The organism is Streptacidiphilus carbonis, assembly GCF_000787775.1.
GTDB lineage: Bacteria > Actinomycetota > Actinomycetes > Streptomycetales > Streptomycetaceae > Streptacidiphilus > Streptacidiphilus carbonis.
The window spans coordinates 1-115343 of record NZ_BBPM01000002.1 but is presented as its reverse complement, the minus strand read 5'-3'; the positions used below and the strand labels follow the sequence as shown (position 1 = coordinate 115343).

At 71.6% G+C, this 115343-nt stretch carries 102 protein-coding genes, 5 tRNA genes and 1 pseudogene (1 of these 108 running past the window's edge); 79 read left to right on the top strand and 29 right to left on the bottom strand.

What is annotated here, in order from left to right; genetic code table 11:
- The 5 genes from TR46_RS01985 to serA all read left to right on the top strand — a co-directional run.
- A protein-coding gene (locus TR46_RS01985) for a putative bifunctional diguanylate cyclase/phosphodiesterase (RefSeq protein WP_052432492.1) crosses the window boundary here: on the top strand, window positions 1-2276 show its 3' portion. Its footprint begins 739 nt before the window's first position; only the last 2276 of its 3015 coding nucleotides appear in the window; the start codon falls outside the window, past its left edge; its stop codon occupies window positions 2274-2276.
- Between the two features lie 220 nt (window positions 2277-2496).
- Complete coding sequence (locus TR46_RS01980; RefSeq protein ID WP_042392436.1) at window positions 2497-4329, top strand: acetolactate synthase large subunit; 1833 nt, start codon at window positions 2497-2499, stop codon at window positions 4327-4329.
- A 40-nt stretch (window positions 4330-4369) separates the two neighbouring features.
- Window positions 4370-4894 carry an acetolactate synthase small subunit gene (gene ilvN, locus TR46_RS01975; RefSeq protein WP_042392434.1) on the top strand — a complete coding sequence of 175 codons (525 nt, stop codon included), beginning with the start codon at window positions 4370-4372 and terminating at the stop codon, window positions 4892-4894.
- 227 nt (window positions 4895-5121) lie between these two features.
- On the top strand, window positions 5122-6120 hold the full coding sequence (ilvC, locus tag TR46_RS01970; protein WP_042392432.1) for a ketol-acid reductoisomerase: 999 nt from the start codon (window positions 5122-5124) through the stop codon (window positions 6118-6120).
- A 261-nt stretch (window positions 6121-6381) separates the two neighbouring features.
- A complete protein-coding gene (gene serA, locus TR46_RS01965) occupies window positions 6382-7989 on the top strand; it encodes a phosphoglycerate dehydrogenase (RefSeq protein WP_042392430.1) in 1608 nt (535 codons plus the stop codon).
- 72 nt (window positions 7990-8061) lie between these two features.
- Here serA and TR46_RS01960 read toward each other — a convergent pair whose 3' ends face one another.
- On the bottom strand, window positions 8062-9492 hold the full coding sequence (locus TR46_RS01960) for an extracellular solute-binding protein (RefSeq protein ID WP_042392422.1): 1431 nt from the start codon (window positions 9490-9492) through the stop codon (window positions 8062-8064).
- A 22-nt stretch (window positions 9493-9514) separates the two neighbouring features.
- Complete coding sequence (locus TR46_RS01955) at window positions 9515-11467, bottom strand: substrate-binding domain-containing protein (protein WP_042392420.1); 1953 nt, start codon at window positions 11465-11467, stop codon at window positions 9515-9517.
- A gap of 268 nt (window positions 11468-11735) precedes the next feature.
- Here TR46_RS01955 and TR46_RS44975 point away from each other — a divergent pair, with 268 nt between their 5' ends.
- The 4 genes from TR46_RS44975 to cimA all read left to right on the top strand — a co-directional run bounded on the left by TR46_RS44975 (window position 11736) and on the right by cimA (window position 16303).
- Window positions 11736-11858, top strand: a complete 123-nt coding sequence (locus TR46_RS44975; RefSeq protein WP_269084237.1) for a hypothetical protein — start codon at window positions 11736-11738, stop codon at window positions 11856-11858.
- An 80-nt stretch (window positions 11859-11938) separates the two neighbouring features.
- Window positions 11939-12982 carry a 3-isopropylmalate dehydrogenase gene (locus TR46_RS01950; protein WP_042392418.1) on the top strand — a complete coding sequence of 348 codons (1044 nt, stop codon included), beginning with the start codon at window positions 11939-11941 and terminating at the stop codon, window positions 12980-12982.
- Window positions 12983-13176: 194 nt separating this feature from the next.
- Window positions 13177-14286, top strand: a complete 1110-nt coding sequence (locus TR46_RS01945; RefSeq protein WP_042392416.1) for a branched-chain amino acid aminotransferase — start codon at window positions 13177-13179, stop codon at window positions 14284-14286.
- A 430-nt stretch (window positions 14287-14716) separates the two neighbouring features.
- Window positions 14717-16303 (top strand): citramalate synthase, encoded by a 1587-nt coding sequence (gene cimA, locus TR46_RS01940; RefSeq protein ID WP_042392414.1) that lies wholly within the window; start codon window positions 14717-14719, stop codon window positions 16301-16303.
- 64 nt (window positions 16304-16367) lie between these two features.
- Here cimA and TR46_RS01935 read toward each other — a convergent pair whose 3' ends face one another.
- From TR46_RS01935 to TR46_RS44970, 8 genes are all read right to left on the bottom strand, one after another.
- The gene (locus TR46_RS01935) at window positions 16368-16988 is read right to left on the bottom strand and encodes a GTP-binding protein (protein ID WP_439654328.1); all 621 of its coding nucleotides are present in this window, start codon (window positions 16986-16988) and stop codon (window positions 16368-16370) included.
- Window positions 16969-17616, bottom strand: coding sequence for a DUF742 domain-containing protein (locus TR46_RS01930; RefSeq protein ID WP_042392411.1), 648 nt, complete (start codon window positions 17614-17616; stop codon window positions 16969-16971). Before TR46_RS01930 ends, TR46_RS01935 begins: the two co-directional genes overlap by 20 nt.
- 80 nt (window positions 17617-17696) lie before the next feature.
- Complete coding sequence (locus tag TR46_RS01925; RefSeq protein WP_042392407.1) at window positions 17697-18119, bottom strand: roadblock/LC7 domain-containing protein; 423 nt, start codon at window positions 18117-18119, stop codon at window positions 17697-17699.
- Complete coding sequence (locus TR46_RS01920; protein WP_042392405.1) at window positions 18120-21365, bottom strand: sensor histidine kinase; 3246 nt, start codon at window positions 21363-21365, stop codon at window positions 18120-18122.
- Between the two features lie 247 nt (window positions 21366-21612).
- Window positions 21613-22221 carry a GTP-binding protein gene (locus TR46_RS01915; RefSeq protein WP_084717749.1) on the bottom strand — a complete coding sequence of 203 codons (609 nt, stop codon included), beginning with the start codon at window positions 22219-22221 and terminating at the stop codon, window positions 21613-21615.
- A complete protein-coding gene (locus TR46_RS01910; protein WP_042392402.1) occupies window positions 22202-22660 on the bottom strand; it encodes a DUF742 domain-containing protein in 459 nt (152 codons plus the stop codon). Before TR46_RS01910 ends, TR46_RS01915 begins: the two co-directional genes overlap by 20 nt.
- Window positions 22661-22751: 91 nt before the next feature.
- On the bottom strand, window positions 22752-23174 hold the full coding sequence (locus tag TR46_RS01905) for a roadblock/LC7 domain-containing protein (protein WP_034090093.1): 423 nt from the start codon (window positions 23172-23174) through the stop codon (window positions 22752-22754).
- 5 nt (window positions 23175-23179) lie between these two features.
- On the bottom strand, window positions 23180-26647 hold the full coding sequence (locus TR46_RS44970) for a sensor histidine kinase (RefSeq protein ID WP_042392398.1): 3468 nt from the start codon (window positions 26645-26647) through the stop codon (window positions 23180-23182).
- A gap of 795 nt (window positions 26648-27442) precedes the next feature.
- On the opposite strand from TR46_RS44970, the gene TR46_RS43005 reads away from it, so the two are divergent.
- From TR46_RS43005 to TR46_RS01845, 11 genes are all read left to right on the top strand, one after another.
- Window positions 27443-27634, top strand: a complete 192-nt coding sequence (locus TR46_RS43005) for a hypothetical protein (protein WP_042392396.1) — start codon at window positions 27443-27445, stop codon at window positions 27632-27634.
- A 130-nt stretch (window positions 27635-27764) separates the two neighbouring features.
- Window positions 27765-28547, top strand: a complete 783-nt coding sequence (locus TR46_RS01890; protein ID WP_042392395.1) for a fumarylacetoacetate hydrolase family protein — start codon at window positions 27765-27767, stop codon at window positions 28545-28547.
- Window positions 28540-30057 (top strand): glutamate--tRNA ligase, encoded by a 1518-nt coding sequence (gltX, locus tag TR46_RS01885; RefSeq protein WP_042392394.1) that lies wholly within the window; start codon window positions 28540-28542, stop codon window positions 30055-30057. The genes TR46_RS01890 and gltX overlap by 8 nt, the downstream gene beginning before the upstream one ends.
- A gap of 154 nt (window positions 30058-30211) precedes the next feature.
- Window positions 30212-30283, top strand: a tRNA-Gln gene (locus tag TR46_RS01880).
- Between the two features lie 31 nt (window positions 30284-30314).
- A tRNA-Glu gene (locus TR46_RS01875) sits at window positions 30315-30387 on the top strand.
- Between the two features lie 36 nt (window positions 30388-30423).
- Window positions 30424-30499, top strand: a tRNA-Glu gene (locus TR46_RS01870).
- Window positions 30500-30579: 80 nt separating this feature from the next.
- Window positions 30580-30652, top strand: a tRNA-Glu gene (locus TR46_RS01865).
- 58 nt (window positions 30653-30710) lie between these two features.
- Window positions 30711-30782, top strand: a tRNA-Gln gene (locus TR46_RS01860).
- A gap of 71 nt (window positions 30783-30853) precedes the next feature.
- Entirely contained in the window at window positions 30854-31597 is a 744-nt protein-coding gene (locus TR46_RS01855) for an ABC transporter ATP-binding protein (protein WP_042392392.1), read from the top strand.
- Window positions 31594-33306 carry a DUF6297 family protein gene (locus tag TR46_RS01850; RefSeq protein ID WP_052432490.1) on the top strand — a complete coding sequence of 571 codons (1713 nt, stop codon included), beginning with the start codon at window positions 31594-31596 and terminating at the stop codon, window positions 33304-33306. The genes TR46_RS01855 and TR46_RS01850 overlap by 4 nt, the downstream gene beginning before the upstream one ends.
- A gap of 93 nt (window positions 33307-33399) precedes the next feature.
- Window positions 33400-34623, top strand: coding sequence for a putative hexosyltransferase (locus TR46_RS01845; RefSeq protein ID WP_042392389.1), 1224 nt, complete (start codon window positions 33400-33402; stop codon window positions 34621-34623).
- 182 nt (window positions 34624-34805) lie between these two features.
- Here TR46_RS01845 and ndgR read toward each other — a convergent pair whose 3' ends face one another.
- Complete coding sequence (gene ndgR, locus TR46_RS01840) at window positions 34806-35519, bottom strand: IclR family transcriptional regulator NdgR (protein ID WP_030263993.1); 714 nt, start codon at window positions 35517-35519, stop codon at window positions 34806-34808.
- A 148-nt stretch (window positions 35520-35667) separates the two neighbouring features.
- Here ndgR and leuC point away from each other — a divergent pair, with 148 nt between their 5' ends.
- From leuC to TR46_RS01820, 4 genes are all read left to right on the top strand, one after another.
- Window positions 35668-37092: a 3-isopropylmalate dehydratase large subunit gene (gene leuC, locus TR46_RS01835; RefSeq protein ID WP_042392386.1), complete on the top strand. Its 1425-nt coding sequence runs from the start codon at window positions 35668-35670 to the stop codon at window positions 37090-37092.
- A 5-nt stretch (window positions 37093-37097) separates the two neighbouring features.
- A complete protein-coding gene (gene leuD / locus TR46_RS01830) occupies window positions 37098-37694 on the top strand; it encodes a 3-isopropylmalate dehydratase small subunit (protein WP_042392385.1) in 597 nt (198 codons plus the stop codon).
- Window positions 37695-37875: 181 nt separating this feature from the next.
- Window positions 37876-38154 carry an SCO5555 family protein gene (locus TR46_RS01825; protein ID WP_042392383.1) on the top strand — a complete coding sequence of 93 codons (279 nt, stop codon included), beginning with the start codon at window positions 37876-37878 and terminating at the stop codon, window positions 38152-38154.
- 131 nt (window positions 38155-38285) lie between these two features.
- Complete coding sequence (locus tag TR46_RS01820; RefSeq protein WP_042392381.1) at window positions 38286-39011, top strand: HU family DNA-binding protein; 726 nt, start codon at window positions 38286-38288, stop codon at window positions 39009-39011.
- 125 nt (window positions 39012-39136) lie between these two features.
- Here TR46_RS01820 and TR46_RS01815 read toward each other — a convergent pair whose 3' ends face one another.
- Together TR46_RS01815 and cofC are read right to left on the bottom strand one after the other, a co-directional pair.
- The gene (locus TR46_RS01815; protein ID WP_042392379.1) at window positions 39137-39340 is read right to left on the bottom strand and encodes a hypothetical protein; all 204 of its coding nucleotides are present in this window, start codon (window positions 39338-39340) and stop codon (window positions 39137-39139) included.
- Window positions 39341-39349: 9 nt separating this feature from the next.
- Window positions 39350-39994, bottom strand: a complete 645-nt coding sequence (gene cofC / locus TR46_RS01810) for a 2-phospho-L-lactate guanylyltransferase (protein ID WP_042392377.1) — start codon at window positions 39992-39994, stop codon at window positions 39350-39352.
- Between the two features lie 108 nt (window positions 39995-40102).
- On the opposite strand from cofC, the gene TR46_RS01805 reads away from it, so the two are divergent.
- The 3 genes from TR46_RS01805 (at window position 40103) to TR46_RS01795 (ending at window position 43152) form a co-directional block, all read left to right on the top strand.
- Window positions 40103-40882: a lysophospholipid acyltransferase family protein gene (locus TR46_RS01805; protein WP_042392375.1), complete on the top strand. Its 780-nt coding sequence runs from the start codon at window positions 40103-40105 to the stop codon at window positions 40880-40882.
- Window positions 40879-41883 carry an NAD(P)H-dependent glycerol-3-phosphate dehydrogenase gene (locus TR46_RS01800; RefSeq protein WP_084717745.1) on the top strand — a complete coding sequence of 335 codons (1005 nt, stop codon included), beginning with the start codon at window positions 40879-40881 and terminating at the stop codon, window positions 41881-41883. Before TR46_RS01805 ends, TR46_RS01800 begins: the two co-directional genes overlap by 4 nt.
- Before the next feature lie 93 nt (window positions 41884-41976).
- Window positions 41977-43152: a D-alanine--D-alanine ligase family protein gene (locus TR46_RS01795; protein ID WP_042392372.1), complete on the top strand. Its 1176-nt coding sequence runs from the start codon at window positions 41977-41979 to the stop codon at window positions 43150-43152.
- A 140-nt stretch (window positions 43153-43292) separates the two neighbouring features.
- Here TR46_RS01795 and TR46_RS01790 read toward each other — a convergent pair whose 3' ends face one another.
- Window positions 43293-43820 carry a DUF3515 domain-containing protein gene (locus TR46_RS01790; RefSeq protein WP_052432488.1) on the bottom strand — a complete coding sequence of 176 codons (528 nt, stop codon included), beginning with the start codon at window positions 43818-43820 and terminating at the stop codon, window positions 43293-43295.
- A gap of 19 nt (window positions 43821-43839) precedes the next feature.
- Window positions 43840-44073: an Lrp/AsnC family transcriptional regulator gene (locus TR46_RS01785; protein ID WP_042392371.1), complete on the bottom strand. Its 234-nt coding sequence runs from the start codon at window positions 44071-44073 to the stop codon at window positions 43840-43842.
- Between the two features lie 237 nt (window positions 44074-44310).
- On the opposite strand from TR46_RS01785, the gene TR46_RS01780 reads away from it, so the two are divergent.
- The 3 genes from TR46_RS01780 to thiD all read left to right on the top strand — a co-directional run bounded on the left by TR46_RS01780 (window position 44311) and on the right by thiD (window position 47232).
- Window positions 44311-45276: a thiamine-phosphate kinase gene (locus TR46_RS01780; protein WP_042392370.1), complete on the top strand. Its 966-nt coding sequence runs from the start codon at window positions 44311-44313 to the stop codon at window positions 45274-45276.
- Window positions 45277-45340: 64 nt separating this feature from the next.
- A complete protein-coding gene (locus TR46_RS01775) occupies window positions 45341-46366 on the top strand; it encodes an ATP-dependent 6-phosphofructokinase (RefSeq protein WP_042392368.1) in 1026 nt (341 codons plus the stop codon).
- 23 nt (window positions 46367-46389) lie between these two features.
- Complete coding sequence (gene thiD / locus TR46_RS01770; protein ID WP_042392366.1) at window positions 46390-47232, top strand: bifunctional hydroxymethylpyrimidine kinase/phosphomethylpyrimidine kinase; 843 nt, start codon at window positions 46390-46392, stop codon at window positions 47230-47232.
- A gap of 76 nt (window positions 47233-47308) precedes the next feature.
- Here thiD and rpmB read toward each other — a convergent pair whose 3' ends face one another.
- Window positions 47309-47494 carry a 50S ribosomal protein L28 gene (gene rpmB / locus TR46_RS39035; RefSeq protein ID WP_084717743.1) on the bottom strand — a complete coding sequence of 62 codons (186 nt, stop codon included), beginning with the start codon at window positions 47492-47494 and terminating at the stop codon, window positions 47309-47311.
- 248 nt (window positions 47495-47742) lie between these two features.
- On the opposite strand from rpmB, the gene TR46_RS01765 reads away from it, so the two are divergent.
- The 9 genes from TR46_RS01765 to mutM all read left to right on the top strand — a co-directional run bounded on the left by TR46_RS01765 (window position 47743) and on the right by mutM (window position 56755).
- Window positions 47743-49386, top strand: coding sequence for a DAK2 domain-containing protein (locus TR46_RS01765; RefSeq protein WP_052432487.1), 1644 nt, complete (start codon window positions 47743-47745; stop codon window positions 49384-49386).
- Between the two features lie 56 nt (window positions 49387-49442).
- On the top strand, window positions 49443-51623 hold the full coding sequence (recG, locus tag TR46_RS01760) for an ATP-dependent DNA helicase RecG (RefSeq protein ID WP_042392361.1): 2181 nt from the start codon (window positions 49443-49445) through the stop codon (window positions 51621-51623).
- Between the two features lie 154 nt (window positions 51624-51777).
- Window positions 51778-52362: a 16S rRNA (guanine(966)-N(2))-methyltransferase RsmD gene (gene rsmD, locus TR46_RS01755; protein ID WP_042392359.1), complete on the top strand. Its 585-nt coding sequence runs from the start codon at window positions 51778-51780 to the stop codon at window positions 52360-52362.
- Window positions 52363-52365: 3 nt separating this feature from the next.
- The gene (gene coaD, locus TR46_RS01750) at window positions 52366-52872 is read left to right on the top strand and encodes a pantetheine-phosphate adenylyltransferase (protein WP_042392356.1); all 507 of its coding nucleotides are present in this window, start codon (window positions 52366-52368) and stop codon (window positions 52870-52872) included.
- A gap of 78 nt (window positions 52873-52950) precedes the next feature.
- Window positions 52951-54072, top strand: coding sequence for a DivIVA domain-containing protein (locus TR46_RS01745; protein WP_042392355.1), 1122 nt, complete (start codon window positions 52951-52953; stop codon window positions 54070-54072).
- A gap of 285 nt (window positions 54073-54357) precedes the next feature.
- Window positions 54358-54918 carry a YceD family protein gene (locus tag TR46_RS01740; protein ID WP_084717741.1) on the top strand — a complete coding sequence of 187 codons (561 nt, stop codon included), beginning with the start codon at window positions 54358-54360 and terminating at the stop codon, window positions 54916-54918.
- Between the two features lie 2 nt (window positions 54919-54920).
- On the top strand, window positions 54921-55094 hold the full coding sequence (rpmF, locus tag TR46_RS01735; protein ID WP_030263933.1) for a 50S ribosomal protein L32: 174 nt from the start codon (window positions 54921-54923) through the stop codon (window positions 55092-55094).
- 19 nt (window positions 55095-55113) lie between these two features.
- Complete coding sequence (rnc, locus tag TR46_RS01730) at window positions 55114-55893, top strand: ribonuclease III (RefSeq protein ID WP_042392353.1); 780 nt, start codon at window positions 55114-55116, stop codon at window positions 55891-55893.
- Entirely contained in the window at window positions 55886-56755 is an 870-nt protein-coding gene (gene mutM, locus TR46_RS01725; protein WP_042392351.1) for a bifunctional DNA-formamidopyrimidine glycosylase/DNA-(apurinic or apyrimidinic site) lyase, read from the top strand. Before rnc ends, mutM begins: the two co-directional genes overlap by 8 nt.
- Before the next feature lie 152 nt (window positions 56756-56907).
- Here the strand turns inward: mutM and TR46_RS01720 are convergent, their stop codons facing one another.
- The 3 genes from TR46_RS01720 to TR46_RS01710 form a co-directional block, all read right to left on the bottom strand.
- On the bottom strand, window positions 56908-58020 hold the full coding sequence (locus tag TR46_RS01720; RefSeq protein WP_236655169.1) for an aldose epimerase family protein: 1113 nt from the start codon (window positions 58018-58020) through the stop codon (window positions 56908-56910).
- 69 nt (window positions 58021-58089) lie between these two features.
- Entirely contained in the window at window positions 58090-58902 is an 813-nt protein-coding gene (locus TR46_RS01715; protein WP_063770505.1) for a protein phosphatase 2C domain-containing protein, read from the bottom strand.
- Between the two features lie 82 nt (window positions 58903-58984).
- Window positions 58985-59770, bottom strand: a complete 786-nt coding sequence (locus tag TR46_RS01710) for a CAP domain-containing protein (protein WP_236655168.1) — start codon at window positions 59768-59770, stop codon at window positions 58985-58987.
- Between the two features lie 294 nt (window positions 59771-60064).
- Between TR46_RS01710 and TR46_RS01705 the strand changes: the two genes are divergently transcribed.
- From TR46_RS01705 to smc, 3 genes are all read left to right on the top strand, one after another.
- On the top strand, window positions 60065-60343 hold the full coding sequence (locus TR46_RS01705) for an acylphosphatase (protein WP_042392347.1): 279 nt from the start codon (window positions 60065-60067) through the stop codon (window positions 60341-60343).
- A 351-nt stretch (window positions 60344-60694) separates the two neighbouring features.
- The gene (locus tag TR46_RS01700; RefSeq protein WP_030263916.1) at window positions 60695-60898 is read left to right on the top strand and encodes a hypothetical protein; all 204 of its coding nucleotides are present in this window, start codon (window positions 60695-60697) and stop codon (window positions 60896-60898) included.
- Window positions 60899-61188: 290 nt separating this feature from the next.
- The gene (gene smc, locus TR46_RS01695; RefSeq protein WP_084717739.1) at window positions 61189-64848 is read left to right on the top strand and encodes a chromosome segregation protein SMC; all 3660 of its coding nucleotides are present in this window, start codon (window positions 61189-61191) and stop codon (window positions 64846-64848) included.
- Between the two features lie 3 nt (window positions 64849-64851).
- On the opposite strand, the gene TR46_RS01690 is transcribed toward smc, so the two are convergent.
- Entirely contained in the window at window positions 64852-65133 is a 282-nt protein-coding gene (locus tag TR46_RS01690) for a hypothetical protein (protein WP_152626259.1), read from the bottom strand.
- A gap of 161 nt (window positions 65134-65294) precedes the next feature.
- On the opposite strand from TR46_RS01690, the gene ftsY reads away from it, so the two are divergent.
- Complete coding sequence (ftsY, locus tag TR46_RS01685) at window positions 65295-66473, top strand: signal recognition particle-docking protein FtsY (RefSeq protein ID WP_042392345.1); 1179 nt, start codon at window positions 65295-65297, stop codon at window positions 66471-66473.
- A gap of 112 nt (window positions 66474-66585) precedes the next feature.
- Here ftsY and TR46_RS01680 read toward each other — a convergent pair whose 3' ends face one another.
- The gene (locus tag TR46_RS01680) at window positions 66586-67245 is read right to left on the bottom strand and encodes a bifunctional DNA primase/polymerase (protein ID WP_236655167.1); all 660 of its coding nucleotides are present in this window, start codon (window positions 67243-67245) and stop codon (window positions 66586-66588) included.
- Window positions 67246-67708: 463 nt separating this feature from the next.
- Here TR46_RS01680 and nsdA point away from each other — a divergent pair, with 463 nt between their 5' ends.
- The 4 genes from nsdA (at window position 67709) to TR46_RS01660 (ending at window position 73830) form a co-directional block, all read left to right on the top strand.
- Entirely contained in the window at window positions 67709-69169 is a 1461-nt protein-coding gene (gene nsdA / locus TR46_RS01675) for a transcriptional repressor NsdA (RefSeq protein WP_042392343.1), read from the top strand.
- Window positions 69170-69527: 358 nt separating this feature from the next.
- A complete protein-coding gene (locus TR46_RS01670; protein WP_042392342.1) occupies window positions 69528-70880 on the top strand; it encodes an ammonium transporter in 1353 nt (450 codons plus the stop codon).
- The gene (locus TR46_RS01665) at window positions 70877-71215 is read left to right on the top strand and encodes a P-II family nitrogen regulator (protein ID WP_042392341.1); all 339 of its coding nucleotides are present in this window, start codon (window positions 70877-70879) and stop codon (window positions 71213-71215) included. Before TR46_RS01670 ends, TR46_RS01665 begins: the two co-directional genes overlap by 4 nt.
- A gap of 227 nt (window positions 71216-71442) precedes the next feature.
- Window positions 71443-73830, top strand: a complete 2388-nt coding sequence (locus TR46_RS01660; protein ID WP_042392726.1) for a [protein-PII] uridylyltransferase — start codon at window positions 71443-71445, stop codon at window positions 73828-73830.
- Here TR46_RS01660 and TR46_RS01655 read toward each other — a convergent pair.
- Window positions 73746-74369, bottom strand: coding sequence for an LbetaH domain-containing protein (locus TR46_RS01655; protein WP_042392340.1), 624 nt, complete (start codon window positions 74367-74369; stop codon window positions 73746-73748). The two genes, TR46_RS01660 and TR46_RS01655, sit on opposite strands and share 85 nt — an antisense overlap.
- Before the next feature lie 161 nt (window positions 74370-74530).
- On the opposite strand from TR46_RS01655, the gene ffh reads away from it, so the two are divergent.
- The 3 genes from ffh to ftsH are packed head-to-tail and all read left to right on the top strand — an operon-like array spanning window position 74531 to window position 78633.
- Window positions 74531-76081: a signal recognition particle protein gene (gene ffh / locus TR46_RS01650; protein WP_042392339.1), complete on the top strand. Its 1551-nt coding sequence runs from the start codon at window positions 74531-74533 to the stop codon at window positions 76079-76081.
- A 59-nt stretch (window positions 76082-76140) separates the two neighbouring features.
- On the top strand, window positions 76141-76659 hold the full coding sequence (locus TR46_RS01645; RefSeq protein WP_236655166.1) for a GNAT family N-acetyltransferase: 519 nt from the start codon (window positions 76141-76143) through the stop codon (window positions 76657-76659).
- A gap of 48 nt (window positions 76660-76707) precedes the next feature.
- The gene (ftsH, locus tag TR46_RS01640) at window positions 76708-78633 is read left to right on the top strand and encodes an ATP-dependent zinc metalloprotease FtsH (protein WP_042392337.1); all 1926 of its coding nucleotides are present in this window, start codon (window positions 76708-76710) and stop codon (window positions 78631-78633) included.
- Between the two features lie 22 nt (window positions 78634-78655).
- Here the strand turns inward: ftsH and TR46_RS01635 are convergent, their stop codons facing one another.
- A complete protein-coding gene (locus TR46_RS01635; RefSeq protein WP_042392336.1) occupies window positions 78656-79381 on the bottom strand; it encodes a class I SAM-dependent methyltransferase in 726 nt (241 codons plus the stop codon).
- A gap of 355 nt (window positions 79382-79736) precedes the next feature.
- On the opposite strand from TR46_RS01635, the gene proS reads away from it, so the two are divergent.
- From proS to TR46_RS01545, 18 genes are all read left to right on the top strand, one after another.
- Window positions 79737-81149, top strand: coding sequence for a proline--tRNA ligase (proS, locus tag TR46_RS01630; RefSeq protein ID WP_042392334.1), 1413 nt, complete (start codon window positions 79737-79739; stop codon window positions 81147-81149).
- Window positions 81150-81435: 286 nt separating this feature from the next.
- Window positions 81436-82044 (top strand): hypothetical protein, encoded by a 609-nt coding sequence (locus tag TR46_RS01625; RefSeq protein WP_042392332.1) that lies wholly within the window; start codon window positions 81436-81438, stop codon window positions 82042-82044.
- Between the two features lie 274 nt (window positions 82045-82318).
- Window positions 82319-82762 (top strand): 30S ribosomal protein S16, encoded by a 444-nt coding sequence (gene rpsP / locus TR46_RS01620; protein ID WP_030263863.1) that lies wholly within the window; start codon window positions 82319-82321, stop codon window positions 82760-82762.
- 2 nt (window positions 82763-82764) lie between these two features.
- On the top strand, window positions 82765-83004 hold the full coding sequence (locus tag TR46_RS01615; RefSeq protein WP_030263860.1) for an RNA-binding protein: 240 nt from the start codon (window positions 82765-82767) through the stop codon (window positions 83002-83004).
- 127 nt (window positions 83005-83131) lie between these two features.
- Complete coding sequence (rimM, locus tag TR46_RS01610) at window positions 83132-83767, top strand: ribosome maturation factor RimM (RefSeq protein ID WP_042392331.1); 636 nt, start codon at window positions 83132-83134, stop codon at window positions 83765-83767.
- 12 nt (window positions 83768-83779) lie between these two features.
- Window positions 83780-84604 (top strand): tRNA (guanosine(37)-N1)-methyltransferase TrmD, encoded by an 825-nt coding sequence (trmD, locus tag TR46_RS01605; protein WP_042392329.1) that lies wholly within the window; start codon window positions 83780-83782, stop codon window positions 84602-84604.
- Between the two features lie 162 nt (window positions 84605-84766).
- Complete coding sequence (gene rplS, locus TR46_RS01600) at window positions 84767-85117, top strand: 50S ribosomal protein L19 (RefSeq protein ID WP_030263853.1); 351 nt, start codon at window positions 84767-84769, stop codon at window positions 85115-85117.
- 38 nt (window positions 85118-85155) lie between these two features.
- The gene (gene lepB, locus TR46_RS01595) at window positions 85156-85917 is read left to right on the top strand and encodes a signal peptidase I (protein WP_042392327.1); all 762 of its coding nucleotides are present in this window, start codon (window positions 85156-85158) and stop codon (window positions 85915-85917) included.
- Window positions 85901-86872: a signal peptidase I gene (gene lepB / locus TR46_RS01590; protein WP_042392325.1), complete on the top strand. Its 972-nt coding sequence runs from the start codon at window positions 85901-85903 to the stop codon at window positions 86870-86872. The genes lepB (TR46_RS01595) and lepB (TR46_RS01590) overlap by 17 nt, the downstream gene beginning before the upstream one ends.
- A gap of 61 nt (window positions 86873-86933) precedes the next feature.
- Entirely contained in the window at window positions 86934-87950 is a 1017-nt protein-coding gene (gene lepB / locus TR46_RS01585; RefSeq protein ID WP_042392323.1) for a signal peptidase I, read from the top strand.
- Between the two features lie 134 nt (window positions 87951-88084).
- Window positions 88085-88804, top strand: coding sequence for a signal peptidase I (gene lepB, locus TR46_RS01580; RefSeq protein WP_042392321.1), 720 nt, complete (start codon window positions 88085-88087; stop codon window positions 88802-88804).
- 17 nt (window positions 88805-88821) lie between these two features.
- The gene (locus TR46_RS01575) at window positions 88822-89340 is read left to right on the top strand and encodes an NUDIX hydrolase (RefSeq protein ID WP_042392318.1); all 519 of its coding nucleotides are present in this window, start codon (window positions 88822-88824) and stop codon (window positions 89338-89340) included.
- Window positions 89341-89353: 13 nt separating this feature from the next.
- Window positions 89354-89680: a DUF2469 domain-containing protein gene (locus TR46_RS01570; RefSeq protein WP_030263837.1), complete on the top strand. Its 327-nt coding sequence runs from the start codon at window positions 89354-89356 to the stop codon at window positions 89678-89680.
- A 167-nt stretch (window positions 89681-89847) separates the two neighbouring features.
- Window positions 89848-90219, top strand: a complete 372-nt coding sequence (locus TR46_RS01565; RefSeq protein WP_042392316.1) for a YraN family protein — start codon at window positions 89848-89850, stop codon at window positions 90217-90219.
- 1 nt (window position 90220) lies between these two features.
- Window positions 90221-91831 (top strand): YifB family Mg chelatase-like AAA ATPase, encoded by a 1611-nt coding sequence (locus tag TR46_RS01560; RefSeq protein ID WP_042392314.1) that lies wholly within the window; start codon window positions 90221-90223, stop codon window positions 91829-91831.
- Window positions 91828-92994, top strand: coding sequence for a DNA-processing protein DprA (gene dprA / locus TR46_RS01555; protein WP_084717733.1), 1167 nt, complete (start codon window positions 91828-91830; stop codon window positions 92992-92994). Before TR46_RS01560 ends, dprA begins: the two co-directional genes overlap by 4 nt.
- Window positions 92995-93136: 142 nt before the next feature.
- Window positions 93137-94096 carry an RNA polymerase sigma factor WhiG gene (whiG, locus tag TR46_RS01550; RefSeq protein WP_439654327.1) on the top strand — a complete coding sequence of 320 codons (960 nt, stop codon included), beginning with the start codon at window positions 93137-93139 and terminating at the stop codon, window positions 94094-94096.
- Window positions 94097-94143: 47 nt separating this feature from the next.
- Window positions 94144-94737, top strand: a complete 594-nt coding sequence (locus tag TR46_RS01545; protein ID WP_042392312.1) for a TetR/AcrR family transcriptional regulator — start codon at window positions 94144-94146, stop codon at window positions 94735-94737.
- A gap of 62 nt (window positions 94738-94799) precedes the next feature.
- Here the strand turns inward: TR46_RS01545 and TR46_RS39030 are convergent.
- Window positions 94800-95228, bottom strand: a pseudogene (locus tag TR46_RS39030) (peptidoglycan DD-metalloendopeptidase family protein); the annotation flags it as partial.
- 465 nt (window positions 95229-95693) lie between these two features.
- On the opposite strand from TR46_RS39030, the gene rpsB reads away from it, so the two are divergent.
- The 6 genes from rpsB (at window position 95694) to rlmN (ending at window position 101846) form a co-directional block, all read left to right on the top strand.
- Complete coding sequence (gene rpsB / locus TR46_RS01535; RefSeq protein WP_042392310.1) at window positions 95694-96662, top strand: 30S ribosomal protein S2; 969 nt, start codon at window positions 95694-95696, stop codon at window positions 96660-96662.
- A gap of 134 nt (window positions 96663-96796) precedes the next feature.
- The gene (gene tsf / locus TR46_RS01530; protein WP_042392307.1) at window positions 96797-97633 is read left to right on the top strand and encodes a translation elongation factor Ts; all 837 of its coding nucleotides are present in this window, start codon (window positions 96797-96799) and stop codon (window positions 97631-97633) included.
- A gap of 167 nt (window positions 97634-97800) precedes the next feature.
- Window positions 97801-98547 (top strand): UMP kinase, encoded by a 747-nt coding sequence (pyrH, locus tag TR46_RS01525; RefSeq protein WP_174505081.1) that lies wholly within the window; start codon window positions 97801-97803, stop codon window positions 98545-98547.
- A gap of 127 nt (window positions 98548-98674) precedes the next feature.
- Entirely contained in the window at window positions 98675-99232 is a 558-nt protein-coding gene (frr, locus tag TR46_RS01520; RefSeq protein WP_030263808.1) for a ribosome recycling factor, read from the top strand.
- Window positions 99233-99384: 152 nt separating this feature from the next.
- Window positions 99385-100584, top strand: a complete 1200-nt coding sequence (locus tag TR46_RS01515; RefSeq protein WP_439654331.1) for a phosphatidate cytidylyltransferase — start codon at window positions 99385-99387, stop codon at window positions 100582-100584.
- A 137-nt stretch (window positions 100585-100721) separates the two neighbouring features.
- Window positions 100722-101846: a dual-specificity RNA methyltransferase RlmN gene (gene rlmN, locus TR46_RS01510; protein ID WP_042392304.1), complete on the top strand. Its 1125-nt coding sequence runs from the start codon at window positions 100722-100724 to the stop codon at window positions 101844-101846.
- A 166-nt stretch (window positions 101847-102012) separates the two neighbouring features.
- Here the strand turns inward: rlmN and TR46_RS01505 are convergent, their stop codons facing one another.
- The 4 genes from TR46_RS01505 to TR46_RS01490 all read right to left on the bottom strand — a co-directional run bounded on the left by TR46_RS01505 (window position 102013) and on the right by TR46_RS01490 (window position 105968).
- Entirely contained in the window at window positions 102013-103137 is a 1125-nt protein-coding gene (locus TR46_RS01505) for a hypothetical protein (protein WP_042392302.1), read from the bottom strand.
- Window positions 103116-103928 carry an ABC transporter ATP-binding protein gene (locus tag TR46_RS01500; RefSeq protein ID WP_042392300.1) on the bottom strand — a complete coding sequence of 271 codons (813 nt, stop codon included), beginning with the start codon at window positions 103926-103928 and terminating at the stop codon, window positions 103116-103118. Before TR46_RS01500 ends, TR46_RS01505 begins: the two co-directional genes overlap by 22 nt.
- A 193-nt stretch (window positions 103929-104121) precedes the next feature.
- On the bottom strand, window positions 104122-105498 hold the full coding sequence (locus TR46_RS01495) for an aspartate aminotransferase family protein (RefSeq protein ID WP_042392297.1): 1377 nt from the start codon (window positions 105496-105498) through the stop codon (window positions 104122-104124).
- Window positions 105495-105968, bottom strand: a complete 474-nt coding sequence (locus tag TR46_RS01490; protein WP_030263784.1) for an Lrp/AsnC family transcriptional regulator — start codon at window positions 105966-105968, stop codon at window positions 105495-105497. Before TR46_RS01490 ends, TR46_RS01495 begins: the two co-directional genes overlap by 4 nt.
- 189 nt (window positions 105969-106157) lie before the next feature.
- Here TR46_RS01490 and TR46_RS01485 point away from each other — a divergent pair, with 189 nt between their 5' ends.
- Window positions 106158-107609 carry a gamma-aminobutyraldehyde dehydrogenase gene (locus tag TR46_RS01485; RefSeq protein ID WP_042392293.1) on the top strand — a complete coding sequence of 484 codons (1452 nt, stop codon included), beginning with the start codon at window positions 106158-106160 and terminating at the stop codon, window positions 107607-107609.
- Between the two features lie 58 nt (window positions 107610-107667).
- On the opposite strand, the gene TR46_RS01480 is transcribed toward TR46_RS01485, so the two are convergent.
- Window positions 107668-109326 (bottom strand): PucR family transcriptional regulator, encoded by a 1659-nt coding sequence (locus tag TR46_RS01480; RefSeq protein WP_042392291.1) that lies wholly within the window; start codon window positions 109324-109326, stop codon window positions 107668-107670.
- A 207-nt stretch (window positions 109327-109533) separates the two neighbouring features.
- Between TR46_RS01480 and TR46_RS01475 the strand changes: the two genes are divergently transcribed.
- From TR46_RS01475 to TR46_RS01460, 4 genes are all read left to right on the top strand, one after another.
- Window positions 109534-111063 (top strand): gamma-aminobutyraldehyde dehydrogenase, encoded by a 1530-nt coding sequence (locus TR46_RS01475; RefSeq protein ID WP_042392289.1) that lies wholly within the window; start codon window positions 109534-109536, stop codon window positions 111061-111063.
- A 271-nt stretch (window positions 111064-111334) separates the two neighbouring features.
- Window positions 111335-112729: an NAD(P)/FAD-dependent oxidoreductase gene (locus TR46_RS01470; RefSeq protein ID WP_042392286.1), complete on the top strand. Its 1395-nt coding sequence runs from the start codon at window positions 111335-111337 to the stop codon at window positions 112727-112729.
- Window positions 112730-113007: 278 nt separating this feature from the next.
- Window positions 113008-113466, top strand: coding sequence for a hypothetical protein (locus TR46_RS01465; RefSeq protein ID WP_063770504.1), 459 nt, complete (start codon window positions 113008-113010; stop codon window positions 113464-113466).
- A 158-nt stretch (window positions 113467-113624) separates the two neighbouring features.
- Window positions 113625-115148 carry a CoA-acylating methylmalonate-semialdehyde dehydrogenase gene (locus TR46_RS01460; RefSeq protein ID WP_042392283.1) on the top strand — a complete coding sequence of 508 codons (1524 nt, stop codon included), beginning with the start codon at window positions 113625-113627 and terminating at the stop codon, window positions 115146-115148.
- Window positions 115149-115343: the final 195 nt, after the last annotated feature.

Below are 115343 nucleotides of genomic sequence, written 5' to 3'. Positions count from 1 at the left end.
TGCGCTTCCGCAGCCGCGACAGCAACCGTGCGGCCGTCCACACCGCGATGGTGGCCCTGGCACTGACCGTACTCTGCGACGCGCTGTTCACCAGTCAGGCGCTCCGGGACGCCTACCACTCCGGCCAACTCCTGGACGCCGGCTGGTTCACCGGCAGCATGCTGCTGGCCTGGGCCCCCTGGGCCAGGCCCAGCGGCGGCGGTGCCGCGGCGGCCGGGGGCCGCCCCAGGGTCGCCTCCACCTTCAGCGCGCTGACGCCCTACGCCGCGGCCGGGGTCTGCACCGTGGGCCTGATCTACAACGCCTTCGCGCAGCGCCAGTTGGACCGCTTCGTGCTCATCGTGGCCTGCACCGTGGTGTTCGCGCTGATCCTGCGTCAGGGCATCATGCTCCTCGACAACCTGTCACTGGCGCAGAAGCTCGCGCACCAGGAGAACCACTTCCGCTCGCTGGTCCAGGGCTCCAGCGACGTCATCATGATCGCCGACCCGGACGGCGTGCTGCGCTATGTCAGCCCCGCCGCGACCGGCGTCTACGGCCGTCCGGCCGAGGAACTGGTCGGCACCCGGCTGCCGGAGATGGTCCACCCGGACGACCTCGGGCATGTGCTGTGGGAGGTGCAGCGCTACCTGGCGCAGAGCCCCGCCCAGGAGCCGACCGCCAGGATCGAGTGCCGGGTGCGCTCCGGCGCGGGGGAGTGGCTGGACGTCGAGTCCACGGTGAACCGGTACCGCGACGGCCTGATCTTCAACTGCCGCGACGTCTCCGAACGGGTGCGGTTGCAAGCGCAGTTGGAGCACAACGCGTTCCACGACGCGCTCACCGACCTGCCCAACCGGGCGCTGTTCCTGAACCGCGGCAGAACCGCACTGGGCCAGCCGCACGCAGACGGCGTCGCGGTGCTCTTCCTGGACCTGGACGGCTTCAAGGCGGTCAACGACACGGCCGGGCACCAGGTCGGCGACGAACTGCTGGTCCAGGCCGCCCGCAGGCTCCAGGACACCGTCCGCACCGGCGACACCGTGGCCCGGCTGGGCGGCGACGAGTTCGCGGTGCTGCTGGCCGGGCTGGACCAGGAGCAGGCGGTGGAGGTCGCCGAGCGGCTGCGCGCCGCGCTGTCCGCGCCGTACTGGATCGGCGGCGAGGAGCTGGCGGTGGCCGCCAGCATCGGCATCGCCTTCGCCGAACCCGCGGGCAGCCCGGGGGCCGTCCCCACGGATGAACGCAGCACCCCGGCCAGACTGCTGCGCAACGCCGACCTGGCGATGTACCAGGCCAAGAAGAACGGCAAGGGCCGGGTCGCCGTCTACGACCCGAAGCTGCGCACCGAGCTGCACCGCCGGACCGAGTTGGAGCAGCGGCTCCGACTGGCGGTCCGCGAGGGCCAGTTCGCGCTGCTGCACCAGCCCGTCGTCGACCTGGAGACCGGTGAGGTGGTGGCGCTGTCCGCGCAGGCCCGCTGGCGTTCGGCGCAGGGCCTGCTGCTCACCCCGGCCGAGTTCCTGCGGGCGGCCGAGGGCGGCGACCGCGCTGCCAGGTTCACCCGCTGGATGGTGGAGCAGGCGCTGCAGCTGTCCGCCGAGCGCCGGGAGCGGCTGGGCGCGACCGTGTCCGAGCTGCCGGTGGCGCTGCGGCTGCCCGCCCGCAGACTGGCCGCGCCGGGGCTGGGCGAGACCATCGAGGCGATACTGCTGCGCAGCGGCCTGCCGGCGGAGTCCTTACTCCTGGAGATCACCGAGGTCGAGGCGGCGGACATCCGCGCCCACCGCCCCGAGGAGCTGGTCCGGAGGCTCACCGCGCTCCGCAGACTCGGCATCGGGCTGTGCCTGGACGGGTTCGGCGGTCCGGGGGCCCCGCTCAGCGGGCTGCGGCGGCTGCCGGTGGACCTGATCAAGGTGGACCGCAGTCTGGTCGACGGCATGGTCGAGTCCGCCTTCCTGCGGACCCTGGCCACCTCGGTGCTCGGACTCGGGCGGGAGCTGGGCCTCACCACGGCCGCCGAGGGCGTGGACCACGCGGACCAGGCGGCGCTGCTGCGCGAGCTGGGCTGCCGCCGCGGCCAGGGCCAGTACTTCTCCGGGCCGCTCCCCGACGAGCAGCTGGACGCCGTGCTCTGCGGCCCCGGCTATGCCGTGCCCCGGACGGGCGAATCCCGCGGTGACCTGCGGATTCATCGGCCCGGCCACCCCCGTACACACTCTGACCAGCAAGGACGTTCCCGTGGCGGTCATCTCGCGCTGGGTCCGCATGATGAGACGTCCATCCCACCGGCTTGACACTCCGGACGCCTCCGGAGGAAGGTCGAGCCATGCGCACCCGAATTCTCGTACTTGGCGGGCGCGTCGGCTGATCCGCGTGGCTTCCGTTTCCACGGTCCCACGGAATCACTCAGGCCGACGCGCCACCCCTCGCATGCCCATGGGCACGAGGGGTTTTTTGTTGCCCAAGCCGCGACATCCACACCCGCCAGGTACTCCTCCGAGAAGGAATCAGCAGATGACTGAGCAGGCAGCCGCCGCCCCGCAGCGAGGCGAGACGTCCCCCGTCGCCGAGCCCATGACCGGGGCCCAGTCGCTCATCCGCTCGCTCGAAGCGGTCGGCGTCGAGACCATGTTCGGACTCCCCGGCGGTGCGATCCTGCCGGCCTACGACCCGCTGATGGACTCGGTCAAGGTCCGTCACATCCTGGTCCGCCACGAGCAGGGCGCCGGCCACGCCGCCACCGGCTACGCCCAGGCCACCGGCAAGGTGGGCGTCTGCATGGCCACCTCGGGTCCGGGTGCCACCAACCTGGTCACCCCGATCGCCGACGCCTACATGGACTCGGTGCCGATCGTCGCCATCACCGGGCAGGTCGCCAGTGCCGCGATCGGCACCGACGCCTTCCAGGAGGCGGACATCTGCGGCATCACCATGCCGATCACCAAGCACAACTTCCTGGTCACCGACCCGGCCGAGATCCCGCGGGTGATCTCGGAGGCGTTCCACATCGCCGCCACCGGCCGCCCGGGCCCGGTGCTCGTGGACATCGCCAAGGACGCGCTGCAGGCCCGGACCGTGTTCCGCTGGCCGCCGGAGCACCAGCTGCCCGGCTACCGTCCGGTGACCAAGCCGCACGCCAAGCAGATCCGGGAGGCCGCCCGGCTGCTGACCTCCGCCAAGCGCCCGGTCCTCTACATCGGCGGCGGCGTCATCAAGTCCGGGGCGACCGCGGAGCTGCGGATCCTGGCCGAGCTGACCGGCGCCCCGGTGGTCACCACGCTGATGGCGCTGGGCGCCTTCCCCGACAGCCACGACCAGCACCTGGGCATGCCCGGGATGCACGGCAGTGTGGCCGCGGTGACCGCGCTGCAGAAGGCGGACCTGCTGTTCGCCGTCGGCACCCGCTTCGACGACCGGGTCACCGGGCGCCTGGACACCTTCGCCCCGCACGCCAGGATCGTCCACGCCGACATCGACCCGGCCGAGATCGGCAAGAACCGCACCGCCGACGTGCCGATCGTCGGCGACGCCCGGGAGATCCTGGCCGACCTGATCCAGGCCGTCCAGGCCGAGTTCGCGAGCGGCACCGCCACCGACTACGCGGAGTGGTGGCAGCAGCTGAACAGCTGGCGCAAGACCTACCCGGTCGGCTACGACGCGGCCCCCGACAACATGCTGAGCCCGCAGCAGGTGATCGAGCGGATCGGCCAGCTGGTCGGCCCGGACGCGATCTACGCGGCCGGCGTCGGGCAGCACCAGATGTGGGCCTCCCAGTTCCTGAGCTTCGAGAAGCCGGCCACCTGGCTGAACTCCGGCGGCGCGGGGACGATGGGCTACGCCGTCCCGGCGGCCATGGGGGCCAAGGCGGGCATGCCGGACACCCCGGTGTGGGCGATCGACGGCGACGGCTGCTTCCAGATGACCAACCAGGAACTGGTCACCTGCGCCCTGAACAACATCCCGATCAAGGTCGCGGTCATCAACAACGGCTCGCTGGGCATGGTCCGCCAGTGGCAGACCCTGTTCTACGAGCAGCGCTACTCCAACACCGTGCTGCACAGCGGCCCCGAGCACGACGGCGTCGCCCAGCCCGCCCAGGGCACCAGGATCCCGGACTTCGTGAAGCTGTCCGAGGCGATGGGCTGCGTCGGTCTGCGCTGCGAGCGCCCGGAGGACCTGGACGCGGTGATCCAGCAGGCGATGGCCATCAACGACGCCCCGGTCGTGATCGACTTCATCGTGCACCAGGACGCCATGGTCTGGCCCATGGTCGCCGCCGGCACCAGCAACGACGAGATCCTGGCGGCGCGCGACGTCCGCCCGGACTTCGGCGACCAGCTCGACTGAGCACCCCGACAGACCGACAGAGACCAAGGGATCAGGAACCATGTCCAAGCACACCCTCTCCGTCCTGGTCGAGAACAAGCCCGGCGTGCTCGCCCGCATCGCCGCCCTGTTCTCCCGCCGGGGGTTCAACATCGACTCGCTCGCGGTCGGACCGACCGAGCACCCCGACATCTCCCGGATGACCATCGTCGTCAACGTGGAGGACCTGCCGCTGGAGCAGGTCACCAAGCAGCTCAACAAGCTGGTCAACGTCATAAAGATCGTCGAGCTGGACCCGGACGCGGCGGTCCGCCGCGAGCTGGTCCTGGTCAAGGTGCGCGCGGACAGCGAGACCCGCTCCCAGATCACCGAGATCGTCCAGCTGTTCCGCGCCAAGACCGTGGACGTCTCCCCCGACGCGGTGACCGTCGAGGCCACCGGCAGTTCGGACAAGCTGGAGGCGATGCTGAAGATGCTGGAACCGTACGGCATCAAGGAACTCGTCCAGTCCGGGATGGTCGCCGTGGGCCGCGGAGCAAGGTCGATCACCGACCGTTCCCTCCGCGCGCTGGACCGCAGCGCCTGACTGATCCTCCGCAGACGGTTCCCGCGCAGTTCCTCGCGCCCCTGGCCGGTTGCAACTGAGCCGGTTGCAGAACGTCAGGGGCGCGGGGAACTGCGCGAACAGCAACCCCGCACGACGCGCGCCAACCCTGAGACGCTGATCTCAACATTCGAGAACAAAACCCACGAGACGCCGAGCGGCGTAACGTGTCCCTAACCCAAGCAACCCCCCGCAAGGAGAAGCCAGCGATGGCCGAGCTGTTCTACGACGACGACGCCGATCTGTCCATCATCCAGGGTCGCAAGGTCGCGATCCTCGGCTACGGCAGCCAGGGCCACGCCCACGCGCTCTCCCTGCGCGACTCCGGCGTCGACGTCCGCGTCGGCCTGCTGCCGGAGTCCAAGTCCCGCGCCAAGGCCGAGGAGCAGGGCCTGCGCGTGGTCACCCCCGCCGAGGCCGCCGCCGAGGCCGACGTCATCATGATCCTGGTCCCGGACCCCATCCAGGGCGACGTCTACAAGGAGGTCGTCGAGCCCAACCTGAAGGCCGGCGACGCCCTGTTCTTCGGCCACGGCCTGAACATCCGCTACGGCTTCATCAAGCCCCCGGCCGATGTCGACGTCTGCATGGTCGCCCCCAAGGGTCCGGGCCACCTGGTCCGCCGCCAGTACGAGGAGGGCCGCGGCGTTCCGTGCATCGTGGCCGTCGAGCAGGACGCCACCGGCAAGGGCCTGGAGCTGGCGCTCTCCTACGCCAAGGGCATCGGCGGCACCCGCGCCGGCGTCATCAAGACCACCTTCACCGAGGAGACCGAGACCGACCTGTTCGGTGAGCAGGCCGTCCTCTGCGGTGGCACCTCGGCGCTGGTCAAGGCGGGCTTCGAGACCCTGGTCGAGGCCGGCTACCAGCCCGAGATCGCCTACTTCGAGTGCCTGCACGAGCTGAAGCTCATCGTCGACCTGATGTACGAGGGCGGCCTGGAGAAGATGCGCTGGTCGGTCTCCGAGACCGCCGAGTGGGGCGACTACGTCACCGGCCCCCGCATCATCACCGCCGACACCAAGGCCGCGATGAAGCAGGTGCTGGCCGAGATCCAGGACGGCACCTTCGCCAACGCCTGGATCGCCGAGTACAAGAACGGCCTGCCCAAGTACAACGAGTACAAGAAGGCCGACAGCGAGCACCTGCTGGAGACCACCGGCAAGAAGCTCCGCAAGCTGATGAGCTGGGTGGACGAGGAGGCGTAGGCTTCCCCCACGTCGGCTGCGGGGGTGCGCCTGCCCGGGCACCCCCGCACCTTTGTACGGTTCGTAAGGTCCCGGGCGGGTGATTCCACCGCAAGGGCGCGTGGTACGGACCGAACCCTCGCTAGACTCCCGATTGCGCGTCAGGCCCACAGCGTCGTGCGTCTCCAACGCGGCATGCCACCGTTCCCACCATGCCGCCCCTACACGGGTGCCACCCACACCCATGCGGCAGGGGAGATCCGGACAGTAAGGACAACTGTCGTGAGCGCTGCACCCACCCAGAAGCCTGTCGTTCTCATCGCGGAAGAGCTCTCCCCCGCGACCGTGGACGCGCTGGGCCCCGACTTCGAGATCCGCCACTGCGACGGCGCCGACCGGGCCCAGCTGCTGCCCGCCATCGCCGACGTGGACGCGATCCTGATCCGCTCCGCCACCAAGGTCGACGCCGAGGCCATCGCGGCCGCCGGGAAGCTCAAGGTCGTCGCCCGCGCCGGCGTCGGCCTCGACAACGTGGACGTACCCTCCGCGACCAAGGCGGGGGTGATGGTGGTCAACGCCCCGACCTCCAACATCGTCACCGCCGCCGAGCTGGCCTGCGGCCTGCTGATCTCCACCGCCCGGCACATCCCGGCCGCCAACACCGCGCTCAAGGCCGGCAAGTGGGCCCGCAGCAAGTACACCGGCGTCGAACTGGCCGAGAAGACCCTCGGTGTGGTGGGCCTCGGCCGGATCGGCGTCCTGGTCGCGCAGCGGATGTCCGGCTTCGGTATGAAGATCGTCGCCTACGACCCCTACATCCAGGCCGCCCGCGCCGCGCAGATGGGCGTCAAGCTCATGTCGCTGGACGAGCTGCTGGAGGTCTCCGACTTCATCACGGTGCACCTGCCGAAGACCCCGGAGACCATCGGTCTGATCGGCGACGAGGCGCTGCACAAGGTCAAGCCGACCGTCCGCATCGTCAACGCCGCCCGCGGCGGGATCGTGGACGAGGAGGCCCTCGCGGCCGCCCTCAAGGAGGGCCGGGTGGCCGGCGCCGGCCTCGACGTCTACTCCAAGGAGCCGTGCACCGACTCCCCGCTGTTCGCCTTCGACAACGTGGTCTGCACCCCGCACCTGGGCGCCTCCACCGACGAGGCGCAGGAGAAGGCCGGGATCTCGGTGGCCAAGTCGGTCCGCCTCGCCCTGGCCGGCGAGCTGGTCCCGGACGCGGTGAACGTCCAGGGCGGCGTCATCGCCGAGGACGTGCGCCCCGGCCTGCCGCTGGCCGAGAAGCTCGGCCGGATCTTCACCGCGCTGGCCGGCGAGGTCGCCGTCCGCCTCGACGTCGAGGTGCGCGGCGAGATCACCCAGCACGACGTCAAGGTGCTGGAGCTGTCCGCCCTCAAGGGCGTTTTCGAGGACGTCGTCGCCGAGACGGTCTCCTACGTCAACGCCCCGCTGTTCGCCCAGGAGCGCGGCCTCGAGGTGCGGCTGACCACCACCAGCGAGAGCCCCGAGTACCGCAACGTGATCACCGTGCGCGGCACCCTGACCGACGGCCGCGAGGTCGCCGTCTCCGGCACGCTCACCGGTCCCAAGCGGGTGCAGAAGATCGTCGGCGTCGACACCTTCGACGTGGACGTGGTGCTCACCGACCACATGGCCTTCTTCCGCTACGACGACCGCCCGGGCGTCGTCGGCGCGCTGGGCCGGATCCTCGGCGAGGCCGGCATCAACATCGCCGGCATGCAGGTGTCCCGTGACGACGAGGCGGGCGACGCCCTGGTGTCGCTGACCGTCGACAGCGAGATCCCGCAGCCGCTGCTGACCGAGATCGCCGCGGAGATCGGCGCCAAGTTCGCCCGCTCGGTGAACCTCAGCGCCTCCTGACCCCGGCACCACCGCACCACCCCGGCGCCCGGCCCGTCCTCCCGACGGTCCGGGCGCCACGGCGTTCCGCGGTCAGGACCCCGTCGGCGGAGCGCCACGCGCCGCCGCGTCCAGGTCGGATCTCAGCCGGGCGGCGTCCTGGGCCGTGTGTCCCGTCGCCCCGGACGACGCCTGCTGCACCACCTGGCCCACGGTGATCTGCAACTCCCGGCTCCACTCGGTGTAGTAGCGGGTGGTCGGCCGGGGCAGCGCCCGGCCGAGGGCCGCCAGCACGATCGGCGCGGGCGCCACATGGGGGCTGGCAGCGCTGCCGCAGCGGCTCTCGGCGGCGGTCGGCAGGGCGCCGGCGTCCAGCGCCGCGGCCCTCGTCGGCGCGAGACCGCCGACCGCGTAGAGGCAGCGCTCGGAGGCGGCGTCGGTCAGCCACTGGATCACCTGGAGCGCGGCCCGGGCGTTGGGGCTGCTGGACGAGACCGCCAGGTCCTGCCCGCCCAGCGTGGTGGGGAAGGGCAGTTGGGCCGCCGCGAAGTGCTGCGCCACCGGCACCGGCGCGGTGCCGCCGGGACCCCTGTCGTCGCTGGTCGGCCGGTAGGAGGCGACCTGGTCGTAGGCGATCGGCCAGCCGCGCATGAACAGCGCCCTGCCGGTCTCGAAGTCCCGCAGGGCCTGGTCCTCCTGGTAGGTGCCCTCGGCGGGCGCGGCGGTGCTGCTGGTGAACAGCGAGGCCAGGTCGTCCAGTCCGCGGCTGAGCGCTGCCTGGCTTCGTACCGTGCCGTCGGTGTTGAAGGCCTCGGGATCCTCCGACCGGATCAGCTCCAGGGCGTTGACGCTGGCACCTTCGTAGGGCGCGAACTGCCCGACGTAGCCGTCGGTCAGGCCGGTCCCCGGATGTGCCTTGACGGTGGCAGCGGCCAGCCGCTCCAGGTCGGCCACCGAGTGCACCGAGGCCACCTGGCCGGCACTGACGAGATCGGTCCGGTAGTAGAGCAGCCCCGCGTCGGTGGTGAACGGGAGTCCGTACAGCCGGCCCTGGTAGCGGGTGGTGGCCAGCGGCAGCGGCAGGTAGCCGGAGGTGTCCCCGGTGTCCGCGCCGATCGGCCGGATGAGTTTCCCGGCGGCGAACTCCGGGATCCACTGGCTGTCCAGGTTGTAGATGTCGTAGCCGCTCGGCCCGCTGCCGCCGCTCTGGGCCGAGGCCAGCATCTCGCTGTGGACCACGTCGGCCCCGCCCGGGATCAGCACCAGTTGCAGATGGATGTGCGGGTGCTTGTCGGGATTCGCCTCCCACCAGGCCACCAGCTGCTGGTAGATGCCGGTCTCGTCGGGGACCGCGGGCGCGTTGCCGGGACCGATGCTGCTGTCGGAGCCGGAGACGATCCGGATCGTCGGGACGACGTCGCGGTCGGCCGGCAGCGCCGGCGTTCCGCCGGTGCACCCGGCCAGCCCGGCTGCGGTCCCGGCCAGCGCCAGTAAGGCGGTCAGGACCCGTCCGACGGCAGGCATGCCGCTCACCCCGGTCACCCCGTCACCCCCCTGACAGTCGGTCGAAGATCTGCGCCAGCAGCTGCCGAGGGTCGCCCTGGTCGGCGGCGTCGCAGGTACCGCCGGAACGGTTCGCGACCAGGGTCAGCGACGGGGTGCACCCACCCGGCCCGTAGGCCAGTACGTACACCGGGACGGCGGGCCGGGCCGACCCGAGCGCCTGCAGCGCCGAAGCGGCCGACCCGCCCCCGGGGTCGCCCTGCGGATAGCCGTCCCCGTTGGTGAGCAGCACCACGGACGGCTGCGGGACGTCGCCGGCCGGGGTCCCGGCCGGCGGCGGCTGCGCCAGCGGCCCCTTCGCCGCGGCGGCCAGCAGGTCGTAGTTGGCCGACGGCTGCTTCGGCGAGGCCAGCGCGGCGATCTCCACGTTGAACGCCTGCCGATGGCCGCTGTCGGCGGCGGCCATCCCGGACAGGGTCCGGTACAGCTGCTCGGGCCCGGGACCGGGGAAGGCCCAGAGGCCGAAGGAGTCACGGCTGGTCAGCGAGGTGCCCGCGGTGCCGAGGGCGGAGCTGAGGGCCGAGCCGATCCCGGGCAGGTAGGGGGCCATCGAGTCGGAGTCGTCCACCCCGACCAGGATCCGGGCCGGCGCCCGCGCGGCGTCGAACACCGAGGTGGTCGAGGCGCTCTGGGCGACGGTGGGCACGGTGGGGGCGGCCGAGGCGCAGGAGGGATCGCTGCCCACCACCCCGTTCACCGCGGAGAACACCCCGCCGCTGCCGTAGGGACCGCAGACGGTCGGGCGGATGCCGTGGTCGAGTAGGACCGAGGCGCCGTCAGGACCCCTCAGCCAGTGCTGGAAGTCGACGGCCCCGGCACGCGCCGGGGTGTCAGGGCCGGGCGCCAGCGCCGACCCGTTCCAGTCCAGCAGCTCGAACGGGAACTCCAGCGCCATGGTGTCCTTGGGGTACAGCGCCAGCAGGTGCAGCCGGCGTGCCGACTGGCATCTGCTGCCTTCCACGTCACCGGTGTTCTCCGCGATCATCGCCGCCTCCGACACCAGGTAGGCGCTCTTTCCGGCCGAACCGGACTGCGCCGCCTGCTGGGCCGAGCACAGCAGGTCCTCGCTGTCGACGGGAAAGACCGGGCGATGGCTGACCGCCCTCCGGTCGGCACTGCCGCTGACGCCCTGGTAGAGCCGGAACAGCTGGAACAGCCCGGTGTCGGAGCGGTCGGGGCTCGGCAGCGACAGGCTCAGGCCGTGTTGCGCCAGGGTCTGGTAGAGCGACTGCCAGGTGAGCCCCTGCTGGTCGGTGCCCGGGATCGCGGAGTCCCGCTCCACCGCCACCACCAGCGGGGAGTAGCCCACCGTCCCCAGCGCCTTGACCAGCGGCGCGGTCCCGGCACCCGCGAGCTGCCGCACATCGGCGGGGGAGTCGGGTATCCACACGTCGGGACGCGGCCCGATCGCGGCCAGCGCGCTGTCGGGCCAGCCGGCCCGCACCGCGGCGACGGCGGCCTGGTCGTCCTTGGCGGCGTAGACGACCAGGTGGGTGCTGAAGCAGCGGCCGGGCTCCTGCTGCTCGAAGGCGTCGACGGCGGCGGTGACGGCGGTGTAGCTCTCCTGCGAGACCAGTACCCGGACCTGGCGGGGCACGGCGCAGGCGGGCCGCTCCTCGATGAAGGCGCGGTACCCGAACGGAACCGCGACGGGCAGCAGCATCAGCACGCAGATCCCGGCCGCGGACCAGGCGTGGCCGCCGACCCATCGGCGCAGACTCCCCAGCCGGAGCAGGACGCCCGCGACCAGCGCGTTGAGCCGGGAGACATCGGTCGGCACCACCGCGATCAGTACCGCCAGGACAAAGCTCCCGCAGCCGAACTCGATCCCGGCCGCCGCCCTGCCGACGCCCACGAGCGCCGCTCCCAGCACACTTCCGATCGTGGAGACGGCGCCGATCAGGGCTATCCGCACTTTGGCCTGCGTACCCGCCATCCCCCACCCCCGCTGCGCAATCCACGGCAGTGAGGAGTATTGCCCGTTCTTCGCTTCGTGCACAGGCGTTTGCAGCCGATGTCCATCGCGAGGGCGTCTCAGATAGTAGGAAATCCAAGTAGTTCTGCAGACAGTCGCGACCGCCTGTCGTACCGTGAGGATGTCGGACGATCCGCCGTATCCTCGGCCGGCTCCGACCGGCCCCTGTCGCGGGTGATCCTCGCGCGGCCCACCATCGCCTGTCTCCGCGCACGATCGGAGTCCTTCCATGGACCAGCCGCGCCCCACCCAGACCCGCAAGTCCCCCGCCGCCGAACGGGCCAAGGCCATGGCCGCCCTGCAGCGGGCCCTCGACCGCCGCGACAACGGCGGCTCCACCGGCCACCAGTAGGCGTACCGGCACACCGGAACGAAGTCCATATTCCGGACGGCAACTGCCCACCTGTTGGGCTCCGGAGTAGGGTCGCAGACATGTCTCGCACACTCCGCCTCGCAGTGATCCCCGGTGACGGCATCGGCCAGGAAGTCGTGGCCGAAGGACTCAAGGTCCTTTCCGCCGCCCTTCCCGCCGACACCAAGGTGGAGAGCACCGAGTACGACCTCGGCGCGCGCCGCTACCACGCCACCGGCGAAACCCTGCCGGACAGCGTGCTGGAGGAGCTCAGGAACAACGACGCCATCCTCCTCGGCGCCATCGGCGACCCCTCCGTGCCCTCCGGGGTGCTGGAGCGCGGGCTGCTGCTGAAGCTGCGCTTCGCCTTCGACCACCACGTCAACCTGCGCCCGGGCAAGCTCTTCCCGGGTGTCGCCTCCCCGCTCGCGGGCGACCCGCAGATCGACTTCGTGGTCGTCCGCGAGGGAACCGAAGGCCCCTACGTCGGCAACGGCGGCACCCTGCGCACCGGTACGCCGCAGGAGATCGCCACCGAGGTCAGCCTGAACACGGCGTTCGGCATCGAGCGGGTGGTCCGTGACGCCTTCGCCCGCGCCCAGGGCCGTCCGCGCAAGAAGCTCACCCTGGTCCACAAGAACAACGTGCTGGTCCACGCCGGCCACCTGTGGACCCGCGTCTTCAACCAGGTGGCGACCGAGTTCCCCGAGGTCAGCACCGACTACCTGCACGTGGACGCGGCGACGATCTTCTTCGTCACCCAGCCCGAGCGCTTCGACGTGATCGTCACCGACAACCTCTTCGGCGACATCATCACCGACCTGGCCGCAGCCGTCACCGGCGGCATCGGCCTCGCCGCCAGCGGCAACATCAACCCCAGCGGTGAGTTCCCGTCCATGTTCGAGCCGGTGCACGGCTCGGCCCCGGACATCGCCGGACAGGGCAAGGCCGACCCGACCGCCACCGTGCTGTCAGTCGCCATGCTGCTCCAGCACCTCGGCCTGACCGACGAGGCCGCGAGGATCGAGACAGCGGTCGCCGCGGATCTCGCCGAGCGCGTCGGCCGGCCGGCCCGTTCCACCAGCGAGGTCGGCGACGCCCTCGCAGCGCGCGTAGCCGGCTGACCGGCCGGCACCGCGCAAGGACCTCCACGAGCGGTCCGGAAGCAGCACTGTCGGTCACGTCCGACAGCACGCGCCTTCCGGGCCGTTTCGTCATATGCCGAGCGGCCTCCGAAGGTGCGACTATCGACCTTGGAAGGGCTCATTGGACAATGGGTCCTGTTCCACCATGACGACCCGGTGAAGGACGTAACGCCATGACCTCCCCGATGGAGCCCATCGAGATCGAGCTGAAGCCCTCGGCTCACCCGCTTTCGGACGCCGAGCGCGCGGCCCGCCTGGCCAACCCCGGCTTCGGCCGTTACTACACCGACAACATGGTGACCATCCGCTGGACCGAGGGCCGCGGCTGGCACGACGCCCAACTCGTCCCCTACGGCCCGATCGAGCTGGACCCGGCCACGGCGATCCTGCACTACGGCCAGTCGATCTTCGAGGGGCTCAAGGCCTACCGGACCGCCGACGGCGGCGTCCAGACCTTCCGGCCCTACGCCAACGCCGCCCGCTTCCAGGCCTCCGCCCGCCGGCTGGCCATGGCAGAGCTGCCGCAGGAGACCTTCGTCGCCGCGGTCGAGGCACTGGTCCAGCAGGACCAGGCGTGGGTCCCGAGCGGCGGCGAGGCCAGCCTCTACCTGCGCCCCTTCATGATCGCGACCGAGGTCGGCCTGGGCGTCCGCCCGGCCAACGAGTACCTCTTCATGCTGATCGCGTCCCCGGCCGGGGCCTACTTCCCGGGCGGCGTCGAGCCGGTCTCGGTCTGGCTCTCCGAGGAGTACGTCCGCGCGGCGCCCGGCGGCACCGGCGCGGCGAAGTGCGGCGGCAACTACGCGGCGTCGCTGGTTGCCCAGGCCCAGGCCGCCGAGCAGGGGTGCGACCAGGTGGTCTGGCTGGACGCGATCGAGCGCCGCTGGATCGAGGAGATGGGCGGGATGAACCTATACTTCGTCTTCGGCGAGGGCGAGGACGCCCGGATCGTCACCCCCGAGCTCTCCGGCTCCCTGCTGCCGGGCATCACCCGGGACTCGCTGCTCACCATCGCGGCGGACCTCGGCTACGCCACGGAGGAGCGGAAGATCTCCACCGACGAGTGGCGCGACGGGAACGCGGACGGCACCCTCACCGAGGTCTTCGCCTGCGGCACCGCCGCGGTCATCACCCCGGTCGGCTCGGTCAAGTCCGCCCGCGGGGACTGGACCGTCGGCGACGGCACCCCGGGCCCGGTCACCCTCAAGCTCCGCGAGACCCTGCTGGCGCTCCAGACCGGGCACCGCGAGGACACCCACGACTGGATGCACCGAATCGCCTAGAGAACCCTGGGGGGCGCGGGGAACTGCGCTGCCGACCGAGCACCTCCGTAGAGGGCTGGTCGCGCAGTTCCCCGCGCCCCTTGTCGTAGATGGTCCCGAATAGTGAGACCTTCCCGCAGCGGAGTCCCCGCTGTGCCAAACTGCAGAGGTGTCCTCGCTCGCGCTCATTATCGGCAGCAGGCGCGCCGGTCCGCAGTGACCGCTCCACCACGCAAGACCCGTGGCAGGAACGGACACCGTGTCACATGACCCGCGCGCAGACCTCTCGCATCCGCGAGGGGTCTTTTTGTTTGCCGACCAGCCCCCACCAGGGGCGGGTCCGACGGACGAACGGCGCCCGCGGCGATTGGTGGACAGTGGAGTCGGCCCCCCGGCAGGCATAAAAGCCTGCCGGGGGCCAACCAAGCCCCCGGACAGGAGACCCCAGGCAATGACCCTCAGCGACGACTTCCACGTCTTCGACACCACCCTGCGCGACGGTGCGCAGCGCGAGGGCATCAACCTCACCGTCGCGGACAAGCTGACCATCGCCCGCCATCTGGACGACTTCGGCGTCGGCTTCATCGAGGGCGGCTGGCCCGGCGCCAACCCCCGCGACACCGAGTTCTTCGCCCGCGCCGCCGACGAGCTGCAGCTCGAGCACGCCCAGCTGGTGGCCTTCGGCGCCACCCGCCGGGCCGGCGGCGACGCGGCCACCGATGCCCAGCTCGCCGCACTGGTCGCCTCCGGCGCGCCCGTGGTGACCCTGGTCGCCAAGTCCCACGACCGCCATGTCGAGCTGGCCCTGCGCACCACTCTGGACGAGAACCTGGAGATGGTCCGGGACAGCGTCGAGTTCCTGCGCGCCCAGGGCCGCCGCGTCTTCATCGACTGCGAGCACTTCTTCGACGGCTACAAGGCCAACCGCGACTACGCCCTCGCCGTGGTCCGCACCGCGCACCGGGCCGGCGCCGACGTCGTGGTCCTCTGCGACACCAACGGCGGCATGCTCCCGGCCGGCGTGAACGCCATCGTCGCCGATGTGATCGAACAGACCGGCGCGCGGATCGGGATCCACGCCCAGGACGACACCGGCTGCGCGGTGGCGAACACCCTGGCCGCCGTCGACGCCGGGGCGACCCATGTGCAGTGCACCGCCAACGGCTACGGCGAGCGGGTCGGCAACGCCAACCTCTTCCCGGTCACCGCCGCGCTGGAACTCAAGCACGACCGCCGGGTGCTGCCCGCGGGCGCTCTGCAGGAGATGACCCGGATCTCGCACGCCATCGCCGAGGTCGTCAACCTCACGCCCTCCACCCACCAGCCCTACGTGGGCATTTCCGCCTTCGCCCACAAGGCGGGGCTGCACGCCTCCGCGATCAAGGTCGACCCGGACCTCTACCAGCACACCGACCCGGCCCTGGTGGGCAACTCCATGCGGATGCTGGTCTCCGACATGGCCGGCCGGGCCTCGGTCGAGCTCAAGGCCAAGGAGCTGGGCTACGACGTCTCCGCCGACCGGGAGACCGTCGGCCGGGTGGTCGAGACCGTCAAGGCCCGGGAGCTCCAGGGCTACACCTACGAGGCCGCCGACGCCTCCTTCGAGCTGCTGCTGCGCGACGAGATCAACGGCAACCAACGGCGGTTCTTCACCCTGGAGTCCTGGCGCGCCATCGTCGAGCAGGCCGCGGACGGCAGCCAGGCCAACGAGGCCACGGTGAAGCTGCAGGCCAAGGGGGAGCGGATCATCGCCACCGGGGAGGGCAACGGCCCGGTGCACGCCCTGGACATGGCCCTGCGGGCGGCGCTGGAGCGCTTCTACCCGCAGCTCGCCGCGCTGGAGCTGGTGGACTACAAGGTCCGGATCCTGGAGGGCGAGCACGGCACCCGCTCGCAGACCCGGGTGCTGGTGACCACCAGCAACGGCCAGGACGAGTGGTCCACGGTAGGGGTGGCCGAGAACGTCATCGGCGCCTCCTGGCAGGCCCTGGACGACGCCTACACCTTCGGCCTGCTCCGCGCGGGTCTGGAGCCCTGAACCGGCACGGGAACAACTGAGGGGCCGTCACGCAGCTGCGTGACGGCCCCTCAGTTCGTCCGGCTCAGCGGAGTCGGGCGAGCAGGGCGTGTTCGACCAGGGTGATCAGTGCCGATTTGGCGCTGTCGCGGCGGCGGGCGTCGGTGGTGATGACCGGGGTGTCGGGGCCCAACTGCAGTGCTTCGCGGACTTCTTCGGGGTTGTGGGTCTGGTTTCCGTCGAAGGCGTTGAGGGCGACGACGAAGGGCAGTCCGCTGTTCTCGAAGTAGTCGATGGCGGGGAAGCAGTCGGCGAGGCGGCGGGTGTCGACCAGGACGACGGCGCCGATGGCGCCGCGGACCAGGTCGTCCCACATGAACCAGAAGCGGTCCTGGCCGGGGGTGCCGAACAGGTAGAGGATCAGGTCCTCGTCCAGGGTGATCCGGCCGAAGTCCATGGCCACGGTCGTCGTGGTCTTGTCGGCCACGTGGCTGAGGTCGTCGATACCGGCCGAGGCGCTGGTCATCACGGCCTCGGTGCGCAGCGGGTTGATCTCGGAGACCGCGCCGACCAGGGTGGTCTTGCCCACCCCGAAGCCGCCCGCCACGACGATCTTCGCTGAGGTGGTCGTGCGGGCTCCGGTGGCGGCCGGTACTCCATTGGCGGGCGCCATAGGCGCGGTGGGCCTAGAGCTTGCGAAGTCCACTGAGCACCCTTTCGAGCAGTGTCACGTCTGGCGTGCCGCCGGATTCGCCTCCGGCAGCGGGTTGGTGGATCGCGACCAGGCCGGATTCTGCCAGGTCGGCGACGAGGATGCGGGCCACGCCCAGGGGCATGGACAGTAGTGCCGAGATCTCGGCGACGGACTTGATCTCCAGGCAGAGGCCGCAGATCCGCTGGTGCTCGGGGAGCAGCGTGCCGATCCGCTCGGGCGCCGCGGTGGTGGAGACCAGTGCCTCGATGGCGAGCTGGTAGCGCGGGCGGGTCCGTCCGCCGGTCATGGCGTAGGGCCGGATCAGCGGCTCCTCGTCCATCTCCGGCTCCTGGACCGGCTGCCGGCTCCAGTCGTCCGCGTACGCGGGGCGGCTGCTGTAGCCGGACCCGGTGCCGCTGTTGGTGGGCGCATTGGGCTCGGGGTTCCCGCGGGGGACCGGTCCTGAACCGTTGGAGTAGGGGTTCTCCTGGTACGGGTTTCCGCCGTAGCCGTTGCGCTGCTCCTGCTCATAGCCGGGGTAGCCCGGGGCGTAGCCGCCGCCGGGACCACCGAACGCATCGTGGCCTGTACCGGGATAACCGGTTCCGTACTGGCCGTTCTGGTCCTCGGGCGGTGTCACGGGTCCTCCTCACAGTTGAGCGACAGGGGCATTGCGCTTGCTGTACCAGTGCGGGCGTCGGGCGGAGGGGCATGTGGGCCTCAGTGGAGCAGGCTGCCCTGCAGCTCGGCGCGGAGTGCGGGGGTGAGTACCGTTCCGGCGCGGTCGACGAGGAGGGCCATTTCGTAGCCGACCAGGCCGATGTCGCTGTCGGGGGAGGCGAGGACGGCGAGGGAGGAGCCGTCGGAGACGGCCATGATGAAGAGGAAGCCGCGTTCCATCTCGACCACGGTCTGGGTGACCCGGCCGCCTTCGAAGATGCGGGAGGCGCCCTGGGTGAGCGAGGTCAGCCCGGAGGCGACCGCGGCGAGCTGATCGGCGCGGTCCCGCGGGAAGCCCTCGGACATCGCGAGCAGGAGGCCGTCGGCGGAGACCACCACCGTGTGCGACACCCCGGGGGTGTTGTCCACGAAGTTGGTGATCAACCAGTTGAGGTTCTGTGCCGCCTGGGACATCTGGCTCATCTAACGCTCCGGGTGGTTCGGGCCGCCGAAGAGTCCGGCTGCCCCGTGCTGGTCGGGGGAAGGGGTGTCGCCCGCGTTGTGTCCCTGCTGGATGCCGCGGCGCAGGTTGGTGAGCCGGCCGCGGACCTCCTCGGGCGAACGGGACAGCTGCGGGGAGGCATCCGGTACTGCGCTGCTGGGTTCCTGGACATTGCCGGGAAGCAGGTTCTGGCGGGGTACGCGACGCGGGAGGCCGGCCGGGGTGGTGCCCCCGGCGACGGGCTCCGCGGGCGGAGCAGGGGGCACCGAGGCGGACGGCATGGCCGGTGCGGCCTGGTCGCCGTCCTCGCGGGCCCCGGTGAACCAGTTGGGATGCTCACCGGCCGCGCGGTCGCCGATCGCCCGGCCGCCGCCGAGGGCCTGGCCGGGACGGCGGGTCGGCAGGCCGCTGGCGGTGCCGGCCGACGGAGCCTGGACGGGGGAGGAGGGTCGCTGGGGCAGGGCCGCCGGGGCGTTGGCCGCTGCCGGGCGGGAGACGGGGGGAAGGGGAGCCACGGGCGCCTCGGGGGCAGGTGCTGGGGCGGATTGCGGGGTCTCCGGGTAGTACGGGTGTCCGTACTGGGGCTCGGAGGGGCTGTCGGGGTACTGCTGATGACCGTACTGGTCCGGGGGGTACGCCGGATACTGCTCGGGGGCGTACTGGTCCTGACCGTACTGGGCGGCGCCGAACTGCGCGGTGTCGTACTGCGCGGTGTCGTACGACCGTTCGGGCTGGTACTGGTCCTGGCCCTGCTGGGGGTACGGCCGGCCGTTCGGGTTCCCGTTCCCGTTCGGGCCGCCGGCGCCGTACGAGTCGAAGTCGGCGGCGGTGTAGCTGCCGGCCTCGTAGCCGGCGTCGGGCGCCGGGTAGGCGGCGGCGGCCGGCCGGGCGTCGAAACCGTCGAACTCGGGGACGTAGGAGTCCGGGTAGGGCTCGTACGCCTGGGCTGCCTGCGGCTGCGGCTGCTGCTGGGCAGGGGCGGGAGGCTGCGGGGCGGCCGGCTGCTGGGGCCCCCGCGCCGCGGGCGCGCCCCCGGCCGGACCCTCCAGCGCCGCCTGCTCACGGCGCTGGCCGAGTCGCATGGTGCGCTGCATCAGGTCGGGGGAGCCGGCGCCCGGGGTGCCCACGGCGGGGCGGTCGTAGCGGCTGTCGTCGAAGCCGAGTTCGCTGGCGGTGCGCTCACCGGGCTCCGGGTACGCGCCCGTTGCCGCGTCGGGCTCGCCGTAGATCCGGGAGACGGTGAACTGCTCCTCGGGCTCGGCGGCCCGGGGCAGCTGGGTGAGGTGGTCCGGGACCATCACCAGCGAGGTGGTGCCGGCCGATTCGCCGGACGGGCGCAACTGGACCCGGATCGCGTGCCGCTCGGCCAGCCGGCCGACCACGAACAGGCCCATCTGGCGGGAGACCGAGGCGTCCACGGTGGGCGGGTCGGCCAGCTTGGCGTTGATCTCGGCGAAGTCGGCGGCGGTGAGGCCGATGCCCTTGTCGTGGATCTCGATCAGCACCCGCTGGTCGGGCAGGCGGGTGGCGGTGACCTTCACCCGGGTCTGCGGGCTGGAGAAGGTGGTGGCGTTCTCCAGCAGCTCGGCGAGCAGGTGCACCAGGTCGGTCACGGCGGGGCCGATGACATCGGTCTCGGGTATGCCGCTGAGCTCGATGCGCTCGTACTGCTCCACCTCGGAGGCGGCCGCGCGGAGCACGTCCACCAGCGGGATCGGGTCGCTCCACTCGCGTCCGGCCGACTCGCCGGCGAGGACCAGCAGGTTCTCGCCGTTGCGGCGCATACGGGTGGCCAGGTGGTCCAGCTTGAACAGGTTCTCCAGCTGGTCCGGGTCCGCCTCGTTGTTCTCCAGGTCGGTGATGAGCGCCAGCTGGCGCTCGATCAGGCTCTGCGAGCGGCGGGACAGGTTGGTGAAGATCGCGTTGACGTTCCCTCGCAGCATGGCCTGCTCGGAGGCCAGCCGGATGGCTTCGCGGTGGACGTCGTCGAATGCCCGGGCGACCTCGCCGATCTCGTCGCGGCCGCTCAGCGGGATCGGCTTCACCGTGGTGTCGACGCGCTCCGGGTCGGTCTTGGAGAGCTTGCGGACCAGGTCCGGCAGCCGCTCGGCGGCGATGTCGGTGGCGCTGTCGCGCAGCGTGCGCATCCCGCGCACCATGGAGCGGCCCATCAGGTAGGCGAGCGCGCCGGCGATCAGCACCAGGGCCAGCGCCTCGGCGGCGATGGTGATGGCCTGCTGGTTGGCGTCCTGCTTGGCCTGGTGCGCGGAGGCCACCACCTGGTTGGTGATGGTCTTCTCGACCGTGCGCTCTTCGCTGATCTTCAGGCTGGCCTGGGTGAACCAGGACGCCGGGGTGATCCCGGACGGCTTGAGCGACTTCGCGCCGGTCATCCCGAGCAGGGTGGTCTCGCCCGCGGTGAGGTCCTGGCTGATCACGGTCTTCTGGTAGAGCGCCAGGTCCTCGGGCACGCCGGAGAGCTTGACCTGCGCCTCGACGGTCTGGGTGACCCGCGCGGCCACCTGGATGGCGACCGAGAGATCGGTCGGCATCTTGTCGTACATCAGCGCGATGGTGACCAGGTTGCGCTCGGTCGCGGTGGATTCCTTGGTCAGGGTCAGCGCGTAGAGCTCGCGGCCGCGGCTGTTGATGTTCTTGTCACCGAAGGCGAGCTCGTTGTCCAGGCCCAGCAGCCCCAGGTAGATGTTGGAGTACGCCACCTCGGTGTCCACCGGGTCGTAGGTGGTGCTGGTGACGTTGTTGCCCTTGGTCCGCAGGTTGTTGAGGTTCTTGCTGACCTGGGTGCGGAAGTCGTTGAGGTCGGTGGTGATCTGCAGGTCCGGCTTGACCTGGGCGGCGTCGGCGTTCAGCACCGCGATGTCCGCGTCGGTCTGCTTGCGTGCCGCCAGCAGCTTGGGGTCGTTCTGGATGCCCTGCATCTGCGGGATGACCGCGAGGTCCCGCTCGGTCTGCATGTCGTCGCCGACCGTGGCGGCGTCGCGGACCAGGATGGCGACCTTCTCGTTCTGCCCGGCGGTGTTGGCGAGGTCCAACTGGTCCTTGACGCGCAGCCCGGCGAAGACCAGCCCGGTGATCACCGGGACCAGCACGATGGCGGTCAGCCGGGTGGGCACGCGCCAGTGGCGGAAGGCCCAGCTGGAGCCACCGCCGTCCACGGGCTGGGACTCGGCCTGCCGCGGTCCTGGGTCTGCCTGCTTCTGCCTCACTCGACAACAACCTCTCGGCCGGGGCGGCCATTTCTGACGTGCTACTGATCTGCGCGGATCGCTGGAATTTCAGCACGTACGCGGGGTACGGGCCAAACACCCCTGGTGGGTCCGCTTGCTGAGGGTAAATGGGACATAAGTATCCCATTGCGGCGAATGCGCACTCCTTGGTAGGCGTTCCGTGTGCATCCGCTCACCTGTGGTGATTCCGGTGGATGAATTGCGTGTCGAACCGTTATGAGGCGGCTCAGCGGAGTCGGGCGAGCAGGGCGTGTTCGACCAGGGTGATCAGTGCCGACTTGGCGCTGTCGCGGCGGCGGGCGTCGGTGGTGATGACCGGGGTGTCGGGGCCCAACTGCAGTGCTTCGCGGACTTCTTCGGGGTTGTGGGTCTGGTTTCCGTCGAAGGCGTTGAGGGCGACGACGAAGGGCAGTCCGCTGTTCTCGAAGTAGTCGATGGCGGGGAAGCAGTCGGCGAGGCGGCGGGTGTCGACCAGGACGACGGCGCCGATGGCGCCGCGGACCAGGTCGTCCCACATGAACCAGAAGCGGTCCTGGCCGGGGGTGCCGAACAGGTAGAGGATCAGGTCCTCGTCCAGGGTGATCCGGCCGAAGTCCATGGCCACCGTGGTGGTGGTCTTTCCGCTGACGTGGGTGAGGTCGTCGATCCCGGCGCTGGCCGAGGTCATCACGGCCTCGGTGCGCAGCGGGTTGATCTCGGAGACCGCGCCGACCAGGGTGGTCTTGCCCACCCCGAAGCCGCCCGCCACGACGATCTTCGCCGAGGTGGTGGCCCGGGTCGGAGCGGGCGGCGCCGGCGCGAAGGGCGCCGCGGGCCTAGAGCTTGCGAAGTCCACTGAGCACCCTTTCGAGCAGTGTGACGTCCGGGGTTCCGCCCGTTTCGGAGGCGGCTGCCGGTTGGTGGATGGCGACCAGGCCGGCTTCGGCCAGGTCGGCGACGAGGATGCGGGCCACGCCCAGCGGCATCGGGACCAGCGCGCTGACCTCGGCGACCGACTTGACCTCGCGGCACAGCTGGACGATCCGGGCGTGCTCGGGGAGCAGCGTGCCGGCCCGGTCCGCCTGGGCCGTGGTGGAGATCAGCGCCTCGATGGCGAGCTGGTAGCGCGGCCTGGTCCGTCCGCCGGTCATGGCGTACGGGCGCACCAGCGGCTGCCGGGCGCCCCCCTGCGGCGGCTGGGAGCCGTGCGACCCGTGGGGGCCCTGCTGGCCGCCGTACGAGCCGCCGCCGTACGCACTGCCGTACGGACCGGTGGAGCCTTGGGGCGGGGTCATCTGTCCTCCTTGAGCTGCAGCGGTCCGTTGTGCCTCTCCGCGGCGGGGTGGTGGTGCGAGGGTGTGCCGTCCCTGCGTCGCATGGACGGCCTCAGTGGAGCAGGCTGCCCTGCAGTTCGGCTCTGAGAGCCGGCGTCAGCACGTCGCCGGCGCGGTCGACGAGGAGGGCCATTTCGTAGCCGACCAGGCCGATGTCGCTGTCGGGGGAGGCGAGGACGGCGAGGGAGGAGCCGTCGGAGACGGCCATGATGAACAGGAAGCCGCGTTCCATCTCGACCACGGTCTGGGTGACCCGGCCGCCTTCGAAGATGCGGGAGGCGCCCTGGGTGAGCGAGGTCAGCCCGGAGGCGACCGCGGCGAGCTGATCGGCGCGGTCCCGCGGGAAGCCCTCGGACATCGCGAGCAGGAGGCCGTCGGCGGAGACCACCACCGTGTGCGACACCCCGGGGGTGTTGTCCACGAAGTTGGTGATCAACCAGTTCAGATTGTGTGCCGCTTGGGACATCTGACTCATCCGAATCAACGCTCCTGGGGGTTGGTGCCGTACGGGCCCGCGTTGCCGCCGGGGTTGGGCTGGTTGGAGCCGCCTGAGCCTGCCTGGCGTCCCTGCTGGATGCCGCGGCGCAGGTTGGTGAGCCGGCCGCGGACCTCCTCGGGCGAACGGGACACCTGCGGCTGGGGGCCTTCCGCCGGGGCGGACTCGGCGGTGCCCGGGACCAGGTTGGCCTTGGGCACCCGGCGGGGGAGGCCGGAGGGGAGCACCCCGCCGGCGCTGGGCTCGCGGACCTGCTCGGCCCGGCGCCACACCTCGTCGTTGGCGGAGGTGCGCCACTGGCCGGTGGCGCTGGCGCCGGAGGGCATGCCCTCGGCGACACCGCGCTGCGGCATCGGCCGCTGCGGCGGGGTGCCGAACGGCGCGTCGGCGCCGGGGGCGGAGGTCCCCGGGCGCTGCCATGCCTCGGACTGCTGGGGCGCCTGCTGCTGGGGCGACGGCACGGAGCCGGGACCCTGCTGGACCGGCGGCTGCGGGGCCGAGGTGCCGGGCCGCTGGAACCGGTTCTGCGAGGGGCGCTGCGGGGCCGATGCCTGCGGGGCCTGCTGCTCGGGCGCCCCGGGCCGGTCCTGCTCCGGGGTCTGGGCCGGCGCGGTCACCGTCACGGCCCGCATCCGGTCGGCGCGACCGCTGCGGAACCAGTTGGACTCCATCGCCTCGAAGATCGGCGAGCTGCCCGCACCGGCCTCGGCCGGCGGCAGTGCCCGGGTCAGCGGGTGGCTCGCCGCGTCGGCGGCGGGGAGCGCCACCGGCTGGGCGGGCGCCTGCTGCTGCGGCGGGACCTGCTGGGGCGGGACCTGCTGGGGCGGAGCCTGCTGCGGCTGCGGCCGCTGGGGCTGCTGCGGTGCGTAGGACTGCGGCTCGAAGGACTGCGGCTCGACCGGCCGCGGCGGCACCGGCTGCGGGGGGACCGGCCGGGCCGGCTCCTCGTCGAAGTGCGGCCGGGCGAACTGCGCGGTGCTGTCCATCTCGCCGGGGCCCGAAGGCTGTCCGGTCGGCGCGGTGGGCCGGCCGGCCTGCGGCTGCGGGCGACCGGACGGGGCCGGCGATCCGTGCTGGGGCTGCTCGGACCACAGGCCCTGCTCGTCCAGCGGCTGCATGCCCTGCGGCACGCCCTGCTGCGGCAGGGGTCCCTGCGGGCCGCGCTGCTGCGTTCCGGGGCCCTGCGGCGCCGGGCCCGACAGGAACGGGTCCTGCTGGGCCTGCGCCGGCTGCGGCTGACCGCCCGGGCGGCCGGGCGCCGGGGCGCCCATCGGCGAGGAACCCTGCGGCAGCCCCGGGGTGTCGCTGCGCCGGGGCAGGCCCGGCTGGGTCGGAGCGGGCTGCGGGGGCAGCGAGGGACGTGCGCCGGGGCCGCCCGAGGGGCCGCCGCCCAGCGGCGCGCGACCGGGAGCCTGGGGCACGCCGCGCTGCTGCATGCCGACCGGACCGCCCGGTGCACCGGGGCCGCCCTGGCCGGGGGCGCCCTGCGGGCGCTGCTGGCCGGGACCGGCCGCACCGCCGCGGCGCTCGGCCGCGTTGGTGACGTCCACCGGCAGCATGACCAGTGCGGTGGTACCGCCGGAGTCGCTGGGGCGCAGCTGGATCCGGATGCCGTGCCGCAGCGAGAGCCGACCGACCACGAAGAGGCCCATGCGGCGGGAGACGGAGACGTCCACCACCGGCGGGTTCGCCAGCCGCTCGTTGATCTCGGCCAGGTCGTCGGGGGAGAGGCCGATGCCGGTGTCGTGGATCTCGACCAGCACCCGGCCGTCCGGCAGGGCGTGGCCGGTGACCCGGACCCGGGTCTGCGGGCTGGAGAACGAGGTCGCGTTCTCCAGCAGCTCGGCGAGCAGGTGGACGAGGTCGTTGACGACCCGTCCGGCGACGTCGGCGGTGGGCACCGAGGCCAGTTCGATCCGCTCGTACTGCTCCACCTCGGAGGCGGCGGCGCGGAGCACGTCGACCAGCGGGACCGGGCGGGTCCACCGGCGGCCGGGGTCCTCACCCGCGAGGACCAGCAGGTTCTCACCGTTCCGGCGCATACGGGTGGCGAGGTGGTCCAGCTTGAAGAGGCTGGCCAGCTGGTCCGGGTCGGCCTCGCGGCTCTCCAGCTCGGAGATCATCGACAGCTGGCGCTGGATCAGGCCCTGGGAGCGGCGCGAGAGGTTGGTGAACATCGCGTTGATGTTGCCTCGCAGCAGAGCCTGCTCGGCGGCGAGGCGGACGGCCTGGGCGTGCACCTGGTCGAAGGCCCGGGCCACGTGGCCGATCTCGTCGGTGGTGTTGATGCCGATCGGCTCGACCGAGGTGTCCACGTCCTGCGGGTCCGACTCGGACAGGGTGCGGACCAGCTCGGGCAGCCGGTTCTCGGCGACGTCCTCGGCCGCGTGCTGCATCCGGCCCAGCGTGCGGACCATGGAGCGGGCCACGATCACGGCGCCGACGATGGCGACGAGCAGGACCAGGCCGATCAGCACCGCGTTGACGATCGCGTCGGTCCGTGCCGAGCTGCTCAGACTTGCGGTCTGCTGGTTCAGGCCGAGGACCAGGACGTTCTCGCCCTGTCCCATCAGCGTGATCTGGCTGCTGGCCTCGGCGTCCCAGTCGGTGTACTGGGGGAGCTTGGGATACGCGGACAGGCCCTCGGGGGTCGCCAGGACGGTCTTGGCGAGCTGCTCCGACTTCTGGACGTTGATGTTGTTGGCCCAGGTCGCGGTGAAGGACTGGGCAGCGGTCTTGCCGCCGAGGTAGAGGCTCGTGAAGGCCTGCTGGGCGCTGGCGGCGTCGGTCCGGGCGCTGGCGGCGTAGGCCTGGTCACCGCTCTGCAGCTTCTGCGGGTTCGAGGCGAGCGCGGCGCTGATCACCGCCCGCTGGATCGACATGTCCTCCTTCCACAGCGAGAACTCCTGCAGGGCACGGGTGCTCTGGATCAGCTGGGCGTTGCTGGAGGCCAGGGCGATGTCCTGGCTGAGCGTCAGCAGCGGCTTGATCAGTCCGTCGTAGGCGTTGACCGACTGCAGGATGTTGGTGCCGCCGAGGGAGAAGGAGACTCCCCGGATGTTCATGAGCTGCTGCAGGTTGGTCTTGATGGTGAGGATGTCGATGGCGTTGCCGGGCAGCGAGGCCGTGTCCAGGCCGTTGGTGAGGGAGTTGAAGTTGATGATCCGGGCGGCGGTGATCTTCTGTGCCGCCTGGATGGCGTCCGCGGTCTGGTCACCGGTGGCGGTGGAGATGCCGGCCGCGGTGTCGCGCTCGTCCTCCAGCGCCGTGGCGAGCAGGGTCGCGCTCTGGGCGACCGTACCGAGCTGGGACGCCTTGGCGAGCTGCTGCTGGGTCTGCAGCGACGACTGGATGCGGAAACCACCCAGCACCATGGCCGCGATCACCGGGAGGATCAGCAGCGCGGTCAGCCTGGTCCGGATACGCCAGTTGCTCAGGGCGTAGCGCTTCATGCCGGTGACCCTGGTCGGAGTGAGCCGGCCTATTCGGGCCTTCGCGGCATCGGCCCGCCCGTCGCCCGCCGCCGTCTTCGTCCGAAGCGCCTCGCGCCCCTGGTTCTGCCGGCTGCCGGCGGACCCGCCCTCTCGGCCACCGTCGGTCGAGTTCGCCGTCGGAGGCGCCGCGGGCGGCGCCTGCTGCTGACGAACGGCTGCTTCGCGGTCCGCCGGGTCGCCCGGGCCGCCGCCACCCCTCTTGATACGTCCCTGCACTAGCGTCGCAACCTCTGGACCAGGCGCCCTGTCCACGCGTACGCGGAAGCAGGACGGTGTCGAGTTTCGGGCGGGCCCGGGTCCTGTTTCAACAGACCCTGTTGTGTGCCCGTGCCGCCGTAGGAGTGGGCCCCGGCGCTGGCAGTAGCGCAGTGGAGGGGCGGCCTCCGGCGGTCCGTGGAATTTCAGCACAGTGCCGCACCTGCAACAAGGGGCGACACAGGGTAGCCATTTCGGTTACTCTCTGCCGCTCTCCCTTGACAGATTGTGCTCCGATCCCCCTGGAATACCGCACGTTTCGGACAGGAGTGGGATGCCGCGTGCCCGAACGGCGTTACGCCCCGTGATGGTTTTGTCCGGTCTGCCACAGGATGTCTGTTTGTCGCAACAGGGCACAATGTCGTAACTGTCGGAACTTCATGAGCCAGAAGTGAGCAAACTCACAGGAGTTGAGGTAGTGCGAAGAGGCTCCGGTGTGGAATGAGATCCTGATGCGCGACCGATCTTCCGCCCTTCTGCCCCTGTGAGGTAGTCCGCGTGTCCACCAAGACGACGATGAGCTTCCGTCCGACCGCCAACCCGCGCCGGACGACTCTCGCCTCCCTGCCCGTCGACGGCGCCCCCGCCCTGCGCAGCTCCGCGACCGAGCAGTCCCAACTGCCTCAGCAGACCGCCAACCCCCGGCGCACCAACCTGATGGTCGCACCGGTACGGGACGAGCAGCAGTAGCCGGCCGGTCGGGAAGAGCCGACCGGGTACCACCGAGGGCCCTGCCGGGGAAACCGGCAGGGCCCTCGGCGTCCCGGCGGATAGGCTGGCGGCACCACCATCCGCGAGCCCGAAGAGGACAGCAGCCACCGTGCGTATCGCCAGGTTTTCCAGTGAGGGGACCGTTTCCTTCGGTGTCGTCGAGGGGGACGCCGCCCGACCGGAGGAGCTGACCCTGCATGTGCTCTCCGGCCACCCCTTCGGCGACCTGCAGCCCACCGGCCAGGTACTGCCGCTCAAGGACGTGCGGCTGCTGCCCCCGATGCTGCCCAACAAGATCGTCGCGGTGGGCCGCAACTACGCCGCGCACGCCGCGGAGCTGGGCAACGAGGTCCCCGAGGTCCCGCTCACCTTCTTCAAGCCCTCCACCGCCGTGGTCGGCCCCACCGAGAACATCGCCTACCCGCCGTTCTCCTCCGACGTCCAGTACGAGGCCGAGCTGGCCGTGGTCATCGGCCGGATGTGCCGCGACGTGCCGCACGAGCGGGTCCCCGAGGTGGTCTTCGGCTACACCTGCGCCAACGATGTGACCGCGCGCGACGTGCAGCAGCGCGAGGGCCAGTGGGCCAGGGCCAAGGGCTTCGACACCTCCTGCCCGCTCGGCCCCTGGATCGAGACCGAGCTCGACCCGGCCGACCTGGCCGTCACCTGCACCGTCAACGGCGAGCTGCGCCAGGCCGGCCGCACCTCGCAGATGGTGCGCTCGGTCGCGGACCTGATCGCGCACATCACCGAGGCGATGACATTGCTCCCCGGCGACGTCATCCTCACCGGCACCCCCGCGGGTGTCGGCCCCCTGAACGTCGGCGACGAGGTCGCCGTCTCCATCGAAGGCATCGGCACTCTCACCAACAAGGTGATCAAGCGTGGCTAACTCCACCCCCGGCGCAGCGGCCGACCCCAGTGTGCGGGTCCGCTTCTGCCCCTCCCCGACCGGCAACCCGCACGTCGGCCTGGTCCGCACCGCCCTGTTCAACTGGGCCTTCGCCCGGCACAACGGCGGCACCCTGGTGTTCCGGATCGAGGACACCGACGCGGCCCGCGACTCCGAGGACTCCTACAACCAGCTGCTGGAGGCCATGCGCTGGCTCGGCTTCGACTGGGACGAGGGACCCGAGGTCGGAGGGCCGCACGCGCCCTACCGGCAGTCGCAGCGGATGGACGTCTACGCGGACGTCGCGGCCAAGCTGCTGGACTCCGGCCGCGCCTACCACTGCTACTGCTCCACCGAGGAGCTGGACGCCCGCCGCGAGGCCGCCCGCGCGGCCGGCCGGCCCTCCGGCTACGACGGCCACTGCCGCGCCCTGAGCGACGAGCAGGTCGCGGCCTACCGGGCCGAGGGGCGCAGCCCGATCGTCCGCTTCCGGATGCCCGACGCGCCGATCACCTTCACCGACCTGGTCCGCGGCGAGCTGACCTTCACCCCGGAGAACGTGCCGGACTACGGCATCGTCCGGGCCAACGGCGCACCCCTCTACACCCTGGTGAACCCGGTGGACGACGCGCTGATGGGGATCACCCATGTGCTGCGCGGCGAGGACCTGCTCTCCTCCACCCCCCGTCAGATCGCGCTCTACGGCGCACTGGCCGAGCTGGGCATCACCACCGGCCCGGCCCCGCAGTTCGGACACCTCCCCTATGTCATGGGCGAGGGCAACAAGAAACTGTCCAAGCGCGACCCGCAGGCCTCGCTCAACCTCTACCGCGAGCGCGGCTTCCTCCCCGAAGGGCTGCTCAACTACCTGGCCCTGCTGGGCTGGTCGCTGGCCGAGGACCGGGACCGGTTCTCGATGGAGGAGATGGTCGCCGCCTTCGACCTCGCCAAGGTCAACGCCAACCCGGCGCGGTTCGACCTCAAGAAGGCGGAGGCGATCAACGCGGAGCACCTGCGCGCCCTCGCGCCCGCCGAGTTCGTCCGCCGGCTGGTCCCCTACCTCACCGCGGCCGGGCTGTTCGCCGCCGAGGGCCCGACCGACGCGCAGCTGGACCTGCTGATCGCGGCCGCCCCGCTGACCCAGGAGCGGATGGTGGTCCTCGGCGAGGTGGTCGGCATGCTCGGCTTCCTCTTCGTCGCCCCCGAGGACTTCGCCCTCGACCCGGCCGACGCCGAGAAGGTGCTCACTCCGGACGCCGCACCGGTGCTGGAGGCCTCCATCGCCGCGCTGGACGGGCTGGAGGGCTTCGACCCGGACGACATCCAGGCCGTCCTGCGCGCCGCCCTGGTCGAGGGCCTGGGCATCAAGCCCAAGTTCGCCTTCACCCCGCTGCGCGTCGCCGTCACCGGCCGCCGGGTCTCGCCGCCGCTCTTCGAGTCGATGGAACTGCTCGGCCGGGAGGAGACCCTGCGCAGGCTGCGGGCCGCGCTGGAGCTGACCCGGGCCTGACCGCCCGGTCCTGCCCGGCGGGCACATGCCCGCCGGGCAGGACTTATCGATTTTGGTGCGGTGCCCCCCATCGGGTAACGTTCTTCTTGTTGCGCCGCCCGGGAGGGACGGGGAGAGGACCAGAAACTCTCACCAAGATCACCTGGACAGCCAATGGGGTATGGTGTAATTGGCAGCACGAGTGATTCTGGTTCATTTAGTCTAGGTTCGAGTCCTGGTACCCCAGCGCAGTTCCCTTACGAGATCCACTCTCGTGAGCCCCCGTTGTGTAGCGGCCTAGCACGCTGCCCTCTCACGGCAGTAGCGCCGGTTCGAATCCGGTCGGGGGTACGCACCACGGCAGTACATCGAGCAGTACCAGATCAAGCCCCCGTTGTGTAGCGGCCTAGCACGCTGCCCTCTCACGGCAGTAGCGCCGGTTCGAATCCGGTCGGGGGTACCAGATCCTCCACCCTCACCATCGGGTCGACGCAGCCGGAAGGCTCCGGTCCCCGAGGCGACGAAGCAGGATCACCAAAGCTTGCCCCCGTTGTGTAGCGGCCTAGCACGCTGCCCTCTCACGGCAGTAGCGCCGGTTCGAATCCGGTCGGGGGTACGTGACGACAGCCCTCCGGCTCCTGCCGGAGGGCTGTTCACAGGGGTTGAAACCCCTTTGGGGTATGGTGTAATTGGCAGCACGAGTGATTCTGGTTCACTTAGTCTAGGTTCGAGTCCTGGTACCCCAGCAACGCAAACCGAAGGCCCGCAAGGGCCTTTTTGTATGTTGCGAGCGCATTTTGAGAGGCCGGCAGCGCGCATGGCTCAGGCGAAGAAGCAGGGCAGCAGAAAAGCAGTACGACCGCCACTGCTGGCGCTGCACCAGGTGAGCCGCCGTTACGGCGGCCGGGTCGCCCTGCAGCCGGTCAACCTCGACCTGGCCGCCGGCGAGTGCGTCGCCCTGGTCGGCCACAACGGATCGGGCAAGTCGACCATGCTGCGGCTGGCCGCCGGACGGGACACCCCCACCAGCGGCACCGTGAGGCTCGACGGCGTCCCGATGGACGAGAACGACCCCCGGGTCCGGGCCAGGCTCGCCGTGGTCGGCGATGTCTCGGCCTGCTACCCGGATCTGACGGTGCGTGAGCACCTGGCGCTGGTGGCCGTGGCGCACGGGGTGGAGGAGCCGCTGCACTGGGTCGACCGCGCCCTCGCCGACCGCGGCCTGGCCGAGCACGCCGAGGCGCTGCCCGGATCGCTCTCCTCCGGCCAGCTCCAGTCGCTGCTGCTGGCCTCCGCCCTGGTCCGCCCGCGCGACCTGCTGATCCTGGACGAGCCCGAGCAGCGGCTCGACCCCGGCGCCCGGCAGCGGCTGGCCGACCTGCTCAAGGCCGAACTCGCAGACGGGGTCGCCGTGCTGCTCGCCACCCACCACCCCGACCTGGCGATGCACGTCGCCGACCGGGTGCTGCTGCTGGAGGACGGCGTGCTGCTGGCCCAGGGCACCCCGGAGGCCGTACTGCCGACGGCATTCCCCGGCACGGCGGCCGGGGGAGCGCGGTGAGCCTCGCCGACGACGGCGCCCCGTCCGGGTCCACCCCGTCGGAGCCCATCCCGTCCGAGTCCACTGCGGCAGAGTCCGTCGCGTCCGAATGGGTGGACTGGACCGACGACACCCTGGACCTGCTGCGCGCCCTGCGCGCGCCGCACCGCCGTTCACGGGCCGGCCAGATCGGCTACACCGTCTACGTCGGCCTGATGATCGTCGTCGCCTGGGGCGGGATGTTCTCGATCGGGGCCTTCGCCAACGCCTCGATGGGCACCGACTACACCGCCCACGGCGCCCAGCTGCTGGCCGCGCTGCCCGCCGCGGTCTGCGCGTTGAGCCTCGGTCTGATACTGGTGGTGGCCAGGGACGCGCTGTGGCGCGGCCCGGTGGTCGCGCCGCGGGCCACCGTCGACTGGCTGCTGGCCCAGCCGCTGCGACCGGGACCGGTGCTGCGGCCGTGGTTCTGGACCTCCTGCGCCGTCGCGCTGGTGCCCGGGCTGCTGGCGGCGGCGGCCTCAGGGGTGGCGCTGGGGCTGATGGACCGCACCGGCTTCCTGCCGGCCTTCGGCTGGGCGCTGTTCGGCGGGCTGTGCGTGCCGCTGCTGGCGACCTGCTGCGCCGTCGCGGTGGAGCGCTACCAGGGGGCGGCCCGCTTCGTCCGCAGGGCGACCCCGGTGGTCGCGGTGCTGGTGCTGCTGCTCGGTGTGCAGAGCGCCATGGCCTGGAACGGGCACGGTTCCACGCTGCTGGAGCGGATCGAGATGTGGTCCGGCCCCTGGGGCTGGCCGGCCCTCGCCGGGCTCACCCCCACCACGGCGGCGGTGCCCGGCGGCTGGGCGGCGCTGGTCCCGCTGGTGCTGCTGACGGCGGTGGCGCTGGTGCTCGCGTACCGGGCGGCCCCGGGGATCCCGTTGAGCAGTCTGCGGCACCGGGCGCGTACGGCGGCCGGGGTCGCCGCGGCGCTGCGGACCGCCGAACTGCGTTCGGCCCGCATGGTGCTGGCCCAGTCCGACCAGCGGGCCCGCCGGGTCCGGCTGCGGATCCCGCCGCCCACCCGGCCCTGGCTGGCCGTCCCCTGGCGCGACCTCACCGCCCTGCTGCGCGCCCCGTCCCGGCTCGGCCGCGCGGTGCTGTTCTCGGCGCCGGCGCTGCTGCTGGCGCCCGCCGCGCTGGCGGCCAGCGGTGTCGACCGGCTGCTGACCATGGCCTGCTCGGTGGCCTTCGGCTACCTGGCGGTGGCCCAACTCGCGGAACCGGCCCGGGTGGAGGCCGACGATCCGCGCCGGGCCGGCTGGTCGCCGTACCCCTACGGCGAGCTGATGCTGCGTCACGCGGTGGTCCCGGCGCTCGCCGGCGTGGGGCTGGCGGCGGTCGGCGCCGTGGTGGCCTCCCTGGCCGGAGCGGGCGACGCGGTGTGGCTGGCCCCGGTCGCCGCCCTGCCGCTGACCGCGGCGGCGATGGTGAACGCCTGCCGCGGCCCGTCCCGGCAGGAGCTGATGTACTCGCCGACCGGGATGGGCAGCATGGGCCCGTTCATCTTCCTGGCCTGGTACGCCGCGGGGCCGGTCACCCTGGTCCCCGCTCTCGCCCTGGCGTTCGGCCTCGGCCACGGGCCCAGCGCCCCGCTGGCCGTCATCTGGTGCCTGGTGTTCGCCGCGGTGCTGCTCTACTGGGCCTACCAGCGGGCACTCACCCTGTCCGGTCGGCACCGCCCCAAGGACTGAGCAGCACGGCTGCGGGTCAAGACGCGGACAAGAATTCGAGCAACATCCCAGGGATCCTCCGGGGTTCGAACAGCGATCGCTTAACGTTCTTGTATGACAGCGACTGCCCCGGTGGCACGCCGACCCCGGATCCCCCGGCAGTCGCCCCTGAAGCGGACCGCGGCCCGGCCGGTCTCCGCGCTCCGCGCCGCCGCACCGGCCCTGCTGGGATACTGCGCGGTCCGCGCACTGGGTGTGCTGATGCTGCTGGCGGTCGGGGCGGACCGGCGGCGGCCGGTGCTGAAGCGCGTCGGCGGCCTGTGGGACGCCGGCTGGTACGTCCGCGTCATCGAGCACGGGTACACCTCGGCGGACGGGCTGGTCGGCCGGCACGGCATCCCCTACAGCCCGCGCGCCTTCTTCCCGCTCTTCCCCTGGCTGGGCGAGGCGGTCAGGACGGTGCTCCCGGTGAGCGCCGGTACCGCGCTGGTGCTGGTCTCCTCGGTGAGCGGCATCGGCGCGGCCTGGGGCGGATACGCCGTCGCCAGGATCTGCCACGGCGAGCGCACGGGTGTGGTCGTCGCGGTGCTCTGGGGCGTGCTGCCGCTGGCAGTCCTGGAGAACACCGCCTACTCGGAGGCACTGTTCAGCTGCATCGCGGTGTGGACCCTGTACGCGGTGCTGACCCGTCGCTGGCTGCTCGCGGGAGTGCTGTGCCTGCTCGCCGGGCTGAGCCGGCCGAGCGCCATGGCGCTGACCGCGGCGGTGTGCGCGGCCGCGGCTGTGGAGCTCTACCGCTGTCTGCGCGGAAGCGGCTCGGCGCACTGGTGGCGGCCGCTGGCGGCGGCGCTGCTGTCGCCGCTCGGCTGGGCCGGCTACATCCTCTACGTGGGCCGGGCGGAGCACTCCTGGGGCGCGTACTTCCGGCTGCAGCAGGCCTGGGGCTCCAGCTTCGACGGCGGTCTGAGCACCCTGAAGTGGTTCGACCAGGTGTTCCTCAGCCACCGGGCGGCCGAGGGCATCCCGCTGGCCTACGCGGTGATGGCGCTCAGTGTCTTCGGCTACCTGCTGCTGTTCGCGATCGCACTGCTGCACCGCCAGCCGCTGGTCCTGCTGGTCTTCAGCGCCGCGCTGCTGGTCATCGACCTGGGCAACGCCTCGCCCTACCCGCCGCTGGCCCGCTTCCTGATGCCGGCGATCCCGCTGCTGTTCCCGCTGGCGGTGTCGGTCTCCCGGCTGCGGTCGCGGGCCACCGTGCTGGTGGTGCTGGGCGCCGCGGCCCTGGTCTCGGGCCTGTACGGGGCGTTCGTGGTGTTCTACGGCGGCGCGCCGTCCTGAACGGGGGTTTCTGTCCGTTTTCAGCTGCGGCGTATGCGTGGCTGGCCGTGCAGTTCCCCGCGCCCTGGCAGGTGCAACCGGGCCGGTTGCAGACCCCCAGGGGCGTGGGGAACTGCGCGACCGACCGAGCACGGACCCGCAGCTGAGGAGGGCCAGAAGGCCGCCGCAGCCCGCAAGCCGCCTCAGGCCCGCCGCAGCGCCTCGGTGAGCCGCCCCGCCGCCTCGATGATGGCCTGCGCGTGCAGCCGCCCCGGGTGCCGTGACAGCCGCTCGATCGGTCCGGACACGGACACCGCCGCGACCACCCGGTTGGAGGGGCCGCGCACCGGCGCGGACACCGAGGCCACCCCGGGCTCGCGCTCGCCGATCGACTGGGCCCAGCCGCGCCGTCGCACCCCGGACAGCGCAGTCGCGGTGAACCGCGCGCCCTGCAGGCCGCGGTGCAGCCGCTCCGGCTCCTCCCAGGCCAGCAGCACCTGGGCGGCGGAACCGGCCTTCATCGGCAGGGTGGAGCCGACCGGCACGGTGTCGCGCAGCCCGGAGAGCCGCTCGGCGGCGGCCACGCAGATGCGCAGATCGCCCTGGCGGCGGTAGAGCTGGGCGCTCTCGCCGGTGACGTCGCGCAGGTGCGTCAGCACCGGCCCGGCCGTCGCCAGCAGGCGGTCCTCGCCGGCCGCCGCCGAGAGTTCTGAGAGTCGGGGGCCGAGAATGAAACGGCCCTGCATGTCACGGGTCACAAGCCGGTGGTGTTCCAACGCGACGGCCAGCCGGTGCGCGGTCGGCCGCGCCAGTCCGGTCGCTGCCACCAGTCCGGCCAGGGTTGCGGGGCCTGACTCCAGCGCGCTCAGCACCAGAGCAGCCTTGTCGAGAACGCCGACGCCACTAGAGTTGTCCATGCGCTGATATTGCAGTCTCAGATCGCGAGACGCAAGTTCAATTCTCTGGGATCTGCGCCACTCTTGGGAACAGCAGCCCCGAGGACCCCGTCAGGGGCACGCAATGACAACACGTAGACCGACGATGCAGCCGGTCGGAGGGACAGTGATGGGACGCACACTCGCGGAGAAGGTCTGGGACGACCATGTCGTCAGGCGCGCCGAGGGCGAGCCCGACCTCCTCTTCATCGACCTGCACCTGCTGCACGAGGTGACCAGCCCGCAGGCGTTCGACGGGCTGCGGCTGGCCGGCCGCAAGGTCCGCAGGACCGACCTCACCATCGCCACCGAGGACCACAACACCCCCACCCTGGACATCGACAAGCCCATCGCCGACCCGGTGTCCCGGGTCCAGCTGGAGACGCTGCGCGCCAACTGCGCGGAGTTCGGCGTCCGGCTGCACTCGCTGGGCGACGTGGAGCAGGGCGTGGTCCATGTGGTGGGGCCGCAGTTGGGCCTGACCCAGCCCGGCACCACGGTGGTCTGCGGCGACTCGCACACCTCCACCCACGGCGCTTTCGGCGCACTGGCGTTCGGTATCGGCACCAGTCAGGTCGAGCACGTGCTGGCCACCCAGACCCTGCCGCTGGCCCCCTTCAAGACCATGGCGATCACGGTCGAGGGCGAGCTGGGCGAGGGCGTGACGGCCAAGGACCTGATCCTGGCGGTGATCGCCAAGATCGGTACCGGCGGCGGCCAGGGCTACGTCCTGGAGTACCGCGGGTCCGCCATCCGCAGCCTCTCCATGGAGGCCCGGATGACCGTCTGCAACATGTCGATCGAGGCCGGCGCCCGGGCCGGCATGATCGCCCCGGACGAGACCACCTACGCCTACCTGGAGGGCCGCGACCACGCCCCCAAGGGCGGGGACTGGGACGACGCGGTGGCCTACTGGAACACGCTGGCGACCGACGAGGACGCGGTGTTCGACGCCGAGGTCTTCATCGACGCCGCCGAGCTCACCCCCTTCGTCACCTGGGGCACCAACCCCGGCCAGGGCGCCCCGCTGGGCGCCAGCGTGCCGGACCCGGCCTCCTTCGAGGACCCGCAGGAGCGGACCGCGGCCGAGAACGCCCTGCGCTACATGGGCCTCACCGCCGGCACCCCGCTGCGCGAGGTCAAGGTCGACGCGGTGTTCGTCGGCTCCTGCACCAACGGCCGGATCGAGGACCTGCGGGCGGCGGCGGCGATCGTCGAGGGCCGCAAGGTCGCCGACGGGGTGCGGATGCTGGTCGTACCCGGCTCGGTCCGGGTCGCCCTGCAGGCCATCGACGAGGGCCTGGACAAGGTGTTCACCGCCGCCGGCGCCGAGTGGCGGCACGCGGGCTGCTCGATGTGCCTGGGCATGAACCCGGACCAGCTGGCCCCGGGCGAGCGCTGCGCCTCCACCTCCAACCGCAACTTCGAGGGACGCCAGGGCAAGGGCGGCCGCACCCACCTGGTCTCCCCGCAGGTGGCCGCCGCCACCGCCGTGCTGGGCCACCTGGCCTCGCCGTCCGACCTGACCGACGCCCAGCAGCTCGTGGAGGCCTGAGCACCATGGAGAAGTTCACCACCCACACCGGCCGGGCCGTCCCGCTGCGCCGCAGCAACGTCGACACCGACCAGATCATCCCGGCGCACTGGCTGAAGAAGGTCACCCGCACCGGTTTTGAGGACGGCCTATTCGAAGCCTGGCGCAAGGACGAGGGCTTCGTCCTCAACCAGCCGCAGTACGCGGGCGCCAGCGTCCTGGTCGCCGGACCCGAGTTCGGCACCGGCTCCTCCCGCGAGCACGCGGTCTGGGCGCTGGAGAACTACGGCTTCCGGGCCGTCATCTCGTCCCGCTTCGCCGACATCTTCCGCGGCAACTCGCTGAAGAACGGTCTGCTGACGGTCATCCTCCCGCAGGAGACGGTCGAACAGATCTGGGCCCTGGTCGAGGCCGACCCGACCGCCGAGATCACGGTGGACCTGGAGGCCCGCGAGGTCCGCGCCGAAGGCGTCAGCGCCTCCTTCGAGTTGGACGAGAACGTCCGCTGGCGGCTGCTCAACGGCCTGGACGACATCAGCATCACGCTCCAGCAGGAGTCCGAGATCGCCGCCTTCGAGTCCGCCCGCCCCGCCTTCAAGCCGCGTACCCAGCCCGTCGGCTGAGGTCCTCGCGGAGGTCCTCGCTGCGGCCGTACGGCTGAAGTTTGAGCGTTCGTCACCACGGCCCCCCGGAACGGTCCAAACGACCGAACCGGGGGGCCGTTGACGTGACGCCGGTGACTCTGTGTAAGGTCGAACTGAGGCTCCGGAAGGTGCAACTCCCCGCAGATGGCACAATCAGCACATGAGTCCGGCCGGCCAACCCCCTCGCGACCCCGACCCGGGAGACGCGGCGGAGGCTGTCCAGGTCGAGCTCTACAGGCTTGTGGCCACGCGGCTGAAGGTGGCACACGCCCAGGTGCGTGCCCTGGACGTGTCGGAGCCCACCCGGGCCGCGCTGACCCGTTCGTTGCTCCTGGTAACCGAGGTGGCGAAGCGCGATCTCCCGGAAGCGGCACGGAGGTTGGCCCGTTTCACGGACGCGCTGGACAGCGGGGAGCTCCCGCTTCCGCCCGGGTCCTGAAAGCCGAATCCATTGCGACACAAGGGTGATTCGCAGGTTTGGTATTTGAATTGCCGCATATACATGCCTAACGTGCGAAAAGCCCGGATCGAAACAGAATCATCCGGGCACTGGTTTCCGAAGGGGAAGACGTGAACAAGGCGCAGCTTGTTGAAGCGGTGGCCGAGCAGCTGGGTGGCCGTCGGGCCGCCGCAGAAGCAGTGGACGCTGTGCTCGACACCATCGTCCGTGCGGTGACCGCGGGAGACCGCGTGTCCGTCACCGGGTTCGGTACTTTCGAGAAGGTCGACCGCTCCGCGCGGTTCGCCCGCAACCCGCAGACCGGCGAGCGGGTCAAGGTCAAGAAGACCGCGGTGCCCCGCTTCCGTCCGGGGCAGGGCTTCAAGGACCTGGTCAGCGGCTCGAAGAAGCTCCCGAAGACCGGTCCGTCGGTCAAGAAGGCCCCCAAGGGCTCGCTGACCCCGGGCAAGAGCGGGATGTCGGCCCCGGCCGGCTCCCCGGCGGCGAAGAAGGCGGCGGCGAAGAAGACCACCGCGAAGAAGGCCACCGCCACGGTGAAGAAGGCAGCCGCGGTCAAGAAGACCACCGCCGCCGCTGCCAAGAAGGCCACGGCCGTGAAGGCGGCCACGCCGGCGAAGAAGACCACCGCCAAGAAGACCGCGGTCAAGAAGACCACGGCGGCGTCCAAGGCCCCGGCCAAGAAGACGGTCACCGCCTCGGCGACCCGTCCGGCCGCCAGGAAGGCGACCACGGCCAAGAAGGCGGTCGCGGCGAAGAAGACGGCGGTCAAGGCCACCACGGCGAAGAAGGCAGTCGCCAAGAAGGCCCCCGCCAAGCGGGCCGTCAAGAAGGCCTGACCGCAGGCCGAGCAGTACCCCGCAGTACCAGCAGTACCTGTAGGCGCTGGCAGACGGGCCGGGCACCGGGACCATCCCCGGGGTCCGGCCCGCCCGTCGTCGGAAGGTCTGCTCAGCAGGTCCGCTCAGAAGGTCTGCAGAGTCAGGAACACCACGCGGCGGGCCTCGCCCTCGCCCTCGGTCTCGATCCTGACCCGCTGTCCGGGCCGGAGCAGCAGCAGCCCGCCCGCGTCGAACGCCGCTGCGTCGAACGCCAGCGGGGTGCCGTCGTCGAGCAGCACCGAACCGCTGCGGGTCTCCGGGGAGTACGTGAACGCCGTTGCCTGCATGGCCTCAGCCTAGAGGCTGACCAGCGCGGCCAGCGCGGTGGTCCGCGGCCCGGTGCCCAGCGCCAGCGCCTCGCGCAGGTCGTCAAGGGTGTCCACGTCCCGGCGCACCGAGGGAACGTCAGGGAGCGTCAGCTCATGGGCGCCGGAACGGGAGTGGCGCAGCCGGGAGCCGCCCTCGAAGCCCGGCGCCAGCGGCACCCCGGCGGCCGCCGCCAGCAGCGTGGTGCCGATGCCCTGGGCGTCGGCCAGAAAGGACCGCCGCTGCCCGGCCGCGGCCCGCAGCACCCGGTCGAGTTCCGCCGGACGCAGCGCCGGCAGGTCGGCCGACAGGGCGGCGACCCGGCCGGCCCCGAACCGTTCCCGCGCCGCCTCCGCGCCGTGGGCCAGAGCGGCGTTGAGCCCGGCGCCGGGCAGGTCCGGCAGCAACTCCGCGCCCAGCACGGCCAGCGCCGCCCCGGCGACGCCGTCGTCGGAGACCACCAGCACCCTTGCCACCGACGGACAGGACAGCGCGGCCGCCACGGTGTCCTGGGCGAAGGCCATGGCGAGCTCGGGACGCAGCGCCCCGGTGGCGTCGGCCAGCCTGCTCTTGGCGCGCGCCAGCGGTTTCAGCGGCAGAACCAGGGTCCAGCGGGGGAGGCTCACGAGCGCCATTGTGCCCGGTCGCGGCGGCCGGCACGGGGGGTGCCTCGACAGTCTGTCCGGCCGCGGGAGACACTTGTGCGGTCAGGATCAGCGGAAACTGTGCAAGGAGGAGTGCGCGTGCCCGGCAGGAGTACGAAGGCGGCCCGTCGCAGATACGGATTCTGGTACCGCCTCGCGGCAGCCATCGGAAAGCCGCCGCTGTTCCTGCTGACCAAGCGTGAGTGGAGCGGGATGGAGAATTTTCCGGAGACCGGGGGATTCCTCACCGTGATCAACCACAACTCCTACCTGGACCCGCTGGTCTACGGCCACTTCCAGTACGACTCCGGGCGCCCGGCGCGCTTCCTGGGCAAGGCCGGGGTGTTCAAGGTGCCGGTGATCGGCCGGATCCTGCACGGCGCGGGGCAGATCCCGGTGTACCGGGGCTCCGCCGATGCCGCGCACGCCTTCCGCGCCGCCGTCGACGCGGTCGACAAGGGCGAGTGCGTCGCGTTCTACCCCGAGGGCACGCTGACCCGCGACCCGGGCCTGTGGCCGATGACGGCCAAGACCGGTGCGGCCAGGGTCGCGCTGATGACCGGTGCTCCGGTCATCCCGGTGGCGCAGTGGGGCGCGCACGAGATCATCCCGCGCTATGCCAAGGGCGGTAAGGGCGACCGCAGGTTCCAGCCGTTCCCGAGGCACACGGTCAAGGTCGCCGCGGGCCCCGCGGTGGACCTGAGCGCCTATCAGGGCAAGCCCATCACCGGTCCGGTGCTCCGCGCGGCCACCGACGCGATCATGGACGCCATCACCGCGCTGCTGGAGGAGTTGCGCGACGAGAAGGCGCCCCCCGTACGCTACGACGTGCAACGCGCCGCGACGGAGCAGCGCAAGGAGAGGGAGGCCGGTCGGTGACGACCCGTTGTGCCGTGTTCGGAGCCGGGTCCTGGGGAACCGCCTTTGCCATGATCCTCGCCGACGCGGGCTGCGAGGTCTCGCTCTGGGGCCGCCGCCCCGAGCTGGTGGACGCCATCAACACCGGCCGCTCCAACCCGGACTACTTCCCCGAGCTGGAACTCCCGCCGGGCGTCAGCGCGACCACCGATCCCGCCGAGGCCGCCGCCGGCGCCGAGTTCGCGGTGCTGACCGTGCCCTCGCAGACGCTGCGCGCCAATCTGCGGGCCTGGCGCGGGGTGATCGAGCCGGAGACGGTGCTGGTCAGCCTGATGAAGGGGGTCGAACTCGGCACCGCCAAGCTGATGAGCGAGGTCATCGCCGAGGTCGCCGAGGCGGGTCCGGAGCGGATCGCCGTGGTGTCGGGCCCCAACCTGGCCGGCGAGATCGTCCGCAGGCAGCCCGCGGCAAGCGTGGTGGCCTGTCAGGACGAGGAGGTCGCCAAGCGGCTCCAGGCGGCCTGCCACACCGGTTACTACCGCCCCTACACCGTCACCGACGTGGTCGGCTGCGAGCTCGGCGGCGCGGTGAAGAACGTGATCGGGCTGGCCGTGGGCATCGCCGACGGCATGGGCCTCGGCGACAACACCAAGGCCTCGCTGATCACCCGCGGCCTGGCCGAGACCACCCGGCTGGGCATCGCGATGGGCGCGGACCCGTACACCTTCGCGGGGTTGGCGGGGATGGGCGACCTGGTCGCCACCTGCTCCTCGCCGCTGTCGCGGAACCACACGTTCGGCACCAACCTCGGTCGGGGGATGACCCTCCAGGAGACCATCGCGGCCACCAAGCAGACCGCCGAGGGCGTCAAGTCCTGCGAGTCCGTGCTGGACCTGGCCCGGCGGCACGGGGTGGACATGCCGATCACCGAGACCGTGGTGGACATCGTGCACGGCGGCAAGCCCCCGCTGGTCGCCGTCAAGGAACTGATGTCCCGTTCGGCCAAGCCGGAACGCCACTAGACCCTGGGAGCGGGCGGCTCCCGGAGCGACTGCGTCCGGTCGGCGGAGGCCGGAGCGCAACCGTAACGACCGAACGGTAGTCTCCATGGGGATATGAGCACTGAGTCCTCCACCCCAGTCCCGGCTGCCGAGCCCGATGCCGCCGCAGCCTCCGCCCGCAAGCCGCGTGTCGCGATCGTCTTCGGTGGTCGCAGCTCCGAGCACGCCGTGTCCACGATCACGGCCGGCAGTGTGCTGCGCGCCATCGACCGCTCGGCGTACGAAGTGCTGCCGATCGGCATCACCAGCGACGGCCGCTGGGCGCTGACCGCCGACGAGCCGGCCAGGATGGCCATCACCGACGGGAACCTCCCCAGCGTCGACCAGGTCGCCGAGTCCGCCGAGGGGCAGGTCACCCTGCCGGTCAACCCGGTGTCCCGGGGCGAGCTGGTCTACACCGAGCCGGGGGCCGTCCCCAAGGCGCTCGGCGAGGTCGACGTGGTCCTGCCGCTGCTGCACGGCCCGTGGGGCGAGGACGGCACCGTCCAGGGCCTGCTGGAGCTCTCCGGGGTGCCCTATGTCGGCTCCGGCGTGCTGGCCAGCGCGGTGGGCATGGACAAGGAGTACACCAAGCGGGTGCTGCAGGCCTTCGGGCTGCCGGTCGGCCCGTACACCGTGGTCCGTCCGCGGGAGTGGGCCGACGAGGCCAACCGGCCCGCGGTCCGGGCCAGGATCGCCGAGTTGGGCTTCCCGGTGTTCGTGAAGCCGGCCCGGGCCGGCTCCAGCATGGGCATCACCAAGGTCTCCGATCCGGCCCAGCTGGACGCCGCGATGGCGGAGGCCCGCCGGCACGACCCCAAGCTCATCGTCGAGGCCGGACTGGTCGGCCGCGAACTCGAGTGCGGCGTGCTGGAGTTCGAGGACGGCCCGCGAGCCAGCCTGCCGGCCGAGGTGATGGTCGGCGAGGGCTACGACTTCTACGACTTCGAGGCCAAGTACATCGACTCCAGCGATGTGCAGATCCCCGCGGCGCTGACCGACGACGAGACCGCGCGGCTGCGCACGCTGGCCGTCGAGGTGTTCGAGGCGCTGTCCTGCGAGGGCCTGGCCCGGGTCGACGTCTTCCTGCTGCCGGACGGCGGTTTCGTGGTCAACGAGATCAACACCATGCCGGGGTTCACCCCGATCTCGGCCTTCCCCCGGATGTGGGAGGCGACCGGGGTCGCCTACCCGGAACTGATCGACCGTCTGATCAAGGCGGCGCTACGCCGCAGCACGGGCCTGCGGTAGCCGCGGCGCCTGCATGCCCTGTCGCGCAGTTCCCCGCGCCCCTGATGGTGCAGCGTGCCCACAGCGGGCCGGTTGCAGCACCGGAGGGGCGCGGGGAACTGCGCGACGAGCCCACTACGGCCCGCAGCCGATCGCCGAGCTCAGATGCAGTTGAACTGCGCCCGCGCCGGATCCGCCGGGTCGGTCCTCAGCACCGCCGACGCGAGTCCCCCCAGCGGCGACTGCTGCCCGGCGTAGGAGCCGGGGACGGTCACCTCGACATAGGTCTGCTGGACGATCGTGGTGAACACGTATCCGCCGCCCTTGGCCGTGCCTGTCAGCCAGCACACCCCGTTGACGTCCTGGGCGTCGTGGTTGTCCAGCTTCGGGTCGTACTCGCTGGAAGCGGGGTCTAGAGCGCCGGGGGCGTTCACCCCGCACCGCAGCGTCACGGCTGGATCCCCCCACGCGGCAGTGCTCCCCGGCGCCGGAGCGACGGACCGTGCGCTCTGCCCCATCAGCGTCTTCGGCAGCGCCGCCACCAGTGCCCCGCACCGTGCCGCCGCGCTGCCGCCGGGAGTGGGCGCGGCCACGTGCACGGCACCGCCGCCGGAGGAGCAGCCCGCCAGCAGCAGGGCCGCCGCCGGCAGCAGCGCCGACAGGGCTCGGCGTACGGGGCGAGAGGTCACACCGTGATGCTAGACGCGGCTACAGATTGACCACCGGGCAGGTCAGGGTTCGGGTGATGCCCTCGACCTGCTGGATCTGGGCGACGACCATGCGGCCCAGGTCGTCCATGGTCCCGGCCTCGGCGCGGACGATGACGTCATAGGGCCCGGTGACGTCCTCGGCCTGCACCACACCAGGGATGTCGGCGATCACTCCGGCTACTGCGGACGCTTTTCCCACTTCGGTCTGCACGAGGATGTAGGCGTGTACCACGGTGGACCTCCCGGCGGCTCGTTGCGTGGATGGTGCGCGTGGGGACCGCGCGCGTGGGGCTGTGCTCGCTGAGGGGCGTGCGAGGGCTGTGGTTCCCCGCGAGCGGCCTGCTGAATCCCCGGCGGGGCGGCATGTTGTCACAGCCGCCACCGCGAGGGGGAGGCGTGCGGCCGTAGTGAAGGGCGTACGCTGCGCGCGGGAGTACTCAGCAACCGGGCCGGAAGGACACACATTCACATGCAGGGCACCGTCGGCGAGCTCGGCGAGTTCGGGCTGATCCGTGAGCTGACCGCGAGGCTGCCCCGGACCAGGGCCGTGGAACTCGGCCCTGGCGACGACGCGGCCGTGGTCTCGACCCCGGACGGACGGGTCGTCGCCACCACCGATGTGCTGATCGAGGGCCGGCACTTCCGCCGCGACTGGTCCACCGCCTACGACGTGGGCCGCAAGTCCGCCGCACAGAACCTCGCCGACGTCGCCGCCATGGGCGCGGCCCCCACCGCGCTGCTGCTGGGACTGGTGGCCCCGGCCGAGCTCCCGGCCACCTGGGCGCTGGAACTGATGGACGGGATCAGGGACGAGTGCCAGGTCGCCGGGGCCGCCGTGGTCGGCGGCGACGTGGTGCGCGGCGACACCATCACGGTGGCCATCACCGCCCTGGGCGACCTCCAGGGCCGCGCCGCGGTGACCCGCGCGGCCGCGCGCCCCGGCGACGTGGTGGCGGTGACCGGCTGGCTCGGCTGGTCCGCGGCCGGCTTCACCGTGCTGTCCCGCGGCTTCCGCTCGCCGCGCGCCTTCGTCGAGGCGCACCGCCGCCCGGAGCCGCCGTACCACGCGGGCCCCGCGGCGGCGCAGCTCGGCGCCACCTCGATGATCGACGTCAGCGACGGCCTGGTGGCCGACCTGGGGCACGTGGCCGAGGCCAGCGGCGTCCACATCGACCTGCGGGCGGCCGCGTTCGACATCCCCGCGCAGATGGCCGACATCGGCCAGGCCGTCGGCGTCGACCCGCTGACCTGGGTGCTCTCCGGCGGCGAGGACCACGCCCTGGTCGCCACCTTCCCGCCGGACACCCACCTGCCCTCGCGCTGGCGCGTCGTCGGCGAGGTCACCAGGCCGGCCGGGCTGTCCAAGACCGGCACCGTCACCGTCGACGGCGCCATCTGGGACCGGGTCGGCGGCTGGGACCACTTCAGCGCCTGACTCCGGCCGTGTCATGAGGTGGACGGAGCGGCGTCGACCAGCTGTTTCTGCATAGGCTTGATCCATGCGAATCGGTGTGCTGACCAGCGGTGGCGACTGTCCGGGCCTCAACGCGGTGATCCGCTCGGTGGTGCACCGCGCCGTCGCCGACCACCAGGACACCGTGGTCGGCATCGAGGACGGCTTCCTGGGGCTGATCGAGGGCCGCGGCCGCCCGCTCGCCCTGGACGACGTGCACGGCATCCTCACCCGGGGCGGTACCGTCCTCGGCTCGGCCCGGGTGGCCAGGGACCGGATGCGGGACGGGGTGGCCCGCGCCGCGGAGCTGGCCGAGACCCTGGGCATCGATGCGCTGATCACCATCGGCGGCGAGGGCACCCTCACCGCCGCCCAGTTGTTCAGCGACGCCGGACTGCCGGTCGTGGCCGTCCCCAAGACCATCGACAACGACATCGACGCCACGGACGTCACCTTCGGCCACGACACCGCCGTCCATGTCGCCACCGAGGCCATCGACCGGCTGAAGACCACCGCCGAGTCACACCAACGGGTGATGGTGGTCGAACTGATGGGCAGGCACACCGGCTGGATCACCCTGCACGCCGGGATGGCCGGCGGCGCCCACGGCATCCTCATCCCGGAGCGGCCCTTCGACGTCGAGGAGGTCTGCCGGATGGTCGAGGAGCGCTTCTCCCGCGGCAAGAAGTTCGCCATCGTCGCCGTCGCCGAGGGCGCCGCCCCGCGGCCGGGCACCATGCGCTTCGAGCACGGCGGGACCGACGCCTACGGCCACCAGACCTTCGGCGGCATCGGCACCCGGCTGGCCGGGGAGATCGCCCAGTGGCTCGGCAAGGAGTCCAAGCCGGTGATCCTGGGCCATGTCCAGCGCGGCGGCACCCCCACCGCCCTGGACCGGGTGCTGGCCACCCGCTTCGGCTGGCACGCCGTGGAGGCCGTCCACAAGGGCGCCTACGGCCATATGACGGCGCTGCGCGGCACCGACATCAGGCTGGTGCCCATCGTGGACGCGGTGACCCGGCTGAAGACCGTCCCCGAGGACCGCTGGTCCGAGGCCGAAGCGGTGCTCTAGAGCGCTGCGGATAGGTTGGTCCCATGTCGAGACCGATCCCTCCCTCCCAGCACAGCGCGTCCCGGGACAGCGCGGGCGCCGCACCGCCGCGGGTGCTCACCGTCGCCGGATCCGACTCCGGCGGCGGCGCCGGCATCCAGGCCGACCTCAAGACCATGCTGGCGCTGGGCGTCCACGGCATGAGCGTCATCGCCGCCGTCACCGCGCAGAACTCGGTCGGGGTGCAGGGCTACTGGGAGCTCCCGGCGGAGGCGGTGCGGGCCCAGTTCCGCAGCGTGGTCGACGACATCGGCGTCCAGGCGGTGAAGACCGGCATGCTGGCCTCGGCCGAACTGGTGCGCACCGTCGCCGAACTGCTCGCGGACGTGGACGCGCCGGTGGTGGTCGACCCGGTCGGCGTCTCCAAGCACGGCGACGCCCTGCTGGCCGACTCGGCGGTCTCGGTGCTGCGGGACCGGCTGCTGCCGGTGGCGACCGTGGCCACGCCCAATCTGCACGAGGTGGCGCAGCTCACAGGCATCGGGGTGACCCGCGAGAGCGAGATGCCGGACGCGGCCAGGGCGCTGCAGGACCTCGGCCCGTCCTGGGCCCTGATCAAGGGCGGGCACCTGGAGGGCGAGGCAGCCGACCTGCTGCGCGGGCCGGACGGCGAGGAGCACTGGTACCGCGCGGCCCGCTACGACAACCGGCACACCCACGGCACCGGCTGCACCCTGGCCAGCGCGATCGCCTCGGAGCTGGCGCTGGGCCTGGACGTGCCCGCCGCCGTCGCCGCCGCCAAGGAGTACGTCACCGGCGCGATCGCGGGCGGCTTCGCCCTGGGCGCGGGCATCGGCCCGGTCGACCACGGCTGGCGCCTGCGCTGACGGCGCCGCGGCATGCAGAAGGCCGGCCCACCGTGAGGTGGACCGGCCTTCCGGAAGCCTGAACTAGGTGGCCGCGTCAGCGCGACACCTTGCCGGCCTTGATGCACGAGGTGCAGACGTTGAGCCGCTTCGGCGTCCGCCCAACCACAGCGCGCACCGTCTGGATGTTGGGGTTCCAACGACGACGGGTACGGCGGTGCGAGTGGGAGATACTGTTGCCGAAGCCCGGCCCCTTGCCGCAGACGTCGCAGTTGGCAGCCACGGGAGTCACTCCAAAGACTTCAGATGCACTTACGTTGACAACCCCGGAGGCGCAGTCTTGACGACTGCGCTGCTCACCCAGGGATGGCCCGGAGGGATCCGGGCAACCGGAGCAGCATACATCGGCTCACTCCGTACAACGAAACTACCACGTGAGCCCGGCAGGCTCCGCATCCGTCATGGAACGTCACGGAACGGGCTGCGACTAACCTGCCTGCATATCCCTCGCGCGACCAAGGAGACACCACGGTGCCGGACACCCTCGACGCCCCCGCCGTGCGCACCTGGTGCCGACTGTCCCTGGCCGCGCTCGGACAGGCCCGCGAGGAGATCGACGCGCTCAATGTGTACCCGGTTCCGGACGGGGACACCGGCACCAACCTCTACCTCACCCTGGAGTGCGCCGCCGAGGAGGTCGACGCACTGTTCGGGGGCGGAGCCGAAGCCCCCTCGCTGCCCCAGGTGTTGAAGGCCATGGCGCACGGAGCGCTGCTGGGCGCCCGGGGCAACTCCGGGGTGATCCTGGCCCAACTGCTGCGCGGCATCGCCTCCGAGGTCGGCGCGGGCCCCGCCGACGGCCCGACGCTGGCCCGGGCGCTGCGCCGCGCCGCCGACGCCGGCTACGAGGCCGTCGCCCAGCCGGTCGAGGGGACGGTGCTCACCGTCGCGGCGGCCGCCGCCGAGGCGGCGGAGGAGGTGGTGGCCGCCGATCCGCGGACAGGTGCCGCCGCCGTGGCCGAGGCCGCCTACGAGGCCGCCCGCGCCGCCCTGGTCCGCACCCCGCTGCTGCTCGACGTGCTGGCCCGGGCCGGGGTGGTGGACGCGGGCGGGCGCGGACTGGTCACCGTGCTCGGCGCGCTGGCCGACGCCGTGACCGGACACACGCCGATGGGCCCGCTCGCGCTGGCCGGGACCAGGGCCGCCGAACCGGCTCCGCACGGCGAGCACCTCGCGGTCGAGGGCGGCCCGGCCTTCGAGGTCGTCTACCTGCTGGACGCCGAGGACGCCGCGCTGCCGCCGCTCAAGCAGGCGCTGGGTGAGCTGGGCGACTCACTTGTGGTGGTCGGCGGCGACGGCCTGTGGAACGTCCATGTGCATGTGGACGACCCCGGCGCCGCCGTCGAGGCCGGCGTCGGCGCCGGGCGGCCGCACCGGATCCGGATCACCCACTTCGCCACCGCCGCCGCGCGGGCCACCGCGGCGTCCCGGCCGGACGCCGACGCCCCGGCCGAGTCGCGGGGCGTGGTCACCGTGGTCCACGGCGAGGGACTGGCCGGGCTCTGCGCCGAATCCGGCGCCACCGTGCTGCACGCCGACCCGGACCGGGCGCCGTCCAGCACCGAACTGGCCGCCGCGGTCCGCCGGGCGCACGCCCGCGAGGTGGTGCTGCTGCTGAACGACACCGAGTTGCGCGCCGCCGCCGGGGCCGCCGCCGAGCAGCTGCGCAAGGAGGGCGTGCGGGTCGCCGTCATCCCCACCCGCTCCGCGGTGCAGGGCCTGGCCGCGCTAGCGGTGCACGAGCCGGCCCGGCGCTTCGACGAGGACGTGGTCGCGATGACCTCCGCCGCCGGGGCCACCCGCTACGCCGAGATCGCGGTCGCCGAGGGCGAGTCCTGGACCATGGCCGGGGTCTGCCAGGCCGGGGACGTGCTCGGCCTGATCGACGGCGACGTCGCGGTGATAGGCGCCGAGACGGGCGGGACCGCGGCCGTGGTGCTGGACCGGATGCTCGCGGCCGGCGGCGAGATGGTCACCCTGATCCTCGGCGAGGGCGCGGACGACGCCGTCGCCGACCACCTGGTGGCGCATGTGCGGCGGGCGCACCCGGTCGTCGACACGGTGGTCTACCGGGGCGGCCAGCCGGCTTCTCCGCTGCTCATCGGCGTCGAATGAGCCGGTCTGTCAGTCCGCTGGTGTAGGTCTTGGTGACGGAAGGGAGGTCGGCGACCGTGTCCACGCTCGACGAACCACTGAAGAAGCTGGTCGGCGGCAACAGCGCCAAGGCGCTCGCCGACAGCCTCGACCTGCACACCACCGGCGACCTGCTGCACCACTACCCGCGCCGCTACGTCGAACGCGGCGAGCTCACCAGCCTGGACGACCTGGAACTCGACGAGCACGTCACGGTGATGGCCAGGATCGAGAAGGCCGAGGTCATCCCGTTCAAGGGCCGCAAGGGCAACCGGCTGCAGGTCGTGGTCACCGACGGCCGGGGCCGGCTCACCCTCGCCTTCTTCAACCAGGCGCACCGGGTGCACGAGCTGCGCCCGGGACGGCAGGGACTGTTCGCCGGCAAGGTCGGCGTCTTCAACCGGGTGCGCCAGCTGATCAACCCCGACTACCAGTTGATGGACGAACAGGACCCCCAACGGGACCCGGAGCAGGCGGCGGCCTTCGCCGGACGGCTGATCCCGGTCTACCCGGCCAGCACCAGACTGCCCTCCTGGAAGGTCTCGCTGGCGGTGGACACCCTCCTCGGCGGCATGGACTGGACCGCCCTGGAGGACCCGCTGCCCGACCCGCTGCGGCTGGAGCGCGGCCTGCTGCCGCTGGCCGACGCGTTGCGGCAGATCCACCGCCCGGCCAACCACGCCGAGCGCGTCGCCGCCCAGTCCAGGCTCAAGTGGGACGAGGCCTTCGTGCTCCAGGTCGCGCTGGCCCGCCGCCGCGCCGCCGACTCCGCCCAGCCGGCCGTCCCCCGACTGCCGGTCAAGGACGGCCTGCTGGACGCCTTCGACGCACGGCTGCCGTTCACTCTGACGGAGGGTCAGCAGTCGGTCTCCGCCGAGATCTTCGCGGAGCTGGCCACCGCCCACCCGATGCACCGGCTGCTCCAGGGCGAGGTCGGCAGCGGAAAGACCCTGGTCGGCCTGCGGGCGATGCTCGCCGTGGTGGACACCGGCGGCCAGGCGGTGATGCTGGCGCCCACCGAGGTGCTGGCGCAGCAGCACCACCGCTCCATCGTGGAGATGATGGGAGACCTGGCCGAGGGAGGGATGCTGGGCGGATCCGAACTGGGCACCAAGGTGGTGCTGCTCACCGGTTCGATGGGCGTACCGGCCCGACGCCGGGCCCTGCTCGACATGGTCACCGGGGACGCCGGGATCGTCATCGGCACCCACGCCCTGATCGAGGACAAGGTGCAGTTCCGCGACCTCGGCCTGGTCGTCGTGGACGAGCAGCACCGCTTCGGGGTGGAGCAGCGCGACGCCCTCCGTGCCAAGGCCGAACGTCCGCCGCACCTGCTGGTGATGACCGCCACCCCGATCCCGCGCACGGTGGCCATGACGGTCTTCGGCGACCTGGAGACCTCGGTCCTGGACCAGCTCCCGGCCGGGCGCTCGCCGATCGCCTCCCATGTGGTCCCGGCCCTGGAGCGGCCCAACTTCCTGACCCGGGCCTGGGAGCGGATCCGCGAGGAGGCCGGCAAGGGCCACCAGGCCTATGTGGTCTGCCCCCGGATCGGCGACGCCGAGGACGAACCGAAGAAGCCCGCCGGCGGCGAGGACGACCGCCGCCCCCCGCTCGCCGTCCTCGACGTCGCCGAGGAACTGTCCGGCGGCCCGCTGTCCGGCCTGCGGGTCGAGGTGCTGCACGGGCGGATGCAGCCGGACGCCAAGGACGACGTGATGCGGCGCTTCACCGATGGCGAGGTGGACGTGCTGGTGGCGACCACGGTGATCGAGGTCGGCGTCAACGTCCCCAACGCCACCGTGATGGTCATCATGGACGCCGACCGCTTCGGCGTCTCCCAACTGCACCAGCTCCGCGGCCGGGTCGGCCGCGGCTCCGCCACCGGCCTCTGCCTGCTGGTCAGCGAGATGCCCGGCGGCAGCCCGGCGCGGCAGCGGCTGGACGCGGTGGCGGGCACCCTGGACGGCTTCGAACTCTCCCGCATCGACCTGGAACAGCGCCGCGAGGGCGACGTCCTGGGCGCCGCCCAGTCCGGCGTGAAGTCCTCGCTCCGCCTCCTCTCGGTCCTGGAGGACGAGGAGGTCATCACCGAGGCCCGCGCGGAGGCAGCCCGCCTGGTCACCGAGGACCCCGACCTGACCGCCCACCCGGCCCTCGCCGCCGCCCTCCGCGCCCTGGTCGACGACGACCGGGCCGAATACCTCGAAAAGGGCTGACGGCGCTCTCGCCCCGAAGGGCGCGGGGCTCTGCTTGATCTACTGCGTGCGCGACAAGCCAGAAGCCGACGTGGAGCCCGACTCGGAGCAGTACGCCCCGCCCCGGGCGGCTAGCGTGGTCAACAACAGACCCGCCGCACCAGAGGGACCCGCAATGACCCGCGTAATCGCCGGCTCCGCCCGAGGCCGACGCCTGGCCGTCCCGCCCGGCGAGGGCACCCGCCCGACCTCCGACCGCGCCCGCGAGGGCCTGTTTTCCACCTGGGAGTCCCTCCGCGGCTCCCTGGCCGGCGCCCGGGTACTGGACCTCTACGCCGGCTCCGGCGCCGTGGGCCTGGAGTCGCTCTCCCGCGGCGCGGCCGCCTCCCTGCTGGTCGAGGGCGACCAGGCCGCGGTGAAGGCCATCCTGGCCAATGTCCGCACCCTCTCCCTCCCCGGCGCCGAGGTCCGCTCGGGACAGGTCGAGAAGGTGATCGCCGCGGGCGCCCCGACGCGCCCGTACGACATGCTCTTCATGGACCCGCCCTACGCCGTGACCGACGGCGAACTCCGCGAGATCCTGATCACACTCCGGGCCGGGGGCTGGCTCGCGGACGGCACCCTCGCCACGGTGGAGCGCGGCACCAGGGGCGGTGGGTTCACGTGGCCGGAGGGCTTCGAACCGCTCAGGGAGCGCCGTTACGGCGAGGCTACTCTCTGGTACGGTCGCGCCGCCGCCAGCGACGTCGGGAGCGAGTGAGGTATGGCCGTGCAAGAGAAGACCACTGTCCGCCGTGCTGTCTGTCCGGGTTCCTTCGACCCGATCACCAACGGGCACCTGGACATCATCGAGCGGGCCTCGCGCCTCTACGACGTGGTCCACATCGCCGTTCTGATCAACAAGTCCAAGCAGGGCCTGTTCACGGTCGAGGAGCGGATCCAGATGATCGAGGAGGTCTCCGCCGAGTACGGCAACGTGGTGGTGGAGTCCCACCACGGCCTGCTGGTGGACTACTGCCGCGACCGCGGCATCCCGGCGATCGTGAAGGGCCTGCGGGCGGTCAGCGACTTCGACTACGAGCTGCAGATGGCCCAGATGAACATCGGCCTGTCCGGGGTGGAGACCCTGTTCGTGCCGACCAGCCCGACCTACAGCTTCCTGTCCTCCTCGCTGGTCAAGGAGGTCGCCGCGTACGGCGGCGATGTCTCGCACCTGGTACCGGCGTTGGTGCACCGCCGGCTGGTCGCCAGGATCGCCGAACGGAAGTGACGGGAGTAACCAACGGGCGGTGGCAGTAGAGTTCCTAGCTCCAGTAGTCCATTGCCTCCCTGGAAGACGTGAGCTCAGGTGGACGTGCAGCAGAAGCTCGACGAGATCACCGCGACGGTCGAGAACTCGCGGTCGATGCCCATGTCGGCGTCGATCGTGGTCAACAAGGCGGAACTGATCGCCATGCTGGCGGAACTGCGGGAGGCGCTGCCGACCGAGCTCGCGCAGGCGCAGCAGACCGTGCAGCAGGGCGACCAGGTGGTCGAGGAGGCCCGCCGCGAGGCGGAGCGGATCGTCCGGGAGGCCCAGGGCGAGCGGGCCAGGCTGGTCTCGGCCACCGAGGTGGCCATGCGGGCCCAGGCGGAGGCGGACCGGTTGCTGGCCGAGGCCAGGTCCGAGTCGGAGGAGGAGCGCCGCGAGGCCGACGACTACGTCGACAGCAAGCTCGCCAACTTCGAGGTGGTGCTGACCAAGACCCTCGGCGCCATCGGCCGCGGCCGCACCAAGTTGCGCACCGGAGGGGCCCCGGTCGAGGGCGAGGACGGCGAGGAGTTCGAGCAGGACCAGTTCCGCTCGCCCAGCCCCGAGGTGGACGAGTACGTCGACGTCAAGCTCGCCGCCCTGGAGACCGCGCTCAGCAAGACCCTGGACGCGGTCGGCCGGGGCCGGGACAAGCTGCTCGGCAAGCGGCCGATCGACGAGCTGGGCGCCTACCTGGCCGCCGCCGACGAGGCCACCGGCGTCAAGCAGGGCGCCGAGCGCCAGGCCGCGGTCGCCGCCGAGCTGGCCCAGGCCGGCCTGCTGCCGCCGGACCAGCACCAGCAGCCGCAGTACGACCAGCAGCACTACGACCCGCAGCACCAGCAGCAGACCGACCCGCAGTACTGGCAGCCGGTCGAGGTGGACGCCAACGGCTACCCCTACGCCCAGCCCGGGGTCTACCAGCAGCAGGAGCAGCAGCAGTACGACCCGTACGGCTACCAGCCGCACGTCCCGCAGCAGCAGTCCCAGGAGTACGACCCGTACACCGGCTACGCCCCGCAGCAGCCGCAGCAGCAGTACGACGCCTACGGGCAGCCGGTGCCGCCGCAGCCGCAGTACGCGCCGCAGCAGGCCGGACTGGACGAGACCAGCTTCTTCGACACCGGCTTCATCGACGTCAGCAAGCTGCGCGAGCTCGGCGGCGGACAGCACCACTGAGGCGGCGGCGACGCGGTGGCGACCCGGTGCCGCGCTGCGGCGGGGCTGCGGCGAGCAGGCGGATTGGGACCTGGGCCCGACCTCCGGTAGTCTGACCTCTCCGGCCTGTTCAGCGCCGGGGAGTGTCGGCTGCCCCGAACGTCCCGTACGTCCGAGCCCGCCGTACCGATCACCGCAGTCGTGGCACACGACGTGCGCCGTAGAGAGCAGGAAACCCTGAACCGCCTCGACCACCGCGACCCGCTTGTGTTTGACACACACGAGCTGGGACGTCGGCCTGGGTCGATGCGCAAGGTTTCCCGTTCCCTCCCGGCGCCGGAGGGCCTCGGCATCGAGGTGATCGGCGTCCCCGTAGGCAGCGCTGTCGAGCTGGACCTCCGACTGGAGTCGGTGGTGGAGGGCGTACTCGTCACGGGTACGGTCGAGGCGGAACTCAAGGGCGAGTGCGTGCGCTGCCTGGAGCCGATCGAGCAGTCGCTCGAAGCGGACTTCCAGGAGCTGTACTACTACCCCGAGTCCGCGGACCGTTTCGGTGGCTCGTCCAAGGCCGCCGAGGACGACGACGAGGACGAAGAAGCTTCCCGACTCGAGGGCGACCTGTTCGACCTCGAGCCGGTGCTGCGTGACGCGGTGGTGCTCGCACTGCCGCTGCAGCCGGTGTGCCAGGAAGACTGCCTGGGCCTGTGCTCCGAATGCGGGGCGCGGCTCACGGACGACCCGGACCACCACCATGAGGCCGTCGACCCCCGGTGGGCGGCTCTGCAGGGACTCTCGGCTCTCGGATCTGAGGCCGGAAGCGAAGACAGCGGTACCCGTGAGGGTGCTGCCGAGAACCAGGAGAAGTAGCCGTGGCTGTTCCGAAGCGGAAGATGTCGCGCAGCAACACGCGCCACCGCCGTTCGCAGTGGAAGGCTGCGGTCCCCGCCCTGGTGGCTTGCGACCGCTGCCACGAGCCCAAGCTGGGCCACATCGCGTGCCCGAGCTGCGGCACGTACAACCGCCGTCAGGTCCTCTCGGTCTGATCGGCTGGTGACACACACGATGTCAGCGTCTGCGCTGCAACACGCCGACACCGGGTATGCCGTCCTGGAGGGGCGGCTCGGGTACGAACTCGAGCCGGCCCTCCTGGTACGTGCTCTCACGCACCGCTCGTACGCGTACGAGAACGGTGGCCTGCCCACCAATGAGCGCCTGGAGTTCCTGGGCGACTCGGTGCTGGGCCTGGTGGTTACGGACACTCTGTACCGGATCCACCCCGACCTCCCGGAGGGGCAGCTCGCGAAGCTGCGCGCCGCGGTGGTCAACTCGCGCGCCCTCGCCGGAGTGGCCCGCGGTCTGGAGCTCGGCTCCTTCATCAGCCTCGGGCGCGGCGAAGAGGGCACCGGGGGACGCGACAAGTCCTCCATCCTCGCCGACACCCTTGAGGCGATCATCGGCGCCGTCTACCTGGACCAGGGCCTGCAAGCTGCCGACGAGCTGGTGCACCGGCTGTTCGACCCGCTGATCGAGGAGTCCTCCAACCTCGGCGCCGGGCTCGACTGGAAGACCAGCCTGCAGGAGCTCACCGCCTCCGTCGGCATCGGCGTCCCCGAGTACGTCGTCTCCGAGTCCGGACCGGACCACGAGAAGACCTTCATCGCCGCGGCCCGGGTGGCCGGCGAGGACTACGGCACCGGCAGCGGCCGCTCCAAGAAGGAAGCGGAGCAGAAGGCCGCGCAGAACGCCTGGCACTCGATCCGCGAGAAGCACGGCCTGGCCGAGCCCGAGGCGGCGCCGGAGCAGACCGCCACCACGCCCGCGGACCCCTCCGCAGGTGCCTGAACTTCCCGAGGTCGAGGTCGTCCGGCGCGGCCTCGACCAGTGGGTCAGTGGACGAACCGTCAGCTCCGTCACGGTTCTCCACCCCCGTGCGGTGCGCCGCCACACCGCGGGCGCCGAGGACTTCGCCGCCCAGCTGGCCGGCCGCACGCTGGGCCCGGCCCAGCGCCGCGGCAAGTACCTCTGGCTGCCCATCCCCGGCACCGGCACCTCGCTGATCGGCCATCTCGGCATGAGCGGTCAGCTGCTGATCCAGCCCGAGGCGGCCCCCGCCGAGACCCATCTCCGGGTCACCCTCCGCTTCGACGACTCCGTCGACACCGAACTGCGCTTCGTCGACCAGCGCACCTTCGGCGGCCTGGCGGTCGAGGACGCCGACCCCAGCGACCCGGAGTCGGCCCCGCTGTCGCTGGCGCACATCGCCCGCGACCCGATGGACCCGCGCTTCGACGACAACGCCTTCCTGGCCGCGCTGCGCCGCCGCGGCTCCGGGGTGAAGCGCGCGCTGCTGGACCAGACCCTGATCAGCGGCGTCGGCAACATCTACGCCGACGAGGCGCTGTGGCGCGCCAGGCTGCACTACGAACGCCCCGCCGACACCCTCTCGCGCGCTCAGGCGGCCCTGCTGCTGGCCTCGGCCCGCGACGTGATGGGCGCGGCGCTGGCCGTGGGCGGCACCAGCTTCGACAGCCTCTACGTCAACGTCAACGGCGAGTCCGGCTACTTCTCCCGCACCCTCGACGCCTACGGCCGCGAGAACGAACCCTGCCACCGGTGCGCGGCGCCGATGCGGCGGGCCGCCTGGATGAACCGCTCCAGCTACTTCTGCCCGCGGTGCCAGCGGCTTCCGCGGGCGCGGGTCTAGGTCGTTCTTCGGCTGCGGACCGTAGCCGGCTGGCCGCGTAGTTCCCCGCGCCCCTGACGGTGCTGCAACTGAACCTCTGTGGGGCAGTGCGCCTACACAGGGGCGCGGGGAACTGCGCGACCAGCCCGGCACATGCCGCAGCCGACAATCCGTCAGTCCCCGGTCCCACCGAAGTCGTACACCGTCGTTGAGCGGTACTCCTCGCCCGGCCGCAGCACCGTTGACGGGTAGTCGGGACGGTTGGGGGAGTCGGGGAAGTGCTGGGTCTCCAGGGCCACGCCCGCGTACGGGCCGTAGGGACGGCCGGAGGGGCCGGTCAGGCCGGGGTCGAGGGCGTTGCCGCTGTAGACCTGGATGCCGGGTTCGGTGCTGGAGAGCGTCAGCACCCGCCCCGAGCCCGGGTGCCGGAGCACGGCGACGACCCGCGGAGCGTCCGTGCGGCCGCCGTCCAGCGCCCAGCAGTGGTCGTAGCCGCCGGCGATGGCGAGCTGCCCGTCCTCGTCGTGGATGCGCTCGCCGAGCGCCCGCGCGGTGACGAAGTCGAACGGCGTCCCGGCGACCGGAGCGGGGCTGCCGGGCAGCGGCCGCAGGTCCCGGTCCACCGGCAGGTAGGCCGCTGCGACCAGGGTGAGCTCGTGGTCGAGCACGGTCCCGGTCCCCTCGCCGGCCAGGTTCAGATAGCTGTGGTTGGTCAGGTTGACCACGGTCGGCGCGTCGGTGGTGGCGCGGTAGTCGATCCGCAGCGCCCCGTCGGCAAGGCTGTAGCGCACGGTGGCCCGCAGCGTCCCGGGGAAGCCCTGGTCGCCGTCGGGACTGACCAGGGTGAGCTCGACGCCGCTGCCGCCGGGTACCTCGACCGGCTCCGCCGACCACAGTCGGGCGTCGAAGCCCTGGTCGCCGCCGTGCAGGGCGTTGGGGCGCGGGACGTCGCTCAGCGGCACCCGGTGGGTGCGGCCGTCCAGGACGAAGCGGCCGTCGGCGATCCGGTTGCCGAAGCGGCCGATGGCCGCGCCGAAGAAGGGCGGCCGCTCCGAGAGGTAGCCGTCGAGGTCGGGGTGGCCGAGCACGACGTTCACCGCTTCCCCCGCGCGCCCGTTCGGATCGGGGAGGTGCAAGGTGTGCAGTACGGCGCCGTACTCCAGGACCGTGGCGGTGGTGCCGCGGCCGTCCGTGAGGATCCACCGGTGCACCGGTGTGCCGTCCGCGAGGGCGCCGAAGCTCTCGCGCACGGGGGCGTGGGAAGGGGACTGGGCTGAGGACAGCAAGGGCAGGACTCCTGATCCGGTCTCGCGGCACCTGCCGTGAGGGGGCCGGGGTGCGCGAGCCCCACATTTTCACGCCGCGAACGGCCGCGTCCACGTCGTCCCAGGTCGCCACCGGACGATCCCCGGCCGCGGCGGCGGTCCGGGGGTTCCGAACGCCGCGGTCGCGTCGTCGTGCCGCTTGCCCCGGAAACTCCCCTCCGGCATGGCCCGCTCGGCCTCCCGCACCGCCCGCACCGCGGCCGCCGGTCCCTGCTTCTCCACCAGGTCCAGCACATCGCGCCAGCCCCAGCCGAACCGCTCCACCAGTCGTGACACCCCGTCGCTGACCAGCAGGAAGCGGCGGATCCCGGCCAGCGGCAGACTCGTCGTCAGGGCCTGGTCCGCGGCGGCGGGCTCGGCGCCGGCCACCCAGAAGCCGCCCTCGACGTTGCGCAGCCGGCTGACCGACTCGCGGTCGTACGCGGGCAGACGGTCCACCCTGTCGTCGGTGAGCACCGTCACCTCGCCGTCGCGGTGCTGCACCACCACCGCCGCGTCCGCCAGCACCAGGCAGTCCAGCCGGCCGTCGCGCTCACGGGCGACGGCGACCGTCGCCGACGGGGCGTTGGGATTGGTCGGGTCGCAGTCCGGGTGCAGCGCACGGGTGTTGACGATGGCGCGGCGCAGCGCGGCACGCAGCTCCAGTTCCGGCTCCGCCACCAGCACGGCGGCCGACTGCGCCCCCAGCCGTCCGGCCAGCCAGGCCACCCCGTGCACGCAGCCGTTGGGCAGCCCGCTGTCGGTGGCGCCGTCCAGCACCACCGCGAACCGCTCCGAGGCGATCACGAAGTCCTCGTTCGCGGCCGTGTCCGGACTCGCCTCGCTGGTGTGACTGATCTGCACCGTGCCTCCGTCAGCTGTCGCCCTGCACACAGCCTGTCATGCGCGGAGGCCGCCGCGGGGGCAGCGAGGGTTCAGCGGGAGCTCAGAAGCCGAAGTCCTGGGTCCACCACGGTCCGCCGCCGGCGGCGTAGTACACCCCGACGCCCAGCGAGTGGTACGAGCAGTCGAGGATGTTGGCGCGGTGTCCGGCGCTGTTCATCCAGGCGGTCATCACGTCCTGAGGGGTCTGCTGACCCATGGCTATGTTCTCGCCGCCGAGGTTGGTGATGTCGAGCTTCTTGGCCCGGTCCCAGGGCGTCTTGCCGTCCGGGTCGGTGTGGTCGAAGAATTTCCGGGTGGCCATGTCGGCGCTGAAGTCCTGCGCCAGCACGGTCAGCGGGCCCGAATAGCTGAGCGCGCCGCAGCCGTTGGCCGCGCGCTGGACATTGACCAGGGCCAGCACCTGGGCCTCGGCCGTCGCCATGGCCGAGGTCGCACCGCCGGTGGCGGCGGCGACCGGGACCGACGCACTGGCACCGGCGGACGCGACGGCGCCGGTACTGGACGACGGCTGCGCCGAGGCGGAGGCGCTCGCGGAGGCCGTGGCCGATGGCGTGGCGCTCGCCGACGGCTTGGCGGAGGCGCTCGCCGACGCGCTGGCCGGACCGGCCGAGAGGGTGGGACGGGCGGTGTCCCTGGCGCTGCCGCCACCCGGTGCCCGGAAGGAGCCGCCGGACGGTTGCGGGGTCCGGCCGGTGCCGGTGGTGGCCAGCGGCTTCGCGCTCGCCGGGTCCCCGGCCACCACCAGGCTCGCCGGCATGCCCGGCGGCAGCGGCAGCACACCGCTGAACACCCCGCCCGCGCCGACCGCCATCGCGGTGGCGGTCACGGCGAGCAGGGTGCGGGGCATCCGGCTGCGTCGCCGCCGGCGCGACGGGCCGGCGGCGCGGCGTCGTGTCTTCGCCGCATGCGCACCCCGGCGGTGCGAAGCCGGTTCGGGGCTGTGCGTCTGAGATCCCTGCGCGTGACGGGGCATGGCAGGTGCCGTCCCTCTTTCTCGGCCCCCCGACCGGATACTGGGCTCGCGGTACTGCTCACCCGAACGGGTGATGATGGGGAGCGTAGAGCATAGGGGTGCGTTGCGTGGGAAGTGCGTGGAGACGGCGATGAGAGAATCACGCATATGAGCGAGGGCGTCCGGATGACCGCATGGGTGCGCGGTGCGGTGCAGCAGGTCGGGTTCCGCTGGTGGACCAGATCGCGGGCGTTGGAGATCGGACTGCTCGGATACGCCTCCAACCTGGGCGACGGCCGGGTCCAGGTGGTGGCCGAAGGCAGCCGGGAGGACTGCGGGCGACTGCTCGAACTGCTCCGGCACGGCGACACGCCCGGCCGGGTCGACGGGGTCACCGAGATATGGGGCAGTCCCGAGGGCGGCTATCCGGGCTTCGCCATCCGCTAGTCCGTCCGCCGCTCGAAAGGCGCACGTGCCGGTGTCATGTGGTTGCGCTTGTGGCCGGTCCGTGGTTGACTCCGCACCGAGCAGTGATCGACCGGCCACCGGGGGTCACTCGACGGCACCACAGCCCGCAGTGTGGCGAAACCACTGCTTCGGCGACGTGGTCGGCGTAGCACGCTGTGATCGTGTTGACCCTTTTCGCGTTTGGTGAGACGCTGGAAACCCGCGCACCCGCACGTACAGCCCAAGGCGTTCGGCCCCGTTCCGCCTTGCTAGGGCTGGCCTCGAGTGCGTGTACACCAACCACGACCCCACCTTCATCGGTCGGTCACTCAGCGTGGAGGACCATCCATCATGGCAAAGGCGCTTCTCGGTTACGTCGGTGGCCCCGACCCCCGCGTGCTCTCCGAGATGCGACGTCTCCAGCAGCGTGTCCAGGACCTGGAATCCGAGCTTGTTCGGATGCAGGCCGAGAACGACGCGCTGTCTGCCGTCGCGGACCACGAGCAGCTGCTCCGCAGCATCGACGCAGCCCAGCCGGTGCCCGCCTACTCCTGATCCACCCCACCGTCCCAGGGTCCGCAACTCCCTGGTCCGGTCCGATCCGGCGGCACCGCTGACAGATAGTGCAAGGGACGCCCCTCGTGGCGTCCCTTCGTCATGTCACCCCGTTGCCCGTTTCCCGGTTCCCGGTTCCCCTGTGATTCTGGGATGCCCCCTGCTTGCGCAGGTGAAACCAGCTGGCGCGTCCCCTGGTCGGGGCACGCGGCCCGGATAGAGTGCCGGACAGGCAGTGCCTGTCCGGCAGGCTCCGGCAAGCATGGTTCTCCCAGCGGAAGGTTCAGGGCGTGCATCTCAAGAGCCTCACGCTGCGCGGGTTCAAGTCCTTCGCCTCGGCGACCACGCTCCGCTTCGAGCCGGGGATCACCTGCGTGGTCGGCCCGAACGGCTCCGGCAAGTCCAATGTCGTCGACGCGCTGTCCTGGGTGATGGGCGAGCAGGGCGCCAAGTCACTGCGCGGCGGCAAGATGGAGGACGTCATCTTCGCCGGCACCAGCGGACGCACCCCGCTGGGCCGCGCCGAGGTCGCGCTCACCATCGACAACGCCGACGGTGCGCTGCCCATCGAGTACAGCGAGGTCACCATCTCGCGCACGCTGTTCCGCAACGGCGGCAGCGAGTACGCCATCAACGGCAGCACCTGCCGGCTGCTGGACATCCAGGAGCTGCTGTCGGACTCCGGCATCGGCCGGGAGATGCACGTCATCGTCGGCCAGGGCCAGCTGGACTCGGTGCTGCACGCCGACCCGATGGGCCGGCGCGCCTTCATCGAGGAGGCCGCCGGGGTCCTCAAGCACCGCAAGCGCAAGGAGAAGGCGCTGCGGAAGCTGGACGCGATGCAGGCCAACCTGACCCGGGTGCAGGACCTGGTCGGCGAGCTGCGGCGGCAGCTGAAGCCGCTCGGCCGGCAGGCCCAGATCGCCCGCAGGGCCGCCACCATCCAGGCCGATCTGCGCGACGCCAGGCTGCGGCTGCTCGCGGACGACCTGGTGACCCTGCGCCGGGCGGTCGAGGAGGAGGTCGCCGACGAGATGGCGCTGCGGCTGCGGCGCTCCGGGGTCGAGCAGGAGCTGACGGCGCTTCAGCAGCGGGAGGCGGTGCTGGAGGCGCGGGTCGCCCAGTTGGGACCGCGGGTCGAGCAGTGCCAGCAGACCTGGTTCGAGCTGTCCGCGTTGGCGGAGCGGGTCCGCGGCACGGTGGGCCTGGCCGAGGCCAGGCTCCGGCACGCCCGCAGCCCGCAGACGGAGGAGCGGCGCGGCCGGGACCCGGAGGAGATGGAACGCGAGGCGGCCAGGATCCGCGAGGAGGAGGCCGAGCTCAAGGAGGCGCTGGAGGAGGCCTCCTACGCGCTGGCCGAGACGGTGGAGCGGCGCGGGGAGCTGGAGCGGGAGCTGGCCGGCGAGGAGCAGCGGCTGCGTGCGGCCGCCCGGGCGCTGGCCGACCGCAGGGAGGGGCTGGCCCGGCTGCAGGGCAAGGTGGCCGCCGCGCGTTCGCGTGCGGTCGGGGCGGGCGAGGAGATCGGCAGGCTGGCCGAGGCGCGGGACGGCGCCCAGGAGCGCGCTGAGGCGGCCGCCGAGGAGTACGAGCTGCTCAAGGCCCAGGTCGACGGCCTGGAGGCGGGCGACGACGAGGCCGAGGCGCAGTTGGTCGAGGTTCGGACGGCGTTGGCCGAGGCGGAGGAGGCGCAGTCGCGGGCCCGCGAGGACCTGTCCGCGGTGGAGCGCGAGCGGGCCGGGCTGACGGCGCGTCGGGAGGCGCTGGCGCTGGGGCTGCGCCGCAAGGACGGCAGCGGGGCGCTGCTCGCGGCGGGGGAGCGGGGCGGCGGCGGTCTGGACGGGGTGCTCGGTTCGGCGGCCGCGCTGCTGGCGGTGCGCCCGGGCGCGGAGGCTGCGGTCGCGGCGGCGCTGGGGCACGCGGCCGACGCGGTCGCGGTGGACGGCGTCGGAACGGCCGTCGAGGCGCTGCGGCTGCTGCGCAAGGAGGACGCGGGCCGGGCCGGACTGCTGATCGCCGGTGGTGCGGCCGACCCCGGGGGACGCGACGGGATCGGCGCGACCGGGGGAACCGGCGGTGGGACCGGCGACGATCTCGCCGGATGCGTCGACGGCCCGGTCGAACTGGTGGGCGTGGTGCGCGCGCTGCTGCGCGGCTATGTGCTGGTCGCCGGCCTGGCGGAGGCCGAGGCCCTGGTCGCGGGCCGCCCCGGGCTGACCGCGGTCACCGCCGAGGGCGATCTGCTCGGCCGCGGTTTCGCCTACGGCGGCTCCGCCGCCGCGCCGAGCCTGCTGGAGACCCGGGCCGCCGTGGACGAGGCAGCCGCCGCACTGGAGGAGCTCTCGGCGCGGCGGGAGGCGCTCGCGGCCGCGCTGGAGCAGGCCACCGCGGGCCGACGGGAGCTGGCGGCCGAGGCCGAGGAGCTGGCCGCCCGCCGCCGGGCCGCCGACAAGGAGAAGTCCGCGGTGGCCCAGCAGTTGGGGCGGCTCGGCGGGCAGGCCCGCGGCGCGGCCGGCGAGGCCGAGCGCCTGAGCGCCGCGGCGGCCAAGGCCGAGGCGGCGCTGGAGCAGGCGGAGGGAGAACTCGCCGAGCTCAGCGAACGGCTGCTGACCGCCGAGGAGGTGCCGGCCGACGAGGAGCCGGACACCGGCGAACGGGACCGTCTCGCCGAGGCCTCGGCGCAGTGCCGGCAGGCCGAGATGGAGGCCCGGCTCTCGGTCCGCACCCATGAGGAGCGGGTGCGCGGCCTCGCCGGACGGGCCGACTCGCTGGACCGCGGTGCCCGCGCCGAACGCGAGGCCCGGGCCCGCGCCGCGCAGCGGCAGCAGCGGCTGCGGGCCGAGGCGCTGGTCGCCACCGCTGTAGGCGACGGCGCCCGGCAGCTGCTCGCCGCGGTCGAGGGGTCGCTGGAGACGGCGGCGAGGGAGAAGGAGCAGGCCGAGCAGGAGCGCTCGGTGCACGACACCGAGCTGGCTCAGCAGCGGGTCCGCAGCCGCGAGCTCAAGGCCGAACTGGACCGGCTCACCGACTCGGTCCACCGCGACGAGGTGCTGCGCGCGGAGAAGCGGTTGCGGATAGAGCAGTTGGAGGTCAAGGCGCTGGAGGAGCACGGCATCGAGGCGGACGGCCTGCTCGCCGAGTACGGTCCCGACCAGCCGGTGCCGGCCGGCGTGGAGCCGGATCCGAGCGGCGGTGCGGGTGCCGCCGAGGCGGCGCGGCCGCGTCCCTACGACAGGGCCGAGCAGGAGAAGCGGCTGCGTGCCGCCGAGAAGGCGTACACCCAGCTCGGGAAGGTCAACCCGTTGGCGCTGGAGGAGTTCGCGGCGCTGGAGGAGCGGCACCAGTTCCTCAGCGAGCAGTTGGAGGACCTCAAGACCACCCGCCGCGACCTGCTCACCGTCGTCAAGGAGGTGGACGAGCGGGTGGAGCAGGTGTTCACCGCCGCCTACCATGACACCGCGGCGCAGTTCGAAGGCGTGTTCTCACGGCTGTTCCCTGGCGGTGAGGGGCGGCTGGTGCTGACCGACCCGGACAACATGCTGACCACCGGCATCGAGGTGGAGGCCAGGCCGCCGGGCAAGAAGGTCAAGCGGCTCTCGCTGCTCTCCGGCGGCGAGCGCTCACTCACCGCGGTGGCCCTGCTGGTCTCCATCTTCAAGGCCAGGCCCAGCCCGTTCTATGTGATGGACGAGGTCGAGGCGGCCCTCGACGAGACCAATCTGCGTAGGCTGATCGGCCTGATGGAGGAGCTGCGGGACAGCTCCCAGCTGATCGTGATCACCCATCAGAAGCTCACCATGGAGTGCGCCGACGCGCTCTACGGGGTCTCCATGCGCGGCGACGGCATCTCCCAGGTGATCAGCCAGCGGCTCCGCGACGAGCCCCGACGCCCCCCGCGTCGGGTACTCCCCGCCCAGCAGGCCGCCGAGACCCTCCACCCGCCAGCGCAGTAGGTACTACTCCAGCGGTGCGGTCGCCGACTGCGCGAGGTAGCCCAGCAGCAGTACCGCGCCGAACAGCGCCAGCGGCAGCAGCGCGGCCCGGAAGACGCCCGCCCCCGACGCCCCGTCAACCCGTCCGACCAGCATCCCCAGCACCACCGCCGTCAGCGCGGGCGCTACGGCGGTCAGCAGCTGGACGGCGGCCAGCGACACCACCACCGGTGTGCCGGCCGCGCGGACGGACCGCAGCAGCAGGAGCCGGTGGTGCAGGGTGCCGCGCGCGGGAGAGGTTGGCATGACGGACATGATGCCCGCCGGATCGATGCCGGTTCCGGCTCCGGGCTGAAGGCCGCCGAAACGCGCACATCATCAGCAGAGTGTCGTTTCAGTGACAAAGGCCCCCGGTTGGGCGCTGTCCCTCCGACTTCGCAGAGCCGTACCCGATACTGGGGGGCGTCATGGAATACGTAATCATCGCTGTAGTCATCGCCGTGGTGCTCATCGGAGCCGCCACCGGTCTCGTCGTCAACGGCAGGCGCCGCAAGGAGCTGCCACCGCCGTCCACCCCGGCCCGGATCGGCGAGCCGCAGGTCGGCGAGGACGCCGCACCGCCGCGGGAGGCGCCGGCCAGGACCGTCGAGGAGGTCCCGCTACCGGAGGCCGCCGCCCCGGAGGCGCCGGCCGTCCGCGAGCTGGACGTGCCGGAGCCGACCGCCGGACGGCTGGTCCGGCTGCGCTCGCGGCTGGCCCGTTCGCAGAACTCGATGGGCAAGGGCCTGCTGGCGCTGCTCTCCCGGGACCACCTCGACGAGGACACCTGGGAGGAGATCGAGGAGGTGCTGCTCACCGCCGACGTGGGCGTGGCCCCCACCCAGGAGCTGGTGGAGCGGCTGCGGGCGCGGGTGAAGGTACTCGGCACCCGCACCCCGGACGAACTGCGCACCCTCCTCCGCGAGGAGCTGACCACCCTGGTCGACCCGAGCCTGGACCGCACCCTGCACACCGCCCGGCACACCGACGGGGACGCTCCGCGCCCCGCCGTGGTGCTGGTCGTGGGGGTCAACGGAGTGGGCAAGACCACCACCAGCGGCAAGCTGGCCCGGGTGCTGGTCGCCGACGGCCGCACCGTGCTGCTCGGTGCGGCGGACACCTTCCGTGCCGCCGCCGCGGACCAGCTGCAGACCTGGGGCGAGCGGGTCGGCGCCCGCACCGTCCGCGGACCCGAGGGCGGCGACCCGGCGTCGGTGGCCTTCGACGCCGTCAAGCAGGGCATCGCCGAGGGCGCCGACATCGTACTGGTGGACACCGCCGGGCGGCTGCACACCAAGACCGGTCTGATGGACGAGCTCGGCAAGGTCAAGCGGGTCGTCGAGAAGCACGGTCCGGTGGACGAGGTGCTGCTGGTGCTCGACGCCACCACCGGCCAGAACGGCCTGGTCCAGGCGAAGGTCTTCGCCGAGGTGGTGGACATCACCGGGATCGTGCTGACCAAGCTGGACGGCACCGCCAAGGGCGGCATCGTGGTCGCGGTCCAGCGTCAGCTGGGGGTCCCGGTGAAGCTGATCGGCCTGGGCGAGGGCGCGGACGACCTGGCGCCGTTCGACCCGGCCGGCTTCGTGGACGCGCTGATCGGCTGAGTCCCGCTTCCGTCGGCACCCGTTCGACCAGCAGTACCCGTTCGACCAGCAGTTCCCGTTCGACCAGCGCTGTGGCCGTCGCCTTCTCCCAGGGCGGCGGCCACAGCCGTGTTCAGTGCCGTCCGACCAGTTCCGCCACGCCCCGGTGGCAGGCGTACGCCAGCGTGCCCAGCAGCAGTCGGGCCTCCGGCGGCCGCGCCGTGGTGTCCAGCGAGGGCCGGCGCAGCCAGCGCGTCATCGGGGTGGGCGGCGCCGGTACCGACGCGCCGGCGCCGTGGCAGACCAGGTCGAGTTCGGCGTCGTCCCAACCGGTGCGGTAGAGCAGGTCGGGCAGCACCTCGGCGGTGTGCGGCGCCACCAGGAACAGGGCGCGGGACCGGGGAGCCAGCAGCACCGGTCCCGGCCTCACCCCCATCCGTTCGAGCCGGACCAGTGCCTGGTAGCCGACCGCCTCGGGGACGTCCAGGGCGTCGAAGCGGAGCCCGGTGCGCAGCCGCAGCTCGGCGCCGGGACGGCGCAGCCAGGCGTCGCGCAGCTCGGTGGGGCCGCTGCCGGGCGGGAGTTCGACCGTCCCGGCGTCGACCGCGGCGCCGATCCCGGCGCCCGCGTCGTCGGCACCGGCACCGGCGTCGGCGCCCGCGTCGGCCAGGGCCACGGTCCAGCCCCAGCGCAGGGTGTACTCGGCCGCGGTCTGGCACCGGGTGGCGCGGGACCTTCCGCGCGGTCCGAGCGACCGTCCGTTGAAGATCGGGTTTCCGAACAGGCTGTCCAAGTCCACTCACCACCAACCAGAATCGAGTCCCGATGGTTACGCCGCGACGTGCGGCAGGGCGTGCAGTTGTGGGTCGTGCGCCCGCTCCTCGGGGTGGGAATCGCTGATCTGATTGCCGGTGTCCCGGGAATGGGGGATGGTCGTATCCGAGAGCGGAAGGCCTCCGAGATCCAGTGAAGCGCCTGGGGCAGAGCCGAAGTTCACCCTTAGGGGTGGCGAAGGGTGGCGTTTCCCGGGGCTTACTCGCCCGGATGGCGGAAAGCGCGCTAGGTTCGCTCCGCAGGCAGTCGGCTTCTCGCCCGAGCGGTTATGCCAATGGCAATGATCGTGCAGGGAAAGGTCTCTGACTGATCATCAAGTCAGAGCGTGCGTCAGTTCGAATGCTTGGCAGGAGCAGGCCTCGGGCGTCCCGGTCGGGTCGCAGGGGCACCACAGCGGGTGAGCCCGGGATGGGGGCGTTCCGGTGGGCGAGAAACAACCCAACGAGCAGTTGACGACATGGTTCGTCCGAAGCGGTTGGTCCAAGGGCGAACTCGCCCGGCAGGTCAACCGGCGCGCCCGGCAGATCGGCGCCAGCCACATCAGCACCGACACCTCCCGGGTGCGGCGCTGGCTGGACGGCGAGAGTCCGCGCGAACCCATCCCGAAGATCCTCTCGGACCTCTTCTCGGAGCGCTTCGGCTCCCTGGTCGCCATCGAGGACCTGGGCCTGAAGGCGATGCCCAACCTCGCCCCCGGCTCCGGGGTGGACCTGCCCTGGAACGGCAGCCAGACGGTCCAGCTGATCTCCGACTACTCCCGCAGCGACCTGATGCTCAACCGCCGGGGCTTCCTCGGCACCTCGCTCGCGCTGACCGCGGGCTCCGCCCTGATCGAACCCATGCAGCGCTGGCTCGCCCCCACCCCCAGCGGCATGCCCACCACCGCCCTCACCGCCGCCCGCGAGGGCCGCGCCCCCACCGGCAGGATCTCCGCCCCCGAGCTCGCCCTGCTGGAGTCCACGGTGCGGATGTTCCGCGAGTGGGACGCCCAGAACGGCGGCGGTCTGCGCCGCAAGGCGGTGGTCGGCCAGCTGCACGAGGTCTGCGACCTGCTCCAGGAGACCTACCCGGCCGACACCACCCGCAGACTGTTCCAGACCACCGCGCAACTGGCGCACCTGGCCGGCTGGATGTCCTACGACATCGGCATGCACCCCAGCGCGCAGAAGTACTACGTGCTGGCACTGCACGCCGCGAAGGAGGCCGGGGACCGGCCCTTCGGGGCGCTGATCCTCTCCGACATGTGCCGGCAGATGATCCACCTCAACCGCAGCAGCGACGCCCTGGAGCTGATCCACCTGGCCCAGTACGGCAGCCGGGAGTCCGCCGGACCCCGGCAGCAGGCGCTGCTGCACGCGATGGAGGCGCGCGCCTACGCCAACCTCGGCGAGGTCAACAAGTGCTACCGCGCGGCCCGGCTGGCCGAGGACTCCTTCGGCGACATCGCCACCACAACGACCGAGGAGCCGGACTGGCTCGCCTTCTTCTCTGAGGCCGAGCTCAACGCCGAGAACGCGCACTCCTACCGCGACCTCAGCTACCACGCGGGCCGCAGCGAGGTGTACGCGCTGCAGGCGCAGCCGGTGATGGAGCGCGCGGTCGAGCTGTTCTCGCAGGACGACAAGCACCAGCGCTCCTACGCGCTCAACCTGATCGGCATGGCCAGCGTCCACCTGCTGCAGAAGGAGCCCGAGGCGGCCGCCTCCTCCGCCCAGCAGGCGGTGGACATCGCGATGCGGATCCGTTCGGAGCGGGTCAACACCCGGCTCCGCAAGACCACCGAGGCCGCGCTCGGAGAGTTCCGTGACGTCGGCGACGTGGTCCGGCTGCGGGACCGCATCGACACCGACCTCCCCGAGTTCACCCGACCCCAGGCCGTCTGACAACTGTCCTCCCCGCGGCCGGCGGTGCCGGTGGACCGACTGTTTTCGGCCACCCGCAGCCCGGCGGCACAGACTCCGACCGCGGAAACCCCCTCGCACTCGGCTCCCCCACGCCAGATCTGCACAGGGTTTTCCGCGGTCGGTGACGTTGTGGGGTGCCTGCGTAGCGTCCGTGTGCGTCCTGGTTCGGTTGTTCACCGCGGTGTAACACGCTCGTGAGGTTCGTCACCGCCGCGAAACATGCTCACGCATCGGCCGAAACCGCCCTCCGTCAATCTCCTCAACAACAGCCGACGCCTCCGGGGGCACGGGACGGATACCCGGGGGACGGAGCGGCTCAACACTCGAGGAGACGCCGATGCCTACCGGCTTCAGCGGCGGAGACACCGCTTTTGTACTCATAAGTTCGGCACTGGTCATGCTGATGACCCCAGGGCTCGCCTTCTTCTACGGCGGCATGGTCCGGGTCAAGAGCACACTGAACATGCTGATCATGAGCTTTATCGCACTGGGGATCGTCACGGTCCTCTGGGTGCTCTACGGCTTCACGCTCAGCTTCGGCACAGACTCGTTCCACGGCCTCATCGGCGACTTCTCGATGCTGGGCATGCGGCACATCGGGATGAACCAACTGAGCGGAACGATCCCGGTCTATGCCCTCGCGGCCTTCCAGCTGATGTTCGCCGTCATCACCCCGGCCCTGATCAGCGGTGCCATCGCGGACCGTGCCAAGTTCTCGGCCTGGGCGCTGTTCCTGGCCCTGTGGGTCAGCGTGGTCTACTTCCCCGTCGCGCACTGGGTGTTCTACTTCAACGGCGGCCAGGGCGGCTGGCTCGGTGACCGGCTGCACGTGCTGGACTTCGCCGGCGGTACCGCGGTCCACCTCAACGCCGGTATGGCCGGTCTGGCCCTGACCTTCGTGCTGGGCAAGCGCATCGGCTTCAAGAAGGACCCGATGCGTCCGCACAGCCTCCCGCTGGTGATGCTCGGCTCCGGTCTGCTGTGGTTCGGCTGGTTCGGCTTCAACGCCGGATCCGCGCTGGCCGCCAACGGCCTGGCCGGCCTCGCCTTCATGAACACCCAGATCGCCACCGGTGCGGCCATGATCGGCTGGCTGGCCTTCGAGAAGATCAAGCACGGCTCCTTCACCACCCTGGGCGCCGCGTCCGGCGCGGTCACCGGCCTGGTCGCGATCACCCCGGCCTGCGCCTACATCAGCCCGCTCGGCTCGATCGCGCTCGGCCTGTTCTGCGGAGCGCTCTGCGCCTGGGCGATCAGCCTCAAGTACCGCTTCGGCTTCGACGACTCGCTGGACGTGGTCGGCGTCCACGCGGTCGGCGGCGCCACCGGCGCCCTGCTGATCGGCCTGCTCGCCACCGGCCACGGCGGCGCCACCTACCAGGGCCTCTTCTACGGCGGCGGCTTCACCCAGCTGGGCCGCCAGGCCCTGGGCGTGGTCGTGGTCGGCGCCTACTCCTTCGTACTGGCGTTCATCATCGGCAAGGCGGTCGACAAGACCATCGGCTTCCGGGTGGCCGAAGAGGTCGAGGTGGCCGGGATCGACCAGGCCGAGCACGCCGAGTCCGCGTACGACTTCAGCGCCGTGGGGGCGGCGCTGTCCAAGGCGCTGGCACCGGCTGTCCCGTCGTCGAACAGTGCGGCCGGCAGCGATGACGAGGCGGCTCCCGCAGGAACGAAGGTCGAGGCATGAAGCTCATCACCGCAGTGATCAAGCCGCACCGACTGGACGACGTCAAGGAGGCCCTGCAGGCCTTCGGGGTCCACGGACTCACCGTCACCGAGGCCAGCGGGTACGGTCGGCAGCGCGGCCACACCGAGGTCTACCGGGGCGCGGAGTACACCGTCGACCTGGTGCCGAAGGTCCGTGTCGAGGTCCTGGTCGAGGACGACGACGCCGAAGGCCTGATAGATGTGCTGGTCAAGGCGGCCCGAACCGGCAAGATCGGGGACGGCAAGGTCTGGAGCGTCCCGGTGGAAACCGCCGTCCGGGTGCGCACCGGAGAACGCGGTCCCGACGCGCTGTAGGGCAAGCTGAGGCGCGAAGGCACCGCACACAAGGCAACGACGACGAGACAACTCGCAAGGGCGGGGGAGTCGGGCTCAGGCCCGGCTTCCCCTTCCGGCGTTCACCTTCGCATCAGGGAGCACCGTTGACGGATCGGCAGCAGGCAACGCCAGGCCAGCAGACCCCCAGCGAACCGTCGTCCCCTCCGTCACCCGCGCCCGAGCCGGCGGGCTACGCCGCCCAGCGGCTGCACCTGCTCCGCGAGGACGGCCGGACCGGCGCGGCCCGCCGGTCCGCCCTGGCCGAGCTCACCGACCGCTGGCTGGCCGGCCTCTTCTCCACCGCCGCGGACGGACTGACCGGTGTGGCGCTGGTCGCTGTCGGCGGCTACGGCCGGGGCGAGCTGTCCCCGCGCAGCGACCTGGACCTGCTGCTGCTGCACGACGGCAGCGCCAAGTCCGGCGTCAACGCCCTCGCCGAGCAGTTGTGGTACCCGGTCTGGGACAACGGCATCGCACTCGACCACTCCGTCCGCGACCTGTCCACCGCCCGCAAGGTGGCCGCCGACGACCTCAAGGTGCAGCTGGGCCTGCTGGACGCGCGCCATGTCGCGGGCGACCCCGGCCTCACCGCCGCCATGCGCTCGGCGATCCTCGCCGACTGGCGTGCCGGCGCCGTCAAACGCCTTCCCGAGCTGCACGTCATGTGCCGCGAACGCGCGGAGCGCCAGGGTGAGTTGGCCTTCCTGCTGGAGCCCGACCTGAAGGAGGCCCGCGGCGGTCTGCGCGATCTGACCGCGCTGGACGCGGTGGCCGCCTCCTGGATCGCCGACGCCCCGCGCACCGGCCTGGCCGAGGCGGGCGCCAGGCTCCGCGACGTCAGGGACACCCTGCACCTGGTCACCGGGCGCGCCACCGACCGGCTCAGCCTGCAGGAGCAGGACGCCGTCGCGCTGGAACTCGGCGTCCTGGACGCCGACATCCTGCTGCGCCAGGTCTACGAGGCGGCCCGTACCGTCGCCTACGCCTCCGACGTCACCTGGCGCGAGGTGGACCGGGTGCTGCGCGCCCGCAGTGGCAGCAGGGTCCGCCGCACCGTCCGCTTCGGCTTCGGCTCGGGTGCCCCGGCCGCGCGCGGCACCGCCGAGCGCAGCCCGCTCGCCGAGGGCGTGGTGGAGCAGGACGGCGAGGCGGTGCTCGCCCACGCGGCCCGGCCGGCGAACGATCCGGTGCTCCCGCTGCGCGCCGCCGCCGCGGCCGCGCAGGCCGACCTGCCGCTGGCGCCGTCCACCGTGCGCCGGCTGGCCGCCGAGACCAGGCCGCTGCCGGTGCCCTGGCCGGACGAGGCCAGGGACCAGCTGGTCACCCTGCTCGGCGCGGGCGAGAGCGCGGTCCCGGTCTGGGAGGCGCTGGAGGCCGAGGGCCTGATCGCCCGGCTGCTGCCGGACTGGGACCGGGTCCGCTGCCGTCCGCAGCGCAACGCCGTGCACCGCTGGACGGTGGACCGGCACCTGGTCGAGACGGCGGTCCGGGCCGCCGCGATGACCCGCCGGGTGGCCCGGCCCGACCTGCTGCTGGTCGCCGCGCTGCTGCACGACATCGGCAAGGGCTGGCCCGGTGACCACTCCGAGGCCGGCGAGGTGATCACCCGTGATGTCGCGGTCCGGCTGGGCTTCCCCAAGGACGACGTGGAGGTGCTGGCGCTGCTGGTGCGGCACCATCTGCTGCTGGTGGAGACGGCGACCCGGCGCGACCTCGACGATCCGGCCACCGTCGCCGCGATCACCTCGGTGGTCGGCAGCACCGGCGTGCTGGAACTGCTGCACGCCCTCACCGAGGCGGACGCGCTGGCGACCGGCCCGGCCGCCTGGAGCAGTTGGCGCGCCACCCTGGTCGCCGACCTGGCCGACCGGGCGGCGGCCGCCCTGGTCGGCGACGGCGGCCAGCCCGAGACGGCGGCGCCCGAGCCCTCGGCCGAGGAGGAGCGGCTGGCGGTCGAGGCGGCCCGGACCAACGGCCCGGTGCTCTCCGTGCACGCGGAGGCGGAGCACCCGACCGACCCCGGCAGCGAGCCCATGGGCGTCACCCTGACCCTGGCCCTGCACGACCGCCCCGGAGTGCTGCCCACGGTGGCGGGGGTGCTGGCGCTGCACCGGCTGACGGTCCGTTCGGCCGCCATCCGCGAGCTCGATCCGATAGGAGCGGGCGCGGTCCTGGCGCTGACCTGGCAGGTGGCAGCGGAGTACGGCGAGGTCCCGGAGGCGGCCAGGCTGCGGGCGGACATCCGCCGCGCCCTGGAGGGCGGCCTGGACGTCACCCGCCGGCTGGCCGAGCGGGACGCGGCAGCCCCCCGCCGTCGCGGCAGCGCCGCGCCGCCGCCCCGGGTGACCGTGGCCCCCGGCGGGTCGGCCAGCAGCGCCACCGTCCTGGAGGTCCGCGCCCATGACGCCCCGGGCCTGCTGCACCGCATCGGCCGCGCCCTGGAGGACATCGGCGTGCGGGTCCGCACGGCCAGGATCTCCACCCTCGGCGCGGACGCCGTCGACGCCTTCTACGTCACCGGCCCCGACGACCTCCCGCTGCCGCCGTCCCGGGCCGTCGAGGTGGCCCGCTCGGTGGAGCGCGCGCTGTCCTGACCGGCGGTCTCCAATGGTTCCGCCGGCGCCGTGACGTCCGTGACGTCCGTGACGTCCGTGGCGTCCGTGGCGTCCGGGACGGGCTCCGCGCCGGGGCCCGGCAACTGCGCCCGGGTGCCGATCCGGCGCGCGGGCGCCCCGGCCCAGATCTCGTAGGGGCCGGTCGAGGTGGTGAGCACCGCGTTGGCGCCCACCACGGTGCCGCGGCCGACCGTGAGCACACCGCGCTTGCACAGCACCTTGGCGCCGGAGCAGAGCACCGCTCCGTCCTCCACCACCACGCGCTCCATCAGGCTCTGCTCCTGCGGCACCCACGGGTCCGCCCGGCCGATGGTGACCCCGTTGTAGAGGGTCACCCCCGCGCCGAGGGTGGTGTAGGGGTGCAGCACCGTGCCGAAGCCGCGGTGGAAGACGACCAGCCCCGGTCCGACCTCGGCGGCGGCGGGAACCTCCACCCCGTAGAGCGCGAGCACTTCCTGGACGGCGCGGCGCAGCAGCGGATGGCGGCGGCGCTGGATCAGCGAGGCGACGAGCGACATGGATCCATGCTGCGCACTCCTGGACCACGGCGGAGGGCGGACGCGCCGCTGTCAGTCCATCGGATGATCCCTGACCGGGGTGGGAACGTACTTCGCGCGTGCGGATACCCTGGGGGGCGACGACTCCATCCGTTCCCGAGCCACGAGGACCCGCGACCGACGTGTTCGATACCCTTTCCGACCGCCTCGCAGCGACGTTCAAGAACCTCCGCGGCAAGGGACGCCTGTCCGAGGCGGACATCGACGCCACCTGCCGTGAGATCCGCATCGCCCTGCTCGAAGCGGACGTCGCGCTGCCGGCCGTCCGCGCCTTCATCAAGCAGGTCAAGGAGCGGGCGCTGGGCGCCGAGGTCTCCGGTGCGCTGAACCCCGCCCAGCAGGTCATCAAGATCGTCAACGACGAGCTGGTCAACATCCTCGGCGGCGAGACCCGCCGGCTGCGCTACGCCAAGACCGGCCCGACCGTGATCATGCTCGCCGGCCTCCAGGGCGCGGGCAAGACCACCCTGGCCGGAAAGCTGGGCCACTGGCTCAAGGAGCAGAAGCACACCCCGCTGCTGGTCGCCTGCGACCTGCAGCGCCCCAACGCGGTGACCCAGCTGGGCGTGGTCGCCGAGCGGGCCGGCGTCGCCATCTACGCACCCGAGCCGGGCAACGGAGTCGGGGACCCGGTCAAGGTCGCCAGGGACTCCATCGAGTTCGCCAAGCAGAAGCAGTACGACGTCGTCATCGTCGACACCGCCGGCCGCCTGGGCATCGACGCCGAGCTGATGCAGCAGGCCGCGGACATCCGCGCCGCGGTCGACCCGGACGAGGTCCTGTTCGTCGTCGACGCCATGATCGGCCAGGACGCGGTCACCACCGCCCAGGCCTTCCTCGAAGGCGTCGACTTCACCGGCGTGGTGCTCTCCAAGCTGGACGGCGACGCCCGGGGCGGCGCGGCCCTGTCAGTGGCGCACCTCACCGGCCGTCAGATCATGTTCGCCTCCAACGGCGAGAAGCTGACCGACTTCGACGCCTTCCACCCGGACCGGATGGCCTCGCGCATCCTCGGCATGGGCGACATCCTCAGCCTGATCGAGCAGGCCGAGAAGACCTTCAGTCAGGACGAGGCCGCCAAGATGGCCTCCAAGCTGGCCAGCAAGGGCGGCAAGGAGTTCGGCCTGGGCGACTTCCTGTCCCAGCTGGAGCAGGTCTCCAAGATGGGCTCGCTGTCCAAGCTGCTCGGGATGATGCCCGGCATGGGGCAGATGCGGGACCAGATCAACAACATCGACGACCGGGACGTCGCCCGGGTCGGCGCGATCATCAAGTCGATGACCCCGTCCGAGCGGGACGACCCCAAGCTGATCAACGGCTCCCGCCGGGCCCGTATCGCCAAGGGCTCCGGGGTCCACGTCTCCGAGGTCAGCAGCCTGGTCGAGCGCTTCTTCGAGGCCCGCAAGATGATGTCGGCGATGGCCGGCGGCAAGGGCATCCCCGGGATGCCAGGCATGCCCGGCATGGGCGGCGGCGGGGCCCGCAAGGCCAAGCAGCAGAAGCAGGCCAAGGGCAAGAAGCAGTCCGGCAACCCGCTGAAGCGCGCGGCCGAGCAGAAGGCGGCGCTGGAGCGCAAGGCCGCGAGTACGCAGGACGGGGCGGCCTTCGGTCCCGGCGCGGCGAAGCTGCCGGAGAACTTCGAACTCCCCAAGGAGTTCAAGGACCTGCTCTAGGACAGGCCCTGCGGCCGGAACGGGCTCGGGCCCCGCCCGGATGCGCGATGATGTCGCGTATGCGAGTGGAGATCCGAGCCCCCCGACTGTCCGACGCCGCTGTCTACGCCGCAGCGGTGCGCCGCTCCGCCGAGTCCATCGGCCGCTGGAACCCGGTCGAGCCGGACGGGCTGGTCGACCTGGTGCGCCGTCAGGGCGAGGGACTGCGCACGTTCCTCTTCTTCGACATCGAGGACGGCGGCCTGGCCGGCAGCTGCAATGTCGCCAACATCGTCAAGGGCCGCTTCTGCAATGCGAGCCTCGGCTACAACGCCTACCTCCCCTACAACGGCAGCGGCCGGACCACCGAGGGGATGCGGCTGGTGGTGGACCGCTGCTTCGCCCCGGAGAGCTCCGGCGGCCTGGGCCTGCACCGGCTGGAGATCAACGTCCAGCCCGAGAACGAGCCCTCGATCCGGATGGCCAAGCGCCTCGGCTTCCGCCACGAGGGCTACACCCCGCGGATGCTCTTCCTCCAGGACGCCTGGCGCGACCACGAGCGCTTCGCGCTGACCGCCGAGGAGTGGGCCGGCATCTGACGGCGCGGCTGGTCCTCACTCGGGGTCTATGTCCGTATTATCCAAAATGTGACGACTCCTGTGCCGCCCCGTCAGAACCCCGACGAGATCTGGCGTTCCGAGGGCGCTCCACCGCCGCCCCCGCCGAGGCGCAAGCGGTCCGGCGGCGGCTGGATCAGCATGGTGCTCACCGCCCTGGTGGTGTTCCTGCTGATGGACACCCTGCTCAGCATCTTCGGCGGCGGTGGCAGCACCAATGTCACGTACACCGAGTTCAGCAGCCAGTTGAACGCCGGCCATGTCTCCGAGATCTACGCCAAGGGCGACAGCATCCAGGGCAAGCTCAAGGAGGCCCAGCCCAAACCGAACGGCGCCAAGGGCAGCTACACCGAATTCAACACCCAGCGGCCGGTCTTCGCCGACGACAGCCTCTGGGCCACGTTGACCGAGCAGGGCGTCACCGTCGACGCCGAGCCGGTGGTCAAGGAGCGCAGCTTCCTCGCCAACCTGCTGATCTCGATGGCCCCGATGCTGCTCCTGGTGGTGCTGTGGATCGTCATCGCCCGCAGAATGGGCGGCGGGGGCATGGGCGCGCTGGCCAGGAAGCCGCCGCCCAGGCCGGTCACCGCGGAGCCCGGCAGCAGACGCACCAGCTTCGACGACGTGGCCGGGATCGACGAGGTCAAGGGCGAGCTCACCGAGGTGGTCGACTTCCTCAAGCGGCCCCAGGAGTACCGCGCGATGGGCGCCAGGATGCCCGGCGGCGTGCTGCTGGCCGGGCCGCCCGGCACCGGCAAGACCCTGCTGGCCCGGGCCGTCGCAGGAGAGGCCGGGGTGCCCTTCTTCTCCGCCTCGGCCTCCGAGTTCATCGAGATGATCGTCGGGGTCGGCGCCTCCCGGGTCCGCGAACTCTTCGCCGAGGCCCGCAAGGTCGCCCCGGCGATCATCTTCATCGACGAGATCGACACCATCGGCCGCGCCCGCGGCGGCGGCCAGGCCATGGGCGGCCACGACGAACGCGAGCAGACGCTCAACCAGATCCTCACCGAGATGGACGGCTTCTCCGGCTCCGAGGGTGTCGTCGTGCTGGCCGCCACCAACCGGGCCGAGGTCCTGGACAAGGCGCTGCTGCGCCCCGGGCGGTTCGACCGGACGGTGGTGGTCAGCCCGCCCGACCGGGAGGGCCGCGAGGCCATCCTGAGGATCCACACCAGGGAGATCCCGTTGGCCGAGGACGTCGACCTGGGGCAGGTCGCCCGGACCACCCCGGGCATGACCGGCGCCGACCTCGCCAACCTGGCCAACGAGGCGGCGCTGCTCGCGGTCAAGCACAAGGCGAAGGACGTCAGCGCCCGGAACTTCTCCGAGGCGCTGGAGAAGGTGCAACTGGGCGCGGTCAGGGCACTGGTGATGCCGGACGAGGAGCGCCGGCGCACGGCCTACCACGAGTCGGGCCACGCGCTGCTCGGCATGCTCCAGCCGGGTGCCGACCCGGTCCGCAAGATCACCATCGTCCCCCGCGGCCGGGCCCTCGGCGTCACCCTGTCCACCCCGGACGCCGACCGCTACGCCTACACCGAGGAGTACCTGCGCGGCCGGATCATCGGCGCGCTCGGCGGGATGGCCGCCGAGCAGGTGGTCTACGGGGTGATCACCACCGGCGCGGAGAGCGACCTGGAGCAGGTCACCGACATCGCCCGCGGCATGGCCGGCCGCTGGGGCATGAGCAGCGTGGTCGGCCGCCTCACCGCGATCCCCGGTGACAGCCAGGGCGCGTACGGCCTCTCCGCGGCCCCGGCCACCCTGGACGCGGTCGACGGCGAGGCCCGCCGCATCGTGGCCGAGTGCTACGAGGAGGCCTGCCACAAGCTCGCCGAGCACCGCCCCAGGCTCGACGCCCTCGCCGACGCCCTGATGGAGCACGAAACCCTCGACGAGGAGGCCGCCTACCGCACGGCGGGCATGCCCCGCTTCTCGAAGCAGAAGCAGACCTGAAGCACCCGCCTACCGCACCCGCCTACCGCACGCGCTCGGCCAGCGTGTACCTGAAGACGTTCAGCATCCGCACCGACCCGTCCCCCCGCCGGTACGGATGCAACGCCTCCACCACTTCCTTCTCCACCTGCCGGGTGCCGGAGTATTCGGCCGCAGCGTCGAACACCCCCATCGACAGCAGCCCCCGCACCGCACTCTCCAGATCCGGATAGGCGAACGGACACAGCACCCGCCCCCCGCCGCCCAGCCGCAACCCGGCCCGGGCGACCATCCGCTCCACCGCCCCCGGCTCGCTCAGCGCGAACGGCGCGTACGGCGCCCGCCGCAGCGGGTCCGCCAGCCGCCGGGCCACCCGCAGCACCCCCGCGCTCTCGCACCGCTCCGGCGGCCCCCAGGTCGCCAGCGCCACATGGCCGCCCGGCAGGGTGAGCCGGGCCGCGTCGCGGACCAGGGACAGCGGATCGGCGATGCAGGAGAGATGCTCGAACGCGGTCACCAGGGAGTGCGCCGGAGGCTGCGCGCCGGCCCCCTCCGGTGCGAGCTCCCGGTAGACATCGCTCATCACCCGGAGCGAGCGGTCCTGCGCCAGCGACCGCAACTCCGCCTCGGGTTCCAGCCCGACCACCTCGGCCCCGCGCCCGGCGGCCAGCAGCAGCGCCAGCCCCGAGCGACAGCCGAGTCCGAGCACGCTGGTCGCGGGCCCCACTTCCAGCCGCTCGTACACCGCCTCGTACAGGGGTACGAGCATGCGTTCCTGGATCTCCGCCCAGTCCCGCGCCCGTCGGCGTGCCTGCGTGCGGTCCGATGCCGAGCCGTTCGCCGTGCCGTTCGCCGTTCCGCTTGCCGCGCCACTCGCCACTGAAACGGAAGCCATCATTCAGGCTCCTTCAATCGGGCCTGCCGCGAGGCGTGAGGGTCGCCCCGCGCTTGGTCTCGCCGGGAGATCGCTCAGAGTCTCCGACTGACTACAGCCAACTCCGCCGACGCCCCGGAGTCCAGAGCGCGCGGGTATTGACTCCAACAATCCGGCGCCTGCCGCGGCGCCCGGCGGCCCCGTGCTTATCGATTACGGGTCACGCCCGTCCTCCCCGTACGATTCGCCCATGGCAAAGGCTCCCGTTCTCACACCCCAGGCGGACGATTTTCCCCGCTGGTACCAGGATCTGATCAACAAGGCCGAACTGGCCGACAACGGTCCGGTGCGCGGCACCATGGTCATCCGACCGTACGGCTACGCGCTGTGGGAGCGGATGCAGCAGGAGATGGACGCGCGCATCAAGAAGGCGGGCGCGCAGAACGCCTACTTCCCGATGTTCATCCCGCAGTCCTACCTCACCCGCGAGGCCGAGCACGTCGAGGGCTTCGCCCCGGAGCTCGCGGTGGTCACCCATGGCGGCGGCAAGGAGCTCGACGAGCCGGTCGTGGTCCGGCCCACCTCCGAGACCATCATCAACGAGTACTTCTCCAAGTGGGTGCAGAGCCACCGCGACCTCCCGCTGCTGATCAACCAGTGGGCCAACGTGGTCCGCTGGGAGCTGCGCCCGCGCGTCTTCCTGCGCACCACCGAGTTCCTCTGGCAGGAGGGCCACACCGCCCATGCCAGCTACGAGGACGCCCGCGCGTACGCCTCGCACATCCACACCGAGGTGTACGGCGACTTCATGACCAATGTGCTCGGCATCGACGTGGTGCTGGGCCGCAAGACCGCCAAGGAGCGCTTCGCCGGCGCGATCAACACGCTCACCCTCGAGTCGATGATGGGCGACGGCAAGGCGCTGCAGATGGGCACCAGCCATGAGCTGGGCCAGAACTTCGCCAAGGCGTTCAACACCCAGTACCTCTCCAACGGCTCCGAGCGCGAGTACGTCTGGCAGACCTCCTGGGGCACCTCGACCCGTATGGTCGGCGGCCTGATCATGTCCCACGGCGACGACAACGGCCTGCGGGTCCCGCCGCGGCTGGCGGCCACCCAGGCCGTGGTGCTGGCGATCAAGGGCGACGACGCCGTGATCGCCAAGGTCCGCGAGATCGGGGCGGCGCTGGAGGCCGCCGGGGTCCGCGTGGTCGTGGACGACCGCACCGACACCCCGTTCGGCCGCCGTGCCGTGGACTGGGAGCTCAAGGGCGTCCCGGTCCGCATCGAGGTCGGCCCGCGCGACCTGGAGAACGGGACGGCCATGCTGGCCCGGCGCATCCCCGGGGGCAAGGAGCCGGTCGCGGTGGACGCCCTGGCGGCGCTGGTCCCGGGCATCCTGGAGGAGGACCAGGCGCTGCTGCTGCGCCAGTCCCGCGAGCGCCGTGAGTCCCGCACCGTCGAGGTGGCGAACCTCGCCGAGGCCGTCGAGGCCGCGGCGACCGGCTGGGGCCGGATCTCCTGGGCCGAGCTCGGCGACGAGGGCGAGCGCAAGCTCGCCGAGCAGGGGGTGTCGGTGCGCTGCATCGTCGCCGAGGACGGTTCGGTGCCGGACGCCGACGACCAGCCCGGCAATGTCGCCATCGTGGCCCGCGCCTACTGAGGCAACGCCTGACGTACTCGGCGGAGGGCATTTCGTCTCGCCTGCTGAGACCGTGGCAAGCCGATTTACGTAGTCCAACCGGTCCGCCGCTTCCCCGGGAAGTGGCGGACCGGTTTTTCACTTCTGTATGTCCTCGCTCAAGTTCCCTCTCTGACCAGCAAGATGACTATCCGTCAGAGGACGGCTGCGGACCGCTCTCGGAGCGCTCCCAAACCCGTGACCTATGCGTCTCCTGGAGAAACCGCGTTTGCCGGAACATCGGGGGCTGCTCCCTCGTTGGCGTTGCGTGAGCACGACACAACAACCACTGGTCCTCGCGGCCGAGCTGGCCCTCGCCTGGGGCGACATCCAGCGCCACCACTCCGACCTGCCCAGTCTCGCGGCCCCGGAATCGCTGATCGGCGAATCCTCTTCGGCCTGCGGCACTGAACTGGGCTTTGAGCGACTGCTCCACGAGGCCGCCCACGGCCTGGCCGCCGCACGCGGCATCCGCGACACCTCGCGGGCAGGGCGCTACCACAACCGCCGATTCCTGGCCCTCGCCGATGAGCTGGGCCTGGACCACACCGCGGACCCCCATCCCAGCAGCGGATTCTCCCTGGTCACCATGCGCCCGGAGACCCGTGAGCTGTACGCCGGCACCATCGAGCGGCTGCAGCTCGCCCTGGGCGCCCACGCCGCCGCGACCAGCGGTCCGGTGCTGGACCGGGCCCGCAACTTCCGCGGCCCCGCCACCAGGCACGGCTCCTCCGGGGGCGGCGTCCGGGTGAAGGCGGTCTGCGACTGCGGGCGCAACGTCCGAGTGGTGCCGTCGGTCCTGGCCCAGGCCGCGATCGTCTGCGGCGCCTGCGGCCAGCCGTTCCGGATCGCCGACGTCACGCCGCCCCGGGGCTGACCGGAGTCCCGGGCGGCGGTCGGACGAAAGTCGGGCGGCGGCCGAGCGGCGGCGCGGTAGGGCGACGTCGTGCGGCGGCCCCGGGCCACAGCTGCGGGCGGCACCGGCGGTAAGCCGGTCCGCCGCGCTATGGCACAATGGACAGCTGAGTACTCGGCAGCCGAGCAGGACCCCTCTCTCCTCCGGCTGACGTGTCCGTCGAGCAGCCAGCAGCCGCAACCCCACGTGGAATGCGCGGCTGCTCACCCACGTCAAATCCAGGAGAACCACTCCCGTGGCAGTCAAGATCAAGCTGAAGCGTCTCGGCAAGATTCGCTCCCCGCACTACCGCATCGTCGTCGCCGACGCCCGCACCAAGCGTGACGGTCGTGCGATCGAGGAGATCGGCATCTACCAGCCGACCTACGACCCCTCGATCATCAAGGTCGACAGCGAGCGCGCGCAGTACTGGCTGGGTGTCGGCGCGCAGCCGACCGAGGCCGTCCTCGCGATCCTCAAGCTGACCGGTGACTGGCAGCAGTTCAAGGGCCTGCCGGCCCCGGCGCCGCTCAAGGTCGCCGAGCCCAAGGTCACCGACTTCTCGCACCTGTTCGCGAAGGCCGTCGCCGGCTTCGAGGACTCCACCACCGGTGTGGCCATCACCCCGAAGGCCAAGAAGTCGGACAAGAAGGACGAGGCCGCCGCCGAGTCCGACGCTGCTCCGGCCACCGAGTCCTGATCATGCTCGAGGAAGCCCTCGAGCACCTGGTGAAGGGCATCGTCGAGAATCCGGACGAGGTCCAGGTGCGTTCGCGTGAACTGCGCCGGGGCCGCATCCTCGAGGTGCGGGTGCACCCCGAGGACCTCGGCAAGGTCATCGGCCGGGGCGGCCGTACCGCGCGTGCTCTGCGCACCGTGGTCACCGCCCTCGGCGGTCGCAGCGTCCGCGTCGACCTGGTCGACGTCGACGGCGTGCGATAGGTCATAGGGCACCACTCGGGGCCGGCCAGGACATCGTCCTGGCCGGCCCCGAGCCGTTTCGCTCTGCATTTCTCTTCTCGTCACGTTTTTCGTCTGATTTTCGTCTGTCCACAGGAGAACGATCACCGTGCAGCTCGTCGTCGGCCGGATCGGCCGTGCCCATGGCATCAAGGGCCAGGTAACGGTGGAGGTGCGCACCGACGAGCCCGAACTGCGGCTCGCCCCCGGCGCCGTGCTGATGACCGACCCCGCCTCGGCCGGACCGCTCACCGTCGCGGACGGACGGGTGCACAGCGGGCGGCTGCTGCTCCGGTTCGAGGGCGTCAACGACCGCAACGGGGCCGAGGCCCTGCGCGGCACCATGCTGATCGCCGAGATCGACCCCGAGGACCGCCCCGAGGATCCGGACGAGTACTACGACCACCAGCTGATCGGCCTGGCCGTGGTCCTCGCCGACGGCACCCCGGTCGGCGAGCTCGCCGAGATCGCACACCTGCCCTCGCAGGAGCTGCTAACGGTGAAGCGCCCGGACGGCTCCGAAGTGCTGGTGCCGTTCGTCACCGAGATCGTCCCCGAGATCGACATCGACAACCGGCGCATCGTGCTGACCCCGCCGCCCGGCCTGATCAACACGGACGAGGCCGAGGTGGCCTCCGCGCGTGACGGTGACAGTGACAGGGACGCCGACAGGGACGCCGACAGGGACGCCGACGGGGGCGCCGGCGGGGCCGAAGCCGCCGCTGACAGCGCCGACTCGGAGTAGCAGGGGTCCGCCGTGCGTATCGACGTCGTCACGATCTTCCCCGAGTACCTCGAACCGCTGAACGTCTCCCTGGTCGGCAAGGCCCGCGCCCGCGGCCAACTGGACGTGCGGCTGCACGGACTGCGTGAGCACACCAGCGATGTGCACCGCACCGTGGACGACTCCCCGTACGGAGGCGGCCCCGGGATGGTGATGAAGCCCGAGCCCTGGGCCGCCGCCCTGGACGGCATCGTCGCCTCGGCCGGTCCCGGGGACGGCGAGGTGCCGACCCTGGTGGTGCCCACTCCCAGCGGCCGCCCGTTCACCCAGGAGCTCGCCCAGGACCTGGCCGGACGCCCCTGGCTGGCCTTCGCGCCGGCCCGCTACGAGGGCATCGACCGGCGGGTGGTCGAGGCGGCCGCGGAGACCATGCCGGTGGTCGAGGTCTCCATCGGCGACTATGTGCTGGCCGGCGGCGAGGTCGCGGTGCTGGTGATCGTCGAGGCGGTGGCCCGGCTGCTGCCCGGAGTCCTCGGCAACGCCGAGTCGCACCAGGACGACTCCTTCGCCCCGGGCCGGATGGCCGACCTGCTGGAGGGCCCGGTGTACACCAAGCCCGCCGAGTGGCGCGGCCGCGGCGTCCCCGAGGTGCTGCTCAGCGGCAACCACGGGAAGATCGCCCGCTGGCGCCGGGAGCAGGCCTTCGCCCGGACCCTGGCCGTGCGTCCGGACCTGGTGGAGCGCTGGGAGCGCAGCAGCATGGACAAGCACGACCTGCGCGCGTTGGACGCGCTGGGACTGCGGTGGAGCGAGGCCGACGGCCGATTTCTTCGCACGGCCGATGGTGTGGAAGAATAGGCGATTGCTGCCTGTCCTCGGCCGCCCCACGATCCAGCCGATCGTGACGGCCGGCCCGGTGCCCCTGCCACGGGGGAGACGCCGCCAACCGAGCGACACACAGCGCAACCATTTCACACGATTTCCGTGGGTGGCCCGTGGCGCCTGCGATGGAGACACATCATGAGCAACCTGCTCACTGCTGTCGACGCGGCCTCGCTGCGTACCGACATCCCCGCGTTCCGCGCCGGTGACACCGTCAACGTGCACGTCCGCGTCATCGAGGGCAACCGCTCCCGCGTCCAGCAGTTCAAGGGCGTCGTCATCCGCCGCCAGGGCGACGGCATCCGCGAGACCTTCACGGTCCGCAAGGTCAGCTTCAATGTCGGCGTGGAGCGCACCTTCCCGGTGCACACCCCGATCGTTGAGAAGATCGAGGTCGTGACCCGCGGCGCCGTCCGTCGCGCCAAGCTGTACTACCTGCGTGACCTGCGCGGCAAGGCCGCGAAGATCAAGGAGAAGCGCGACCGCTGAGTCTCCTTCCTACCGTGGTGCCTTAGGCTGCTGCGGCGATGGACTCCAATTTCCCGGGGCTCGATGCCCCGCACCCCTGCGCGACGCAAGAAGCGCCTGAGGACCGCGACTGCGCTGCCGACCCGGAGGGTCCGGCGGCCAAGCCGCGGTCCTCTGCTGTTCGCGGAGTGCTGCGGGACGCCGCCCTGCTGGCCCTGGTCTGCGCAGTGGTGCTGTTCCTGGTGAACAGGTTCGCCGCCGAGCCGTTCGGCATTCCCAGCGGCTCCATGGAGGGCACCCTGCGGATCGGCGACCGGGTGGTCGTCGACAAGGTGGTGTACCGGTTCGGCCGCCCGCTCCGCGGTGACGTGGTGGTCTTCGACGGCCGCGGCTCCTTCATCGACGACGGGGCGTCCGCCGGCGGCGACGCCAACGGCGACGACTTCGTGAAGCGGGTGATCGGCGTCGCCGGCGACACGGTGGCCTGCTGCGACAGCAGCGGACGGCTGAGCGTGGACGGAGTGCCGCTGGACGAGAGCGGGTACCTCTACCCGGGCGACACCCCCTCGCAGGTGCCGTTCTCGGTCAGGGTGCCGGCCGGGAAGCTGTTCGTGCTGGGCGACCACCGCTCGGACTCCAGCGACTCCCGGGACCACCTCGGGGACCCGGGCGGTGGGTTCGTTCCTGTCGACAAAGTGATCGGAAGGGTCGACTGGGTGGTCTTCCCGGTCGGACACTGGCGTTCGGTGGACCGTCCCGCTGCCTTTGCGGCGCTGGCGTCGGAACTGCGGAAGGGCGCCGGTCATGGGCAGCAGGGGTAAGAACAGGCCGGCCCGGATCGAGCCGACCCCGGCCGGGGACGGCACGGGTTCCGGTCCCGGTACCGGCGGCGGTCGGGCGGACCGGGGGCGCGCCGAACGCCGTCGCGCCGCCAAACGGGCCAAGCGCCGACGAAAGCGCTCGCTGCTGCGTGAAATACCCCTGATCATCGTGGTCGCCCTGGTGATAACCCTGGCTCTGCAGACCTTCTTCGTGCAGGTGTTCTCGATTCCCTCCGGCTCGATGCAGACCACCATCGGCATCGGCGACCGGGTCGTGGTCAACAAGCTCTCGCCCTGGTTCGGCGCCAAGCCGCAGCGCGGCGAGGTGGTGGTCTTCAAGGACCCCGACAACTGGCTCAAGGACGACCCGGTCCCCAAGAGCGGCGCGGTGGTGACCGCGGTGAAGAACGTGTTCACCTTCGTCGGCCTGCTGCCCTCGGACCGCGACCTGATCAAGCGGGTGATCGGCGTCCCCGGCGACACCGTCGCCTGCTGTGACACCAAGGGGCGGGTGACCGTCAACGGCACCGCGCTGAACGAGCCGTACATCTTCGCCGGGGAGGTCCCGTCCAGGATCACCTTCAAGGTGACCGTCCCGGCCGGGAAGCTCTGGGTGATGGGGGACCACCGGGACATCTCGGCGGACTCGCGCTACCACCTGGCCGACCCGGACGGGGGGTTCGTCCCCGAGTCGGACGTGGTGGGCCGTGCCGTTGCGGTGATCTGGCCGATCTCGCACTGGCGGACCCTGCCGGTGCAGTCGCTGCCGGTCCAGGCGTCCGGTGGCGGGTCCCCGACCGCGGTGTCCCCGGCGTCCGGTCAAAGTCTTCGTCAAGTATCGTCCGCAGCAGCGTCCGGACCGCTTCTCGGGGAACTTCCGCTCGTTATGGGTTTGGCTGCGACTGTGCCCCGCTTTGCGAGGCGCCGCCGCACCCGCACCCGGCCAGAGCGGTGACGGGTTCGGTTCAGCGATACGCGTGGGCATGACCGCCCGCCTGGCGACATGAGGAGACGACGTGGGGGATCTGGGGACCGGCGCCCGCGCGGGTGTCGGCGAGCCCGAGGATTCTGCGGCCACTACCGTTGGGTCCGTGGACGAGACCGGACGTGGAGACGCGGGCAACGACCAGACCGCAGGAGCGGCGGACCCTCACGGGGGCGGCGCGGACGATCTGTTGGACAGCGGGAAAGAGGGAGAGCCGGAGCCGCTCAAGGCGGGTAGACAGCGGAAGCAGCGCTCCTTCTGGAAGGAACTGCCGATCCTGATCGTGGTGGCGCTGGTGCTGGCGCTGCTCATCAAGACCTTCCTGGTGCAGGCCTTCTCCATCCCCTCGGGGTCGATGGAGAACACGCTGCGGATCAACGACCGGGTGCTGGTGGACAAGCTCACCCCGCACTTCGGCAGCAAGCCCTCGCGCGGAGAGGTCGTCGTCTTCCACGACCCGGGCAACTGGCTCTCCGACGAGCCCTCCCAGCAGCAGAGCGGCAACTCGCTGGTCCGCGGCGTCCAGGACGTCTTCAGCTGGATCGGGCTGATGCCGTCGGCCAATGAGAAGGACCTGATCAAGCGGGTCATCGCGGTCGGCGGAGACACCGTCAGCTGCCAGGGCACCGGCCCGGTGTACGTCAACGGCAAGCCGCTGACCGAGCCCTACATCTACCCCGGCGCCACCCCCTGCGGCGACAAGAACTTCGGACCGCTGAAGGTGCCCGCCAACTCGATCTGGGTGATGGGCGACCACCGCAACGACTCGCTGGACTCCCGCTACCACATGGACGAGCCCGGCGGCGGCTCGGTGCCCGACTCCGACGTGGTCGGCCGCGCCTTCACCATCGCCTGGCCGATCTCGCACTGGGCCACGCTGCCCATCCCGTCGACCTTCAACCAGTCCGGCATCAGCACCCAGGCCGGTGCCCTGCTGGTGAACGAGCCGGCCGTGGCCGGACTGATCGGCGCCGTCCCGCTCACCTACCTGCAGCGGCGCTTCCGGCTGCGCCGCCGGCGCGGGCAGGACCGCCCCAGCCAGGATTGATCACCTGGGATTGATCACCGCCACCCCTTGCGAAGGCCTCGGTACCGACCAGTAATCTGCTGGGACGCACCGAGGCCTTCCGCACGTACGGATCGGTACCGGCGATACGTACAACGAGGCTGGGGAGCGGCGACATGGCGGCACGGCGGATACGGCTCGACGGAGTGCTGCAGGCGATCGGCATCACCGTCGGCCTGTTGGGACTGGTCGGCGGATTCGTGCTGCTGGCGGTCCAGTACCGGCCGTACTCGGTGCCCACCGACTCGATGTCGCCGACGGTGAAGCCGGGGGACACCGTGCTGGCCCACCCGGTCAAGGGCAGCGAGGTGGGCCGCGGCGACATCATCGTCTTCAGCGACCCCCAGTGGGGCACCTCGGCGATGGTCAAGCGGGTCATCGGGGTCGGCGGGGACACCGTCGCCTGCTGTGACTCGGCCGGCCGGACCACGGTCGACGGGAAGCCGGTCACCGAGCCCTACCTGAACGCCTCCAGCCCCACCGCGCTGCTGCTGGGCGACCGGGCCTTCAGCGCCAAGGTCCCGGCCGGCCGGCTCTTCCTGATGGGGGACAACCGCTCGGTCTCGCTCGACTCCCGCTCGCACCTGGAGCTCACCGCGGGGACCATCCCCGACTCCGAGGTCAAGGCCCGGGTCGAGGGCACGGTCTGGCCGCTCACGACGGCCAGGACGATCGACCGCACCACCGCTTTCGACGCCGTTCCCGGTACCCGGGCCACCGCCCACGGCCCGCTGGAGCCGCTGGAGTGGGCGATCATCGGTGGTGCCGCACTGGTGTTGCTGAGCGCCGCTGCGGGTACGGTCGTGGGACGGCTGCGCAGACACCGCAGCTCCTGAGCGTACGGAGGTGGCGGGTGGAGGTGCTGCGCCGAAGGGCGGCCCGGGTGCTGCTGCTGGACCCCGCCGACCGGATCCTGCTGCTGCACGGCTTCGACCCGCTGGTGCCGGGGCGCACCTGGTGGTTCACCCCCGGCGGGGGCGTGGAGGGCGACGAGGAGCTCGCCGACGCGGCCCGGCGCGAGGTCGCCGAGGAGACCGGGATCACCGGCATCGCCCTGGGACCGCTGGTGGCCCGCCGTACCACTGCCTTCAGCTTCGACGGGCGCAGCTTCGACCAGGACGAGTGGTACTACCTCGCCAGGACCGGTACCACCGCGCTGGACGCCTCCGGCCAGACCGAGCTGGAGCTCCGTACCGTGGACGAACTGCGCTGGTGGTCGCTGCCGGAGCTGCTGGCCGCCACCGAGACCGTCTACCCGGAGGGCCTGGGGCCGCTGCTGGCCTCACTGCTCGCCGCAGGGCCGCCGGACCGCCCGGTCCGGCTCCCGTGTCCCACCCCGTGGTCCACAATGGACGAACGTACGCACAGCTGAGGGGAACGTGGGGATGAGTGCCGAGGACCTCGAGAAGTACGAGACCGAGATGGAGCTCAAGCTCTACCGGGAGTACCGCGATGTCGTCGGGCTGTTCAAGTTCGTGATCGAGACCGAGCGGCGCTTCTACCTCACCAATGACTACGAGCTGAACGTGCGCTCGGATCAGGGCGAGGTGTTCTTCGAGGTGTCCATGGCTGACGCCTGGGTCTGGGACATGTACCGACCGGCCCGCTTCGTCCGCAAGGTCAGGGTGCTGACCTTCAAGGACGTGAACGTCGAGGAGCTGGCCAAGAGCGACCTGGAGCTTCCCTCGGACGAGGCCGGATTCGGTCCCTGACCGGCGGTCCGCCCCTCCTCTCGTCCGTCTCTCGTCAATGCTCCGCCGTCCGGTTCACTCTTCCGGGCGGCGGAGTTTTTCACACCCCCCGAGCTGTCCACAGGTTGCGGACCGCCCCTGGCCCGACGCCCCCGGAACCGGCAGATTGCCGACCGGAGGTGATCGTGATGACAGCACGCACACAGGCACTGGGCCGCTACGGCGAGAACGCCGCAGCCCGCGCCCTGGCCGCAGCCGGGCTCACCGTGCTGGACCGCAACTGGCGCTGCCGCGAGGGCGAGCTGGACATCGTCGCCCTGGACGGTGACACGCTCGCCGTCTGCGAGGTCAAGACCCGCAGTGAGCGCGGCTTCCAGAGCCCGGCCGAGGCCCTCGACCGGGCCAAGGCGAGCCGGCTGCTGCTGCTCGCGGAGCGCTGGCTCGCCGAGCGCTGGAAAGCCCCGGCACCCGCGGGCGGAGTGCGGATCGACCTGGTCAGCGTGGTGCACACGCCGCGCGGGGCGGCCCGGGTCGACCACATCCCCGGGGTGGTGGGCTGAGATGGCGTTCGCCCACACCGGTTCGGTGGCCCTGCTCGGCGTGGACGGGGTCGTGGTCGAGGTCCAGGCCGACCTGGAGCCGGGGGTCGCCGCGTTCGCCATCGTCGGCCTGCCGGACAAGGCGCTCAGCGAGGCCAAGGACCGGGTCAGGGCCGCGGTGGTGAACTCCGGGGAGAAGTGGCCCCAGCGCAAGCTCACGGTGGGCCTCTCGCCCGCCTCGGTGCCCAAGAGCGGCAGTGGCTTCGACCTGGCCATCGCCTGTGCGGTGCTCGCCGCCGCCGAGGTGCTCGACCCGGCCGCCATCGCCAAGCTGCTGCTCATCGGCGAACTGGGGCTGGACGGCCGGGTCCGGCCGGTGCGCGGGGTGCTGCCCGCGGTGCTCGCCGCCGCCGACGCCGGGTACGAGCGGGTGGTGGTGCCCAGCCAGACCGCGGCCGAGGCCGCGCTGGTGCCCGGGATGAGCGTCCTCGGCGTCAGCACCCTGGCCCAGCTGCTCGGCCTGCTCACCGGGCGCCTCACCGAGGAGGACCAGGAACCCGAGGCAGGCCCCGGCCTCGGCGCCACCCGCCCCGACAACGCCCTGGTCGGCCTGTCCCTGCCCGGCCTCGGCGTCCGCAGCCGCCGCGCCGACGAAGCCGACCACCGCGACCTCGCCGACATCGCCGGCCAGTTCGAGGCCCGCCGGGCCCTGGAGATCGCCGCGGCCGGGGGCCACCACCTCTACCTCAAGGGCCCGCCAGGAGCCGGCAAGACCATGCTCGCCGAGCGCCTCCCCGGCATCCTGCCGCCGCTCACCCAGCAGGAGGCGCTGGAGGTCACCGCGGTGCACTCGGTCGCGGGCCTGCTCCCGGCCGGGCAGCCGCTGCTCGCCGCCGCCCCGTACTGCGCCCCGCACCACTCCACCACCATGCCGGCGATCATCGGCGGCGGCAGCGGACTGCCCCGCCCCGGCGCGGTCTCGCTGGCCCACCGGGGCGTGCTCTTCCTGGACGAGGCGCCCGAGTTCCCGGTCCGGGTGCTGGACGCGCTGCGCCAGCCGCTGGAGTCGGGCGAGGTGGTGGTGGCGCGGTCGGCCGGCTCGCTGCGGCTGCCGGCCCGCTTCCTGCTGATGCTCGCGGCCAACCCCTGCCCCTGCGGCCGGTGGTCGCGCCGGGGCGAGGGGTGCGACTGCACCCCCACCATGGTCAGCCGGTACCAGGGACGGCTGTCGGGGCCGCTGCTCGACCGGGTGGACCTGCGCGTCGAGGTCGACGCGGTCACCAGGGTCGAGCTGATGGAACGCGACGCCACCGCCGAGAGCACCGCCACCGTCGCGGCCCGGGTGCTCGCCGCCCGGGACCGGGCAGCGGCCAGACTCGTCGGCACGCCCTGGCGCACCAACGGCGAAGTCCCCGGCCATGAGCTGCGCACCCGCTGGCGGCTGGCCCCGGGCGCCCTCAAGGACGCCGAGCGGGACATGGAGCGCGGCCTGCTCACCGCCCGAGGCCTGGACCGGGTGCTGCGGGTCGCCTGGACCGCGGCCGACCTGGCCGGCCTCGACCGCCCGGAACGCGACGAGGTCCGTACCGCACTCGCCCTGCGCAGCGGCTTCAGCCGCAGCCTGCCCCGTTGAGCAACCCGATCGGAGACCGGCCCGTGCTGACCGACACCCGCGCGGACGTCCGCGTCGTTCCCGAGGCCGAGCGGCTGGCCCGGACCGTCCTGTGCCGCATCGTCGAGCCCGGCGACGAAGCCGTCGGACTCCTGCTCCAGCGGCACGGGCCGGTCGAGGCCGCAGAACGGCTCAGTCTGGGCCGGGACCTGCCCACCGCCATCGCCCGCCGCAGTGAGGGTTACCGGGCCCGTGCCGCGGGCGTCGATCCGGTGGCGGACCTGGACCGGGCCCAGCGGCTCGGCGCCCGACTGGTCTGCCCGGGCGACGAGGACTGGCCCTCCCAGCTGGACGACCTCGGCCCGGCCCGCCCGATCGCGCTCTGGGTACGCGGCGGTGCCTCCCTGCGGCTGCTCGCGCTGCGCTCCGTCGCCGTCGTCGGCGCCAGGGCCTGCACCGCCTACGGGACCCATGTCGCCACCGGGCTGAGCGCCGATCTCGCCGACGCGGCCTGGGTGGTGGTGTCCGGCGGCGCCTACGGCATCGACGCCTCGGCCCATCGGGGTGCGCTGGCCGCCACCGGTATCACCATCGGGGTGCTCGCCTGCGGCGTGGACCAGGTCTATCCGCGGGGGCACGGCGCCCTGCTCGGCCGGATCGCCGACCAGGGACTGCTGGTCAGCGAACTCCCACTGGGAGCCCATCCCACCAAGCCCCGCTTTCTGCTGCGCAACCGGGTCATCGCCGCGCTGACCCGCGGCACCGTTGTGGTGGAGGCGGCCCGGCGCAGCGGCGCGCTGAGCACCGCGCGACGCGCCCGGGACCTCAACCGCCTGGTGATGGCGGTGCCGGGGCCGGTCACCTCGGAGCTCTCCGCCGGGGTGCACGCACTGCTCCGGTCCGGGGCGGCCTTGGTGACCGACGCCGCCGAGGTGATCGAGCAGGTGGGCGGGATCGGTGTCGACCTGGCGCCGACGCGCCGGGGGCCGGCGGTCCCGCTCGACACCGTCGGCGGGGAGGCGCTGCAGGTCCTGGAGGCGATTCCGGCCGGTCCCTGCGGCGCGCCGGTGGAGCAGCTGGTCCGCGGAGCGGGGTTGCCGCCCGACACCGTGCTCCGCAGGCTGTACGAGCTGGGCTCGCTGGGCCTGGTGGAGCGCGAGGGCTCGCATTGGCGCCTGGTGTGAGCGCCCCCGGCGCGCGCCCGGACCCACCTGATCGAGCGAGTGCCCGTTGTGGATAGCACTCAGAGAGCGTCCGGTCACGCTACGCTCACAACCGCTCGGCTGAACGGGGCCGATGGATCAGCAGAACGGCACAAGACACCGAATGCCCATGTACTCGAACCTCCCCGGGGACGAACCGCTCACCACCGACCAGCGCCCGGCGCCGGTACGTTCACGGTGGGCCGCGTCCCATGCGGAGTCGCACAACGAGTGCATCCCCGGAGCCCGTTCCGGCACGGCGGCCGTCCCCGCCGCTCCGGTCGCGGCACAGCCGAAGCTCCCCGCGCAGAACGCGGCCGAGCCGCGACGGGCGCTCGACGCGCTGTGGCGCGCCTACAAGGCGCAGGGCGATCCGCGACTGCGTGAGCAACTGATCCTGCACTACTCGCCACTGGTGAAGTACGTGGCAGGACGGGTGAGCGTCGGCCTGCCGGCCAATGTGGAGCAGGCCGACTTCGTCTCCTCCGGAGTCTTCGGACTCATCGACGCGATCGAGAAGTTCGACCCGGAACGCGCCATCAAGTTCGAGACCTACGCGATCAGCCGGATCCGCGGCGCGATCATCGACGAGCTCCGCGCCCTGGACTGGATCCCCCGCTCGGTCCGGCAGAAGGCCAGGGCGGTCGAACGCGCCTACGCCACCCTGGAGGTGGCCCTTCGGCGCACCCCGAACGACCCCGAGGTGGCCGCGGAGATGGGGATCCCGCTGGACGACCTGCACACCATCTTCAGCCAGTTGTCGCTGGCCAACGTGGTCGCCCTGGACGAGCTGACGCACGGCGGCGGCGAGGGCAGCGACCGGGTGAGCCTGCTCGACACCCTGGAGGACCCGGCCGCGGACAACCCGGTGGAGGTCGCCGAGAGCCGCGAGCTGCGCCGGCTGCTCGCCCGCGCCATCAACACCCTCCCCGACCGGGAGAAGACCGTCGTCAGCCTGTACTACTACGAGGGCCTGACGCTGGCCGAGATCGGTCAGGTGCTAGGCGTCACCGAGAGCAGGGTCAGCCAGATCCACACCAAGGCCGTGCTCCAACTCCGCGCCAAACTCTCCGACGCCCGCTGAGCGGCTCCGCCGCCTTCGGCGCGGACCGGTCGGTCTAAGCTGTCGCCGTGCCGAAGATCCGAGCCGCCACCCTCGCCGAGCATCGCCGGCTGCAGCGCGACGCCCTGCTGGAGGCTGCCCGCGCCCTGCTGGCCGAGGGGGGTATGGAGGCGCTGAGCTTCCCCGCACTCGCGGCCAGGACCGGCCTGGCCCGTTCCTCGGTGTACGAGTACTTCCGCTCGCGTGCCGCCGTGGTCGAGGAGCTCTGCGCGGTGGACTTCCCGGCCTGGTCCACGGAGATCGTCGACGCGGTGGCCCTCGCCGACACCCCGGCTGGGCGCGTCGAGGCGTATGTCCGAGCACAGTTGGCCCTCGCCGGGGATCCCCGGCACCGTGCCCTGGCGGCCATCTCCGCCGGGGAGCTGGACGACGCCGCCCGCCAGCGGATCCGCGCGTCGCACGGCCAGTTCGTCGCGCTGGTCGTCAGCGCACTGGCCGAACTGGGCCACGCCCAGCCCGGATTGACCGCGTCGCTGGTGCAGGGAATCGTCCAGGCCGCGGTCAAGCGCCTGGAACTGGGCGCGGCCGAGGACCCTGCCGCCATCACCGAGGCGACCGTCGCCCTGGTGCTGCGCGGCGTCACGGACGTACCGGCGGCCTGAGCCCGCGACAGCGGCAGCAGCCTGGACCGCCCCGGACCCACCAGCGCCAGCGGATCCAGATAGCGGTGCCCCCGCAGCAGCCCCCAGTGCAGACAGCTCACCGGGCAGTGGCCGCCGGCGCCGCCGACCGGACCGGAGGTGACGCTGCCGACCACCTGTCCGACCGCCACGCTCTCTCCTTGCCCGACCTCGGCCTTCACCGGCTGGAAGGTCGTCCGCAGCGGCGGGTCGCCGCTGCCGGCGAGGCTGACGGCGACCACCCCGGTACCGGCGACCACCCCGGCGAACGACACCGTCCCGGCCCGCACCGCCCGGACCGGAGTGCCGGCCGGCGCCGCCAGATCCACCCCGCGATGTCCGGGCAGCCAGGGCAGCGGCGGCGGATCGAACCGTCGCAGCACCTGCGCGAGCGATCCTCCGGTGGGCAGCCGCGGCGCCGGCTGTCCACCGGAGGCGAGCGCCCGCTGGCCAGGCGGACCGGCCACGGTCATGGCGAGCCACAGCAGCAGGCCGAGCAACAGGAGCAGCCGCCTGCCGTCGGGCACGGGCGGACGCGAAGGACAGCCGGGCGGTGAGGGAGGAGCGGGCAGCGAGGGAGGAGAGGGAAGAGGAAGAGGAGGAAGGGAGGTCATGGCAGTGACTCTCCTCGCCCGAAACCCTTGGCACAGCGCTCCCATCTGCCCCTGTGGACAACTCGGGGGGTGTGCAGAAGACGCTCACCCGGACGGGTGACAGCGGGCCCCGGCAGCGGAGGTCGCCCGGTGTCCGGCGATTCCCGTACACTTCATTCGCGGCCCAGCGTGCTGGGTCGACTTCGCACGCCCCGCCACCGGTGCCTCGGCCAGTCCCTCGCCCGGTGAAGTGCCACTCGGTCCATCACGGTCCGGCACGGTCGGGGCGTCAGGCGCGGCGGCCTCCCGGCCGGCGCGGAAACCGAGAAACCTAGGAGTACGGCCATGGCCGTCGTCACGATGCGGGAGCTGCTGGAGAGCGGCGTCCACTTCGGTCACCAGACCCGTCGTTGGAACCCGAAGATGAAGCGCTTCATCTTCACGGAGCGCAACGGCATCTACATCATCGACCTGCTGCAGTCGCTGAACTACATCGACCGCGCCTACGAGTTCGTCAAGGAGACCGTTGCCCACGGCGGCAGCGTCCTCTTCGTCGGCACCAAGAAGCAGGCGCAGGAGGCTATCGCGGAGCAGGCCACCCGCGTGGGCATGCCCTACGTCAACCAGCGCTGGCTCGGCGGCATGCTGACCAACTTCCAGACGGTCTACAAGCGCCTCCAGCGGATGAAGGAGCTCGGCGAGATCGACTTCACGGATGTGGCCGCCTCCGGCCTCACCAAGAAGGAGCTCCTGGTCCTCGAGCGCGAGCACACCAAGCTCGAGAAGACCCTCGGCGGTATCCGCGACATGCAGCGCGTGCCGTCCGCGGTCTGGATCGTCGACACCAAGAAGGAGCACATCGCCGTCGGCGAGGCGCGCAAGCTCCGCATCCCGGTCGTCGCGATCCTCGACACCAACTGCGACCCCGACGAGGTCGACTACAAGATCCCCGGCAACGACGACGCCATCCGCTCGGTCACCCTGCTGACCCGCGTGATCGCCGACGCCGTCGCCGAGGGCCTGATGGCCCGTTCCGGTGCCGCCAAGGGCGACGCCAAGGTCGAGACCGGTGCCGACCAGCCGCTGGCCGACTGGGAGCGCGAGCTGCTCGTCGAGGGCGAGAAGAAGGCCGACGAGGCCCCCGTGGCCGACGCTGCCGCCGAGGCCCCCGCCGCCGCCGAGGCCCCCGCTGCCGAGACCGCCCCGGCCGAGACCGCCGCTGTCGAGGCTCCGGCCGAGGCCGCTGCCGCCGTCGAGGCGCCCGCCGAGGCTGCCGCTGTCGAGGCGCCCGCCGCCGAGGCCGAGCAGGCCTGACGACTTCAGGGCGAGGGGTACGGCGGCGACCGCCGGCGTGCCCCTCGCATCGTGTCCGGCGGCCGGCCCCCAGCAGGGGACCGGCCGCCGGCGCGGCCCACTCCACACCATCGTTGAGAAGAGACTGAAGAACAATGGCGAACACCACCGCCGCGGACGTCAAGAAGCTCCGTGAGCTCACCGGCGCCGGAATGATGGACTGCAAGAAGGCTCTGGACGAGGCCGAGGGCAACGTCGAGAAGGCCGTCGAGCTGCTGCGCATCAAGGGCCAGAAGGGCGTTGCCAAGCGCGAGGGCCGCGACGCCTCCAACGGCGCCGTCGTGTCCCTGCTCGAGGGCGGCAACTCCGGTGTCCTGGTCGAGCTGAACTGCGAGACCGACTTCGTGGCCAAGGGCGGCCGCTTCGTGGAGGTCGCCAACGCGCTGGCCGCCCACGTCGCCGCGACCTCCCCGGCCGACATCGACGCCGCGCTGGCCAGCGAGATCAAGCCCGGCCAGACCGTCCAGCAGTTCGTGGACGAGGCCAACGCGGGCCTGGGCGAGAAGATCGTCTTCCGCCGCTTCGCCCAGTTCACCGGTGGCGCCTACGTCGCCGCCTACATGCACCGCACCGACCCCGACCTGCCGCCGGCCATCGGCGTGCTGGTCGAGCTCGACCAGGAGAACGCGGAGATCGCCAAGGACGTCGCGCAGCACATCGCCGCGTTCGCCCCGAAGTTCCTCTCCCGCGAGGACATTCCGGCCGAGGCCCTCGAGAACGAGCGCCGTATCGCCGAGGCCACCGCGCGCGAGGAGGGCAAGCCCGAGGCCGCCCTCCCGAAGATCGTCGAGGGTCGCGTCACCGGCTTCGTCAAGGAGAACTCGGTCCTGGAGCAGGCCTTCGCCAAGGACAGCAAGAAGACCGTCCAGAAGGTCCTGGACGAGGCCGGCGTCAAGCTGGTCCGCTTCGCCCGCTTCCGCGTCGGCGCCTGACCCACCGGGTCTGCGGTGGGCGGCCGATCACGGCGTGCCCATACGATGTGAGTCGTGATGTACGACGAGGAGGCCACGGCCGTGGAGGTATCCGTAGCGATGCTCCCGGCGGTGGCCTCCTCTCGTACGCCTGCTCGCACCAGCTCATGCACCATCAGAAGGAGTCGATGCAGATGACCGCTGAGGAGAGTCCGCGCCGCCGCGTGCTGCTCAAGCTTTCCGGCGAGGCCTTCGCCGGCGGGGGCGGACTGGGCGTCGACCCCGACGTCGTCCACGCCATCGCGCGCGAGATCGCGACCGTGGTCCGCAGTGGGACCGAGGTCGCCATCGTCATCGGCGGCGGCAACTTCTTCCGCGGCGCCGAACTGCAGCAGCGCGGCATGGACCGGGCCCGCTCCGACTACATGGGCATGCTCGGCACGGTCATGAACTGCCTTGCGCTGCAGGACTTCCTGATGAAGGAAGGCATCGAGACCAGGGTCCAGACCGCGATCACCATGGGCCAGGTCGCCGAGCCCTATCTGCCGCTGCGGGCGGTGCGGCACCTGGAGAAGGGCCGCGTCGTGATCTTCGGTGCCGGGATGGGCATGCCCTACTTCTCCACGGACACCACCGCGGTCCAGCGCGCCCTGGAGATCCACGCCGAGGTGCTGCTGATGGGGAAGAACGGGGTGGACGGCGTCTACGACTCCGACCCCCGGACCAACCCGGACGCGGTCAAGTTCGACGCCCTGGAATACTCCGAGGTGATCGCCAGGGACCTCAAGGTCGCGGACCTCACCGCGATCACCCTCTGCAAGGACAACAATCTGCCGATGCTGGTGTTCGAGCTGCTGGCCGCGGGCAATATCGCCCGCGCTGTGCGCAGTGAGAAGATCGGCACGCTGATCAGTGGCGAGTCGGCGCAGCACTGAACATCCGAGGGGTTGGTCCTCGCAGGGGATGGACAATCCACCGGGCGTCAGCGAACGTGCCCGGTAACGCGTAGTAGTGCCCGCACAGCAGGAGTCGAGACCGGGTAGCACCGGACAGGAGCACATGGTGATTGAAGAGACCCTCCTCGAGGCCGAGGAGAAGATGGAGAAGGCCGTCGCCGTCGCCAAGGACGACTTCGCCGCGATCCGCACCGGCCGTGCGCACCCCGCGATGTTCAGCAAGATCGTCGCTGAGTACTACGGCGCGGTGACCCCGATCAACCAGCTGGCGTCCTTCTCGGTGCCCGAGCCCCGGATGGCGATCGTCTCGCCGTTCGACAAGAGCTCGCTGCGGGTCATCGAGGAAGCCATCCGCAACTCGGACCTGGGCGTCAACCCGTCCAATGACGGGTCCATCATCCGGGTGAACTTCCCGCAGCTCACCGAGGAGCGCCGCCGGGAGTACATCAAGGTCGCCCGGGGCAAGGGCGAGGACGCCAAGATCTCCATCCGCGCGGTCCGCCGCAAGGCCAAGGAGACGCTGGACAAGCTCAGCAAGGACGGCGAGGCGGGCGAGGACGAGGTGCGCCGCGCCGAGAAGGAGCTCGAGGACGTCACCGCTCGCTATGTCGCGCAGGTCGACGAGCTGTTGAAGCACAAGGAAGCCGAGCTCCTCGAGGTCTGATGAACGACGACTCCTACTGGGGGCCCGATTCCGGCGACGGCAGCGCCGGGGCCCGAACACAGGGCCACGACGCTGCTGCCTTCAGGAACGGACCTTACGGGGGAGTGGGCCCCGACCGGGCGCAGCCCGGCGAGGCGGAGGCCACGGCGCTGATGCCGCCGGTGCTCGACCAACCGGTCCCCCCGCACTGGGGGGGACCGGTGGTCGGCCACTCGCAGCAGTTCCCGCTGCACGGCGGCGGGGGCATGGCGCAGACTCGTTCCATGGCCGCTCAGCATCCAGCACCGGAACGTTTCTCCGGACACTTCCCAGGCGGGCAGGCGCCCCCGGCGGGCGCCGATCCGGCGGCCGAACCGGTGGCGGCCCGCCTGAGCGGGCCGCTGTTCCGCGACGACGCACCCGCGCCGGCGCCTGTCGCGCCCGCGGAACAGACCGCGGTGCTGCCCCCTCTCCGTACCGAGGCGCCGCCGATGAGCAACCAAGCACCGGTCCCCGACCCCTCCGTGCCCGCGCAGGCCCCCGCGACCGGCAAGGCCCCCAAGGGCGGTCGCGACCTGCGGGCCGCGATCGGGGTGGGGCTCGGTCTCGGCGCGCTCGTCGTCGCCTCGCTGTTCATCGTGAAATGGCTGTTCGTCGGGGTGGTCGCGGCGGTCGTGGTGATCGGTATGTGGGAGCTCACCAGCCGGCTGTCCGAGAGCAAGGGCATCCGGGTGCCGCAGCCCCCGCTGGCCGTCGGCGGGGTCGGCATGCTGGTCGCCGCCTATCTCGGCGGCCCGGAGTCGGCGCTGGTTGCGCTGGCGCTGACGGCGCTGGCGGTGCTGGTCTGGCGGATGAGCGAGCCCCCCGAGGACTACCTCCGGGACGTGACCGCCGGCATCTTCACCGCCTTCTACGTGCCCTTCCTGGCGACGTTCGTGATGTTGATGCTCGCCGCCCACGACGGACCGCAGCGGGTGGTGCTGTTCCTGGTGCTGACCGTCTGCAGCGACACCGGCGCCTACGCGGCCGGCTCCCGCTTCGGCAGGCACAAGCTCGCCCCCCGGATCAGCCCCGGCAAGACCCGCGAGGGACTGGTCGGCGCGGTGCTGCTGTGCATGCTGGTCGGCGCCCTCGGGATGAACCTGATGATCGACGGTGCCAGTTGGTGGCAGGGCCTGGTGCTGGGAGCCTGCGTGGCCGTCAGCGCCACCCTGGGCGACCTCGGCGAGTCGATGATCAAGCGCGACCTCGGGATCAAGGACATGGGCACCCTGCTCCCGGGCCACGGCGGCCTGATGGACCGGCTGGATTCGCTGCTCCCGACCGCCCCGATCGTCTGGCTGGTGCTGGTCGGCTTCGTCGGCTCCGGCTGAACGCACCATGTCCGCCGGGCCGGTCTGGGCCGTCCGGGCCCGCACCGTCGGCCAGCCCGGGCCCGGACCCCCGTGACAGGAGTCCGGGCCTCGCCGTTTTCGTGACCGGTCGGCCGACCTGAGACACTGGGGGAATCATGCCTAAGCCACTCCCCGGTGAACTCACCTTTGCCGCGCCGCGCGGCGCCAAGCCCCCGCGCCACCTCGCCGACCTGACCGCCACCGAGCGCCGTGAGGTGGTCGCCGAGCTCGGCGAGAAGCCGTTCCGTGCCGACCAGCTGTCGCGCCAGTACTTCTCCCGGCTGTCGGCCGGTCCGGACGAGTGGACGGACATCCCGGCGGCGTCCCGCGCCAAGCTGGCCGAGGGGCTGCTGCCCGAGCTGATGACCGTGGTCCGCAATGTGTCCTGTGACGACGACAGCACCCGCAAGACGCTGTGGAAGCTCTTCGACGGCGTGCTGGTCGAGTCCGTGCTGATGCGCTACCCCGACCGGGTGACCATGTGCATCAGCTCGCAGGCCGGCTGCGGCATGAACTGCCCGTTCTGCGCCACCGGCCAGGCCGGGCTGACCCGCAACCTCTCCACCGCCGAGATCGTCGAGCAGATCGCGGCCGGGATGCGCTCCATCAAGGCCGGCGAGTTCGGCGCGGACGCCTCGGGCGAGGCCGGTGCTGTGCGGCTCAGCAATGTGGTCTTCATGGGCATGGGCGAACCGCTGGCCAACTACAAGCGCGTGATCGCGGCGATCCGCCGGCTGACCGACCCGGCCCCCGGCGGCTTCGGCCTGTCCCAGCGCGGCATCACCGTCTCCACGGTCGGCCTGGTCCCGGCGATCAACCGGCTGGCCGACGAGGAGCTCAGCGTCCGTCTGGCGGTGTCGCTGCACGCGCCCGACGACGAGTTGCGGGACACCCTGGTCCCGGTGAACACCCGCTGGCGGGTCGCCGAGGTGCTGGACGCGGCCTGGGACTACGCGGAGCGCTCGGGCCGCCGGATCTCCATCGAGTACGCCCTGATCAAGGACATCAACGACCAGGCCTGGCGGGCCGACCTGCTGGGGCGACTGCTCAAGAACCACCGGGCACACGTCAACCTGATCCCGCTGAACCCCACCCCGGGGTCCAAGTGGACGGCCTCCCGTCCGGAGGACGAGCGCGAGTTCGTCCGCCAGTTGAAGCTGCACGGCGTCCCGGTCACCGTCCGCGACACCCGCGGCCAGGAGATCGACGGGGCCTGCGGGCAGCTCGCCGCGGCGGGCTGACCGCCGGTCCGCCGCTGTCTGCGGCGTTTGCCTGGTTGTTCGCGCGGTTCCCCGCGTCCCTGAGGTGCTGCAACTGAACCGCTGCGGGCAAGTTGCACCACCAGGGGCGCGGGGAACCGCGCGACAAGCCCATAACGGCCTGCAGCCGAAGATCCGGCAGAGCCGCCTACGCGGCCAGCGCCGCCGAGGTGAGGGCCGCCGCCCCCGCGGCCGTCGCGGCGGCGACCAGGACGGCGCCGCCGCATCGCACCGCGGCCGCCCGCAGCAGCAGCGCGCCCGGCGCTCCTATCCGGCTGAGCGACGCATAGGTGCCTCGTCGGGTCCGGGCCAGTTCGACCAGCCTGGCCAGCAGCGCGCCCAGCACGCAGACGCCGAGCAGCCCCACCTCGACCAGCAGCAGCGGCCCCTTCGGACGCTGCCCAGAGGCACCCCGCAGCAAGGCCGTCACCACCATCGCGCCCGCGACCGCCAGCACCGCGAGCGGCGCGCCGAGCCGCCAGGAGTCTGCCTGCAGGGCACGTCCGGCCAGCAGCCGCACGGCCCGCGGACGGCCCGTGGCGAGCGCTCCGCCGATCAGGTACAGCAAGGTGGGAACAGCCCCGGCAAGCCCGAGCGCGCCCAGCGCGGCACCGGTCCAGGCCTCGGCCCCCGCGCCCCGCCGCAGCCCGAGGACGGCGACGGCCGCGCCCGCGAGGGCCAGCAGCGCCACTGCCACCGAGTAGAGGACGGGCGGTCGGCGCAGCACCTGGTCCGCGGCGTCGCCCGGCAGCAGGTCGACCGACCGCACGGCGGCGCCGGCGGCGAGGCCGCCCAGCAGCGGGACGACCGCCAGCAGCGCGACCGTCCCGGCGGCGGGCAGATTCGCCCCCGCGCCCAGGGTCGGGTCGAGTTGGCCGTCGGGGGTCAGCTCCAGCCAGTGCTCGCGCAGCACCACGAAGCCGAACAGGGCCAGCACCGCGCCCAGGGCGCAGATCAGTGCGATCTCCCCGGCGAGCACCAGCCGGGTCCGTACCGGGCCGGCTCCGGCGGCGACCAGTCCGGCGACGCGCTCGGGCCGCTGCGCCGGCAGCGACCGGGCCCAGGCGGCGCAGAGGTAGCCGACGGCGGCGAGCGCGGGCAGGCACCAGAGCAGCCGGCTGATCGCAGCCCCGGTGTCCTCGGGGCTGCTCAGCGCCCGGCCCAGGGCACTGAGCAGCAGGGCGCCGACGGTGGCGGAGGCGGCGGCGGTGAGCAGGCAGCGGCAGAGGTCCAGGAATCCGTAGCCGCGCGCTAGACGGAGGTAGGGGAACACTGCTCCACACCCCTCCGCAGCAGCTCGGCCGAGTCCGCGGCAGCCCCGTCGGAGGCGGCTGCCCCAGCGGCATCCCCGGCGGCCGCCGCCATCGCCTGGCGGGCCCGGACCGGTGCGGCGAGTCGGCCGTCCACCATGGTCGCCACCCGGTCCGCGTAACGGGCCAGCCCGGGGTCATGGGTGGCCAGTACCAGGGTGATCCGGTGCGAGCGGGACGCGGTGACCAGTATCCGCATGACCTGGTCCCGGGCGTCGCGGTGCAGCGGGGCGGTCGGCTCGTCGGCGAAGACCACCGCCGGACGGTGGGCCAGCGCGCGGGCGACGGCGATCCGCTGGCGCTCGTCCTGGCGCAGCGCGGCGGGCCGCTGCCGGGCGCAGTCGGCGACGTCGAGCCGCTCAAGCCACTCCGTGGCGGCGACGGTGGCGTCCTTGCGCGAGGCGCCGGCCAGCAGCAGCGGCAGCGCGACGTTCTCACGCGCGGTCAGCTCGGGGACGAGCCGGGGCTCGGGCCCGACATGGCCGAAGCGCTCGCGCCGCAGCCGCTCCCTGGCGGTGCGGCCCAGGGTGTGCACGGGGGAGCTGTTGAACCAGATCTCGCCCTCGTCGGCGGGCAGCAGGCCGCTGAGGCAGTCCAGCAGGGTGCTCATCCCGCAGCCGCGCGGCCCGGTGACGGCGAGGACCTCGCCCTCCCGCACGCCCACGGAGACCCCGCGCAGCGCCGCGGTGCCGCGGATGGTGTGCACCAGCCCTCGTGCCCACAGCACGTCGTTGTCGGGCGGGGCGACGGTCACTGGGATCCTCCCGGTCGTGATGATGGCTCACAGACTAGAACGAGTGATCAGCTTCGGGGTTGCGCACCGCATCGGCTGAACTGTCGTGTCGATCACTCGAACGGTCGGGGAGACGCCGCTGGGCGGCCCCGACCTTACAAGGTCAGGACCGCCCGGCGATGGAGGGTGGGACAAAAAGTTCTGTTTCCCGTATTTACATACGGTTCCACGCCTCGGTCAGCACCGTACGCAGGATCTGCTCGATCTCGTCGAAGGTCGACTGGTCGGCGATCAGCGGCGGCGACAGCTGGATGACCGGGTCGCCGCGGTCGTCGGCACGGCAGTACAGGCCGTTCTCGAAGAGCGCCTTGGAGACGTAGCCGTAGAGGATGCGCTCGCACTCGTCGTCGTTGAAGGACTCCTTGGTGGCCTTGTCCTTGACGAGCTCGATCCCGTAGAAGAAGCCGTTGCCGCGGACGTCGCCGACGATCGGCAGGTCGTGCAGCTTCTCCAGGGTGGAGCGGAAGGCGTCCTCGTTGGCGAGGACGTGCTTGTTCAGCCCCTCGCGCTCGAAGATGTCCAGGTTGGCCAGCGCCACCGCGGAGGAGACCGGGTGGCCGCCGAAGGTGTAGCCGTGCAGGAAGGTGTTGTCGCCCTTGTAGAACGGCTCGGCGATCCGGTCCGAGATGATCGCCGCACCGATCGGGGAGTACCCGGAGGTCATGCCCTTGGCGCAGGTGATGATGTCGGGGATGTAGTCGAACTTGTCACAGGCGAACATCGTGCCGAGGCGGCCGAAGGCACAGATGGTCTCGTCCGACACCAGCAGCACGTTGTACTGGTCGCAGATCTCGCGGACCCGCTGGAAGTACCCGGGCGGCGGCGGGAAGCAGCCGCCGGCGTTCTGCACCGGCTCCAGGAACACGGCCGCGACCGTCTCCGGGCCCTCGAACAGGATCTCCTGCTCGATCTGGTCGGCGCACCAGCGGCCGTAGGCCTCCGGGTCGTCGCCGTGGATCGGGGCGCGGTAGATGTTGGTGTTGGGGACCTTGTGGGCGCCCGGGACCAGCGGCTCGAACGGGGCCTTCAGGGCGGGGAGCCCGGTGATGGACAGAGCGCCCTGGGGGGTGCCGTGGTAGGCCACCGCACGGGAGATCACCTTGTACTTGGTGTGCTCGCCGGTCAGCTTGAAGTACTGCTTGGCCAGCTTCCAGGCGGTCTCGACGGCCTCGCCGCCACCGGTGGTGAAGAAGACCTTGTTGAGGTCGCCGGGGGCGTAGCCCGCCAGCCGCTCGGCCAGCTCCACGGCGGAGGGGTGCGCGTAGCTCCAGATCGGGAAGAAGGCCAGCTTCTCGGCCTGCTTGCGGGCCACCTCGGCGAGCTCGGCGCGGCCGTGGCCGGCCTGGACCACGAACAGACCCGCCAGGCCGTCCAGGTACTTGCGACCGTTCGAGTCGTAGATGTAGGTGCCCTCGCCGCTGACGATGGTCGGCACGGGGCTGTTCTCGTACGACGACATCCGGGTGAAGTGCATCCACAGATGGTCGTAGGCGGTCTTCGAAAGGTCCTTCGTGGCCGGGTCGGCGCTCATCGGGTACCCCAGGTGTAGGTCTGTTTCCGGAGCTTCAGGTAAACGAAGCTTTCGGTTCTCCGCACGCCGGGAAGCGCGCGGATACGTTTGTTGATCAGTTCGAGGAGGTGCTCGTCGTCCTCGCAGACCAGTTCGGCCAGCAGGTCGAACGATCCGGCGGTGACGACGACGTAGTCCACCTCGTCCATGGCGGCCAGGGCGTCCGCGACCGGTTCCATGTCGCCCTCGACGGTGATGCCGACCATCGCCTGCCGGGTGAACCCGACGGTGAGCGGGTCCGTCACCGCGACGATCTGCATGACACCCTGGTCGAGGAGCTTCTGGACCCGCTGGCGCACGGCAGCCTCGGACAGGCCCACGGCCTTGCCGATGCTGGCGTACGGCCGACGGCCGTCCTCCTGGAGCTGCTCGATGATCGCTTTGGAGACGGAGTCGAGGGGAACGCTGCCGTTCCGTTCACGGTTGGCCACGCCCTCACCCTGCCCTATCGTGCGCCCGTTCGCAAGGGATTCCGTTGCACAAAGCCGGAAAACATACTGATTCCATTGTTACTTCTGCTCAGGTCTGCCGATAACCGCAGAGACAGGGATAGGCTGGTGCCGTCGCCGGCATCACCAGCATCAAAGGAGCCGGAGAGCCGGATTCGAGGAGAGGTCCCCGTGAGCGAGCTTCAGACGCTGCGCAACTACATCAACGGCGCGTTCGCCGACGCGGCCGACGGCCGCACCACCGAGGTCGTCGACCCGACCACTGGTGAGGCGTACGCCACCGCACCGCTCTCCGCCGAGGCGGATGTGGACGCGGCGATGGCCGCGGCCGCCGCCGCGTTCGAGGTCTGGCGGGACACCACCCCGTCGGTACGGCAGCGGACCCTGCTGAAGATCGCGGACGCGGTCGAGGCGCGCGCCGAGGAGCTGATCGCCGCCGAGTCCAGGAACACCGGCAAGCCGCTGGGGCTCACCGCCTCGGAGGAGATCCCGCCGATGGTCGACCAGATCCGCTTCTTCGCGGGCGCCGCCCGACTGCTGGAGGGCAAGTCCGGCGGCGAGTACATGGAGGGTCTGAGCTCCTTCGTGCGCCGTGAGCCGGTCGGCGTCTGCGCGCAGGTCGCGCCGTGGAACTACCCGATGATGATGGCGGTGTGGAAGTTCGCCCCCGCCATCGCGGCCGGCAACACGGTCGTGCTCAAGCCCTCCGACACCACCCCGGCCTCCACCGTGCTGCTCGCCGAGATCATCGGGGGCGTGCTCGAAGAGCTCAACCTGCCGGCCGGCGTCTTCAACGTGGTCTGCGGCGACCGGGAGACCGGCCGCCTGATGGTGGAGCACCCGACCCCGGCGATGGCCTCCATCACCGGCTCGGTCCGGGCCGGCATCCAGGTCGCCGGCTCGGCGGCCAAGGACGTCAAGCGGGTGCACCTGGAGCTGGGCGGCAAGGCCCCGGTCGTGGTCTTCGAGGACGCCGACATCGCCGCCGCGGTGGAGGGCATCTCGGTGGCCGGCTACTTCAACGCCGGCCAGGACTGCACCGCCGCGACCCGGGTGCTGGTGCACGAGTCCATCCACGACGAGTTCGTGACCGCGCTGGCCAAGGCAGCCGCCGACACCAAGACCGGCCGGCCGGACGACGAGGACGTGCTCTACGGCCCGCTCAACAACGCCAACCAGCTGGCCCAGGTCACCGGCTTCATCGAGCGCCTCCCCGCGCACGCCAAGGTCGAGGCCGGCGGCCACCGGGTCGGCGAGATCGGCTACTTCTACGCCCCGACCGTGGTCTCCGGCCTGAAGCAGGACGACGAGATCATCCAGAACGAGGTCTTCGGCCCGGTCATCACCGTGCAGAGGTTCTCCGACGAGGCCGAGGCGATCGCCAACGCCAACGGCGTCGACTACGCCCTGGCCTCCTCGGTCTGGACCAAGGACCACTCCCGGGCCATGCGCCTTGCCAAGAAGCTCGACTTCGGCTGCGTCTGGATCAACACCCACATCCCGCTGGTCGCCGAGATGCCGCACGGCGGCTTCAAGAAGTCCGGCTACGGCAAGGACCTCTCCGCCTACGGCTTCGAGGACTACACCCGGATCAAGCACGTGATGACGTCCATCGAGGGCTGATCTTCGTTCGCCGAGAGGCCCCGGCGAAGCCGGGGCACTCTCGCGCAGGCCTTCCGTTCTACCGCCGCACCGCGTCCAGCGCCAGCAGCGCGACGTGCAGCGACAGGCAGGACTCGACCTGGTCCAGGTCGACCCCCAGCACCCGTTCGACCTTGTGCAGCCGGTCGTAGAACGACGGCCGGGACAGGTGCGCCGCGTCCGCCGCCGCGGACTTGTTGCGGCCCTGCTCCAGGTAGATCCGCAGCATCTGGATCAGCTGGCTGCCGTGCTCGGCGTCGTACGCCAGCAGCGGCCCCAACTCCCGCTCCACATACGTCTGCAGCCGGGCGTCGTCCCGCAGAAGGTGCAGCAGCCCGCGCAGTCGGACGTCGGGGAGCCGGTAGTACGAGGCCGAGCGGGCGCCCGACGCGGGGGCGTCGTGCAGGGCCGCGTCGGCCACCTGGGTGGCCTCCACCAGGGTGCGCCGGGCGTCGCGGACCGCGCCGACCGAGGAGCCGACGGCGATCACCGGCTCGGGCTGCTCCGCCTCGGTCACCAGCCGCCGCAGCGAGGAGGCGAAGCCGTCCAGCGCGGCGTGCTCGTCGTCCCGCGGGCCCAGCGAGACCAGCAGGCCCACCGCCTCGTCGTCCAGGGCGCCGACCAGCGCGGTCAGCCGCTTCTCCCGGACGGCGGCCGCCGCGGTCTCGGTGAAGTCGCGCAGCCTGGCCTGGGCCTCCAGCGCCGCCGGAGCGCTCCCGCGACGCTGCCGCAGCACCACCCCGACCAGCCGCCGCCCTTCCAGCGGGACGCCCAGCGCCGAGGCCCGGAGCGCCACGTCCGACACGGTCAGCGCATGGGTCAGGATCCCGGACAGCAGCGTGCGGTGGGTCTGCCGCTCCAGGCTCTCCCGGTCCCGCACCAGCAGCCGGTTCAGCGCCAGGGTGGCGGCGGCCCGCTCCAGCAGCATGGTGTGCCGGTGCGACGCCTCCTCGGGGGCCACGTCCTCCTGCGCCGAACTCGGCGTGCCCAACAGCACCAGCCGCCCCCAGTCGTGTCCGCGCGCCCCCACCGCGGTGACCAGCCAGCCGGTCCGCGGATCGTGCCCGGTCCGGCCCTTCGGCCTGACCCCGCGGGAGCGCGACTCCCAGCCCGCCAGCAGCACCTGGGCGTTCTGCCCCGCCGTGTCGTACGCCAGCACCTGGTGCGACAGGTTCTCCAGCACCACCGGCGCCCCGGCCATCCGGGACACCTGCTGCACCACCTCGACCGGCTCCGCGCCCTCGACCGCCAGCTCGTTGAAGGTCTGGTGGATCTCCTCCGACGACCGCAACTCCTCCAGTTGGGCGTTCACCACCAGCGCGTGCACGGCCTCGGTCACCGCGACGAAGCGCAGTTCGCGCCGCAGCACGATCAGCGGCAGCCCGCGCTGCTCGGCGGCATGGACCAGCGCCCGCGGCAGGCTGTCGAAGTAGCGCCGCCCGAACTCCACCACCAGCCCGGCCACCCCGACGTCGGCCAGCTCCTTGACGTACTGCGCCAGCCCGTCGCGATGCTCCGGAAGCGCGATACCGGTCGTCAGGATGAGCTCGCCGCCCTGCAGCACACCCGCGATGTCAGGCAGCTCGCTGACGTGCACCCAGCGCACGGTGCGCTCCAGGTGCTCCCGGCCGGCCACGACCTCGGGCAGGCCACGGGTGACCACGTCCAGGTCGAGGACGCGGGCGACGGTGGGGAACAACGGGACCTCCGAGGACGATCGAGGAATCCCTTCATAGTGTCAGCCTGACGCGACATGCGGGCAACGAGGTGTCGGCTTCAACAGCCCTGGCAGGGTGTAATGCCGGTAGCGATCTGCCTTGCGGGATGTTGCTTGCCCGGCCGGTCCGAACCGGGGCATCGTACGCACAGTGGGCGCCCCGCCCACGTCACCGCCCAGGAGGAACACATGGCCCGGAACACCGTCGGCACCCGCTTCGACGCCGGGGCCCAGTACCTCGCCGGAGCACTGCGCCAGGGCACCGGCGAGGAGACCTTCGACGTCGTCAACCCAGCCGACGGCAGCCTGGTCCAGCGGGTCGCGCTCGCCTCCGCGGACGACGTGGACACCGCCGTCGCCGCTGCCCGCGCCGCCTACCCCGAATGGTCGAACGCGACGCCCGGAGCCCGCTCCGAGGCGCTCACCCGGCTCGCCGGCATCCTCGCCGAACGCGCCGACGACTTCGCCCGGGTCGAGAGCGCCCAGACCGGCAAGCCGATCAAGCTCTCCACCGAGTTCGACGTGCCCGGAACCGTCGACAACACCGCGTTCTTCGCGGGGGCGGCCCGCAACCTGGAGGGCAAGGCCACCGGGGAGTACTCCGGCGACCACAGCTCCTCGATCCGCCGTGAGCCCATCGGCGTCGTCGGCTCCATCTCGCCGTGGAACTACCCGCTGCAGATGGCCGGCTGGAAGATCCTGCCGGCCATCGCCGCAGGCAACACCATCGTCCTCAAGCCGGCCGAGCTCACCCCGCTGACCTCGCTGATGTTCGCGCAGGCCTGCACCGACGCCGGCATCCCCGACGGCGTGGTGAACGTCGTCACCGGCGCCGGCCGTACCGCCGGCGAGCACCTGGTCTCCCACCCGGACGTCTCGATGGTCTCCTTCACCGGCTCCACCGGCGTCGGCAAGCGCGTCGGCGAACTCGCGGTGCGGACCGTCAAGCGCACCCACCTGGAGCTCGGCGGCAAGGCCCCCTTCGTGGTCTTCGACGACGCCGACCTGGACGCCGCCGTCAACGGCGCGGTCGCCGCCTCACTGATCAACACCGGCCAGGACTGCACCGCGGCGACCCGCGCCTATGTCCAGCGCCCGCTGTTCGACGACTTCGTCGCCGGTGTCGCCGAACTCTTCGAACAGGTCCGCCTGGGCGACCCCTTCAACCAGCAGACCGACCTCGGGCCGCTGGTCTCCTTCCGCCAGCGCGACAGCGTGGCCGGCTTCGTCGAGCGCGCCCGCGGCTACGGCGCCACTGTCGCCGCCGGCGGCCACGCCCCGGAGAAGGGCCACGACGACACCGACCTCACTCTGGGCGCCTACTACCGCCCGACGCTGATCACCGGTGTCGGCCAGGACGCCGAGGTGGTCCAGAGCGAGATCTTCGGCCCGGTGCTGGTCGTCCTCCCCTTCGACGGCGACGAGGAGGGCCTGCGGCTCGCCAACGACACCCCGTACGGCCTCGCGGCCTCCGCCTGGACCCGCGACCTGTACCGCTCGCTGCGCGCCACCCGTGAGATCAAGGCGGGCTGCGTGTGGGTCAACGACCACATCCCGATCATCAGCGAGATGCCGCACGGGGGGTACAAGGCCTCCGGCTACGGCAAGGACATGTCGCAGTACTCCCTGGACGAGTACACGCAGGTCAAGCATGTGATGCAGGACATCACCGCAGTCGCCCGCAAGGACTGGCACCGCACGATCTTCGGCGACCGCTAGCTGGTGGCTGTCGGCTGGTCCGCGCCAACTCCGGTTCGAGTTGGCGCGGACCAGCCGACAGATGGATCTCAGCTGCGTCCTGACGGGAAGTCAGAGAGCAGTGAGAACGTGACTCCTCTCTCGGTGCGTCCGAGAGCTTCTCACTGGCCCGCAGTCGCGGATTCATGACGGCCAAGCCCTGACCGATGCCTCTCGGCACATCGCCAATCTAGGACCACACTTCCCCGTGTTCCGCGAATCTCGCGGTCAATCCATCGAAAGAGTGAGACACATGGATCCGGCCCATTCCCTCGCCGACGTCCAGTACACCTCCTTCTGGCTGGCCGACCCGGCCAGGCCCGAAGCCCTGCCCGCCCTGGTCGGTGACGTCTCCTGCGACCTGCTGGTCGTCGGCGGTGGCTACTCCGGTCTGTGGACCGCGCTGATCGCCAAGGAGCGGGACCCCTCCCTGGACGTCGTCCTGGTCGAGGGCAAGGAGGTCGGCTGGGCCGCCTCCGGCCGCAACGGCGGCTTCTGCGCGGCCAGCCTCACCCACGGCTTCCTCAACGGGCTGGAGCGCTGGCCCTCGGAGATCGACACCCTGGAGCGCCTCGGCCGGGAGAACCTCCAGGCCATCGAGGACACCGTCAAGCGCTACACCATCGACTGCGACTGGGAGCGCTCCGGCGAACTCGACGTCGCCACCGAGCCCTACCAGGTCGACGAACTGCGTGAGGGTGCCGAGCTGATGGCCGCGCACGGCCTGGAGGTCGACTTCCTCGACACCGAGGCGATCCGCGCCGAGGTCGACTCGCCCACCTTCCTGGCGGGTCTCTGGGACAAGGACGGCGTGGCGATGGTCCACCCGGCCAAGCTGGCCTGGGGTCTCAAGCGGGCCTGCTTGGAGCAGGGCGTGCGGATCTTCGAGCACACTCCCGCCACCCAGCTCGCCGAGACCGGTGCCGGCATGGCCGCCCGCACCCCGTACGGACGGGTCCTCGCGAAGCACGTGGCGCTGGGCACCAACATCTTCCCCAACCTGGTCAAGCGGGTCCGGCCCTTCCTGGCCCCCGTGTACGACTTCGCGCTGATGACCGAGCCGCTGACGGAACAGCAGCTCGAATCCATCGGCTGGAAGAACCGCCAGGGGCTGGGCGACTGCGCCAACCAGTTCCACTACTTCCGGATCTCCGCCGACAACCGCATCCTCTGGGGCGGCTACGACGCGATCTACCACTACGGCGGTCAGGTGCGGGAGGAGTACGACCACCGCCCGGAGACCTACGAGAAGCTGGCCGGCCACTTCTTCACCGCGTTCCCGCAACTGGAGGGCATCGGGTTCAGCCATGCCTGGGGCGGGGCGATCGACACCTGCAGCCGCTTCTCCGCCTTCTTCGGCACCGCCCACAAGGGGAAGGTCTCCTACGCCCTCGGCTACACCGGCCTGGGCGTCGGCGCCACCCGCTTCGGGGCCGAGGTCATGCTCGACCTGCTGACGGGCCGGCAGACCGAGCGCACCGAGCTGGAGATGGTGAGGAGCAAGCCGATCCCCTTCCCCCCGGAGCCGGTGAAGTGGGTCGGGATCGGCATCACCAAGTGGTCCCTGGACCGTGCCGACCGCAACGAGGGCAAGCGGAACATCTGGCTCAAGGCCATGGACTCGCTGGGCCTCGGCTTCGACAGCTGACTCGATCGCTGACGACAGCTGACGACAGCGGGCGACGGCAGGCAGCGGAGGCCGAGGCGTTCGGCCCGCTGCTGCTCCGTGCACGGATCGCGGCGCGTACCCAATAGCGGGTACGCGCCGCTCTCCGCATCCGTACGCGCCTTTTCGCCCCGCTTTCGCTCCCACGGACTGAGGATGTTGCCGACATCCGTGTAAGAGCTGGGCCGAATGTCGCTCTCTCTTGTTACCAGCGAGTCCACTCCGGGGCCTCGTCGGGAGGACGTGGAGGGCGAGGAGCGATGGAGAGCATGGAAGAACGGGGCGCTGTCGAATGGCTGAGCGCCGCCGCCCCCGATCCGGAGGCCTGCCGATGGGAGTGGGAGCGCAGCGCCCTGGGTATCGCGCTGCTGCCTGCCGGCCGGCTGTGGGACGTACTGATAGTGCCGGGCGAGCTGGGCCGGATCACCGTCGACGTGCTGCTGCGCCTCGAAGCCGAACCGGGGCCGGTACTCGCGGACTTCGGAGACTTCCGGGTCGGCTTCTTCGTCCCCCCGGGCACCGCGGCCCGCTGGGTGGGGACAGGGGTCCGCACGGCGGGCCCCGGCACCTGGCTGGCTGTCCCCTACCCGGGCCGGGCCGGCCGCGGACTGCGATGGTTGGTGCCCCCGGACGGAAGCGGGACACTCAACGACCCGGTGATGCTGGAGCTGGCCATGCACGAGGCGGCGGCGCTGCTCACCGGAGAGTCCGACGAGTGACGGAGGCGTCCTGCGGGATCCTCCTACGAGGTGTAAGGGCGAATCGGATTCCCCCGACAACCTGCCGATTGAGCCTATGCCCGCGCCGCAACAGAATGTGGATAGCGCGGCACCCTGATGGTGAGATCCCTGTGCCCGCCCGGACTCGGAGGCAGACGTTGAGCAAGCACATCACCCACTGGATCGGCGGCAAGCAGGTCGCCACCGCGGGCGACGCCCCGCGCCGCGGTGACATCTTCGACCCGGCGACGGGCAAGGTCACCGCGCAGGTCGACTTCGCGACCATCACGGAGGTGGACGCCGCCGTCGGCGCCGCCGTCGAGGCTTTCGCCAGCTGGCGCAACACCTCCCTGGCCAAGCGCACCACCGTGCTCTTCAACTTCCGCGAGCTGCTGAACGCCCGCAAGGACGAGCTGGCCGCGATCATCGTCGCCGAGCACGGCAAGGTGCACTTGGACGCGCTGGGCGAGATCGCCCGCGGCCAGGAGGTCGTCGAGTACGCGTGCGGCATCCCGCAGCTGCTCAAGGGCGGCTTCACCGAGCAGGCCTCGACCGGTGTCGACGTCTACTCCATCCGTCAGCCGCTCGGCCCGGTCGCGATCATCTCGCCGTTCAACTTCCCGGCGATGGTCCCGATGTGGTTCTTCCCGATCGCCATCGCGGCCGGCAATACGGTGATCCTCAAGCCCTCGGAGAAGGACCCCTCCGCGGCCCAGTTCATCGCCGAGCTGTGGCAGGAGGCCGGCCTGCCCGACGGCGTCTTCAACGTCGTGCACGGCGACAAGGTCTCGGTCGACCGCCTGCTGGAGCACCCGGACGTCAAGTCCGTCTCCTTCGTCGGCTCCACACCGATCGCCCGCTACGTCTACGAGTCCGGCACCCGGTACGGCAAGCGCGTCCAGGCCCTGGGCGGCGCCAAGAACCACATGCTGGTCCTGCCCGACTCGGACCTCGACCTCGCCGCCGACTCGGCCATCAACGCCGGCTTCGGCGCGGCCGGGGAGCGCTGCATGGCGGTGTCGGTGCTGGTGGCCGTCGACCCGATCGGCGACGAGCTGGTCGAGAAGATCAAGCAGAGGATGGCCGATCTCAAGGTCGGCCCGGGCTGCAACGGCGACTCGGAGATGGGCCCGCTGGTCACCGGCGTGCACCGGGACAAGGTCACCTCCTACCTGGAGTCCGGCGTCGCCGACGGCGCGGAGCTCGCGGTGGACGGCCGCAAGCACCCGATCACCGGCACGGACCGGAACGGCAGCGCGACCGCCGACGGCTTCTGGCTCGGTCCGACGCTCTTCGACCACGTCAAGCCGGGCATGTCCGTCTACAACGACGAGATCTTCGGTCCGGTGCTGTCGGTCGTCCGGGTCTCCTCCTACGAGGAGGGCCTGGAGCTCATCAACAGCAACCCGTACGGCAACGGCACCGCCATCTTCACCAACGACGGCGGCGCGGCCCGACGCTTCCAGAACGAGGTCGAGGTCGGCATGGTCGGTATCAACGTCCCGATCCCGGTCCCGGTCGCCTACTACTCCTTCGGCGGCTGGAAGGCGTCCCTCTTCGGAGACAGCCACGCTTACGGCCCCGACGGCATCCACTTCTTCACCCGCAGCAAGGCCGTCACCTCCCGCTGGCTCGACCCCAGCCACGGCGGCATCAACCTCGGTTTCCCGACGAACGCCTGACGTTCAGCTGCACCGGGTCGGCCTGGCAACGACGTGCGTCGTTGCCGGGCCGACCCGGTTTGACCTTGTTGTGGGTGCCAGGTAGTGTTCTTCGAGTTGCCCTGCGGACAGTGGTGGCGGCAAATCTCCTGATCAAACAGCATGGGCTTGTTTTGCTGTGCCCTTTATCGGGAAAGCGGATGAATTGGCTTGGAT

What these genes read in the sequence shown, in the direction of transcription:
- TR46_RS01645 (WP_236655166.1), top strand. Translation starts at nt 76,141, where the DNA reads ATGCGAGTGGAGATCCGAGCCCCCCGACTGTCCGACGCCGCTGTCTAC.
- TR46_RS01515 (WP_439654331.1), top strand. Translation starts at nt 99,385, where the DNA reads ATGCCGCCGGTGCTCGACCAACCGGTCCCCCCGCACTGGGGGGGACCG.
- TR46_RS01570 (WP_030263837.1), top strand. Translation starts at nt 89,354, where the DNA reads ATGAGTGCCGAGGACCTCGAGAAGTACGAGACCGAGATGGAGCTCAAG.
- TR46_RS01495 (WP_042392297.1), bottom strand. Translation starts at nt 105,498, where the DNA reads ATGAGCGCCGACCCGGCCACGAAGGACCTTTCGAAGACCGCCTACGAC.
- TR46_RS01705 (WP_042392347.1), top strand. Translation starts at nt 60,065, where the DNA reads ATGAGCGAGGGCGTCCGGATGACCGCATGGGTGCGCGGTGCGGTGCAG.
- tsf (WP_042392307.1), top strand. Translation starts at nt 96,797, where the DNA reads ATGGCGAACACCACCGCCGCGGACGTCAAGAAGCTCCGTGAGCTCACC.
- ilvN (WP_042392434.1), top strand. Translation starts at nt 4,370, where the DNA reads ATGTCCAAGCACACCCTCTCCGTCCTGGTCGAGAACAAGCCCGGCGTG.
- TR46_RS01635 (WP_042392336.1), bottom strand. Translation starts at nt 79,381, where the DNA reads ATGCTCGTACCCCTGTACGAGGCGGTGTACGAGCGGCTGGAAGTGGGG.
- TR46_RS01905 (WP_034090093.1), bottom strand. Translation starts at nt 23,174, where the DNA reads ATGAGTCAGATGTCCCAAGCGGCACACAATCTGAACTGGTTGATCACC.
- TR46_RS01615 (WP_030263860.1), top strand. Translation starts at nt 82,765, where the DNA reads ATGCTCGAGGAAGCCCTCGAGCACCTGGTGAAGGGCATCGTCGAGAAT.
- lepB (WP_042392325.1), top strand. Translation starts at nt 85,901, where the DNA reads ATGGGCAGCAGGGGTAAGAACAGGCCGGCCCGGATCGAGCCGACCCCG.
- TR46_RS01470 (WP_042392286.1), top strand. Translation starts at nt 111,335, where the DNA reads ATGGATCCGGCCCATTCCCTCGCCGACGTCCAGTACACCTCCTTCTGG.
- TR46_RS01775 (WP_042392368.1), top strand. Translation starts at nt 45,341, where the DNA reads ATGCGAATCGGTGTGCTGACCAGCGGTGGCGACTGTCCGGGCCTCAAC.
- TR46_RS01565 (WP_042392316.1), top strand. Translation starts at nt 89,848, where the DNA reads ATGACAGCACGCACACAGGCACTGGGCCGCTACGGCGAGAACGCCGCA.
- TR46_RS01845 (WP_042392389.1), top strand. Translation starts at nt 33,400, where the DNA reads ATGACAGCGACTGCCCCGGTGGCACGCCGACCCCGGATCCCCCGGCAG.
- rsmD (WP_042392359.1), top strand. Translation starts at nt 51,778, where the DNA reads ATGACCCGCGTAATCGCCGGCTCCGCCCGAGGCCGACGCCTGGCCGTC.
- lepB (WP_042392321.1), top strand. Translation starts at nt 88,085, where the DNA reads ATGGCGGCACGGCGGATACGGCTCGACGGAGTGCTGCAGGCGATCGGC.
- lepB (WP_042392327.1), top strand. Translation starts at nt 85,156, where the DNA reads ATGGACTCCAATTTCCCGGGGCTCGATGCCCCGCACCCCTGCGCGACG.
- TR46_RS01950 (WP_042392418.1), top strand. Translation starts at nt 11,939, where the DNA reads ATGTCTCGCACACTCCGCCTCGCAGTGATCCCCGGTGACGGCATCGGC.
- proS (WP_042392334.1), top strand. Translation starts at nt 79,737, where the DNA reads ATGGCAAAGGCTCCCGTTCTCACACCCCAGGCGGACGATTTTCCCCGC.
- cimA (WP_042392414.1), top strand. Translation starts at nt 14,717, where the DNA reads ATGACCCTCAGCGACGACTTCCACGTCTTCGACACCACCCTGCGCGAC.
- thiD (WP_042392366.1), top strand. Translation starts at nt 46,390, where the DNA reads ATGTCGAGACCGATCCCTCCCTCCCAGCACAGCGCGTCCCGGGACAGC.
- whiG (WP_439654327.1), top strand. Translation starts at nt 93,137, where the DNA reads ATGCCCATGTACTCGAACCTCCCCGGGGACGAACCGCTCACCACCGAC.
- TR46_RS01960 (WP_042392422.1), bottom strand. Translation starts at nt 9,492, where the DNA reads ATGCCTGCCGTCGGACGGGTCCTGACCGCCTTACTGGCGCTGGCCGGG.
- TR46_RS01980 (WP_042392436.1), top strand. Translation starts at nt 2,497, where the DNA reads ATGACTGAGCAGGCAGCCGCCGCCCCGCAGCGAGGCGAGACGTCCCCC.
- leuD (WP_042392385.1), top strand. Translation starts at nt 37,098, where the DNA reads ATGGAGAAGTTCACCACCCACACCGGCCGGGCCGTCCCGCTGCGCCGC.
- TR46_RS01465 (WP_063770504.1), top strand. Translation starts at nt 113,008, where the DNA reads ATGGAGAGCATGGAAGAACGGGGCGCTGTCGAATGGCTGAGCGCCGCC.
- TR46_RS01815 (WP_042392379.1), bottom strand. Translation starts at nt 39,340, where the DNA reads ATGCAGGCAACGGCGTTCACGTACTCCCCGGAGACCCGCAGCGGTTCG.
- TR46_RS01795 (WP_042392372.1), top strand. Translation starts at nt 41,977, where the DNA reads ATGAGCACTGAGTCCTCCACCCCAGTCCCGGCTGCCGAGCCCGATGCC.
- rplS (WP_030263853.1), top strand. Translation starts at nt 84,767, where the DNA reads ATGAGCAACCTGCTCACTGCTGTCGACGCGGCCTCGCTGCGTACCGAC.
- ilvC (WP_042392432.1), top strand. Translation starts at nt 5,122, where the DNA reads ATGGCCGAGCTGTTCTACGACGACGACGCCGATCTGTCCATCATCCAG.
- coaD (WP_042392356.1), top strand. Translation starts at nt 52,366, where the DNA reads ATGGCCGTGCAAGAGAAGACCACTGTCCGCCGTGCTGTCTGTCCGGGT.
- TR46_RS01475 (WP_042392289.1), top strand. Translation starts at nt 109,534, where the DNA reads ATGGCCCGGAACACCGTCGGCACCCGCTTCGACGCCGGGGCCCAGTAC.
- rnc (WP_042392353.1), top strand. Translation starts at nt 55,114, where the DNA reads ATGTCAGCGTCTGCGCTGCAACACGCCGACACCGGGTATGCCGTCCTG.
- cofC (WP_042392377.1), bottom strand. Translation starts at nt 39,994, where the DNA reads ATGGCGCTCGTGAGCCTCCCCCGCTGGACCCTGGTTCTGCCGCTGAAA.
- TR46_RS01780 (WP_042392370.1), top strand. Translation starts at nt 44,311, where the DNA reads ATGCAGGGCACCGTCGGCGAGCTCGGCGAGTTCGGGCTGATCCGTGAG.
- TR46_RS01910 (WP_042392402.1), bottom strand. Translation starts at nt 22,660, where the DNA reads ATGACCCCGCCCCAAGGCTCCACCGGTCCGTACGGCAGTGCGTACGGC.
- pyrH (WP_174505081.1), top strand. Translation starts at nt 97,801, where the DNA reads ATGCAGATGACCGCTGAGGAGAGTCCGCGCCGCCGCGTGCTGCTCAAG.
- TR46_RS01955 (WP_042392420.1), bottom strand. Translation starts at nt 11,467, where the DNA reads ATGGCGGGTACGCAGGCCAAAGTGCGGATAGCCCTGATCGGCGCCGTC.
- TR46_RS44970 (WP_042392398.1), bottom strand. Translation starts at nt 26,647, where the DNA reads ATGAAGCGCTACGCCCTGAGCAACTGGCGTATCCGGACCAGGCTGACC.
- TR46_RS01560 (WP_042392314.1), top strand. Translation starts at nt 90,221, where the DNA reads ATGGCGTTCGCCCACACCGGTTCGGTGGCCCTGCTCGGCGTGGACGGG.
- rpsB (WP_042392310.1), top strand. Translation starts at nt 95,694, where the DNA reads ATGGCCGTCGTCACGATGCGGGAGCTGCTGGAGAGCGGCGTCCACTTC.
- ftsY (WP_042392345.1), top strand. Translation starts at nt 65,295, where the DNA reads ATGGAATACGTAATCATCGCTGTAGTCATCGCCGTGGTGCTCATCGGA.
- TR46_RS01690 (WP_152626259.1), bottom strand. Translation starts at nt 65,133, where the DNA reads ATGCCAACCTCTCCCGCGCGCGGCACCCTGCACCACCGGCTCCTGCTG.
- rlmN (WP_042392304.1), top strand. Translation starts at nt 100,722, where the DNA reads ATGCCTAAGCCACTCCCCGGTGAACTCACCTTTGCCGCGCCGCGCGGC.
- TR46_RS01670 (WP_042392342.1), top strand. Translation starts at nt 69,528, where the DNA reads ATGCCTACCGGCTTCAGCGGCGGAGACACCGCTTTTGTACTCATAAGT.
- TR46_RS01825 (WP_042392383.1), top strand. Translation starts at nt 37,876, where the DNA reads ATGAGTCCGGCCGGCCAACCCCCTCGCGACCCCGACCCGGGAGACGCG.
- TR46_RS01945 (WP_042392416.1), top strand. Translation starts at nt 13,177, where the DNA reads ATGACCTCCCCGATGGAGCCCATCGAGATCGAGCTGAAGCCCTCGGCT.
- TR46_RS01665 (WP_042392341.1), top strand. Translation starts at nt 70,877, where the DNA reads ATGAAGCTCATCACCGCAGTGATCAAGCCGCACCGACTGGACGACGTC.
- TR46_RS01855 (WP_042392392.1), top strand. Translation starts at nt 30,854, where the DNA reads ATGGCTCAGGCGAAGAAGCAGGGCAGCAGAAAAGCAGTACGACCGCCA.
- TR46_RS01655 (WP_042392340.1), bottom strand. Translation starts at nt 74,369, where the DNA reads ATGTCGCTCGTCGCCTCGCTGATCCAGCGCCGCCGCCATCCGCTGCTG.
- ndgR (WP_030263993.1), bottom strand. Translation starts at nt 35,519, where the DNA reads ATGGACAACTCTAGTGGCGTCGGCGTTCTCGACAAGGCTGCTCTGGTG.
- TR46_RS01700 (WP_030263916.1), top strand. Translation starts at nt 60,695, where the DNA reads ATGGCAAAGGCGCTTCTCGGTTACGTCGGTGGCCCCGACCCCCGCGTG.
- TR46_RS44975 (WP_269084237.1), top strand. Translation starts at nt 11,736, where the DNA reads ATGGACCAGCCGCGCCCCACCCAGACCCGCAAGTCCCCCGCCGCCGAA.
- TR46_RS01925 (WP_042392407.1), bottom strand. Translation starts at nt 18,119, where the DNA reads ATGAGCCAGATGTCCCAGGCGGCACAGAACCTCAACTGGTTGATCACC.
- leuC (WP_042392386.1), top strand. Translation starts at nt 35,668, where the DNA reads ATGGGACGCACACTCGCGGAGAAGGTCTGGGACGACCATGTCGTCAGG.
- TR46_RS01740 (WP_084717741.1), top strand. Translation starts at nt 54,358, where the DNA reads ATGCGCAAGGTTTCCCGTTCCCTCCCGGCGCCGGAGGGCCTCGGCATC.